Origin of the sequence: Paenibacillus sp. JQZ6Y-1 (genome assembly GCF_040719145.1) — a bacterium.
In the GTDB taxonomy this organism is placed as follows: domain Bacteria; phylum Bacillota; class Bacilli; order Paenibacillales; family Paenibacillaceae; genus Saccharibacillus; species Saccharibacillus kandeliae.
On sequence record NZ_JBFDUZ010000001.1, the window covers coordinates 576,714 to 692,056 of the forward strand.

Sequence of the window (115,343 nt, forward strand, 5' to 3'; positions counted from 1 at the left end):
CACATAGTCAGCTATAAGCGCTATGGCGATCATCTTCCTTGCTGGCAATCTGAGGGTTGGTTGAAAAATAGTTCATAATAACTCCAATAAGCGCATAGACTGCATAGCAAATCCGGCTGCACTAGACAGCCGGATTGTTCGCATATTCTCCCTACACCATTCTATCGATCCTCACAAGCTGGTATTCACTTCTTATCTTCCCTATGATTCTCCGGTCGTTGCAGTTCCGAACGCTCAAAATCGACTGCCGCCAATCCCAATCGAATCAGAATAATTAACATTACGCCCGTACCTACTACCAAATAGATCATCGTAAAATATTTTGCCAAATTCGAATGCGGGCTCAGATTCGTATCCACGCTAGTCGGAATGAGACTGACAAAGGAAAAATAAAAAGCATCCAGTATCGACCAGCCCTCTGTACTTCGATAAAATATCGTACCTGATAGCAGAATAAACAGCAGTGTTATAATGAGCGAGCGAAACAATGGTTCTTTTCCTACTTTCAACAATGCTTGGATCAACCGCTTTAATGTGAGTAAAAATGAGATCATCGTCAGTTTCCTTTCTATAGATAGATTGTTATTCAACTTCATTCTCTATGCTTATGTTCTTGCAGTTTATCGTACCGTAACATACATCTACAGCCCTCTCCTTATATTCATAACCACTTTCCGTATTGTTTTATTGTAAACGCTTCCAAAAATAACTAGAATGAGTGTGAAATCCATCGCGGATGATTTCGATAGCATATGAAGGAGGGGTATATCTTGAAAAAGGGGCATCTATTTTCTCGGCAACATTGGGCAGCAGGGCTAGCACTCTTACTGCTGCTCACCGGTTTGGGATTGGGCGGACAGCAAGCGCAGGCGGCAAGTGTTACGATTACGAACGGCACAGACTGGAAAGACACGGCGGGTAATCCGATTCAGGCGAATAGTGGCAATATTCTCAAGGTCGGTTCTACATACTACTGGTATGGCGAGCACGCCACCAACGGTACCTTTGATAAAGTAAATGTCTACACATCGACCGATCTCAAAAATTGGACCTTCGGTAACAGCATCCTCACTAAAAGCTCTGCTGCCGAATTAAACTCCAGCAAAATCGAACGTCCGAAGGTCATATATAACGCATCTACGAAAAAATATGTGTTATGGGCGCATTATGAAAATGGCAGTGACTATTCGCTCGCACGCGTAGCTGTCGCAACGAGCGATACACCAGATGGTAATTTCACCTATCAAGGCAGCTTCCGACCATTGGATTACGAATCTCGTGATATGACCGTCTTCGTTGATACCGACGGCAAAGCGTATCTGATTACCGCTTCTCGCCAAAATAATGGTGGTGCTAACAACTCAATGGCGATCTTCCAATTGAACGCTGCCTATACGAATGTCTCTTCTTTTGTCGGTTGGGTATTCGAGGGTGCTTATCGGGAAGCGCCTGCTGTTGTGAAAAAGGGGAGTACCTACTATCTGTTCACATCGCAAGCTTCGGGCTGGTATCCGAATCAGGGCGCTTATGCTACGTCTAGCTCAATGACTGGTACGTGGTCGGCATTGTCTCCATTTGGCGATCCGTCTGCGTATGCGACTCAGATTCATTCCATCGCTACCATTACGGGTAGTGCAGGCACCAGTTATATTTATATGGGCGATCGCTGGAATCCGCTCAATCTGAGCGATCACAAATTCATCTGGTTGCCGCTTACGCTCAACGATAGCGCACGTACCGCTACGCTGAATTGGTATAGCAGCTGGAATATCGATGCCGCCACGGGTAGCATCACAACGCCAGCGCTGACCAATCTTGCACAGGGCAAAACGGCAACTGCAATCTCATCTGCCAGCGCTAGCCCGGCATCCAATGCCAATGACGGCAATGCGCAAAGCTCATGGGCAGCGTCTTCCGCTACATGGCCAGCGTGGTGGCAGGTTGATCTCGGTTCTGCCAAAAAGGTGAGCGAGATCGATATTTCATGGTTTATGTACAAAGGCTCGGAAGGTTATTACAAATACAAAATCGAATACAGCACCGATGGCGTCAACTATACCACCATCGACCGTACGAGCAATACCACCTATGGCTTCACCACAGATGCAGTTTCGTTTACTGCTCGTTACGTGCGTATTAATATGGTAAACGCAGTGCTGCACAACAATCCGAACAACTGGTATACACCGACACTGCATGAAGTGCGAGTGTATGGAAATTAATTGATTTTTCTGTGCAGCCGAGTGCAGTACCGAGTAACAAAAGCAGACCAAATTCCGTTACGATTACGGGGTTTGGTCTTTGTTATATAGCCGTAAAAAATCAAAATGCTCAATTAGTAACTTTTTGTTGCCTTTTTACTAAAAGTAAGTTATATTCGTATTATCTTAATATCAAAGAATCGATGCAGTGATCATGGCGCCGTCATAGAGCAGCTGCATACAACGATAATTTGAGACCACATAGTCATGATTCGGCATACGCGTGAAACAAACTTTTATCCTACCTACATTGCACGCATTCGTCGGAGCATCGTTCTACCATTGCTAACTAAATCAATAATGGACAAGGGGATAATAACCATGAGTGAACTGACACAAATTATGAAACAAAGACGCTCCGCCAATAAATTTTTGCAGAATGTATCGATTGACCACCATGAATTGGATGAGATTTTTGAACTGGTGAAATACAGCCCGTCGGCTTACAATTTGCAACATGCACATTATGTTGTCGTACAGGATGAAGAGAATAAAAACAAGCTATATGAAGCAGCATACAAACAATATAAAGTACTGACTTCTTCAGCGGTAGTAATTGTGCTCGGTCATCTGGATGCCCATTTGAATGCACCACAAATCTATGAAGGGCTGCTGCATCTGGGTGTGCTGAATCAACAAGAATTTGATCAGACGGTATCTTCCATACAAGATGCTTACGAGCAACCTGGCGAACCGTTCAAACGCGATGAAGCGATCCGTAATGCCAGCCTGTCAGCAATGTCATTTATGCTGGCTGCCAAAGACAAAGGCTGGGATACTTGCCCTATGATCGGCTTCGATGCCGAGGCGGTTAAGGAAGCGCTGAATATTCCAGATCGTTATGTACCCGTTATGATGATTACACTAGGCAAAGAAGATACGAGTAGTCAGCGCGTCCGCGGCTATCGTAAACCGGTTGGCGAATTTGTAAGCTATGATCATTTTTGATAGTTGTAGGTTTGATTCTTTGATAAGAAGCTAATCGATCGATTCAACAAATAGAAGACCTGTACAGCAGCAAAGCATTGTATCCGTATCACGGAGAATGATTTGCCGCTGTACAGGTCTTTATTTTGGTATATCTCGAAGTGATTCTCCAAACAACGGTTTACAAATCGCTCAATATCATCTAAAATACGTTCACAATAAACTGACATTGACGGGCATACATGTTGGATACAAGTACGCCCCAAAGCTTTATGGCTTGAAAGGAGTAAAGCATGAATCAGATTCAACAATTGATCGATCAGTATGGTGTGATGATTCTCGATGGCGCAATGGCGACCGAGCTGGAAAAGGAAGGTGCCGATCTGAACGATGAGCTATGGTCGGCGCGTCTACTACTGGATAACCCGGATGCAATTGCGCGTGTGCATACGCGATATTTTGAAGCGGGAGCAGATTGCGCAATTACGGCGAGTTATCAGGCGACGGTGATGGGATTTATGGAACGCGGTCTGAGTGAGCATGAAGCGGTAGAGATGATGGACCGCTCTGTACGGCTTGCAGTAGGCGCGCGTGATGCGTTCTGGAATCGGTTTACCGCGCAGCAAGCGGAGTCTGTATCGATAGAAACTGCGACATCGTCCTCATTTCCTGCACGTCCGAAACCGCTGATTGCCGCATCTGTTGGTCCATACGGCGCCTATCTGGCAGATGGCTCCGAATATCGCGGCGATTATGGCAAAACCGAACAGGAGCTATTTGATTTTCATTATGATCGCATTCGTATTCTGATCGAAGCGGGCGCAGATGTGCTTGCGTGCGAGACAATTCCTTGTCTGGTGGAAGCGCAGGCGATTGTGCGTGTGCTGGAGCATTTTCCCGGTGTGTATGCTTGGATTAGCTTTAGTGGGAAAGATGGACATCATATCAGTAACGGCGAGTCTGTAGCAGAGTGTGCAGCATGGCTGGAGCCATACGAACAGGTAGCCGCAGTTGGCATCAATTGCACAGCGCTGGGGTATATTCCAGCCTTGATTGGTCAGATCAAGCAGCACACGTCCAAGCCTATCATCGTCTATCCGAATTCGGGTGAACAATACGATCCGATAACCAAAACATGGCATGGTCAGGCATGTGATCATGTCTACGGACAGGATGCTATGCAATGGTACGAATTGGGCGCGCGGCTGATCGGCGGCTGCTGTCGTACTACGCCAGATGACATTGCAAGTATACAGGCTGCATTGCGGCCCGATGTGAACTGAAGAGAGGTAGGAGCATCATGTCATGGAAATCCACGCAAGCGAAGGAAGGTAAGGAACCAAGCAATACGGAACCACAGGAAGGACAGTTTCAACGCAAAATGAAAAGCCGACATCTGGTGATGCTATCGCTAGGTGGCGTGATCGGTACCGGGCTGTTTCTCAGCTCCGGCTATACAATCAATCAGGCAGGTCCATTAGGAACGATTATCGCTTATCTCGTTGGTGCACTGGTCGTTTATCTGGTCATGCTCAGTCTGGGCGAATTATCCGTGCATCTGCCGGTGACAGGAGCATTTCATACGTATGCAGCGCGGTTTATCGGACCGGGCACAGGGTATATGATCGCTTGGATGTACTGGCTGACGTGGGCGGTAGCGCTCGGATCGGAGTTTACAGCAGCCGGATTGCTGATGCAGCGCTGGTTTCCAGACAGTTCAGTCTGGTTATGGAGCGGGATATTTGCAGTGTTGGTCTTTTTGCTGAATGCCTTTTCTGTGCGGTCCTTTGCTGAAGCGGAATTTTGGTTTTCGGGGATTAAGGTAGCAGTGATTCTCGTCTTTATTGTACTGGGCGGTGCGGCAGTATTCGGACTGCTGCCAATGAAGGAGTCGGGCGGTGCGCCACTGCTGTCCAATTTTACAAGTGATGGTGGATTGTTCCCGAATGGTATCTTCCCGATCTTTATGGCGATGCTGTCAGTGAACTTTGCCTTTTCTGGTACAGAGCTGATCGGGATTGCGGCGGGGGAGAGTGTAGACCCGGAGAAACATATTCCACGCGCGATCAAAGCGACTGTTGGTCGGCTGATTATCTTTTTCGTTGGGACGATCTTCGTATTGTCCGCGCTGATTCCGTGGCGGCAGGCAGGCGTGATCGAAAGCCCGTTTGTGATGGTATTTGATCGAATCGGCATTCCGTATGCAGCGGATTTGATGAACTTTGTTATTATTACTGCACTATTGTCGGCAGCGAACTCTGGACTATATGCCTGCTCGCGTATGCTGTGGTCCTTGTCGTCGGAACAACTGCTGCCACCGGTGTTTGGTCGATTAACACGTGCTGGTATTCCGCTAAATGCGATGATCTTCAGTATGATCGGCGGTGGATTGGCACTACTGACCAGTGTCATTGCACCAGATACGGTGTACATTTTCCTCGTCTCAGTATCGGGATTTGCGGTTGTAGTGGTCTGGATGGGCATCTCGGCTTCGCATTATATGTTCCGCCGTCAGTATGTGCGGGAAGGGAATCGGGTTGAGGATCTCAAGTATCGCGCACCGTTGTATCCGCTTGTGCCAATTGCGGCGTTTGTACTGTGTCTGGCTTCGTGCATCGGTATTGCCTTTGATCCGAATCAGAGTCTAGCGTTTTATTGTGGATTGGCGTTTATGGTGCTGTGCTATATTGCTTATTTTGTGCAAACAAAGTTGCAAAAGAGTAAAATCGGCAGTCATCATTAAACGAACGACGAACGACGAACGACGAACGACGAACGACGAACGACGAACGACGAACGACGAACGACGAACGACGAACGACGAACGACGAACGACGAATCAATTAAAAAGCACACGCTTTCCGAATTGCATCGGAAGGCGTGTGCTTTTTGATTGCGGGTATGCGCATAGAACTGTTCAACAAGCAGATCAGGCGATTGTAGGGAGGATAGCTAGCTGTTATTCCAATCGCAATGTATCATATCTGATCGCTTTGGGCGATAGATTAGTTTATGCTGTACGCGTAATGATACAGAGTACTAATATCCGCATTTAGCAGTGCACCGTTATTGCGGAAGGTGATCGGAATCACGTCATAATAATGAGTCGATACTGGTCCACGATACGAAGATTGACCAGCAGCCGGACCGATATACATAGGGGCTGAGAAGTAGCCAAGGCTATCCGTGATCGCTTCTACCTTCACGACGTTGCTAGCTACACGCGTTTCCACGGTAACCAATACGATACCGTTGGCAACCGGCGTACCTGTTGCATCAAATGCGCGTCCTTTGACGGTAATATTGTAGCCGACACGCCATTTTTTGCCTTGACCATAATCAATGAAGCCTTGAACGCCACGGTCAGAGGTGATTTCGCTGACAGCAACACGCTTGATCGCTGCATTTTGATAATCTACATGTAAGGTATACGGGGTTGTGAGATCAAACGTAGACGGAGCGTACACCTGAACATAATAGCTACCTGCTGGTAATGTAATTTGCCCATTGGCGTTTTGCTTCAAGGAACCAAGGTTTTGCAGGTTGGCATTCCATAGTTGAACCACATATTCGCCATTGGACGAAGGATTGTTGAGGAGTAGATTCACTTTACTTTGCGCGTTAAGTGTAATTTTGGTCCAATCCTCATCTAGGAAATTATCGATATTTTGTTGACTTGTAAACGGAGCTGTTCCACGATCCTTAGCAAAAAATGGATTGTCATCTGGCTCGTTGGCATCATAGCTGTCCGACAGCGTTGTGAATAGCGTGAATGGATTGCTGGTATCTGCTCCTTGATACGAGGTTACACTGATAAAATAATACCCCGGTGTCGCAACATGGCTCAGTAATTCATATTGCCCTGCACCTTTGGCAGAATACGATACTTGCTCTAGTGCGGAGGTCGTTTCATTAAGACGATACAGTGTCAGATCGTAATCCACATTGCTTGTCCCAGTTGACAAAAAGGCGGTCAGCTTCAAAGAGTTGCTGACATTGGCATAGTACCAGCGTGCGCCGCCCTGCTGATCAATATAGCCGGAAATGGTCGTGTTCGTAGTGATGAACTCTGCGGTATTCGGCGATGTATTGCTGCCATAGGTGTCATCGGTTGCGGTGGCAGCGGCAAAGCTGCGAGCAGATGGAATGTTCGACAAAGGTATGTTTTGTGCCGGAGCGGATTTACTGTTATGTACAGTGGCAGGTTGAACATGGGTGGATAGTGGCTGCAACGTCTGATTTTTTTGGATCGTAGCTCCAGCATTGCTTTGTGCTAGCGCGCTTGGGCTAATGCCTGCCAAACCGATCGATAAGGCAAGAGCAGCTACACTCATTAACTTGAATTTCATGTAATCATCTCCTTTATATGGGTATTATAACGATTTCAGTATAAAGCTAAATAACTAGATGTCAATCTATTTTTATACTTTTAGTCCCTTATTATCTAATTAATTCCATATTAAACTGATGCTTGAGTACTGGTCAAAAAGGCGGAGAGGTCTACTATCAAAAAAGCACAAACGGTTGTCATGATTGCCAACCGTTTGTGCTTTTTATTTGCGGATACCACTGGTGTTGGTTATTTCTTTACTGACGATTCGACAACACCAGTGGTAAAAAAATATGATCGATCATTTCTTCTACTATGTCTGCTGTCAGCATTTGCCGCTTGATCAAAAATTCATATCGAATCAGATCGAACGGAAGCGATACAATGCGCTCTCGTATCACCTCGGGCTGAATCTCTCCCCGTTCCACCGCTTCTTGTAAAATAGTTCGCATTACTACATTCAATTCATCTTCTTGTGCCTGTTCCTTGGAGTCGGATAGTGAATCCAGTATGGCGCGATCTCCACCTTCTGCCAGAATGCCGAATATGGTTTCAGCGCCGACCATCTGGATCGTATCCGTCATTTGCATCAAAAAGGTCAGTACATCTGTACGCAAATTCCCCGTATGCGGCGCCTTGTATTCAAGGCGAGGTACATATTTTCCGATTGCCGCGATAATCAGTTCACGTTTACTGCTCCAACGGCGATAGACAGCATTTTTATTCGTTTGTGCACGTGCTGCTACGCCATCCATCGACATCTGGTTATATCCGACTTCTTGCCATTCATCCCAAGCGGCTTGCAGTAGTGCCTGTTCCAACACTTCGCCACGTCGACGGGTCGTTTTGGGGGAAACGTGGTCTTGTTGGTTTTGTTCCTTTTTTGAATTCATCCCTGTGCACCTTCCCAAATATAAATGTGGATTGGTTGTATTTTAATGTTGTGTTTTGGCTACACCTATCATATCATATTCAAATAAGGTACTATTAGTACCTTAAATAAATGTGAAGAAGGTTATCCTCATGGCGAATACAGCAATCTCTAACGTCTCCAGCATCCTCATTTCCGGTGCTAGCATTGCCGGACCGACACTGGCGTATTGGTTATCAAGATATGGATTTGATGTAACGGTCGTAGAACGATCCAAAGCAGTAAGGAATAGCGGCTATCCGGTGGATGTGCGTGGAACCGCAGTGGATGTAGCGGAACAGATGGGCATCTACGATCATTTGCAGCAAAAAAATATTCATTCGGAAAAGGCTACCTTTTTGCATCCAGATGGTAGTACCGCTGGAGTGATTCAGCCCATCATGCTGACCGGAGGCTCTGCTGACCGAGATATTGATCTGCCGCGCGGTGATTTGACCGCAGCATTGTACAACGCCACCTTGCAGCAGCCTACTATTGCGTATCGGTTTGATGATTCTATCTCTCAGCTTCATGAGGAAGAAGACGGGGTTCATGTGGTTTTCCAAAGCGGGCAGCAAGAGATATTCGATCTGGTCATCGGTGCGGATGGTACGCACTCCAATACACGACGGTTTCTATTTGGAGATGAAGCCCCATTTAGTCGCTATTTGGGATATTGTTTTGGTGGATTTACTGTACCGAACCGTTTGCAGCTTGCTTATGAGACTGTAGTATATGCGTTGCCGGGGCGCTATGCGATTCTATCTGTGGTCAAAGACAGTGATTATGCGCATGCCTTTTTGAATGTTGCCACATCGGATGAACCGCCTATCGATTATCGGGATACAGATCAGCAGCGTCGGTACCTAGCTGAACATTTTGTTGGAGATGGTTGGATAGTGCCAGAGTTAGTTGAGCATATGCTGAAGGCAGATGATTTTTATTTTGATACGGTTAGTCAGATTCATCTACCAAGCTGGCATAAAGGACGGGTCGCGTTGGTAGGCGATGCAGCTTATGCGCCTTCATTTCTAACTGGGCAGGGCAGCAGTGTGGCTATGGTCGGTGCTTATATTCTGGCAGGCGAGCTGGCTGTGCATACGAATTATGAAGAGGCGTTTGTATCATACGAGCATATTATGCGTCCATTTGCAGAGCGAAATCAGGCATTGGCGAATCAGGCTTCTTTTATGATGCCGCGCACTCAGGAGGATATGGCTGCTCGGAACCAACTGCTGGATGCTCTCACAACAAGCGATACTCCTGCTATGCCGGGCGATGATTCAGGTGTTGTGCATCGTTCGCTTCAGTTGCCCGATTACTCCAGCGTCTTGCAAGATGGAAAATGAGTGAACATAAGGAAAGTTGAGCCATGATTTTCTGTGTTGGCAGGTGAATGGGAATCGCGTGAAAGGCTGGGAAAATCGGCGTTCATCGGTTATAATAGAAGGAAAGAAAGCAGACCAGGCAGGTACTCCTACTTACTGGGCTGCTTTTTGCCGTCTGGGCTGCTGTGACTCCATTGGATTGGGTCAAGCGTATACAGACAGATGAAGGTTTATATCGTTATGTTTATTTTGTATGAGCTAATGTCGTGATGGCATGTTTACTTAATAGGTAGAAGTAGAAGAACGTTTAAGTTCAGATAGACAGGAGTTTTGAATATGAGCATACAGGCGCCTGTAATGCAGCAGGCTCAGGAATTGCTGCAAAAATATTTTGGTTATGAGGATTTTCGTGAAGGTCAGCGCAAGATCGTCGGCAGTCTGCTAGATCGTCATGATACGCTAGGCATTATGCCAACTGGTGGCGGTAAATCGATCTGTTATCAAATTCCGGCTCTCGTGCATGACGGCGTGACACTGGTGATTTCGCCGCTGATTTCTCTAATGAAGGATCAGGTGGATGCACTGGAAGCAGCAGGCGTGGCAGCAGCGTATATTAATAGTACACTGAGCGGGCGAGAGGTCAATCAGCGCATCAATGCGGCGCGCCGTGGGGAATTGAAACTGCTGTATGTCGCACCGGAGCGGCTAGAGCTGGATTGGTTCCGTGAGGAAATGAATGGTGTTCATATTACATGTCTAGCAGTCGATGAGGCGCACTGTGTATCCCAGTGGGGACATGATTTCCGTACCAGCTATCTAGAAATTGCCCCATTTGTCGAGCAGATGCCGCAGCGACCGATTGTCGCGGCATTTACGGCAACGGCGACACCAGAAGTGCGCAGCGATATTTTGCGTTTGCTGCAATTGAAGCAGCCAGAGGTATTCATTACTGGGCTTGGACGCGATAATCTGTCGATGTCGGTATTGCGTGGAACGCAGCGTAAGGAGTTCGTTATTGATTATGCGCGTACCCATGAGAATGAATCGGGTATTATTTATGCCGCTACTCGCAAGGATGTAGACGATCTGTATAGCCGCTTGCTGAGTAGCGGTGTGCAGGCAGGACGTTATCATGCAGGGATGAGCGACGACGAGCGCGATAGCAGTCAGGAAGCGTTTTTGTATGATGATATTCGGGTGATTGTGGCAACGAATGCCTTCGGGATGGGAATCGACAAGTCGAACGTACGCTATGTTATTCATTATAATATGCCCAAAAATATGGAAGCCTACATTCAGGAAGCTGGTCGTGCGGGGCGTGACGGTGATCCGAGTGAATGTATTCTACTGTTCAGCCCACAGGACATTATGACCCAGAAGTTTCTGTTGGAACAGAATATGAATGAAGGCGAACGTAAGCATAACGATTACCGCAAAATGCAGCAGATGATCGATTACTGTTACACGACCAAATGTCTGCGCAATGCAATGCTGGACTATTTTGGTGAAGAACATGCGGCAGAGCCATGTGGACAATGCAGCTCCTGTCGAGATAGCCGTGAGCTGGTTGATACGACGATTGAAGCACAAAAGATCTTTTCGTGCATATATCGTCTACGTGAGCGCTTCGGTGTATCAGTGGTTGCGCAAGTACTGAAAGGATCGCGTAACAAAAAGATCCTGCAATACAAATTCGACGAGTTGCCTACCCACGGTCTGCTGTCGCATTTGACGGAAAAAGAAATCTCCGAGCGCATCAACGTACTGGCGGCGGAAGGCTATCTACTGCTCACCGAAGGTCAGTACCCCGTCGTCAAATTGCAGCCGCTGGCAGCGGATGTGCTCAAAGGGCAGCACAAAGTGATGCAACGTGCCCCCATGCCAGTTGCTGCATCGGCAGGACGCACATCGGGCAGTCGTTCTCGTTCCGGTGGCGACGAGCTGTCTGCGGTCAATGAAACGATCTTTGAACAGCTGCGCCTAATCCGCCGTGAGCTGGCTTCACGCGAAGGCGTGCCGTCGTATATCATTTTCAACGATGCCACTCTGCGCGAGATGAGTGTAGTCGAGCCGCAGAGCGAAGGCGAGATGCTGACGGTCAAAGGGGTCGGCGAAGTGAAGTATCGCAAGTACGGCGAACCATTCCTTGCTTTTTTCCAGAAGAAGACGATGGAGGAGAACAGCACGTTTGGGGACGAGTATTGAGCAGGTAGATATAGCGAAGCTGTTCTGTATGAAGTGTGATGGAATGTTTTCAAATGCCATTACACAGCATAGCAATCCGTTATCACCAATCCGTTATCACCAATCCGTGCATAGTGCAAATGAAAAGTGGATTGGTACTGTAGTAAATCAGCACGATTGATCGATAGTCCAACTATATATCGATCCCACAGGATCAGATGCTATTGGAACATAAAATCATCTTTATATAGATAGGAATAAGGGGAACCTTCTCATACGAGGGTTCCCCTTATTCCTATCTATTTTTGTTTGCATTCGTAGGTCAGATGTACACTTCATTCAGCTATACACTGCATGATCATATTCATGCTTGTATCCATACCATCCATACGAATACGCGTCATTCCTTTTGCAATATCTAATTAAGCGGTTTTGCGGCGGAACAGCAGTTGATCCAGCGAAAATCCGGTATTGTTGCTAACTGCCAGATACAGAGCGACCAGAATAAACGACAGATCCAGCTCGTAACCTGCCATTTGACCATTACCCATCAGACCAACAGACAGTTTAACGGTGAAGATAGCGCCAAGCAGTACGAAAATCAGCAGAATGGATACATACCGTGTGAACAGACCGATGATCAGCAGAATGCCGCCAACCAGTTCAATCGGGGAAACGATATAAGCGAGGAAGCCCGGAATACCGACGCTTTGGAACCAGCCGGATACACCCGCCATCGTCATTTGGAATTTGCTGATGCCGTGAGCGAGAAACAGAATCCCGAGAACCACACGCATAATAGTAGATACGATCGTTAATTTCATTGTTGAACACTCCTTAAATAATTTGATTACTAAAAGTAATTTACATCTTATTGATTAGTATGTCAACGAAAATATTATTTATGTTTATATAATATTTATATGAGTAATATTTGTTGCGTCAACCATACAGCCTGTCATAGTAAGGAATACAGCTGTTTAACTCACAATGAAAACGTTCTATTTATACAAAATAAATATAGAGACGTATCGATAGTTTGGTGGCTGTGTAATGATTGCGTTCCCTTGCACCCAACGGTATGATTAGAAAACACGCGGTTTATTCCGCACAAGCAAAGGAGAAACCTGACCATGGACATCGGTTCGACGATTCGTACGATCCGTAAACGGAAAAATATTACGATTGCTGCTATTTGTGAGCAAACCGGGTTATCCCAAGGCTTTATGAGTCAACTGGAAAATAACAAAACATCGCCTTCGATCGCTACCCTAGAAAGTATTGCTCATGCACTAAATGTGCCGCTCGCTTATTTGCTGCTGAGCAAGGAGGAACGGATGCACATCGTACGGCGCGAAGAGCGGCGTCTGACATCTGGCGGCGGTCAGCCAATGGAAGTATACGAATTGGGCACGACACGCAATATGCGTGTCGTGCTGGTGGAATTGCCGCCGGGCTGTTCCAGCTCCAAAGTGGCGGTTGAGCATGAGGGGGAAGAGATTCACACGATTGTAGAGGGGCGTATTCTGGTCGAATACGGCGTTGATCAGGCTGAGTTAGAAGCTGGTGATTCGTTTAGCTGGAATGCGGTGGTGCCGCACCGAGTGACGAATATTGGTGAAGACACGGCGCGCGTTCTGATCTCCGTTTACCGAGAGCTGGAAGGGAAGTGGGACGTATGAGTCGGCTGTTTGACGCGTATATCGGCATCGATTATTCCGGTGCCGACAAGCCGAATGCCCCCATCAAAGGGCTAGCAGTTGCTGCTGCGTATGGCGAAGAGGAAGGTCTTCCGCTCTCTGCGCATGTTCTGGGCGAAGTCAAGGAACGGACAGCACAATCTGGAACGCCAATACCTGTAACTCCATCCAATGCCCATAGCCCATTCTCCACATCAAGTGTGAGTAACCCCTCAGCCAAATCTGGCTTATGGTCGCGCCGTCGTATATATGAGTGGCTGCGTCATGAATTGCTGCATAGTGAGAAGCGTATGTTAATCGGATTGGATTTTGGTTTATCGTATCCGCTGAGTCAGTTGGAGCGTTTGCAGTTGCCGGATTGGGATACATTTTTACGATGGAGCTATATCACATGGAAAACGGATGTGTTAACCATGAAGCAAAGCAAGGAGCAGGCGGAGTATATCAACTCCACAGACAAACGGCTGGTAGAACGCGAATTTATCCCTTCTACCAAAAGCGTTACCGATCTGGATCGCATCTCCGGTATGCAGGGGGCAGTATCGTATTCCACGCATACGGGATTACCGTGGATCTATTGGCTGCGACGCTGGCAAAAGCGGGGGATGAAGGTGCATTTCTGGCCATACGACGGACTACATATTCCCGATGATTATCATGTGATCACCGAAGCGTATCCATCGCTATACCGTCGCCGGATGATGGAGGAGCAGTGGAGTGAAGGGCTGAGTGAGCATGAACGCGACGCGATGTACATCGCCCGCTGGATGCAATCACGTGATCTGGAGCAGACGCTGGCTCCATATTTGGAATTGCCAACTTTGAGTGAGCAGGAGAAGCAATTGACTTTACGTGAGGGCTGGGTGCTGGGGTGTTTGTGAATAGAAAGATAGAGTCTATATAGCAAAGGAGAACCATCTATAGTGAGCGTAAACGAATGGCTTCGGCGACATTTTGAACATTTCGATTTGAACGAACCGTTATTTTATCATTTTCCATTCGGTCTGCGTTTTGAACTTGGATACCCGTCGCGTGTGATAGATGAGTCAGCATATTTTGAACAGTTGCAGCAGCGTGCGGTTGAACTGTTTGAACAGTTGTTTGGTGACGGACGAAAGATGTATATCCGTACACGTCATTTTGTCTGGGCGGATGATCCAATCATCGAAAGATTGGAAAGGGATAGCGCTTCACTAAGCGAATTTTTGAATACAGAGACGGCTGCAAGGATTGTAGAGGAAGAACGAATACCAGAATATGCTGGTTACTGGATTACGATCGTGAACGTATGGATACTATGTTTCCTGATATAACGAAAGGAGAAGATCAACAATGAGCTATAGTTGGGTTGGCAGCAGATATATGTTTCTCGACGAAATCTCTGTAACGGAGCAGAAAGGTATACATATCGGTCGCTATGGAGGAAATACGCTGCGTGGAGCAAGCAAAAACGAAGATGGGCTGATCGTATTGCGTAGCGATACGGGCAACTGGCGATTAGCAGTTGTATTGGATGCCCATCATAGTGCAGAAAGCGCGGCACTGGTTGTAGATCAACTGCTAGATCGGCAGGAGCAATTGACGGTGTTACTGGAGCGTGATGATGCTTGGGACACACTGGAAATCTATATGCTGAACTGGCTGGGCAGCAAGTCATTCCGTGAAGCCTGCCATCAGGTACAAGGCGAAACGGCGTGCTTGATGGTGTTTCAAATGGATCAGTATGTATGGTGGTTTTCGGTCGGTGATTGTGTTGCTTATGTGCTACATCCAGAGTTGGCTAGATTGGGACAGTATGCGCTGAATCAACGTCAATTTTACGAATGGATTGGTCAGGTGAATACATTTGATCAACCAGTTCCTTGCTATAGTAGTGGACGTCGACAACTGCGTAGTGGTAGAAATATGATTGTGCTGCTGACCGACGGTATTCTTGAAGGGGCGAACCACTAATATGAGCAGGCTCCTGTGCTATATGATGCACTCTACAATGACAATAGTATGAGCTTTAACCTGCACCAAATGCTGGATCATCTGCATACTAGTCAGGCGTATGACAGCGCGACGATTATTTGCTGGGAGTACGACAATACGGCAGAAGCAGATATTCCATCGGATCAGAAACATGAGCAGGATTAACTACGGAGAGAGAAACGATAATGATACATAAGAGGAGAAGAAGATGAATCGTAGAACCGCCGGAATTGTATTATTACTAATCGCCGCATTCATGTATGCATTGCGCTATCTATCGGCGGTTATTGTAGCTCAGAAATTAAATGTATGGCCAGGACACTTTGAAGAGGCTTTAAGCTTGGTTGGGTCAGGTCCGTTGTATATCAGTATTGCTGCGGCGATCATCGGGATTGTATATCTGGTTGCTGCTGAGAAACGAACATGATGTATGAGCGGATTGTTTGAAAAGAACGCTACGTCGTTCAAGGCAAGACGATCCCACTGCCCGCCCATATGGTAAGCTAACGATGACTTTGGACATTTTGATCGTAGGAGGCGTTCATATGCTAGAAACGGAACGATTGTATTTTCGACCGTATACGGAAGAGGATCTAGATTTTTTACTGTCAATGAGTTCGGATCAGCAGGTGATGAAGTATATTGGCAAAGGTTCGGTCTGGACAAAGGAAGAGACGGAAGAACGATTGCACCGTTTTATGGCTCATATGCAGCAGCATGGCTACGCACTGATGATCGCTATGCACAAGCAGGAGGAACGTCCAGTTGGTCATGCTGGATTGATCCAGCAGCTGGTGGAAGACGTGCCGGAAACGGAAATTGGCTACTGGATTTCGCGTAAGTACTGGGGACAAGGATTGGCGACAGAAGCGGCGACTGGCTGGAGACATTATGCACAAACGAAGCTGAACAAGCAGCGGCTCATTTCGCTGATTCATCCGCTGAATACTGGTTCTGCCGCCGTTGCCCGCAAAAATGGCATGGAGCTAGAACGCGAAGTTTTGTACCGTTCACAGCAAGTATTGCTATATTCCACAGGTACGTTCTAATGCGTTGCTGCACGATACAATATGGAATAAGATGAAATGTATGATTTTAAAAGCAATCATGAAACGAATATCTGTATAGAAGCGAAGGGAACGATAGCATTGAGTAAAGGTGATTGGACACAGGTAGATGTATCGCAGAAGCATACGACTTCTGAAACGAAAGAAAGCAGATCACAAGAGAATATTCTCCCCGCACCGATTGCTGAGGATCATAGTCAACTGCCTGCGGAGCAGCAGCAGATTCTGGCGGCAACATATGCTTTTGTAAAGCAGGAGCTAGGCGGCGAGACAAGCGGTCACGATTGGTGGCATATTCATCGTGTCGTGCAGATGGCGCGGCGACTGGCGCTGGTCGAAGGAGCAGACGATTATATTACAACGATGGCAGCACTGCTGCATGATATTGCCGACGAGAAGCTGAATCCTTCCAAGGAGGCGGGCTTGCAGCGGGTAACGGATTGGCTGAATGGTCAGCAGGTGCAGGACGAGGCACAGCAGCATATCATGTATATTATCGCGAATATGTCGTATAACGGTGGTAACAATCCGCCACTGCCAACGATGGAAGGCAAGGTTGTACAGGATGCGGATCGTCTGGATGCGCTGGGAGCGATTGCGATTGCGCGTACATTTGTATATGCCGGGCATGTGGGCGATATGATCTATGATCCAGAGCTGCCAGTTCGTCATGAGATGAGTGCAGAGGAATACCGCAATGGACGCAGTACAGCAATCAACCATTTTCATGAAAAGCTGTTCAAGCTAAAAGACCGCATCAACACACCGACAGCGCGCCGCATTGCGCAGGAGCGCCATGAGTATATGGTGGAGTATGTGGAGCGTTTTTACCGGGAGTGGAACGGGCAATAAAAGATGTTGCCTATACTCTTACCGTGCTTGACCATTTGCAAGCCTGAGCCTGAGCCTGAGCCTGAGCCTGAGCCTGAGCCTGAGCCTGAGCCTGAGCCTGAGCCTGAGCCTGAGCCTGATAGGAATACATGAGAAAAAGCACCTTGCCTATCCAAAGTGGGCAAGGTGCTTTTGATGCTTTCCAATTTAACCAACCAGAATGACACTGTCATATAGCCGTGCATCGCCACCTACCGTATACAGCGTTATCTTTTCACAGGTTTGATCTGGAAATACCAGACTAGTGATAGCGTACATTCCGTCTCCGGCAAAAGCTTCAACCGAGCAGCGATCCAGCACAATACGTAAACTGAGATGACTGCTAGGCGGGATATGCACCTGTTGTCCGCGCTGGAACCACGGATGCAGCTCTGTATCGGATGAGCAGCTATGATCACGCTTCACGCTGAACAATTCGCTGGCAGCGTTATAGCTAATGACCGTATACTGTTCTGCCGTATGATGCAGGATGATCCCCATTTCTTGCAATCCATCATGCTGCATACGTAGTTGAATATCAGCGATAGCTAGCGGTTGTAGGAGTTCATACGGCTGGTGCTCACTGATCGTCAATCCAGATAGCTTATATGTTTCGCGGAAATGGCGTTCCAATTCCACAATAGGGCGTTGGCAGATCAGCATCCGATTTTTGCAGGGGCGCAGGGTGAGGGAACGGGGAAGAGTCAGTGCACCTTGCCAATCCTTCACAGGCAACTGTTCTGCATAACGCCAGTTATTCATCCAGCCCATTTGAATACGCCGTGTATCCCGTTGCCCAGCGTCGGTCAGACTAATGCTGCCATAATGATCGCGTCCATAATCCAGCCACTGAATGATATTGTGATCTGGCATAAACTGACGACCATCAAAGGAACCGACAAAATACTGCGTCCGTGAGCCATTGCCCAACTCAGGGTGATCCGCCATACTTACCAACAATGCCCATTTGCATGATTCCGTTCCTTCGATAGTCAAACGGAATAGATCGGGATAGCGCCATTGCCCTTCATGCGATCCATGCTGGCTGCCGAATCGGCTGTTTAACTTCCAACTCAACAGATTGGACGAACTATAAAAGGAGACATCCTGTCCAGTTGCCAGTACCATAACCCAACAGCCTTTAGGGCGATACCAGAATACACGTGGGTCTTGCGCAGGCAATCCGATATGCTCCATACCAGATAGCATCAGATTGCCTGCGTATGGAATCCACGTTCTACCTTGGTCTTGGCTGTAAGCGATACCCATTACCGATTCTAGTGTTGTCTCATTCGTGTCATCGGCTGCGACCGGCTCCTTACGTTGATACGTATACATGGCAATCATGCCCGGACCGTCAGGAAATAGACCGGATGTATTGTGAGCATCCACAATCACACAGCCCGATTGGGGAACGGTATGATCATCCAGCTCTAGATTCATATCCAGCTCTGTCCATTGTAGAAGATCGGCACTGACCGCATGCCCCCAACGTATAGTCTTGTGCATTGCTTCATCCTGTTCATATCGATAAAACAAATGATATTCGCCCTCAAAAGAAACCAGCCCCATAAGATCATGTACCCGATGGCGAGCAGATGAGAAATGAAGGTGTGGCTGATACAACTGCAAATTGGAAGTTTCCATACAGTAACCACCTTTCAGCAAACGAATATAGGTTCATTAATGATAACGCTTACAAACATAGCGCCAACCTGTCTCTTATTTTAGCTTGAAAAGGGAAACGATCTGTTCATCTCCCGTCACTGTTATTGTATTCCAATTTTTGGAGGATCACCATATGTAAATCAAGAAATGAAAAAAGAACCGTTTATCGTCTGACAAACGGTTCATCTATCGTATAAACATACGAGCACACATACGCAAAACAGAAGGATGAACCGAAGCTTACCTCACAATCAGACGATGCCAGATACTTTGCGCGCTTGGCTATCTAATTTCTGTGCGGAAGAGGCGAGCATATTGAACTCGGAGATGGCAATGCCAATCTGATCCTGACTTTGCTGTACATCCTGCTGTACATTGTTTGTACCGCTAGCGATTTTATTGATCTCACGTGTGATGGAATCGACGCTATCCTTCACCTCGATAATGGAAGCTTCCACCATACCGGACAGCTTGCGTACTTCCTTGGCAACCACGTCAAAGCCACGTCCAAATTCGCCTGCGTGTGCTGCCTCGATTGCCGCATTGAGAGCAAGCAGATGGGTTTGCGAAGCAATATCGCGGATGGTCTGTACTACATTTTGAATAGAACGTGCCTGCTGCTGCAAATTGCTCAGTGTGGACGTGTTTTCAAAAGCGACCGAAGCGATTTTGTCGATGCTATTCAGCAGGTCGTTATTTCGTTTGATACCGCTTTCTGCACGTTCAGTTAGATTATCCGCCATTTGCTGCATATCGCTCACAAGTGCGGTGATATTGTTTTGACGGTCTGTAATATCGGTGGCGATTTTGCTGACGCTGATCACCTTGCGTCCATCTTCGCTATAAACGGGCATATATGTCGCTTCGAGCCAGAGAGCTCGCCCATTGGCATCTTTGCGTTTGATTTTATCCTGAAAGCTGCGACCAGCAAACAGACCACGCCACATCGCTTCGTACTCCGGGCTGTTCGTCAATTCGGGAAAACAAAACTCTCGATGGTTCATTCCGTACATTTGTTGTGGTGTATAGCCCATAGCAGCGGCGAATTTATCATTAACATAGGCAACACGACGATTCTCATCAAAGCGGATAATAGCAAGATTGTTTTCCAAGGCTCTGACGACAAGCTCATCGCTCACCTGATAGTGTTGAGGGTTCATTGACATATTGATTGCCTCCATCATTCGGTTTCCGTCTGTGTATGCTTTCTCTGTGCGGTCGCATGGTCCAGTTGAAGTTCATTCACAAAATTACATCAAATCCGGTAACTCGCTAAATTAATATTGTGTATACTAATATATCGTATACAGCCGAATTTTTGATTAGGTATTTTGGATCATCTTCAATAAAAATTTTCAAAATAGTATTTATTATTAATTAATTGACACAAAACAAATAGCGAGCAATTTAATTAACGAGGGACGAGACTGCATTTCCATTGGAAATAGATCGGATTAGAGCATATGTATACGGAATTGTATAGATATACAAATAGACAGAAACATCCATGTACTTATATTATCGGATGCTTCTGTCTTATGAATAAGTGACTTATTAGATTTCAAATGGATCGCAGAAAAATCTTAAACGATATGGGTCATGCTACTTGCCTGTGCATCCAGCTGCCTAGCAGAGGAAGCAAGTTCGCTAAATTCACTCAGTACATTTTGTACCTGCTGCTGTCCTTGCTCTACATTATTTTGTACATTAGCAGTGCCTTTGGAGATGACATGAATTTCGGTCGTGATGGCATCGACATTTTGCTTGATTTCAATAATCGACGACTGTACCATGCCGGATAGCTTGCGCACCTCTTTGGCAACCACATCAAATCCACGACCAAATTCGCCAGCATGTGCAGCTTCAATCGCTGCGTTAAGAGAGAGCAGATGCGTTTGTGAGGCAATATCGCGGATCGTTTGCACGATGCCCTGAATCGACTTGGCTTGCTGTTGCAGAGTTTGGAGATTGTTGCTATTCTCGGTAGCGACTTCGGCGATGGAGCCGATGCTCACGAGTAGCTCCTGATTGCGCCGTGTACCTACCTCAGCACGCTGACTCAGATCGGTAGCCATCTGTTTCATTTCATCCATGAGTTCAGAGATATTGCGTTGTCTGGACGTAATATCAGTGGCAATTTTGTTAATGCAGACAATCCGGCTGCCATCTTCGCTGTATACCGGCATATACGTCGCTTCGAGCCAGATCACATTTCCTTTGGCATCCATGCGCTTGAATTTATCCTGAAAGCTGCGTCCAGCCAATAACCCGCGCCACATGTTTTCGTATTCGGGACTGTTCGCAAAGTCAGGAAAACAAAATTGCTTGTGGTGCATACCGATCATGTCATCCTTTTGATATCCCATAGCTTGTGCAAATTTATGATTCACGTAGGCGACCTGACGATTCAGGTCAAAGCTGATGATGGCAAGGTGATCTTGCAGCGCTTTGACGATCAAATTTTCCCGGACATCCCGGCTTAACTCCTGCGTATCCATATTCATTAACATAATCAGTAGCTCCTTCAATTTCTCAAACTGGTGCAGCGCTTGCAAGCAACCGCGCGGATCATCGGGCTGCGTGAGGGTTCATGGTGGTGCACGATAAGCCATCAGGATGTAGGTATGTACACAGTCATAGATGAAAGTTGGCTTCAGAACCGGATAGTTGTATCTAAAGTGAGGCATAAGCAAACACTGGACGGTGGATAAAGACCGGAGTGGTAAAGCGATAAAACAACCGCTGAAGCAGACTCATTGGTTGCAAGTTGTTAGTTGTAAGTGGGAAGTGATAATTAGATATAAACCGACCTGGCAACCAAATAAACATGTAAAAAATCTCATATCTTAAAATGAATGTTAATTACATGCTCCAGTAGGGGAATTGTTGGTTTCTTCCATTGTCGGTATCCGTGCTCCATCAGGGGGGATTGTTGTTCTTTGCATACAGGAACGATATACTTAATAGTAAGGTTTGGCTGTATAAATTAAGTATGGTTCATTTGCAATAAAGGTTACATAGGATCAATTACAGCAGCATGAATATAGCCTGACCCATATTATCATTACAAAGGAGGAATAGATGATGAAACGATTTGTCGATCCTTTGTTCGAGCCTTATAGCGTTTACAATATACTTGTACATGGAGGCAGTATTCTTGTACGCTGTCCCAAATGTAGCGGTCCAGCGGAGATTCGCAGTAACAAGGAGCATTGTGTCACTCGTATGCAATGTCAGCAGTGTCTGTACCGAGCAGAACCGGTCACTACGTACCAGTATCGTGTTGCCGCCAACTGCAACTACTGCGAGCGCTGGTTCAACGAGGAGTTGACAGACGAACGCCAATTTACACAAAAGTATGTACATGTTCCATGCCCGCATTGTCAAAGCGATAACGTGGTACAGGTGCAAAAGCGTGAAAGCGGCGTCTGGATGATGCCCCGCATTACAGAAGGGCGAGAGCCTTTATTTGGACTGGAGCTATATTTCAAAGATTCCTATCGTGGTCATTCCGTATGGGCGCTGAACCGTGATCACCTGAACTATCTGCTACAATACATCGCCGCCGATCTGCGCGAACGCCCGCACTATGGCTACCCGCGCACCGCATCCTATCGGCTGCCTCGTTATATGAAAGAAGCCAAAAACCGCGAAGGCTTAATCCGCCTACTCACGCGCATGCAAAATGCCTAATAAGTTTGGTTGTAGTGTTTGCGCTCTTCCAACACTATAGCAACAGTCAAAGGAGTGCATTTCATGAGTCGCTACGAAGATCGGCTAAATGACTACAACCGTCGCCGTCACGTCGACCGTCTTCTATTCCATACATTAGAAGAATTGGTTGCTATTTGCGGGCAATTGCATAACCAATGGCTCCACACCAATGTGGATCAATGGAATCAAGATCCACTTCATACGCCGGTGTACTATTTTAACGAAGACTGGCTCTATGACCAGTTGGATGAAAACCAAGCTACCGAACTGCCCAATGGCGATATCATCCCGAACGACTTGCTGGATAAGCACCTGCAAACGTGGTTCGAGCTGGCAACGTTCGAAGATGTGATCGACGTTCTGCACCAAGCCGAGCAACCTGTCACTCTGCCCATGATCGTAATTGCCCTAAAGTATTACCACGAGTACGACGCATTCCTAGATTATGACCAAGTCGAAGCTCAACTGCGTTTACACAGCGCATTACAACAAGTCTCCGACAACCAAAGCAATCCAAACTAACAAGTTATTGCATTCATCAAATAATACAATTCCAGCACCTTCACCGAACACTGCACACCCATCGAAAGGATGACACCCTATGACCAACAAAGATACATACCGTTTTCAGGTCAATCTGAGCGGCATGATTAACATTTTGTCCAATCACCTGTACAGCAACCCACGCGTCTTTCTACGCGAAGTAATGCAAAACGCCGTCGATGCGGTTACCGCTCGCAATCAGATTGAGCCTGAGCATCAAGGTCAGATTCATATCGAATTAACTGGCGAATCCGTTGATCGCACGCTGATCATTGAGGATAACGGTATCGGTCTGAGCGAAGACGATATTCATGAATTTTTGGCACAGATCGGTCAATCGTCCAAGCGCGGCGAAGCGGCGTTTACTGGCGAAACCTCGTTTATCGGACGCTTTGGTATCGGTCTATTGTCCTGCTTTATGGTCAGTAACGAGATCGTTATGGTTACGCGTTCGGCAAAAGGTGGACCGACGCTGGAATGGCGCGGTCAGCCGGATGGTACGTATAGCATCCGCAAGCTGGACAGCGATCTGTCACCGGGAACGAAGGTCTATTTGCGCTGTAAACCGGGCAGCGAGATGTATTTTGAACCGGACTATTTAGCAGAAGGTCTGTATTATTACGGCGCGCTGCTGCCTTATCCGATCACGTTACAAGATGGAACACAGTCTCGCATTATCAATGACAATCGTCCAGCATGGCTGCATGAGCCGGAGCTGGCACGTGGTCAACGTGAGGAAGTGTTAGCATTTGGCGAGCGTCTGATGGGCGAGCGGTTTAAGGACTTTATCCCACTGCGCACATCGTCTGGACGTACCGGAGGTATTGCGTTTGTGCTACCACATGCGGTGAACTTGAATGCCAAGCGCTCCCATCAGGTGTATTTGAAATCAATGCTGGTATCCGATAAAGCGGAAAATATTTTGCCAGACTGGGCGTTCTTCGTCAAATGTCTGATCTGGACGGATGAGCTGCAACCGACGGCATCACGTGAACATTTTTATGAAGATGAGAAGCTGGAAAAGGTACGCGGCGAGCTAGGCGATTCGATCCGCAGCGAATTGATGCGTATGGCGGATTACGATCCTGATCGGTTACAGCATATTATTCAGCTGCATGTGTTGTCGATGAAGGCATTGGCAACAGAAGACGAGCAATTTTACCGGATTATTCATCGCTGGCTGCCGTTTGAAACGACCTACGGACGCCGTACATTGGGCGAGATGCTCAAGGAGCATGATCAGCTGTATTTCACCTTAACGCTAGACGAATACCGTCAGATTACCCATGTGGCTGCTGCCCAAGCTCTGCTGGTTATTAATGGCGGATATATTTACGATTCTGAGCTGATGGCAGCACTGCCACTGGTCAATGATCGTGTGAGCACCGGTCGATTGCTGCCAGAGGACGTGTCTCTGTCATTTACCGATCTAACACCAGATGAACGTAGACAATATTACGAACTGACCCGTACGGCGGATACCGCGCTGCAACGGTTCCGCTGTCAGATTCAATTGAAACGTTTCAAACCGTCCGAATTACCGGCTCTGTTTACGCTCTCCAAGGAGTCGTCCGAGCTGCGTTCTTTAGAAGCGGCAAAAGAAGTAAGTACCGACACTTTGTCTTCCATTTTGGGCAGTCTCGGTTCCTCGATGGAGCAGTCTGCGTATTCAACGCTGTATCTGAATTTGGACAATCCAGTCGTCAGCAAAATCTTCATGCCCGGCAATCAGGCGATGATGGTTGTAGCAGTAGAGATGCTGTACGTGAATGCACTAATGATGGGGCATTATCCAATGAATCGGCAGGAGCTTGCAGTGCTAAATCAAGGCATTTTGCGGTTTATTGAGCTGGGCCTGTCAGCAGGAGGATCGCAGGGCGGTGAATCGCAATGAGTGAATATTTTACTGATCGCGAATGTATGGAATTATACGAGCAAGCATGTGAGTTGCCGGACGGACGCGCCAAGATCGAGCTGCTAGAACAGGCAGTTCGTATTGCCGACCGTCTCGGCGATATTAAGGGCGCCTACACGATCCGTACAGAGCTGGTGGAGACAGCGGTCTTTAACGGCTATGCGCTCAAGGCGATTACGCATTTCTCATGGCAATTAGGTCAATTTGATCGTGATCCTTCTGCATACTGGGAGCGCAACTTGTTATGGTCGTACAAATGGATCGTTTCTAATTCGTTGCATTTTCCGCAGATTAGCCGTCAGCAATTGATGGAATTGATGCAGGATATGCGGGATCGATTTGTACGTGCAGGGTACACGGAGCGCACCTATTATGGCAATCTATTCACCTTCTATATTCATACTGGCGAATTTGAACTTGCGGATGAATATTATGAGAAGGTTCAACAGATGGAGCGCGAGGACATTAGCGATTGTAGCGCTTGTGAACGTAATGAGATCGTAGATTATCTAGTTGCCAGTGGACGTGATGAGGAATCACTGGAAGCAGCCGATGATATCTTAAAAGGAAAGCTGAGCTGCGCGGAAGTTCCTCATCTCACGATGGCAGTCGTTCTATTGCCCTTGTACCGACTGGGACGCAACAAGGAAGCCGTCCGCTATCAGCGCAAAAATTATTCCATGATCTGCGATAATCGTGACTTCCTGCGTAGCATTGGGGAGCATATCGCTTATCTGACATATGCCGATCCATTCCACGGTTTGGAGCTGTATGAGCAGTATGCCGAGTGGTCGCTGGATTGTGATAGCCTGCTAGATCGTATGTATTTTCATGCGTATGCAGCCGGATTGTTTCGGGTACTGGCGCAAGAAGACGTACAATTCCAGCTACGCTTGCCGGAATCGTATCCATATGTAGAAGATCGTACGGATGTGCAGTCGCTATCTCGTCATTTGCAGGAAATGGCACTGGAACTGGCGGAGCAATTTGATCAGCGTAATGGTACGCCGTATTACAGCGGGGTAGTAAGTCAATTGTCCAATCCCCAGCCTATACATGGATAAGCTAGTCTAATCAACATACATGAGCATGGAATATGATATTGAGCATACTAGGAGGAATCATAATGAGTATGGATACAGAACGTAGTTATGATGATCTGATGATGGAAGCGTACGGATTGCCGAATGGACGCGCCAAGCTGCAATTGCTGGAAGAAGCAGCACGTCTGGCAGATCAGGTTAACGATATAGATGCGGGCTATGGAATCCGTGAGGAGATAGTGGAGACGGCAACGTTTAGCGGTCATCCGCGGACGGCACTGGTTGCCTTTTCATGGCAGTTAGGTCAGTTTGACAAGAACCCGGATGAATATGATGAATTCACACTGCTGTGGTCGTACAAATGGATCGTCGATAATCTGACCTGTTTTCCAGAGATTGAATTGGCACAGGTGAATGAGTTGCTGGAGGATATGAGACGCCGGTATCAAGAGTATGGCTATAACGATCATGCGTATTATTACTATCGCTTTACACTGGCAATGCAATGCGGCGAGCTGGACAAAGCAGGGGAGTATTTGAAGCAGGTGCACCAGATCGAGCGCGATGCGATGAGCGATTGCGAAGCCTGTGAACAAAATGAATTTGTAGAGTATTGGGTACGCCAAGGTGATGACGAGAATGTATTGAAGCTGGCAGAGCCGATTGTCAAAGGCAAGATGCACTGTGCCGAGATTCCTCACTTGACGCTGCCTAAGCTGCTGCTGCCGCTGTACCGTCAGGGTCAAAAAGCCGAAGCAGATCGCAATCAGAAAAAGGATTATAAGCTGATCAAGGACAACACCGATTTCTTGCGTAGTATCGGGGAGCATATTGGCTATTTGACCATTACTGATCCGTTTAAAGCATTGGAATTGTTCGAGCATCATGCGGCTTGGACGGATGTACACGAAGCGCCACTGGATCGCATGCTGTTCTACAGCTACGCTGCTGGACTGTTCAATCGTCTACAGCAGGAAGAGACGCAATTTAATGTAAAACTGCCTGCTTCGTATCCAAACCCTGAGCATGCAACAGATGTCGCTAAACTGGCACAGCATTACAGCGAATTGGCGCTGGATGTGGCTCGTCGTCTGGATCGTCGTAACGGTAACGATTACTATGTTACGTATACCGGTAGTCTGATGAACCCGACTGTCTGAATATATCCATCTCCTATTAGGAACAAAAAGCCATCCGTAATCCGTTTGGAACTTCTTTGCGATAAGAAGTCCGAACGGATGCGGATGGCTTTTCTTCCTGTACATATCTAAAATCAGCAGAGCAATATCGTTGGAGCTGATTCCCTGTACACCTGCATATAGTACTCCTATTCATCAACAACCAATACCTATGCTTGATCTCAACATGAACGTCATCCAGAGGAGAGTACAGTGGAATATCCTAGCTGGAACTTGCAACTTACCTAGACGGAGTACTTACTTATCTACCGTCTAGAAAATTCCCCAGCCCGCCTAGAATACTGCCTTCCTCGCGTGTGCGTCCGCTGCCTTTGCTAGCAGCAAGAATGCGGTCTGCCATCCGGTTAAATGGCAGGGATTGTACCCATACCTTACCGGGACCGCGCAGGGTAGCGAAGAATAGTCCTTCACCGCCAAATAGTGCCGATTTGACACCGCGCACCATTTCGATATTATAATCAATGCCTGCTGTCATAGCGACCAGACAGCCCGTATCCAGACGAAGTACCTCGCCGGGATGCAGCGTCTTCTCCACTACATGACCACCAGAATGAACAAAAGCTTTGCCATCGCCTTCTAGCTTTTGCATAATAAAGCCTTCACCGCCGAAGAATCCTGCACCAAGACGACGCTGAAATTCAATACCGATCGATACTCCCTTAGCTGCGCAGAGGAAGGAGTCTTTTTGACAAATTACTTTGCCGCCGTATTGCACCAGATCAAGTGGAATGATTTTACCCGGATACGGAGCGGCAAAGGTTACACGCTGCTTCGGTGCGCGACCAGCATGCGTAAACACGGTCATAAACAGACTTTCACCCGTTAGCACGCGTTTGCCTGCGCCCATCAGCTTACCAAGCAATCCGTTATTTCCTTGTCCGTTGCTGCCATCACCGAAGATTGTTTCCATCTGAATCTCCTGATCCATCATCATAAAGCTGCCCGCTTCGGCGATTACACTTTCCCCTGGATCAAGCTCAATTTCTACACACTGCATTTCTTCACCTAAAATTTCATAATCAATCTCATGTGCTGCCATCGTAGTGCCTCCCGTTATGTTTGGAATGTAAAGCAGTTATGCACAGTTATACGCAGGATGACGATCTGGCGTTGCAGGTTATAGAGCAAATGATATATCTATTTTAGCATACCGTCATTAGAAGAGCAGGTGACTGGAGGCGCATACGGGCTGGGAATGATATATCATAAGTAAGAGGGTAACATAGAACAGGAGGAGGGAAATCATGCTTGAATTGACGCAGCACTGGATACAACGAATCGCAGCGGGAGAAAGTGAACATGATATTGAACTGGCTTCGATGATGAATGCTGTGATAGAGTACGGCGATGATCAGGATGCGCGGGCGATGTACCATTTCTGGTCAGCACAACGACACATCCATCCACAGGCGCATGCCTGCTTAGAGCCTATCATGCGACTAGGCGATACAGAGTTGGGCAGGGTATTGTATCAGCATATCTTTCATAATGGAATGTTAAAGGAGTCGATGCCTGCGGATCTGCTACATGTGATCGGTTATCTAGGTGTGGATGAAGCGCTGGATCGATTGGTGCATTACGCGCTGGATGAACAGGCAGATTGGCAGCAGCAAAAGGCGTCGTGTCTTGGACTTCTGCATTTACCATTGCCGCATCTGGATTTGCCGGAGCCTTACGCTGTTCGTATGCGAGCCGCCTTGGAGAATATATGGGGGCAGTCGCTATTTGATGAATTTTTACCAGCACTTAGCTGTAAGCTTGGCATGCCAGGCGGTGCAAAGGCATTGGAGCAATGGGGTGAGCAGACTGCATCCATAGACTGCAATGCTGGGTTGATTCTAGGTATTGCCATGTACGGCTCATCACAACAAGAGAGGCTGCGTCGCATTTTATGGAATCCGGTCTGGGAAGCGGATAATACTGGTACGGGAACCTGTGTATGGATGTATCTAGCGTTAGGGCATGTGGGTATATCGTTAACGGAATTGATTGGCGATCTGAAACAAGCATTGTCAGAGGAGCAGAATGAGGTTACTTTGCGTCATCAGACAGGCGCATTATATCGAATGCTGAATCTCAAGCTGGACTACCGTCATCAGCCGATCCGCTGGCTCAATCGCAATGCCGATTCCCTGACAGAGCTGTATCGGTTATTGTATGGTTGGAGCACAGTGCATGAGGATGATTCATTATATGGATTATTGGCTGCGCATTCGGCGCTAGGGTCTTTTTACACTGATCAGTATGAGACGCTACGACAGCGGATGGAGCTGGCTGTGCAATATGAGGTGAATGCTGATTTACTGGCTTCAGGGCTGCGAAAGAAGCATAGACGATAAGGAGCGGTAGTCAGGTTGAGATGGCGAGGAGATGCATCTGCCTCTATTACAAAGAGCGCAGCTTCAAGCAACCACGCGCAGTATGTACGTCAAACAAGCACAGTCTGTACAGAAAGCAAGCGTAGGATATACAAAAAAACGTCCAGCCCCCGTTAGCAAATGCAGGTACTGGACGTTATGGTATAGATTAGATCGTGTTGAAAAGGATGGCTTTCCCCGTTATGACTATTCTGTGCCTATCCACGACTTATTTCGGCTGCTTGTCAGTTTGGCTGCGTTCTTCACCAGCAACCCGCCAGCGACTGCGAAATTTGTCCATGCGTGGATGCAAATGATCCGGTTGGTGGGTTAGCACTAGACTGATTTTGGTAATCCACTCTTCAAATGTGGAAAACGATGCAAACCGATTTGCCATCTCCGGCGTCATAAGCAGGAAATAGGGCGATGAATAATGATCGATCAATGTGCGAAGGGCGGCTTCAATCGGTGTATATTTTTTGCGTTTGCCATCCCATCCTTCAATAATGACCGACTTGTGTCCGCTGTCTAGCTTCCATTCCTGCAATCGCTGCTCCCGTTTGTAAAAAGGAGCCACTTGTTCGTTGGACATGCGACGAACGGTTTGCTCATGTAGCGGATACAGCACCAGCTTGGCAAAGCGCATATGCTCGGCGATCACAACCGCCTGCTCCAATTCGGCATCAGTACTATCGTTAAAATCATCATAATAAATCAATGTGCCGCGCATATGACTCGGCGGTGGTTCATAACCGTAAGGAACCTGTTGATGGGATGGAGCCATGATTGCATTCTCCTTTCGAGATGAAGCTTCCTATCGTCTCGTGATGCACATTTCTATTGTACTGTTTTGGAATCACTGCTGTATAGCGGCTTAGCGTGTAATATGCTGATGAGCTTGCCGTCTGCTTTGACCTATAGTGGTTATAAAACGACAGGCAGGTCTTCTTGAAGGCAAGCAGTTCTTCTTGAAAAGGAGTCATACTCATGCGTTCAACTGATCATTCATTCCGATAAGGGAGGTTATTCATCACAATGAATATAGACAGACCATATACCATTCAATCCATTCCAGAATTGCCCCATTCCATATTATCCGAGCTGGTTGCATCCAGTGAGCAGGAGGGCTATCGTCATATCCGGCGCTTGCACGATGATTATGTATCCGGCAGCAATACCTTTTCACTGCCGGGTGAAGTGTTATACGGAGCTTACGCTAAGGACCGATTGATCGGCATCTGTGGATTGAACCGTGATCCACATGCTGGGCATGATGGAGTGGGCAGAGTACGGCGCATGTATGTGCACCCGCAGTTTCGCCGATATGGCATTGGCGGTGCGCTGCTGTCGCCTATCATAGAGCACGCAAAGCAGCATTATCGGATGCTAGTGCTATATACGCCGGATGAAGCTGCCGGAATGTTTTACGAATCGCTCGGTTTCCAGCATACAGAGGATACCGAGCAGTGGAATTATACGATGTTGCTGTGATGCGGCTGTAATCGGGCATGACTCATAATAAAGCGACTTGCCGGAATGGCTGGCATCCGCGACAGATCGATGGACAAATCCTGCTCAGGCACTTCATACGTGATTTGTGTTGCCAAAAATTCCAGACTTACCCGCATCACGTCAATCGTCAGCCATTCGCCTGCACAGCGATGATCATTGCGATGATCTCCGCCACCTTGCGGAATCAGATCAAAGGGGCTGCCGTCCCAATCTGCAAAGCGGGCAGGATTAAATTGATTTGGCTCCTTCCACAGCTGCGGATCATGCGTCGTACCGTACACATCCAGAATTACCATCGTTCCCTGTGGAAACGAATAGCCGTTCCATTCAAAATCCTGTTTCACCTGTGCACCAAGAATCGGCGTAAACGGATAAAAACGGCGCACCTCTTGTACAAACCACTGGCTATACGTGCGATCCTCTTCCGTTTCAAACGAAGCAATCAGGCGCTCACGTGCTTCTGGATAATCATGCAAAGCCAACGCGCTAAATACGACATACCGTCCAATCGCCACAATGGGGCGAATAATATTGATCAGTTCAACGGCTGCGGTTTGCACGTCTAGCAGCTGACCCTCTGTATCGCGGTGCCAAGACATCGCATATGCTGCTGTGTCCTGCGGTACATCCACACGACCGTCGCGAATCAGTCCGATCAATTCGCCTACCCATTGCTCGGTGTGACGGCGTGCTTGCTTGCCTTCCTGATAGCGGCTGCCCAGCCCACCGAATGAGTCGACCATCTGTCCCAGTTCATCAGAGATCAACTTCACATCCTGCTCGCGCAACGGTACACCTGCCCACTGACAGGCAGCGCGGCACATCACCTGCTGCGCTTCATCGAACAACTCCAACTGAACGGTGCTTTCCCAACGGAGTGCCGCCGCTTGCCACTGACGTTTGACGATACCAACGATGTCGCCAAGTCGTTCTGGTGTCATGAGCGACATGAACAGCTGTTTACGATGCAGATGCGCTTTGCCGTCCAGCGTCTGTACGCCCTTTTCACCAAATAGCGATTTCTGGATTCGTTTTGGAATCGCCCCACCGCGCTGGAACAGATCGTTATTGTAAAATAATTCTGCTCCCTCGCGTCCACCGAGACAGATTGCCGTCTGCCCAAGCAGGCGTGTCTGGAACACATTACTCTGTAGCTCCTGTCTGCGATGAAGCGCAAATTCATATCCTTCCTTCAGCAGATCAATGCCGCCTTCGATTGTTTTGTCCTTTGGCATATTCAATGGTGTCATCATCAAGTCCCCTTTGCTTATATGATATACTGATAAAGCCATACTGGAATTCATTACCTCTAATGGCAGCAGACATAACAGTTTTGACAGCATTTGAAGAAAAGGAGGAACATCACATTGCATTTCGAAATGTTTAATCTGTTCATCACCTTGTTTATCGTTCTCATACCAAGCGCGCTCTTGATCTGGTGTATCGTATTATTTATTCAGGTGGCGATCCGAGCTAAAAAGGCATTGGATCTATATATTATGGATAAGCAAGGCTCGATGAATCATGATCATCTGTAGAGATATAAGGGAATATACATAGACGTAACCGATTTGTTACACACTCAGCTTCACTGTGCAGCTTCTGCATCTTTTCTGATGGATGTTCATGCTGGACATCATATGAGAATGAGAGTACTAGAACACAATAGCCAGGAGGGGGAATGAACATGGCGATTCTGTTTCACTATAGCGGACCAAGTAGTCTGGATGACGAGCTGCGGATTATTAATTCCAATCCTTTTTATAATCAGATCACCAAAGGCAAGGAACAGCTGGAACGAGCGGAAGTGGAGCAGGAGGTAGCAGAGGCTTCACAGCTCGGCGCCGAGCGTTATGTGATGATACAGGAGACTCATATCATTGGAATTGTAGAGTTTTTGCCGCTCAATCCCTATGACGATTGCTCTTGGCTTGGTTTGTTTATGATTGATTCGTCACGGCAGCGAGGTGGTTTGGGTGGACAGGCATTGGAAGCGTTTGAGCAGCAGCTGCGCAATCGTGGGATCGGCATGCTGCGACTGGCAGTTGTTGTGGATAATGAACCGGCGCATGCCTTTTGGAAAAAGCATCATTTTCACTATGTTCGTTCGACAACCACCCATGCACAACTGGATGTTATCATCTATGAAAAGCAGCTTCAGCCCTAGTATGTTCATGCGGCGAATGCCTTTGGCGGCAAGCTAGATCGTCATTTGGATAGCAGCCTATACTGCCTCGATAGAAACATTCGATGTGCGTTTTACATGGTATTGATAATTGCTATATTATTTTACAAACTTAGCGATTGACACCATGTACCTTGCCCCTTAAAATTTGTTTAAACCGTAAGGTCTATTCACTCATTCAAGGGAGGGACCCTCATGCTGCAAACCATTCAAAAAGTGTTCGAATGGCTGTTTGTCCATCGTAACGGCGTTTATCAATTTGGTGACGTGTACTGTGAAGACAGCGGCTTTATCGTCTATGTCCCTAGAGAAGAACAATAATCCTTACAATCTACTATACGATCAACTCGCTCGCTGCAATGCGGAAGCCTCGTGCTTCACATTGCAGCTTTTGTTTATGCCTGCATTCCAGTTATAATAGACAAGATACCATCGTTTCGAACGACATTTATGCCAGCGCACTATCACAAGTGCAATGTACTTTATTTTACCGTTGAAAGGATACATGACTATGGCACAATTGCAAAAAGCAACCTTCGCAGGCGGCTGCTTCTGGTGTATGGTAACTCCATTCGAGGAACAGCCCGGCATTCACGGCATCGTCTCCGGCTATACCGCTGGACATGTAAAAAATCCAACCTATGAGCAGGTGAAAACCGGTAATACCGGGCACTATGAAGTAGTGGAGATTACGTTCGATCCTGAGCTGTTCCCGTACGAGCGTCTATTGGAGCTATACTGGCCGCAGATCGATCCAACTGATGATGGTGGACAATTCCACGATAGAGGTACGCAGTACCGTACAGCCATCTTCTACCACAACGAGCAGCAGCAGGAGCAGGCGCTACAAAGTAAGGCGGAAGTAGCAGCCAGCGGACGCTTTGATGGCAAGCCGATTGTTACGGAGATTTTGCCAGCAGAGGTCTTTTATCCAGCAGAAGAGTATCATCAGGATTATCATAAAAAGAACAAAAAGCACTACAAAGAAGATCGCGAAAAGTCAGGTCGCGATGAATTTATCGCTGAGCATTGGCAGGAATCCTGATCTCTCCCTATGCTCTATTATGAAAAGGTATGATCAATCATCCAGGCGGAATATATGCTGCCTGGATGATTCACTATTGAGCAGGAGGGCTGTTTCCAGTGAAACACAATACATATGATTTGGAGCGTTCGCTATGACACCTCTAGAATCGATCCGAGCAGAACTGGACATTGAGAGACAACGGATCATATCATCCTTTACTGCGCCTCAAACGCACAAAGGAATCATGGTTCATTATCTGGCAGATTGTCATGATGAATGTCCCGACACTGTTATAAGCAACGCCAAGCAGATAATGCAGGTAATCAACGAAACGAGCCAAGCACAATGGCATAATGTAGATGAGTGGATTTCTATGTTGCCGACCTATGTTACGGATTCTTTTTCCTCTGCTATAGACGAACATGACGAATGGTCATTGGAAGGGTGGCTGTACTGGTTTGAACTTGAACATAGAGCTTGGTTTTTATGGGAGATCGAGGCAGTTGGAGACAGCCAATTGCAAATTAGCATATGGATTTACGAGCATCCTTTTCCATCAGAAGCATTGGAAGTGTTATTTATGAAGTTAGGTACAGGGCAGTTAACAGAAATCGGTATCCATTGAAGCAAGAGAATAGAATAAGGAATCATTAATCTCACAAAGAAAAGGATGAGGAGCATGGCTTTACGCAATCCAGTGTTATACGGAAATGGATTCAATCGTCCATCGGATCGGAATTACGATCAGTCGATGACACTCGCAGGAGCGGCGGGCAAAGCGCTTGTACTTACGGTTTTATTAGTCGCATCTGCCATATTTACTTGGTACTTATTCAATAAGGGTGAAGATGTGATGATGTTTTTAAAAGTAGGTTCTATCGGTTCACTCTTGATCGCCTTGCCGACGATCTTCTTTCCGAAAATCTCGCCGGTGACCGCACCGCTGTATGTGATTGTGAATGGCTTAATGCTGGGCGCACTGTCGGCAATTATGGAGTACTTTTATCCGGGGATTGTAATGAATGCGATTCTGATCACGCTATGTCTGCTAATGGTAACGTTGTTTCTGTACGCAACCCGTATCATTCGTGTGACTCCGGGTTTGGTGGCAGCGATTGGAATTAGCACGCTGGCGATTGCATTGACGTATTTGGTTGATTTTGTACTCAGCTTTTTCGGTATGAGCGTACCGTATATTCATGATACTGGTTGGATTGGCATCGGTATTAGCTTGTTTGTTGTCATCGTAGCGACGGCGAATCTGTTAATTGACTTTAGCAATATCGAGCAATATGCCAACGAAGGTCGACCAAAGTATATGGAATGGTATGGCGCATTTGGCTTAATGGTAACGATTATCTGGATGTATATCGAGATTCTGCGCCTGCTATCCAAGCTTGCGGCGAACCGTAACTGATATGATCATCACCATTCATAGCAACATGCACCATAAGTAATGCCAACATCAACGCCGCCTTCTGTATCTCAGCAGATGGTCGGCGTTTTGTCGTTGCACAAATATAGGGTTGATTTCCGAACCTGTCATACAAATGAAACGAAAAGACTGGTTGCACGCTGCATCTTTCGGTATAGTAGATTTTATGAAAAAAAGGAGGGATATCCATGATACTCGAAGTTGCGATTCTCAACGTCATTCCCGGTCAGAGCGATGACTTTGAACAAAGCTTCAAACAAGCAGAACAGATCATTTCCAGTATGAAAGGCTATGTCTCCCACGAATTACAGCGCTGTATGGAAGTAGACCATCAGTACATTTTACTGGTGCGCTGGGAAACGTTGGAAGATCATACAGAAGGCTTCCGTGGCTCGCAGCCTTATCAGGAGTGGAAAAAGCTGCTGCATCACTACTACGATCCATTCCCAGTCGTTCATCATTACGAAGTCGTTTAATCGGGAGGAATTACATATGATTACCATTCAACAGGTCACCAGTCGTGATGCAGATCTGCGTCAATTGATCGGTGAATTGGACGACGATCTATTTGGGCGTTATCCGGCGGAGCAGGTACATCGGCTTGATCTGGATCATCCCGATATGGAGCAGGTTACATTCGTGATTGCTTATCTAGATGGAGCGCCAGTTGGTTGCGGTGCTATTCGTAGGTTGGACGATCATTATACCGAGCTGAAGCGCTTCTATGTGCAATCCAATCATCGTCGCAAAGGCATCGCTGGGCAGCTGCTGGCAGCCTTGGAGCAACATGCAGGAGAGCAGGGGCATGGAAGTATTCGTTTAGAAACGGGGGCAGCACAGCCGGAAGCACTCGCTTTTTATGAGCGAAATGGATATATTGCTATTGAGCGTTTTGGAGAGTATGTTGATGATGAAAGCAGTCTTTGTTACGAAAAATCCATTTGATGGACGAGCTATGGCTGCCGATGATGTGAAGGATCGGGGAGCAGTCAAGGATTGAATCTTATGTTTATTCGCAGAGAGGACGTGCACAGATGCCATTTATTACGATTAAAGTATTGGAAGGCAGATCGGTCGAGCAGAAGCGTGAGCTGGTACAGAAGATGTCCGATGTGGTATCTGACGTATTGGAATTGGACAAAGAGAAAATCTTTATCTTTTTTGAAGATCTTCCGCAGCACAACTTCGGCAAAAATGGTGAATTGTTTTCTGATCTAAACGCGCCCAAACAAGAGCCTGATGAATCACCCGACACATAAATAGATTGTAGCCAGCAGAGCCGACTGTACCGATGCAGTCGGTTCTGTGCATGATAGAGAAGAGAATGATATAAGCGTCATTAGAATAGGGAGGGATAGGACAGATGTGGGGAGTCGAGCATTTCTGGTTATTTGTGTTATCAAGTATTTTGCTGAATATTACACCGGGCAGCGATACAATTTATATTTTGAGTCGCAGTATCTTTCAGGGTCGTCAAGCAGGGTTCATGTCAGTTTACGGCATAATCGCTGGCTCGCTCGTTCATACACTGCTAGCGGGCTTGGGATTGTCGCTGATTCTGATGCAATCGGCGCTCGCATTCAATCTGGTTAAATGGCTCGGTGCCGCCTATCTGATCTGGTTAGGCATTCGTTCGATCATGACCCGTCAGCAAGCCGCTGCCAAGATGCAGCAGGCGCCGCGTTTGCCCATGCGCAATGTGTTTTTTCAAGGGATGCTGACCAATGTGTTGAATCCGAAGGTCGCTCTGTTTTATCTGGCATTTATTCCGCAATTCGTTGATACGAGTCAGAGTATGGGACCATTGCCGTTTCTGCTGCTGGGACTGACATTCAGTACCACCGGATTAAGCTGGTGTCTGCTGCTTGTATTCTTTTCGAGTAAAATGGCAGGTCGTCTGCAATCCAGTAGAGTATCACGATATATGAACAAGATTACCGGCAGCATCTTCGTTGTGCTTGGGTTGAATCTACTGCGTACCTCGCGTAGTTTGTAAAGCTTGAAGGTTTCCTAATCTAGTGTGAAGATCAACGATAATATGAAATATGAATATAAAATAGCAAACAGCAAAGAGGTGCCAGTCATGTTATAGACTGGCACCTTTTTGCTTGTTTTCGTTTATTTAGCTTCCTGAAAAGATACGGCGGGCGTATGACGCTCCAACCAGTGGATCAGGTCGGCAGTCACTTCATCCCGGTTAATATCGTTAAGCGTCTCGTGTCGTCCACCCGGGTACAGCTTCAGCTCCACATCGTTCAGCTTCAGGCGGCGGTAATACTCATATAGCTTGCGCACTCCTTTACCATAAATGCCGACCGGATCACGATCTCCGCTAAAAATGTACACCGGTTTCTCCCGCGGAATGCAGTTCATGCACTCCGGTCGATGAATCTCCATCAGCAGATCAAAGAAATGCACATAAAAGCGCACACTCACCGGCTTCGCACAATACGGGTCATTGACATACAGCGATACCTCATCTGGATCACGGGACAGCCAATCGAATCGCGTAACTCTCGGCTTAGGCAGACCGCGATTGTATGGACCAAACACCAGAGCATGCAGTAGCATACTACGATGGAGTGGACCCTTCCAACGCTGCTCTAACGCAGCGATGCGCATTCCAGCAGACAACAATCCGCGCGGACCGTTGGAGCCAGATAGCAAGAATCCACTGTATAGCTGCGGATGCTCGTACATTAACTTTTGTACAACAAACGATCCCATACTGTGACCAAATAAAAATAAAGGCACGCCTGCATGCTGCTGCGTAATCTGCTGTGAAAGCTGGTTTATATTTTGCGCCATCCAATAAAAGCCGTCCTCGCCCGGGTCTCCTAGTTCCTCCAATGAAGCCGCAGTTAGCCCATGCCCACGATGATCATTTGCATATACCGCAAACCCACGCGCCGTCAGCGCCTCCGCCAGTCGTACATACCGCCGCGCTGTCTCCGACATGCCGTGCGATAGCTGTACAACCCCATTCAGCGACTGCCCCTCGCTCCAGCCTTCCGGCAGCCATTCATACACATGCACCGCAATCCCCTGCGGATCGATCATCCGAAATGTCCGTTCCTGCATGATTGTCCTTCCTTTCGCTAAAAATAAAGATAAGATTTATTCATCATAATATTGCTCTACCAACTCTTTATCGTATAAATCTAGTAGTAGTGTAATAACCGGCGTATCATCGATCAAATCCTGATCAAACACATGCTCAAAGCGGAAGTGGTCTTTGTACCATTGCGCAACATCCTTGATTGCATCTAGAACGATATATCGCTCATTAAATTGTACAGCCATATGTAAAATCGTATTCATTATTTCTGTACCATATCCTTTACCCTGAAACGGCTGGGCAATCGCTAATCTTGCAATATCTAGAATCTGTATATCCTTATCTGGAGTAAGCGTTGGCAACAAAGAGGAAAGTGCAGTGTGGCGCAACGTATAATAACCGATCAACTTGTTTTGCGAGTAAATGAGTGTTGTACTGGATTCCCTTTCAATATGGGAAGGGTATGACTCTTGAATTAAAAAATAATCCATAGATGAGTTGCCACATGTAAATGCTTTGATGTCAGGCAAATCGTCTATGGATATCGTTTTGTATATCAAATCTCTGGCATCACTGCTTAGGGTTAGCGAGTTTTTCATGATACTCCTTTGCTTTTTTTGCGGCATGTTGGCGCATGAATTCTTCATTTTTTTGGGAGCGTTCAAGGAAACGTTCAGCATCTTTGCCTTGTAATATAGGTCTTTTTCGTATACCTACCGCCATGATAGACTCCTCCTTTATTCGTATTTCTTTTGTCCAGTTTACCATAAAAATATAGCATGAATGGTAATAAGATACGATATAAAAGAATTCAAATTGACGAACAATCCACAGACTGCTAAATTAGGTATAATCTTGTGATGGAGGCGGTCTGGTCATGAATTTTGTATTTTTCTCTCCACATTTTCCCGGCAGCAGCAGTGAATTTGCCATTCGGCTGCATCAGGAAGGCGCGACAGTGCTTGGCATTGGCGACGCTTCGTATGAAAGTCTGCATCCACGATTGCAGGAAGCATTGACGGAATACTACCGGATCGACAGTATGGAAAATCAGGACGATGTCCTGCGAGCAGTTGGATTTTTCACACATAAATACGGCAAAATCAACCGCTTTGAATCCATGAACGAATACTGGCTCGAAAGCGATGCGCAGATGCGTACCGACTTCAATATCGACGGCACAAAAGCCGACTTTGTCGATAACCTTAAACAGAAATCAAAAATGAAGGACTTTTTCCAGAAAAGCGGCGTAGATACCGTACGCTTCCTCAAAAATCCCGACCGTGACAGTGCGGCGGCATTTATTGAACAAAATGGATTTCCTGTCGTTGTGAAGCCGGATCTTGGTTCAGGAGCGAGCATGACCTACAAGCTTAGTGACCAAGACGAGCTGGATTACTTTTTCCATACCTCTCCAGACAATATTGAATTTATTATGGAAGAATTTGTGGATGGCATTATTCTCACCTATGACGGCTTGATCGACCGCGACGGTATCGTACGGTTTCAGGCAAGTCATCGCTTTGAACAGAGTATTATGAAGGTCGTTAGCGATGACAATCATCTGCGCTATTTCTGTTTGAAAACGGTCGACCCAGAAGTGGAAGCAGCAGGGCGCAGTATTTTGCAGGCGTTTGACATTAAAGAGCGATTTTTCCATATTGAGCTGTTCAAATCCAACAAGGATGGACGGCTGATTGCGCTAGAAGTGAATATGCGTCCACCGGGTGCATGGATGACGGATGCGATCAATTATTCGTATGATGTGGACATTTACTCACGTTGGGCACAAATGGTCGTCCACGGTGGCGATGGTGAGCCGCCGCAGGGACATTATTATACAGGGTATGCCAGCCGCAAGGACTGGAAGCATTACATGCATTCGCATGATGATATCGTGTGGGAGCTGGGCGATGCGCTTGTGCGCTATGATGAGATTGAAGAGATTTTCAGCCGTGCGAGCGGTAATCGCGCATATCAATTCCGTGCAGATTCGCTGGAACGCGTACGTGAGATTGCTGATTATATTCAGGCAGAGCATCGCTAATGATCTTATTTTGCTGCTGCATGTTGAATCAAAGGGCATGTGCAGCATTTGTATAAATACACAGGGCATTAGCCCTTTAACCGAGCAGCAGAAGGGCGGAAGGCGTGGATATGGTAACTGTACAATACCGAAAAGAATACAGCTCGGCGCTTGGCCGCGACATGGAATACAAAGTGTATGGCGACCGAGGGAAGCCTATGCTCGTGTTTCCAACATCGCTTGGACGCTTTTACCAGTATGAAGATTCTGGCATGATCGATGAATTGGCGCCTTGGATTGATGCGGGCAAATTGCAGGTATGGGCATGTGACAGCATTGATGAGGAGACATTCTTTTCGTCGCATTGGAATGTGGAGGACCGGATGAATCGGCATGAGCAATACAATGCATATATTGTTCATGAACTCATTCCGCATATTCTGTGGGAAAGTCAGCATAACAATCACGGGCATGAGCAAAAGATTCTAATTAGCGGCTGCTCCATGGGAGCGTATTATAGCGGCAATTTCTTTTTCCGCCATCCGCATTTTTTTGATACCTTGCTGGCATTCAGCGGCGTGTATTCGGTGCAGCATTTCTTCGGCGATCATCGTCTTGGGGCGGCATATTATAATTCGCCGCTGGATTACTTGCCCGGCTTGCATGAGGAGCATCTGTTGAATCAGTATCGCAGCAGCCGCATTATTCTGTGCTGCGGACAGGGTGCGTGGGAAGATGAGATGCGTTATGAGACGGGAAGAATGCAGCACATATTGGAGCAAAAGCAGATTCCCGCACGCGTAGAATTCTGGGGACACGATGTGGATCATGATTGGTATTGGTGGAGACAGCAACTGCGGTATTATATGAGCAGCTTGATGTAGACACCCGAAAAACGAATCCGCACAATTGAAGCGTATAGCGTATAGCGTATAGCGTATAGCGTATAGCGTATAGCGTATAGCGTATAGCGTATAGCGTATAGCGTATAGCGTATAGCGTATAGCGTATAGCGTATAGCGTATAGCGTATAGCGTATAGCGTATAGCGCTACGCACAAAAGCCTGCCTCGTAAGTATTACATTTCGAGGCAGGCTTTTTGTGATGCAGCTGAATTGCTGCTTTTACTTCTATTCGTAATGGATCATGCGCATCAGAACCGTTATTCGCTCGCCTGCGGTATTAGCAATAAGCTATTTCAGCGCTTAGCATCCACAGACAGAAATCCCCGTTACCGTCATCCTATGGCAAATAAGAACGGATTACGGTGAACTCGCCATCTAGCGTATACTCGCCCAGATTGGCAGGCAGCAGGAAGCATTGACCGCCTTGCAGCTCTGTTGTACCGCCATCCCATGACAGTGTGCCTTCGCCGTCAGCGATTACTAGAATCGTAAAGCTTTCCGGTGTGGTCGAGAGTCCCCATTCGCCGCCAACGACTCCTTTTTCCACGATAAAATAAGGAGAGGTTGCCAGCGTCAGCCACTCGCCTGCTGCGAGACCGTCGGTTTTCATCGTCGTTGCACCAGCGCCTTCATAGGCGATGACATTTAAGGAATCCTCGATATGCAGCTCACGTGGCTTGCCATCCAGACCAGGACGATCGTAATCGTACAGTCGGTAGGTGGTATCGGAGTTTTGCTGAATCTCCGCGACTAGCACACCTGCACACAGCGCATGCACCGTACCCGCTGGAATGTAGAACGTATCGCCAGCCTGCACCGGTACTTCTTGCAGATCGTCGGTAATGCGGTTTTCGGCAATCGAAGCCGCCAGTGATTCACGCGTCACGCCTTCTTTGAGACCGTAGATGATTTTGGCATCTGGCTTGGCATCCAGCACGTACCACATTTCTGTTTTGCCCAGTTCGCCTTGCGGCAGACCTTCGTAATCGTCGGTTGGATGCACTTGTACAGACAGATCGTCATTGCAATCCAGCAGCTTGATCAGCAGCGGGAAGCGTCCATTGGTCTCGGATACGCCTTTGCTGCCAAACCAATCGCGTCCCAGCTTCTCGCGCAATTGATCCAAGCCCCAGCCGTCCAGCTCTCCGCCGATCACAGACGTGGTGCCGTTCGGATGATCGGCGATCATCCAGCCCTCACCAATCGCACCTTCGGGGATGTTCCAGCCAAATTGCTCTAGTGCGCGTCCACCCCAGACACGTTCCTTGAATTCCGGTTGAAATTGTAGCGGGTATGGCTTCGTCATAATATCTCTCCTCCACTTGGATAATAGCCGCACTATGTATAACTGTTCCTTGCGGACAGCCTGTATCTGTGGCAAATGCGGCAAATGCCTTTCCTCATCTTAACGTGCCGACTGGAAAAATTCCAGACGCTCGCCATCCGGTCCGCTGAAAAAGAAATAGCGGCTGCCATTCGGCAAGGTTGTGATTTCAGTATCCAGCTCCTGCACCTGCAAGCCTTGGATGCGTGTAAATTCCGCTTCCACATCGTCTACTGTAAAAGCGACATGATGCACTTGACCTTCGGCAGGCAGTTTGTCCGCATAGCCCTGAATCAACTCCAGCTCAGTATCGGTATGACCCGGAAACGCGAGAAACGCCAACTGAATCTGTTCATTGATATGTCCGTTTGTTTCCAGATGCTGAAGACCGATTACCTGCTCATAAAAAGCAATCGACTGCTCAATAGAGGATACCATAATGCCCACATGCTCAATTTTGCGTACTGCCATCGGTTTATGCACTCCCTTTTCTACAATGGATTCACAGCATGAAGAATCTAAGTCATGCTGATGGATAATAGATTGGATAGCAAAAAGATGCTGTCTGCATACGCAGCAGCATCTCGATTATAGCAGTAACACGTTTTAAAGCGCAAAAGCAGCTGTACACAACAACCAATGTTTCGGAGCAATCAGATACGATTGCAGATGGTTATCTATTACTCCATTACTGCAATATACGATAGCCGTTCTAAAGACGTAAGAGGTATTGTTTCTCGGGTTATTGCCGATGCTACTCTAGTACTTGAAGCGTGTAAACTGGCTGATGATCGAACGAATGTGGAGATTATTATTCCGGAAATGTTGGAGGAATAAGTATGGTTCATAAATATGGCTTGGTTCAAGAAGTGGATTGTGGACTTCAGAAAGGATTTACTCTAGCCAATAAAGGGCTAAAAGGAATAAATAACGTTGGTGAGAATTATACACTGTACCAAACCGGATTATTAACGAGAAGCCTGCAAACGGTCTAGTAATCACTTCATATATCAGTAAAGAGGAAGTTGCGGTCATCCCTCGTAATCGCAAGAATCCGATCGTGCCGACTTTCAAGCCAAAAAAGAAATAAAAAAGACTACATGTATTATATGTAATCCTTCAGGAATGGTTATAGAACTTGCTTAATGTCTCTCAAGATAGCAGCGATTTTTTTGTATTTGACCACTTTTGCTAAAAATATATTATCTATGAGGTAGGTCACTAGCATTGCTATCGTTGATATTGCTACTGCGGAAATGCCTAGTAAAAGAAGTATGGTCGAATCTAAATCAATCACTTTACCAATAAGTTCGCTCCATAATGGTAATGTAACAACCACCATAATACCAATATTACGCCATACCTTATGTATGACACTTTGATGAAGAGAATCATAATACAATATCTCTTCATCAATATTGAAACTATCGATTTTAAAATAAGGTAAAAAGTTTTTTAATTTATCTGCTCTATGAATATGAATAAAACTAGAGTAATTACTTGTCCAATCAAAAACGATGTCATTTCGATTAAACTTTTTTCTAATATTATTACGAATTGTAAGTGATTGTAGTGAAAAAAAGAGCAATGAAATAATTAAAGAGGTAAGAAAAATCCAAGCATAAGGATTAGTTGAACTATCATGAGAAACATTGAATATCATTGAACCATAAGCTAACCCCATAAATGCTATAGCTAGAATAAAAAATGTATTACTAGTCTTATTCGAAATCACTTTTGAAAATGATAGTTTTTTAAATAAAAAAAATAAAAGTTCTTGTCTGCGTTGATGTAAGTCCCGAACTGTATCACTCATAAATAACCTCCACAAAATTTATTGTATGTTATTTACGGATAGTTTTTTGTTGGGTTTCAAAATGTAAACCCCGCAATCCTTGACTGGGTCCGCGGGATCAATTCAGAAAACAACCTCACCAGACATTATAACATGGGTGAGGGGATCGTAAGATAGGAAAAAGGCGTAAAAATATTGTACAAATGTGCGCTGGCACCGGATGAAGGTGCTACTCGCCAAGCAGTAGCAGAATATATTGAAGAGGTCCGGCTTTACCGGCAGATCGGATTCGTGCGGCGTGAATCAAATATTACGCAAGGATACAGTCCGAGGGAGCATGGATCGACCAATAAAATCAATAAACAAACTGAACGCATTGCAATTTGGAACGTGGATATGGAAGCTAAGCTGCAACGGCAGGATGAAGAATTGATGGAAGCCATGAGCCGACTGAATAGCAAACAGAGAGAGATTATTCATCGTAGCTACTTGGACGATGAAGGGGAATTCGATTACATCAGTTGCGGCGAGATGGGACTGTCAGATAGTACGTTCCGGCGGATCAAGAAGGAAGCAATTTTTATTCTGGCAACTCGGTTACGATTGTTGATATGGAGTGAGTCAGAGAAACAGCATAATGTGGTATCATGAGACCAGTGAGAACTGGTCTTTTATTATTATATTTAACTGTATTTTGATGAAAGGAGATAGAATATATGATAACTTCAGCAGTGATATTTGTTTTACTAGTTATACATAAACTTACCTTTTTGAAGATCAAGTTATACCAATATTTCTTAAGGACACTTAAAAAAATAACTGATAATTGGAATGAGAAAATGCAGGAAAGCTCTGAAACAGAACTCAAATTACTAAAACTAATGCTGGATTGTTTATATAAAATTGATAAAGTGTATTATTTTTTTGTTAATATTGATTTATTTATACTAAAAACTCTTGAGGCTAGAAGATTTAGAAATATTCCACTAATTGTTTTGATAGGAACGATAATTGGCATCATAGCAGATATATTCTTGTTAGTATTTAAATTTAATATGTCTTTAACCAATTTTACAATCAATATAATAATAGCCTTAGCTATTTTGTATGCAATGTTTTATAAGAAGGGCTATAAAAGACTTATATTTGTATTGTTTATTCAACCTATAGCTTTGACATTTGTTTTCATGGTATTAATTGCAAAGTTTTATGAGTACGTTATTCCAAGTCATCCTGTGATTGCTAATTATATGCTGTTTGGTAGTGTTTTGTTTTTTCCTACAATTGTATCGATTGCTCTTTACTTTTATTACATGAAACGTAATAGAAATAATTTTGAAATAGATCTTCCTATAGCTGTCGAGTTTAATAGTACAGTTGCAGTTATTTTTGTAGGAGCATCATGGTTTTATTTATGGAGCATAGGAGATATAAAGAGTTTATTAACACCTGAGATAACACAATTCTTGGTCACTGGTCAGACAAGCTTAAAGGATGGACTGATCAATTATAGTAGAGTAGTTAGCTTACCCTTTTTATTCTCAAATGGAGTTTTGAAATTCCTTATACAGAGGCAAAAATTCCTCAGTACAGTTCGCAGAAAAACATGAACGTTTTTTGATCAGAAAATGATCGCTTTATGGTATTTTATTAGACTTTTAACATGGTGAATTTGTATCATGGAAAATCGAATAGGAACACCGATGAGGTATAAATACCTCAGCACCCAGGTCAGCATCTAATGCTGGCCTTTTTCTATTGCGGTGAAACGACAATCTGGTTTTCCAACTATCATAAATTGGGAGGTATTGAATTAATGGCAACAGAAGCAAGAGCAGTAATTAATGGTGGATTTGCATTCCTAGGTGCAGGTCGTGTACTTCATGTTCATGGCGATGAGAACAAAGCCACCGAAGCCGTAGCAGGTAAAGTAGTGAAATTTGATGGACAGCATGTAATAATCCGGTTCTTGATAATTTAAAATCTTTATATATTACAAATACTTCCGAAAAAAAATTCAAGATAAATAAAAAAAATTAAATGAACTAAATTTAGCGAGGGAACGTATGAAGAAAGAGTGGGAAAATACATGATTTAAAGTGTACTTATAGAATTTAACTGCTGAGGAGGTAGTAGGTTTGAATAATGATGACCTTAAAAAAAGCATTGAAGCAATGAAGATTAATTTAAGTGATATTAAAATACCAAATTTCACTCAACCATCTTATGATCTAACAGCGAAAACACAGGAGATTACTGCAAAGTTGGCTCAAGATAAAGTAGAAGAACGATTTTATCGTGAAGAATCGTTAAGAGCTTTAAAAGCTATAGAAACTAATACTGATTTACTTGCTGGTATTGTAATCTTATTTCAAGAAAACAATGAAAAATTATTTGAGATACAGCAGCTGGTTTTTGAAATTCTAGCAATAGCGTCATTAAAATCTGAACCAGAAATAAACACAGCAATGACTAAATGTTTAACAAAAATAACAGCCTTAGGTGAAGGGGTTGCTGCAGCACAGACTTTAATTACAACTCTTACAACTATAGTAACTTTGACAATGAGCAAAATATAGTAAGTAAATAAATATTCAAGCTTTAAAACGCTTCTCACATATGAGAGGCGTTTTTATTTGCTCGAAAAATCGAAACTAACACAATTCAATCAACTGCTGAAAGAGGATATATGAAATGGAAATTATCACATTCTCAATAGATCAAATTAACGCAGCTGCATATAACCCTCGCATTGATCTACAGCCCGGCGACTCCGAATTATCTTCATGCATCAGAAGTGGCATTCTGGCCAGCCAAGAAAAAGAAGCGGCATCTGCTGTCATTTTTGGCTGCTTTATCTAAAAATCCGGGCAGTATCGGGATTATTGAATCTACGGCAAATGGGATGGAAGAGTTTAAGCAATTTTGGGACGCAGCTGTTAAAGGCGAGAGTGATTTTGCTCCGCTCTTTTTTGTATGGTTTGAAATGCCGGACTATTGCCAACTTAATACCCCGGGTTTTGATCTGACAAAATAGGAATGAGAATTGAAGGAAAAGTACAACCTTGATAAGGAGCGAATGCAACAGCGCTGTTACACTATAATACAGTGGATTCAATAAGCATCGATCCTACTATAAGAGAGATAGTAGATCATCATGACGTCGCCTTCTTTTCCACCGCGATCAGATACGGTGCATCCTGTCGCTGTAGCTGACGATACACGATACATTGCGCCTGCGAAACTGGCAGGGAGGATGCCCATTGCTGCACCGCTTCTGCTTCAGCAGCACCGCCCTCATGACCCGGATACAGCATAATCGTCAAAATGCCACGCGGAGCTAGTAGAGCCAGCGAGACATCCAGTGCAGGCAGAGTAGAGGACGGTTGCGTAATAATCGAATGATCCCCGGTTGGCAAATAGCCCAGATTGAACATGACCGTCCGCAGCTTGCCGTGCAGCTCCTGCGGAATATGCTGCTTCATTAGATCATGACTGGACAGCACGGGAATAACCTGTGCCAAAGCTTCATCATTTTGCTTACGTAAGCGTTCTGCCGTGCTATCCAGTGCTTCCTGCTGAATATCAAAGCTGAACACTTTGCCCTTAACACCAACCGCACGCGCCAGCATCAGCGTATCCGCGCCTGTTCCGGCGGTAGCGTCGACCACTACAGCGCCAGATACATGTTCCACACGCTCCATAATCAGCTTATGTGCAAAGCTCAATACCGACATGAATCCCATCTAGGTTGCCCTCCAATATTTACCCTGCCACGTATCGCGACGCTTCAACTCGGCATCAATCCCGTTTAAGACTTCCCATTTTTTCATACTCCATAGTGGACCGATCAATAGATCGCGCGGTGCATCGCCAGTCAGCCGATGGACAATCATATCGGATGGTAAAAATTCCAGCGTATCCACAATTAGCTTGATATATTCATCCTGCTCCAAAAAGCGAAGCAGCCCAGCTTCATATTGCTTCACCATCGGCGTTTTGCGCATTAGATGCAGCAGGTGGATTTTGATCCCCTGTACATCCATCTGTGCCACTGCACGTCCGGTATCTAGCATCATCTCGTGACTTTCCTGTGGCAATCCGTAAATGATATGCGTACATACCCGAATACCGCGCGCACGCAGCTTTTGCACTGCTTCCTCATAGCAGGCGGTATCATGCGCCCGATTGATCAGCACAGACGTTGATTCATGGATACTTTGTAGACCCATTTCCACCCACAGATACGTCCGCTCGTTCAGCTCTGCGAGATAATCCACCACATCGTCTGGCAGACAATCGGGACGCGTAGCAATCGACAGCCCCACGACGCCGGGCTGCTGCAAAATCACTTCATAATATTCGCGCAATTCCTCAACCGGTGCATACGTATTCGTATACGCTTGAAAATAACCGATATACTTCGCATCGGGCCATTTCTGATGCTGTCTGTCGCGGATCGTGTCAAATTGAGTTACCAGATCATCGCGCCGCCGCCCAGCAAAATCGCCTGATCCGCGTGCACTGCAAAATGTACAGCCACCGGTTGCGATGCTGCCATCCCGATTGGGACAGGTAAAGCCAGCATCCAGCATCACCTTGAATACCTTAGTACCGAATTGCTCACGCATTTCTGTATTCCATGTATGAAATCGTTTGTCTCCCCAAGCTGGAGGAGGTTGAATTGTTTGTATGCTTTCCATGCAGGGACTCCTTTTTTGTTACCGAAGAGGGAAAGGATAGGGACTAATCATTATCGTTCCGCTCGGCATTCGTTATTCTAAATTGTAGCAAAATCATTACCGCATGAAAATGAATTCCAGCACAGCGATTCAATCTTTACAATAAAGGGTAATATAATGTTGCTGGCTTTTTTGATCAGTCGCCGTTTATAGTCTTTGCTGAATGATTTGCTTTTATGCGCAAAAATGGTAGACTATGAATGCTTAAAATTTGTTGGACCCCAATTCCAAATATAGAGAAAAGGATGTTTTGTATCATTTTTGATGATGCAGAATGTCCTTTTTTCCTTTTTAGGCTTTACAATTACGCATTTCTTCGTCAAAATAATTCCGTACAACCTATCAAGCGGAATTAACGTGCGAACTTTATTGAAAATCGGAGGAACAAGATGCGTTTAAGAGGCAGAAAAGGAATTCGCGAGGATTTGGAGCAACAGCAAGATCTGGTCGTGCTCAATCCTGAGGAATTCAAAGGCAAATGGCGTGAGCGTTTTAACAATGATTACCCGATTCATGTGGAATTTGGCATGGGCAAGGGACGTTTTATCAGCCAGATGAGTGTACGCAACCGTGAGGTTAACTATATCGGATTTGACATGTATGATGAATTGGTACGCCGTGCAGCGGAGAAAACTCGTATTGCTTGGAATGAGGCGGAGCTAGGTAATCCGACTAGCATTCAACTGGCACTGGCGAATATCGAGAATATTGAAGATATTTTCGAGCCGGGCGAGATTGAGCGCGTCTATCTCAATTTCAGCGATCCATGGCCGAAGAAGAAGCATGGTCGCCGTCGTTTGACGCATCCGCGCTTTTTGGAGAAATATTGCCGTTTGCTAAACGCGCAAGGTCAGATCCATTTCAAAACCGATTCGGAAACATTGTTTGAATTCTCGCTCAACTCGTTCGCTGATTACGGTCTGCAAATGACGAATCTCAGTCTCAATCTGCACCGTGACGGCATTAACGAAGAGCATGTAATGACCGAATATGAAGCTAAGTTCATGGGCAAAGGCATGCGCATTCATCGCTGCGAAGTGATCATTGGTGAGCAGGCGCTGGCGGAATATAACAAAACGCGTCTGGATCAGTATTAAAACCGACGTTATTTTGTTTGCTGTACGAGTAATATTGGCAGCCGCAGACAAAAGCAAACCTGTACACACCAAATAAATACTGACACACAAAAAAGGTCTTAACCCTCATCAGGTTAAGACCTTACTTTGTTCAGCCATATCCATAATACTGCGTGCACATTCGGTTGGATTGTAACGATCAATCTGTTCCAGCTTGAGCTGACGCTGCGTAACAATAGCTTCGTAGTCGTGAATCAGTAGATCCATCCACTGGGCAACCACATCAAGCGATGTAATCGGTTCGCCCCAGCCTTGTTCTGTAAAGTACTGTGAATTTTGCTCCTCCTGCCCAGGAAGCGGGTTGTAAAAGAGCATCGGGATCGCCTTAGCGAGCCCTTCCGTACAGGTCATGCCACCCGGCTTTGTTACTAGCAGATCGGACACTTCCATTAATTTATCAATTTCTTTCGTATACTGGATCAAATGAATATTGTCGTGGTGGAATCGCCTGTCCTGTGCAGCGCGTTCATAAGCTTTGGTATTGCTACCAAAGCAGAAGATAAGCTGTGCATGGTCAGCAAAGCGCGCCAGATAGGTACTGACTACACTATCACTCATTCCCCAGCCACCGCCCATTACCATGACCGTCGGCATATTCTTTAAGCCGAAGCGGCAGCGGATTTCCGCTTTACTCGGGTGTTCCCAGAAGTTCGGATGCACCGGAATACCAGTTACTTTAATTCGTGAACTTGGAATGCCGCGCATTTGCAGCTTAGATCGTACGCCTTCCGTAGATACGAGATAACGATCCACTTCGGGATTGACCCATGTACCGTGCGCATCGTAGTCAGTAATGACCATACAGAGCGGTACATCCAGACCCAACCGTTTCAGTCGGGCGATCACCGCGCCAGGAATCGGATGGGTGCAGACAACCACGTCTGGACGCAGCTGACGAATCACATTTTGTGTATGGGTATAAAAGATACGGTGAAGCGCCAGTGTCGCCAGTCGATTGATCGAGCGCTTGTACTGGGTTTTGTACATCATCCGTATCAGCTTTGGCTGAGAGACAATTGTTTTTTTGTAGGCGGTGATAATGAGTGGCGCTACTTTGGGATTGAGGAAACTGCCAAGCTCAAGCACCCGGGTCTGGATATTAGGCGAGATTTTACGTAAGCTGCTTGATAATGCGTAGGCAGCCTGTGTATGACCTGAACCAAAACCTTCCGACAGAAGCAGCACTCTGTATTTTGTCACGTTCATTTCACCTTTTCTGCAAGGTATTCTCTACATAGATTTGTGCCATGATGTGTAGATGTCCTTGATGTCCATTCTGTAATATACCTGTAACATTATTACTGTAATGTTACAATAACCCCTTTACGGCCATAATGCAACTGTACCGAAGGCTACGCCCGAGCCGATCAATGCACCGACCAGCACATCCGATGGATAATGCAGTCCAAGATACATTCTGGAAATACCAACCAGCAGAGCGATGGGTAGTAACCATGCCATCGTCGTTATATCAGTTAGCATAAATGGAACAGTAACCGAGAAGATTGCTGTCGTATGCCCCGATGGGAAAGAATGGTCCGTCAATGGATTGCGGAAGGTGATCGTTTCCGGTATCGCCAAATACGGACGGATACGCGGATACAGCTTTTTGGCAATGGCAACCGGTATATGGCTGACTGCCAGTGCGATAGCTGCTTGTAAACCGGCAAGACTCCACGGTTGCGGAGCGAGCAGCCAGATTGCCAGCGTCGCAATGATCGTAAACGTAGCTCCGCCCAGATTCGTTAAGTAGTAAAAAAACAGGTTTAAAAATTGGTTATGGAGTCGAGTATTAAAGAATCTGAAAATATACTGCTCCACAGCTTGTAAGCGGATTAGAAACTGACGCATGAGAGACCCCCGTATAGATTGCCGTTTTTGGGCTTAAATTAATCATATTTTTATTCTTTAACCATTTCAAGCATTATAACGTTAACATTCGGTTAAATTGTCAATCCATCGTTCTTTTATCCTTGATCTACATAAGATCGTCATACAGACGTAACCGATGACATCCTTTGTTTAAACTTACCCGTTCAACCTGCAACTCATTCATCAACCTGCTCACTATCATGAACGACGTGTGAGCAAGACATGTTGCAACAAGTGAGAAGGAAGGATTTTATGTTCACGAAAGTGACTGATTCAAGCGAAAATAATGCGTTTATAGATTGGCAGACCAAACAATGAACGGACACAAGCATCCTGTGCTGTGACCAGAATCGACTGAAGCGTAGTATAAATCACATTTTTTATATGTAAAAATGCGACTAAAGATTTAGAAAGCGAGCAAAACGACGTAAATCGAAGCTAAAACGATTTTTATTGTTATTCTGCAACATTCCTGTAATATATTACGTATATATTACAGAGAATTTCGCGAATTAGTGGAAAATGTCGCTTTGACAAAAAAGCAAAAAGTGTGCAAAATCTTAATGTCCGCATCGGAAGGATGTTAAATACGCACAATATTTGCGGAATACAGAATACTTCAGTCATAATGGAACAGGATGTAAAAGGCAGAGTATACAACAAACAAAAATGTACATCTCAATTTAAAAATCAACCATTTGAAAACAAACATGGTACTGCATGAAGAATGCAGTATACCAGCTGAACATGGATGAAACGTCAACAGACAGGTTTTAGGCTTTAATGGGTTCTACCAATGAAGGGGGTCACATATTGTGATGGGTAATATCATGGACACAATCTTTATAGTACTGCAAATCGTACTGGCATTTATTGCAGTCTATCAGTTCGGGTTCTCGCTATTCGGTATTTTGAAACGGAAAAAGAGACCAGAACACGCACCGCAAAAATCATTCGCTATTCTGGTAGCAGCGCATAACGAGGAACAGGTTATTGGCGCGTTAATGGAAAACCTGAAGCAGATGGATTATCCGAAAGAATTGTACGACGTATTCGTTATCTGTGATAACTGTACGGATAGCACAGCTGACATCGTGCGTAGTCACGGTATGAACGCATGCGTGCGTACGAACCCAACGCAGCGTGGTAAAGGCTATGCAATCGAGTGGATGCTGCGCGAACTGTGGAGCATGGAGCGTCAATATGACGGTATCGTTATGTTTGATGCCGACAACCTGGCTGCACCAAACTTCCTGACTGAAATGAACAATGACATGTGCGAAGGCGCACGTGTAATTCAAGGTTATATCGATACAAAGAACCCAGAAGATTCTTGGATTACAGCCGCTTACGGTGTATCGTACTGGTACATCAACCGTCTGTGGCAGCTGTCCCGTCACAACCTGAACATGGCCAACTTCCTTGGTGGTACAGGAATGTGTTTTGAAAATGAACTGCTGAAAGAAATCGGCTGGGGCGCAACAAGCCTCGTAGAAGACCTTGAGTTTACCATGCGTTGTGCCGAAAAAGGCATTTATCCAAAATTCAGCTATGATGCCAAAGTATTTGATGAGAAGCCACTGACATTCAAAGCGTCTTCCCGTCAACGTCTGCGCTGGATGCAAGGTCACTTTACTGTAGCACGTCGTTATTTCTTCCCACTGCTGTGGAAAAGTATGAAAGAAATGAACATCATCAAGTTTGACCTTGCGCTGTATAGCGTGAACGTGTACGTGGTACTGATCACGTTCCTGATGACCGCTGCGGTCTGGATCGATACAGCGATTCTGGGTGGACCACACGTCGCTTCAATCTACAACTATCTGCCGCTGTGGGTAGCTTACGTAGCGATTGGTGCTAACGTAGTGACCTTCATTCTGGCGATGATGCTAGAAAAGGTCAAATCGTGGAAAGTGTACATGTACCTGCTACTGTTTCCAATCTACGGTCTGTCTTGGTGGCCAATTACGTTCTACGCGTTCTTCACACAGAACAACAAACAATGGAGCCACACCGAGCATACACGCGTTGTACGCATCGAAGAAGTACACGGCAGCAAACAAAGCACGCTGTAATACCGATACCTATCTGACATTGCTCAGTATAGACATCATATGATATTCGGAATGGAAATGAAGAGGAATGTACTGGTTACTAGGTGCATTCCTCTTTTTTGATGTGAAATTAGTCTAGACAGCGTCAGCCGAGCCGATGCAATTAATCGTGTCGGTGTGCTATATAATACTCAAAATAAAATAGGCAAAGTGGTTGACGTGCTTGCTGACGCATGATATACTATTCTAGTGTTTTGTGATACGACTAATGAATAAGAAGAAGCTTGTCTTCTCACCTGACCGATTCACATCGGCTGGTTCATTGATCTCTATTTGAATGACAGTGCGTCTGTCATTAACAATTTGCTGATCAAGGGATGCAGGTGATGAGACCTGCATCCCTTTTATTTTTCCAAATAGCATTGTCTATCATAATGTGGAGGTGGAAGGTTATTAGTAAGGAACATATGATCAACGAAGAAATCCGGGGCAAAGAAGTGCGCCTGGTAGGTGCTGACGGTGAACAAATCGGAATCACGCCAACTCGCGAAGCGTTGCAAATGGCAATCGATCTGAATCTGGATCTGGTTAACGTTGCTCCTCAAGCGAAACCTCCGGTCTGCCGGATTATGGACTACGGCAAGTTCCGTTACGAGCAACAAAAGAAAGAAAAAGAAGCGCGTAAAAATCAGAAGATTGTTGAACTGAAAGAAATTCGCTTCCATGCCAATACGGAGGAACATGATTATCAAACAAAACTCCGTAATGTAGTGAAATTTCTTAATAATGGCGACAAGGTGAAATGCTCGGTCCGCTTCCGCGGTCGCGAGATTGCACATGCAAATATTGGTCAAAGAGTCTTGGAACGTGTAAGAGATGAAGTTGCAGATATCTGTACTGTTGAGCGCCAACCGAAACTGGAAGGCCGCAGCATGATTATGATCTTGGCGCCGAAAAATAACTAAGGGGGATATTCAAATGCCTAAAATGAAAACTCATAGCAGTTTGAAAGGTCGCTTCAAAATTACAGGAACAGGTAAAGTAAAACGCCATAAAGCGTTCAAAAACCACCTGCTGTCCCACAAATCCAAACGTCAAAAACGCGTACTGGGTACTAGCCCAATGATGGCTGCTGGTGACGTAAGACGTTTGAAACAAGGTCTGGCTAATCTTAAATAATTTAATTTTCCGGGAGGGTTTATAATATGGCACGAGTAAAAGGCGGATTCGTCACACGTCGTAAACATAAGAAATATCTGAAACTTGCAAAAGGTTACTTCGGTTCCAAACACCGTATTTTCAAAACTGCAAAAGAACAGGTTAACAAATCCCTGGTCTACGCATACCGTGACCGTCGTCAAACAAAACGTAACTTCCGCAGACTGTGGATCGTACGTATTAACGCAGCAGCACGTCTGAACGGTCTGTCTTACAACAAACTGATGCACGGTCTGAAACTGGCTGGCGTGAACATCAACCGTAAAATGCTGGCTGAACTGGCAGTGAACGATGTAACAGCGTTCAACTCCCTGGCAACCGTAGCAAAAGAAAAAATCAACGCGTAAGTCATTACGTGTCCCAAAGAGAGTCTCTGTATATGCAGGGACTCTTTTTTTGGGGATGGATATGCGAATAGAGCGCTGAAACATTTAGAGCATACAGCCGATAATAGATACAGGTCATACAATCACAGCATCATTCGGAATGACACCTGTATAATAGGAAGGAATACAAAGCGATGGTGCAATACAATGTTGCAAACGTTGCTTGTTCTTTATGAAAATGCTGCAAACCTTACATACAATATAGTGATTTAGCGCGTTAAAACACAATCGTTATGCAGATGTAATAGTTTTTCTCACATGAAGCTTACATAAATTAGTAAAATCGAACAATATAAAGCGCTTTCTTAGTGTGCGGTATAAATTAATTGACCATTTGTTATTAAAATAGTAGATTTTCCTACCACATGATTGTATAATCGGTTCAGTGACTATTGAATCTGTCCGCAAAACGAATGTTTTTATGCTGAAAAGGGTAAAATGTTCGTGTTTTAACAGAAAGAAGACAGACGCATAGTTGATACTTTTAAGGGGGAAAAAGATACATGAAGAAGGTCTATTCACTTTCGCTGATCATGGTACTGGCACTGTCCGTATTCTTGGCAGCATGCGGTAACAAAAGCGACTCCACAAACAATGCAAGCAACGGAACATCCGGAAGCGGCGGTTCTAGCGACGTAAAAATCGGTATGGTTACTGACGTAGGCGGCGTGAATGACAAATCCTTTAACCAATCTGCTTGGGAAGCACTGCAAAAAGTGCAAACTGGCGGTAAGGCAAGCGTAAAATATCTGCAAAGTAAATCGGATCAGGATTATATTCCAAACCTGAACCAATTTGTTAAAGACGGCTACGCTCTGACATGGGGTATCGGCTTCAACCTGGCAGACGCAATCAACACGGTTGCTAAGCAAAACCCTGATTCCAAACTGGCGATCATCGACAGTGTGGTAGATCAACCAAACGTAAAATCCGTAACATTTGCGGAAAATGAAGGTTCCTTCCTCGTTGGCGTAATTGCCGGCAAAATGACAAAAACAAACAAAATCGGTTTTGTAGGCGGCGAGAAAAGCCCGCTGATCCAGCGTTTTGAAGCTGGTTTCAAAGCTGGTATCCAAGCTGTAAATCCTGACGCAACTCTGCAAGTGAACTACGCTGGTGCGTTTGACAAACCAGACGTTGGTAAATCTGCAGCAGCTACACTGTACAACGATGGCGTAGACATTATCTTCCACGCTGCTGGCGCTACAGGTACTGGCGTATTTAACGAAGCAAGCGCTCGTGTAAACGCAGGTCAACAAGTATGGGTTATCGGTGTCGACAAAGACCAATCGCTGGAATTCGGCGACAAAGTAACTCTGACTTCCATGATCAAACGCGTAGATACTGCGGTTGAGAAAGTTTCCCAAGAAGTAATCGACGGTACATTCAAAGGCGGTACGGAAACACTGGGTCTGAAAGATGACGGCGTAGGCGTTGCCGACACTTCCAGCAAAAACGTTCCTGCTGACGTACTGAAACTGGTTGATGAGTACAAAGCAAAAATCATCAGCGGCGAAGTGAAAGTACCAGATACCGTTCAATAATAGAATTGGCATCACATATGGATATAACAACAAGGCTGGTTAACCACTAGCCTTGTTGTTACGTCTATAGATAAAAAAGAGTTTTTTCAACATATATGGATATGATTGGATATGGATGGATGAAATGATGACAGTGGTTGCAGGATTTAACTGAGCAACAGCCGAACATATACAGATGTGAAGCCATACTATACGGATAATCAATTTGCTTATAAGGGTGATTTAATGAATACAGCAACCCCTGTTGTAGAGTTGAAACAAATTACAAAACGCTTCCCCGGCATCGTTGCCAACGATTCGATTAGTCTCAAACTGTTCAAAGGCGAGATTCACGCGCTGCTAGGCGAGAATGGTGCGGGCAAGTCCACACTGATGAATATCGTATTCGGTCTGTATCAGCCAGATGAAGGCGGTATTGAGGTGGATGGCAAGCCTGTCCTGATCGATAGTCCGAACAAGGCAATTGAATTGGGCATCGGAATGGTCCATCAGCATTTCAAGCTGGTACAGCCATTCACTGTTACCGAGAATATTATTCTGGGCTCGGAACCGAAAAAGGGCGCCAGAATCAATTATAAAAAAGCAACGGAAGAAATCCGCAAGCTATCTGAGCAATACGGTCTACGCGTCGATCCGAACGCCAAAATCCATGACATTTCCGTCGGGATGCAGCAGCGTGTCGAGATCCTGAAGACACTGTACCGTGGCGCTGATATTCTGATCTTTGATGAGCCGACTGCCGTACTGACACCGCAAGAGATTTCTGAACTGATGGACATTATGCAGCGTCTGATCAAAGAGGGTAAGTCGATCATTCTGATTACGCATAAACTCAAAGAGATTATGCAGATCGCTGACACGGTAACGATTATTCGTCGCGGTAAAGTGATTGATACGGTCAAAAAATCCGAAACATCGCCGCAGGAACTGGCTGAGAAAATGGTCGGTCGCAACGTTAGCTTCAAAGTCGACAAAGTACCAGCAACGCCGGGCGAAGTAGTTATGGAAATGCAGCATATCGTTTCCAAAAACAAAGATGGCATGTCTGTATTGAACGAACTGAATTTGCATGTCAAAGCTGGTGAGATTCTCGGCATTGCCGGAGTCGATGGTAACGGTCAAAGTGAGCTGATTGAAGCGTTAACTGGTCTTCGTCATGTGGATGGCGGCAAAATCATGTTACACGGCAAAGACATTACCAATCTGACGCCGCGTAAAATTACCGAATCGGGCGTTGCCCATATTCCAGAAGACCGTCACAAACACGGTCTCGTGCTGGACTTCTCAGTCAGCGAAAATATGGTACTCGAAACGTATTACAAACAGCCATACAACAAAAATGGCTTTATGCAATATGATGAAGTCGATAAAAAGTCACAGCGTCTGGTGGACGCTTTTGACGTGCGTACGCCAAGCATTCATACGATGGCGCGCTCACTGTCTGGTGGTAACCAGCAGAAGGCAATTATCGCACGTGAAATCGATAAAAACCCTGATCTGCTCGTAGCAGCACAGCCAACGCGCGGTCTGGATGTCGGTGCGATTGAGTTTGTCCAAAAGCAGCTGATTGCTCAGCGTGACCAAGGAAAAGCAGTATTGCTCATTTCGTTTGAGCTAGATGAAATTTTGAACGTTTCCGACCGGATTGCTGTTATTTATGAAGGTCAAATTGTAGGTGAAGTGCTGCCGGAACAAACCAATGATCAGGAATTGGGCTTAATGATGGCGGGAAGCACCGTAAAGAGAGGTGCAGTCCATGAATAATATTTTAAAATTCTTTACTCGGGATTCCTTTACCCTGCCATTCGTGGCGATCATTATGGGTCTGGTGCTCGGTGCACTGGTTATGCTGATCGGTGGCTACAATCCGATTGACGCGTATAGTGCGTTGCTAGAACGCGTATACGGCGATTCGTATGACTTTGGTGAGGCGATTCGTGAGATGACCCCACTGATCATGACGGGTCTGGCATTTGCCTTTGCTGCTCGTACAGGTCTGTTCAATATCGGTGGTGAAGGTCAGTTTCTGATCGGGATGACCGCAGCTTCTATCGTAGGTATCCATGTACACGGTCTGCCTGCCTTTATCCATGCTCCGCTGGCGATTATCGCTGGTGCAGTATTTGGCGGTCTGTGGGCAGCGCTGGCGGGTTTCCTGAAGGCGACTCGTGGCGTGAACGAAGTCATTTCCTGTATCATGCTCAACTGGATTGGTCTGTATCTGTCCAATCTAGTTATCAATACGTTTGCTCTGCAAGATGGTACGACTCAATCGGTAAATATTGAGCCGTCCGCATCGATTGCGATTGGCTGGTTGTCCGAAATGATGGGTAACGCCCGCGTACACTGGGGTACGCTGATCGCTCTGCTGGCAGCTGTATTCTTTTATATTTTCATGTGGAAAACAAAACAAGGCTTCGAGCTGCGTGCTGTTGGCTTTAACCAAGATGCTTCCAAGTATGCAGGGATGAACGTGAACCGCAACATCGTCAAAGCGATGTTCATCAGTGGCGCATTTGCTGGTCTGGGCGGCGCGTTTACTGTACTGGGTGTATTCGGTTATCAGTCTGTTATGGCAAGCTCGCCGGGAACCGGATTTGACGGGATCGCGGTAGCATTGATCGGTATGAACAATCCGTTTGGCGTTATTCTAGGTGCGATTCTGTTCGGAACGCTTACGTACGGTTCGGCGGGTATGAGCTTTAGCGCTGATGTTCCACCGGAAATTGTGCGTATCGTTATCGGTGCCATTATATTCTTTATTGCCGCACAGGGGATTGTGCGCTGGGTGCTTAAACCGTTTTATGCTAAGCGCAAGAAAGAGAAGGTGTCATAATGGATGTATTGACAGTAATCGGGCAGCTTATGAATACGACGCTGGTATTTGCTACAGCGCTCATATTCACTTCTCTCGGCGGTATTTTTTCAGAAAAATCCGGTGTGACTAACCTCGGTTTGGAAGGTCTGATGGTATTCGGTGCCTTTGCTGCTGGTGTATTCGGTCACTATGCACAAGATGCAGGCATGAACGGCTTTGCAGCGGCTTCCGTTGGGTTGTTTGCTGCGGTTGTACTCGGTATTATCGTATCGCTGATTCATGCGGTCGCTTCGATCACATTCAAAGCGGATCAGGTTATCAGCGGTATCGTAATCAACTTCTTGGCAGCAGGCAGCACGCTGTATATGGTAAAGCTGCTGTTTGACGGTGCGGGTGAAACGGAACTGATTTCTGGTTACAGCCGTATGCCTATTCCGGGTTTGAGTAAGATCCCACTGTTGGGTGATGCACTGTTCAATGCGTACCCAACGACGTATCTGGCGATTATTCTCGTCTTCGTTTCATTCTATGTATTGTACAAAACACCATTCGGTCTGCGTCTGCGTTCCGTTGGTGAGCATCCAAGTGCGGCAGATACTGTAGGTATCAAGGTCAATCGGATGCGTTACACTGGCGTTATGATCAGTGGTGCGTTGGCTGCCATCGGCGGTGCAACGATTACACTGACAACAACTGGTACATTTGCCCACAACACCATTTCGGGTCAAGGTTATATCGCGATTGCGGCGATGATCTTTGGTAAATGGAATCCAATCGGCGCATTTGGCGCGGCTGTATTCTTCGGTCTGGCTCAAGCGGTACGTAACTATGTACAGCTATTTGCATGGACGCAGAGCATCCCACCAGAAATTATCTACATGCTGCCATACCTGCTGACTATTATCGTACTGGTAGCTGCGGTAGGTCGCTCCAGCGCACCATCTGCGCTCGGACAGCCGTATGATCCAAGTAAGCGATAAAGACTGCTGCTTGGACGAGTAATGATTCGTTATTCCATCGCAAGCTGGAGTTATTATGGATAAGTAATTATACTTCCATGACGATGCGATAGAATCGTGAAATATGCAACAGGATAGGATCATTTCTCCTCGCAAATGTAGTAAATAATCAAAAAAAAGCCCAGTAGTTCTTTGATGAACTGCTGGGCTTTTTATGTACCATTCATTTGCCGATTGGATCGGAAGATATGAGATAAGAGGAAGAGGTGAGTAGCGATTTAGCAATTAATTTTGGGATTAAAAGGGTAAAATTTTATTTGTACACGGTAACAAAAATAAAAAAGATATGTGTGCTTTAGACAAAAATAAACTTTACACCAATGTGATTATTTGTCCTTTATGCACAAATGCTGAATAGCTTGATAAGCATGAATATACGAATAAGTATTATAAAAATACAGTTTAAGCAAGTAATATAGCGATATACGTACATAAATGGTGAATAAATGGATTTTAATCATTTAAAATCATTGTTCAAAAGTACAAAAAAAATTAGTGTTGACTCTGTCGCAAATGAATCATATAATTGTCCTAAATCAGCGGCTGACACAACATGGTCAAATGTTACAGCCTATTATGTAGAATATGAATGATCGGCTATGAAGAGGACTAAGTTTTAAGGGCTATTTTGTCCAGAGAGTGAAGCAAATTGCTGAAAGCTTCATCAAAACCCTTTTATACGAGCTCACCTCGGAGCTGTTTTCCTGAAAGGCATCATCCTGGCATGGTGATTATTAGGGAAAATCGTAGCGTCTACGTTACAGACGACAGGTAAGGCGGAGACGTCTTACTTGATGAGGCATACCTGCTGTGAGGCGGTGTGCGAACCTGGGTGGTACCACGGAAGCTAAACCTTTCGTCCCTCGAACAGAATGTTTTTCTGTTGGAGGCGGCGAAAGGTTTTTTTGATATTTCAGACCTTGACTGCGCCTTTGGTACAGAAACACCAAGCAAGCATTGTTACAGATGCGTCGGACTGTCATAAGTTTCTAATGTGAGATTGATGTGAATTTTTGGGAGGAGGAACACAAATGAGCGCGCAAATACCCAATGTGCAATCGACAGAACAATTACGTGAGAAATGGATGAAGCCGGAAGTCATTACCGGTTCCGAAATGCTGCTTCGCAGCCTGCTGTTGGAAGGTGTGGAATGCGTCTTCGGTTATCCGGGTGGTGCGGTACTATACATCTATGATGCGATGCACGGCTTTGATGATTTCAAACATTTGCTGACCCGCCATGAGCAGGGAGCGATTCACGCAGCTGACGGATATGCAAGAGCAAGCGGCAAAGTGGGCGTCTGTATCGCCACATCTGGACCGGGAGCAACGAATCTGGTAACCGGTATTGCCACTGCTTATATGGATTCGGTACCGCTGGTGGTTATTACAGGTAACGTAGCAACGACTCTGATCGGGACGGATGCTTTCCAAGAAGCGGACATCACGGGGATCACCATGCCGATTACGAAGCACAGTTATCTGGTGCGCGATGTGGAAGACCTGCCAAGAGTGATTCACGAAGCTTTCCACATTGCCAATACTGGTCGTAAAGGTCCAGTACTGATTGATATTCCGAAGGATGTATCGGCAGCCAAAGCACTGTTTAAACCGCATACGGAACCAGTCGTGATGAGAGGCTATAACCCACGTGTGATGCCGAATAAGCTGCAATTGGACAAGCTGCATCAGGCGATTGCCGAAGCGAAGCGTCCACTCATTTTGGCAGGCGGCGGGGTTGTCTACTCCGGCGGTCATGAAGAGCTGCTGAAGTTTGTTGAAACGACAGGCATTCCAATCACGACTACCTTGCTCGGTCTGGGCGGCTTCCCAAGCGGTAACGATCTGTGGATCGGTATGCCGGGTATGCACGGAACGTACGCAGCGAACAATGCAATTCAGCAATCAGATCTGCTGATCAGCATTGGCGCACGGTTTGATGACCGGGTAACCGGTAAGCTGGATGGCTTTGCACCACATGCGAAGATTGTACACATTGATATTGACCCTGCCGAAATCGGCAAAAACGTCAAAACCGATATTCCAATCGTTGGTGATGTGAAGACAGTACTGGAATTGCTGAATACCGATGCGGCTCATGCACATTATGCGGATGAATGGCGTGCCAAGATTGCTGACTGGAAAAAGGAAAAACCTTTCCGGTACGAGGATTCCGACACTGTACTGAAACCGCAGTGGGTAGTCGAAATGCTGAACGATACCACCAATGGTGAAGCGATTGTAACGACAGACGTTGGTCAACACCAGATGTGGGCGGCACAGTATTATCGTTTTAACCAACCGCGCTCATGGGTGACTTCCGGTGGCTTGGGTACTATGGGCTTCGGCTTCCCATCCGCAATCGGCGCACAGATGGCGAATCCAGATCGACTCGTTATCTCCATTAATGGTGATGGCGGTATGCAAATGTGTGCGCAGGAGCTGGCAATCTGCGCGATCAACAACATTCCGGTGAAGATTGTTATTTTGAACAATCAGGTGCTGGGTATGGTTCGTCAATGGCAAGAGCTGATTTACGAGAATCGTTATAGCCATATCGATCTGTCTGGTAGCCCAGACTTCGTAAAACTGGCCGAAGCATATGGCGTAAAAGGCTTGCGTGCTACGAACAAAGACGAAGCCAAAGCTGCATGGCAAGAAGCGATGGACACACCGGGTCCAGTCGTCGTTGAATTTATCGTAAACAAACACGAAAATGTATATCCGATGGTTCCACAGGGAGCCACCATTGATCAAATGTTAATGGGGGATCACGAATGATAGCGACAACGTACAAACACACCATCGCCGTATTAGTCAACGACCAACCAGGCGTGCTGCAAAGAGTCTCTGGACTCTTTGGCCGCCGTGGTTTCAATATTGAAAGTATTACGGTCGGTCAGTCCGAAGAGGCTGGTCTGTCCCGTATGGTTATCGTCACCTCTGGCAATGAAAATACGCTGGAGCAAGTGGAAAAGCAGCTGTATAAAATCATCGACGTGATTAAGGTTATCGACCTGAGTTCGCGCCCAATGGTGGCACGTGAGCTGGCACTGATCAAAGTAAAAGCAGAGCCATCCGAGCGTCCCGAAATTATGGGCGTTATCGAAACTTTCCGTGCCGCGGTTGTCGATATTGGCCCGAACAGCCTGATGGTTCAGGTTGTAGGGGATACTGACAAAATCGACGCCATGATTGAGCTGCTGAAGCCTTATGGCATTCGCGAGCTTTCCCGCACAGGCGCGACAGCGATGATTCGCGGTAATGTGTAACAATCCTATCTAGGTAGGATCATCATGGACATGTAACACGTCAAAAATGAGCAACGCCTGCTTTCCAAAAGAGCGGGTAGTTGAGGGGGAACAACGACGATCCATGCAAATCAAAGCTAGCAACAGGAAGTAAGGACGTACGATAGCAGGTAGGCTTGATGGCTAGAATGCACATACTGCTCTGTATGTAACTGTACTGTAGAGGGATGAATCCAATCCATCATGCCATTCCGATTCGATACATCCATATACTCCATCGCTTATATTGATTCCCTTGAACTACCCGCTCTTTTCAGGAGGGTTGGCAAACATCGGCATTGCCGGTAATTACGCTTCATATATTAAAGGAGGAAGAAAAAATGGCAGTAACGACTTACTATGAAAACGATGCAGAATTGAACGTATTGAAAGGTAAAACAATCGCAATTATCGGCTACGGTAGCCAAGGACACGCTCATGCGCAAAACCTGCGTGACAGCGGTCTGTCCGTTGTTATCGGTCTGCGTGAAGGTAAATCGTTCGACAAAGCGAAAAACGATGGTTTTGAAGTGCTGTCCGTTGCTGAAGCAACCAAAAAAGCGGACATCGTGCAAATCCTGATGCCGGACGAAACGCAAGCTAGCGTCTACAACAGCGAAATCGCTCCAAACCTGAAAGATACCGCTGCTCTGCTGTTTGCACATGGCTTCAACGTTCATTTCGGTCAAATCGTTGCTCCGAAAAGTAATGATGTACTGCTGGTTGCTCCTAAATCCCCTGGTCATATGGTACGTCGTACGTATGAAGAAGGATTTGGCGTACCAGGTCTGATCGCGATTCATCAAGACGCTACTGGCAATGCCAAAGAAATCGGTCTGGCTTATGCAAAAGGTATTGGCTGTACGCGTGCTGGCGTTATCGAAACTTCCTTCCGTGAAGAAACCGAAACCGATCTGTTCGGTGAGCAAGCGGTTCTGTGTGGTGGCGTAAGTGCCTTGGTTAAAGCTGGTTTTGAAACGCTGACTGAAGCTGGCTATGCTCCTGAAATGGCATACTTCGAATGTCTGCATGAACTGAAACTGATCGTTGACCTGATGTACGAAGGCGGTCTGGCAACGATGCGCGATTCCATCAGTAACACTGCGGAATATGGTGACTATGTAACTGGTCCTCGTATCGTTACAGAAGAAACCAAAAAAGCGATGAAAGAAGTACTGTCCGATATCCAACAGGGTAAATTCGCACGTGACTTCATTCTGGAAAACCAATCCGGTCGTGCATTCCTGACAGCTACACGCCGCAATGAGTCCGAGCACCAGCTGGAAGTTGTAGGCGGTCAACTGCGTGAAATGATGCATTGGATTAAAAAATAATTGGCTTGAATTTTAGTTGCGGTGGAGTGGGGTGAAGATACGACCGCTGCGGAAAAAGATGGTTCTTTCGATCGCTGCTAAGATTGGATTTTTTGAACGGCTGCTTTTCAGCAGTCAAAATCCAATTCAGCATATATTTCCGAAGTTAGCTTTCTTTTAGAAAGCTTTTAAGCGAACGCTACGCTTCTGCAGAACCATTCTTTTTCCTACGCTGGTGCGTGTTCATCCTGCCTGCCGTAAATGAATTGTAAACTCCTTTTTGGGGAGTAGAGGAGTAGGGAGTTACTTTGAGCTTTATGCTTGAGGTGGCTGTCGTGCTTCTTTTGATTGGTTTGAGTAATGTTAATTTGATTGTTTTGAATAATGTTAATATATGAGATTTGGTTGTATGTTTTATGAATACGTTTTACCTAAAACTATAAGGAGGTGCGATGATGCGTAAAATTTATATTTTTGATACGACGTTGAGAGATGGAGAGCAGTCGCCGGGGGTTAATTTGAATACTCGGGAGAAAGTGGAGATTGCTCATCAGCTTGAACGATTGGGTGTCGATCGTATTGAGGCTGGATTTCCGGCGGCTTCGCCTGGGGATTTGGCAGCGGTCAATGCTGTGGCGAACGCTGTAAAGAATGCCAGTGTAATTGGTTTGTCGCGTTCGCGTGAGCAGGATATCGATGCGGTACGCGAGGCGCTGAAGGGGGCGCAAGATCCATGCCTGCATCTGTTCCTGGCGACTTCACCGATTCACCGCCAGTACAAATTGCGTATGGAGAAGGAGCAGGTCAAGGATACGGCGCGTTCGGCGATTCGCTATGCACGCAAGTATTTTGACAAGGTGGAATTCTCGCTGGAGGATGCGGGGCGCACAGAGCTGGACTTTATCGCAGAAATGACAAAGATGGCGATTGAAGAAGGCGCGTATGTGGTCAATCTGCCAGATACAGTCGGTTATTTAACGCCATATGAGTACGGTAACATTTTTAAATATGTCAAAGAAAATGTACCGGGTGTAGAAAAAGTGCAGCTGAGCGCACACTGTCACGACGATCTCGGTATGGCGACAGCGAATGCACTGGCAGCGATTTTGAACGGTGCGGATCAGATTGAAGGTACGATTAACGGGATTGGTGAGCGTGCGGGCAATACAGCGCTGGAAGAAGTGGCAATGGCGCTGGAAACGCGTCAAGACTTTTATGGTGCGAAGACGTCGTTTACTCTGTCCGAAATCGCGCGTACCAGCCGTCTGGTCAGCAAGCTGACAGGTATGGTTGTGCCGGGCAATAAGGCGATTGTTGGTGCCAATGCGTTTGCCCATGAATCGGGTATTCACCAAGACGGTATGCTGAAAGAGAAATCGACGTATGAGATCATGACGCCGGAAACGATTGGCTTCAAGGAGAGCAAGCTCGTACTGGGCAAGCACTCTGGTCGTCACGCATTCCGCGAGCATCTGATCGAGCTGGGCTACGAATTGGATGAGGAAGCAGTGAACAACGCTTTTACCAAATTCAAAGTGCTGGCTGACAAGAAAAAAGAAATTACGGACGACGATCTGTTTGCGCTGCTGGAAGAGCGTCTGACGGATGCACCGGAATTCTTCCAACTGGACTCGCTGTTTGTATCGTTTGACAGTGAAGCCGAGCCGATGGCGAAGGTACGCCTAAGCACAGCCGATGGCGAAGTGCGCGAGGAGCAGTCCAGTGGTAATGGTGGAGTCGATTCCATTTACAATGCAATCGATAAAGCTTCACAGGAGGAAGTGACGCTAGCGGATTATTCGATCAAAGCAGTTACTCAAGGCAAAGATGCGCTTGGCGAGGTGCATGTAGCACTGACGCAAGATGGCATTACTGCACAGGGTCGCGGCGTAAGCACGGATATTCTGGAAGCCAGTGCGCGTGCCTATGTCGATTCGCTGAATCGTCTAGTAGAGAAGCGCAAAACGTACGGTCGTCGTGACAATATTACGATGAGCTAGTACTTGCTTCGGCGTATGGAAGTTTATCTGTAAGTTGAATAGGATGCAGCAGATTAGACAATCGTCGGTACACTGCTCCTGCATATAGGTATACGCAGCCCCTGTCCTTGCTAAGGATGGGGGTTTTTGTGTAGCATTTGTTGTACAACTTGGTTTGGGAACAAGATAAGGATGCCGCCACGAAGCTGGAGTTATGATGGGTGAGGAGAGTACACGAGATACATCTCATATATTTTAAGAAAATAATTGAAATAGCGGTTGTAAAAAGCGCTATCTTTTTTCCTTTATAGATGAACCCGGCTTAATGGAAAGCAGGGAATCTTGCACACAGGGAGGAAATGAATATGACTTGCAGTGGACGTGATTTGACGATTGAAGCGGTAAATACGACAGGTGTAGTGCAATACGATATTGCCTCAGCAACCCGTGGTGGTACACGCCGTCTGATGGTAAGCGACAACCCAGAGACGCTGAGTGAAGCGAATTTTCCAGTACGGCAGGGCGTGCTCTGGCACGATGTCGTGCGCAGCAGCAACGGAACAGTGCAGCATCGGATTTTTGCTTGGCATTACAATGTACTGGCTGATCCAGTGAAAGTGGGTATTACGCTGGAAAACCGAGCGAATCATGGCGCCTTGAAGATCGAGGACGTAAAACGCGAATACCGCATTGGCGGCGATGAGGTGAACTGGATTACCGATATTGGCGGTTGTATCTCGCGTGCCGTACTGGGCGGTACGATGGATGCACGTACAGCCGACCAGACGCTGATCAAGCAGCAGCAATCCGGTCAGATTGAGAGCTTTATTGTGCCACCGGGCAAGCTGCTGGGCATGGTGTATGATTTTACAGTGAAAAGCACGGATAGCGGCGAAATTCAGTATACGGTTCGCACAGTCGCTTCGCGCGATACAGCGTATGATTTGACACTCGTTAAATCGGCTCCGCTCCCGCTCGCACCGCAGGCTCATCCCCGCGGTAACTGGACTTTCTCCGAAACGAATGCAGTGACGCCGGTATACACTGCCGGTACAGAGCGAGTGATTTACCCAACCTGTGCCAAAACAAAAAAAGACGGCTCGTTGCCAGCAGATCAGCTGTTTACCGCTGCTGCTAGTGAACAGCCGCAGGATTCGCTGGATAACCGAGCGCAATTCGGTGTTATTTACAATGTGACAGTGCCAGTGAACAACCCAAGTACGCAAAATCGCACCGTACAGATCTCGCTGAATCCGCGCGGCGGCAGCTATGGCGGAGCGGTAAAAATCGGTGATCGTGTATACGGTGTTCCGCTGATGCGCACGAATCAGCAAAAAGCGCCGGTATATGTTGCTAGCGTGCCACCAGGCACTAGCAAATATACGTTCAGCTTGATGATTGCTGGTGCGTCGTCGACACCGCTTGGCTTGTTGGTAGAGACGCTGTAATCTGTTTTATTTACTGTAGGTATTTTGTTGGAATAGATTCATTCATGCTATAGATCCATATATGTCATAGATCTGTTCGTTTGTGCTGTGACAGATCATTTCATTGGCATATAGTAAGTGTTCCGGTATTCATGATCTGAAATGAATAGATGCGACATAGCAACGAAAAAATCCCTGCCGACGATACCGTCGATGCAGGGATTTTTTATAGAATATGAAAAAGATGATACACATGCAGTTGTAGCGATGCTTGCTGGTTACATCATGCAGCTTACCAAGCGTATGCTTTTGGAGCAGCGCCACCCGGACCCGGGAAAATCTCGTCCAGACGCTTCAATGTGGCTTCATCCAATTTCACATCCAGAATACGCAATGAATTCTCAAACTGCTCCGATGTACGTGGTCCGATAATCGGTGCCGTCACTGCTGGATTCGCGAGTACCCATGCAAGTGCTACTACATCCTGTGGCTCACCCAGATCGCCGCACAGGGAAGCAAATTGCTCCAGCTGTTCTTTATGCTTATCCACTTGTTCAGCAATCTTCTCACTACGAGAGCCTTGCAGCTTTTGCAGTGCATTGCGACCGAGCAGACCGCCGCCGAGTGGACTCCAAGGAATGACACCCAGACCTAGCTCATGCGAAGCAGGCAATACTTCCAGCTCCGGCTCACGGCAGAGCAAGCTGTATTTGTGCTGCTCAGAGATCAGACCGAGGAAGTTACGCTTTTGGGCTTCTTTTTGTGCGACGGCGATATGCCAACCGGCAAAGTTACTAGAGCCAACGTAGCTAATTTTCCCCTGCTGGATAGCGACTTCAAACGCGCCCCACAGCTCATCCCAGCTCACCGCTGTATCAATATGGTGCATCTGATACAGATCGATATGATCCGTTTGCAGACGTTGCAGCGAGCCTTCCAGATGACGGCGAATCTTATGCGCAGATAGACCGCCTTCATTGTTCGGACCGTCTGGCTCGATGTTCATTTTGCCATACACTTTGGTCGCTAGAACGACTTTCTCACGGCGACCGCCGCCTTGTTGGAACCAGCGTCCGATCAATTGCTCCGTATCGCCGGATTTACCGCCGCCACCGAGACCACCATACACATTGGCTGTATCAAAAAAGTTAACGCCTGCATCGAGTGCGGCATCCATAATGCGAAACGATTCCTTTTCATCCGTTACTGGTCCGAAATTCATCGTACCGAGACAGATTCGACTGACTTTCAAGCCTGACTTGCCGAGATAAGTGTAATCCATCATTGAACACTCCTTTGATCGTAAGTACTTGTAATGAAGAGTCTGATGCCGATATGTGCAGAAAACGCCGGGTATACGTGCTTGGATATATAACAGATAATAGAAGCTGAAACGGTTACATTTGTACACCTGTGTACTATTGTAGTCCTTCATAGGATGGACTTCAAACAACAATACCCAGTATATGGAATTAACGACTATGACTATATCTTGTATAACAATAGGGAACATCGTAGAGAAGGATACAAGCATCATTATGCTAAATAAATAGATGGCATATGAGGAAAAAGAAAATCATCCAACCCAGATCAAAAGAGAATAGACAACTGTTTAATCGCTGTATAGAAAAATCATAGGTGTCCAGTTCGTTTATAGGCAGTACCTATAAAGATCATAGTTTGTATATCTTGGATTAAAAGCTGACGAATATGTTACAACTAACTATAAGGTTTTAGAGCGAAACAGATTAAACGATGCCACCATTATTCAAAATCGCAAATCGCAAATCGCAATTGCGGCTGCATACGGGGTGTTGCATATTTTGCAGGAATAATGGCATACCAATTAACAATACACATGCAACCACTCACAACAGCCAGCCTTCCAACGGCTGCACAAAGGAGAAGAACAAGATGACTGAAACGAAAAAGATCGCTGTAATCGCCGGAGACGGCATTGGACCAGAAGTGGTAGCTGAAGCGGAAAAAGTATTGCGCAAAACGGAAGAATTGTACGGCTATTCGTTTGAAACAGAGCATGCGCTGTTCGGTGGTATTGCTATCGACGAGAAAGGCACCCCGTTGCCGCAAGAAACACTGGATGTGTGTAAAAATGCAGATGCTGTACTGCTCGGTGCAGTTGGCGGTCCCAAATGGGATAGCAACCCGAAAGATCTGCGTCCAGAAACCGGCTTGCTCGGTATCCGCAAAGAGCTTGGTCTGTTCTCGAATCTGCGTCCAGCCGTTGTATTCGACTGCTTGAAAGAAGCATCAACGCTGAAGCCGGAAGTGCTGGAAGGCACTGATCTGATGGTTGTACGCGAATTGACTGGCGGTATTTATTTTGGCGAAAAATTCAGACGTCAAAGCGAATATGGCGAAGAAGCGGTTGATACTTGCGCTTACAATGTAACCGAAGTCGAGCGCATCGTTCGTCAAGCCTTCCAAATCGCTCAAGGTCGCCGCAAAAAGCTGGCTTCTGTTGATAAAGCAAACGTATTGGAAACGTCCCGTCTGTGGCGCGAAACGGTGAACCGCATCGCTCCAGATTACCCAGATGTAGAGCTCGAGCATGTGCTCGTCGACAACTGTGCCATGCAGCTGTTGCGTCGTCCGGCAAGCTTTGATGTTATCGTTACGGAAAATATGTTCGGCGATATTCTGAGTGATGAAGCTGCGATGCTGACCGGCTCGATCGGTATGCTGGCATCTGCATCGCTTGGTGAAGGCAGCTTCGGTCTGTACGAGCCGGTACACGGCTCTGCGCCGGATATTGCTGGTCAAGGTCTAGCGAACCCGATTGCGACGATCCTGTCGCTGGCGCTGATGTTCCGTACGACGTTTGGTTATAGCGAAGCTGCTGATGCGATCGAAGCTGCGGTGGCAAACGTGCTGGATGAAGGTCATCGTACAGCAGATATCGCTGTTGATAAGAGCAAAGCACTGTCCACGACGGAAATGGGCGATTTGATCGTCGCTGCGATTCAAAAAGCATAAAACAAAACCTATCCATTTACCCCCTTATTCGTCATTTTGGACAATAAGGGGGTTTTGTCTTACTCGAAAAAGGTGTAAAATGAAGATAAGCTGGTTAATAGTCTTTCACAAACATGGATGTAATGATGATGCAAAGTCACTTTTACGATTATAGAATCATGTCTGGAGGGAGAACACATGAGCTTTTGCTGTGGCGGCAGTATGATTGGAACGAAGGGGACACTAAAACATTTTAGAACCCAGGTTCACAATGTTCCCCTGCTGGTATGTCCCGTATGTGAGCGTATTGAGGTGCATTACAAGGTAGAGAATGAATACGAGATTCTCGCCGAATACGCCCATGACGACGGCACACCAGAAATCGACTTTCAGGATTATGTGATGGAAGACGAAGACACAATGTTTGAAAATTGTGTCAATGTAGAGGAAGATGATCCCATGGACATGGTACAGCGACAGATTGATATGAGTCTGGACCTGCTGGCTGTAGCCAAAAAGATTCACGATGAAAAATGGGAGCGCGATCTGAAAAGACGCCTTGCGGTGATGAGCTTGCGCCGCGTTCGTCTTCAGCATAAATAATAACCATTCGGTGTGATAACTGGATGCCATTTGAACGGCAGGGACTTGGTTCCCTGCCGTTTGCTGTATACTCGGTGTTTTTTCATTTTTGCGTCAATTCTTGTTATGATAATAAAAGCGATTACATACCAATACGATAGAACGAAAGGATGCTGCATGTTGAATAGACAGAACGTACAGGAACTGGCAACTCGTCTGCAAACGGAAATCGGACGCAAAATCGTCGGCAAACCGCAGGAGATCAAGCTACTGCTGACCGCGCTGCTGGCGTCTGGGCATATTTTGATGGAGGATGTGCCGGGTACAGGCAAAACTTTGCTGGCACGCACGCTGGCAGCGTCGGTACAGTGCCGATTTCAGCGTATTCAGTTTACCCCAGATTTGCTGCCGTCCGATCTGACAGGCGGACATTTTTACAACCAGAAGGAATCGGAATTTATTTTTCGCCCGGGTCCGCTATTTGCGCATATCGTACTGGCGGACGAGATTAACCGGGCAACGCCGCGTACGCAATCAAGCTTGCTGGAATGTATGGAGGAGCAGCAGATTAGTATTGATGGAGAGAGTCATCAGCTGGACGATCCATTCATGGTCATTGCTACGCAGAATCCGGTCGATAATCAGGGGACCTTCCCATTGCCAGAAGCGCAGATGGATCGCTTTATGCTGAAAATGTCAGTGGGTTACCCTTCGTCTGGAGAAGGAGTGGAGATTCTGCGCCGCACCTTGCAGCAGACGTTGCAGCCAATGGCACAAGCATCTTCGGTGTCGGTAGATACCGTGCAGGAGCAACATATCGATCATGAAAAGCATATTGAGCGTCAGCAGCCTTTCAATCATCAGCAGCATATCGGCAATACAGTGACCCGAGACGAATTAATCGCTGCACGCCGGTATTGCCGCACTGTGACCGTACATGATGATCTGCTGGACTATATGGTGCGTATCGCTGAAGCGACGCGTGTACATACCGATACGGCGCTCGGAGTGAGTCCGCGCGCGACACAGGCATTGCTGCGCGCCTCACAAGCGTATGCGGCGATAGAGGGACGGGACTATGTGCTGCCGGATGATATTCAAACGCTAGCTGTACCGGTACTGGCACATCGGATCATTTTCCGCAGTCGTCATCAACATGGACAGGAGCAAGCGAAGCAGTTGCTGGATCATATTATTCAGACAGAGCCTGTACCAACGGAACAGCAATCTCTGAACGGAGAACGCTAAGATGGAGCTGTTTTGGCTTGTCTTTGTTGCGGTACTGGTGGTGATCGGGCAGGCATTTGTGTTTGGTAGACGCTCCTTGTCACGGCTGCATTATCGTCGCAGCTTGTCCACAGAGCGTTGTCATGTTGGGGAACAGATTCAAATGATTGAGGAATTGGAAAATCGGAGTCGCTTGCCTTTACCATGGCTGCGCTTGGAAGCGATGCTGCCAGTCGCCTTTCAATTTGCGGGTTCAGCAGATACGGTTATCAGTGAAGGGACAGTGTATCAGAATCATAACAGCTTGTTCAGTCTGGCACGGCATGTGCGCATCGTGCGCCGCCATCATATGGTGTGCCGTCAGCGCGGCTGTTATCGGTTGGATAGCGCGTCGATGAGTGTAGGCGATCTGTTTGGGCTGGTACGTGTGAATCGACCAGTACAGTTGAATTTGTCGATGTGCATTTATCCCGCATATTTGCCATTGGAGCATATGCCAGAAGCATATCGCAGCTGGCAGGGTGAAGTGGAGATGCGGCGCTGGATCAATGAAGATCCCTTTCTGATTAGCGGTGTACGACCGTATCGCTCTGGTGATCCGATGAATCAGGTGCATTGGGGCGCCACTGCGCGTACTGGCGAATTGCAGGTATTTCAGCATGGATATAGCGCCGATCCTGAAGTGATCATTTTGCTAAATATTGAATTGAATGAGCAGATGTGGAGCACGGTAACAGAACCTGTCGCTGCGGAGTATGGCATCAGCTGCGCGGCAACTGTAGCCTCGTATTTGATCGGTCGTGGGATGAAGGCAGGCTTTGGTCATAACGCCATCATTCCGAGTCAGCATGAACAGGATGCGGTGATTGAACCTGCGTATGGAAGTGAACAATTGAACTCTATGCTGCAAATGATGGCGGAACTGCAATTGAAAATCCGGCGTCCCTTTGTCCAGTTTCTGGGCAGCTTTTTGCCGGATCATCAGCGTATAACGTCTGCGTCGCCAGCCTTGCCGCCGGATTTGCTAATTATTACACCGTATGTATCTCCTGCGATGCAGGATATGATGAATACGCTGGAAGCATCGGGGAGCCGTATCAGTCTATTCCTGCTGCCAGAGCTGGATCAGATCAAACAGCAGTACCATAAGCAGCAGGCATGATATGTCTATGATGTAGCCTTGTAGATGTAACAAACATCAATGGAAAGGAGGGTGGATATGCCCAATCAGCTTTCTCCTACGTATCTGATTATTCACTTCATGCGTATATTGGTCGAAGCTATCGCAATATATCCTATTCTCGTGCTGTTGGATGGATATTGGCTTCACACCGGACAGCCGTGGATGTGGTCGCTGTTGTTGTTAAGCTGTGCCGGTATAGGCAGTGGCTGGAACGGTACTGGAAATGAAAATCAACAATCCCGGATCGGCTCTGTCACTATCTGGTTCATCTATGTGCTGCTTGCCGCTGGATCACTGTATATGCTGCTACAATACAACGGAACGACGCTACATTGGATCGTATCTATTATATTGATGGTCGGTGGCTTACTGCGTGGTCGAATGCTGATGACAGGATCTTGGGATATGCTATTTCCGATTCGCATTCAGCTCATTGCCCTAGGATTGACATGGGTTGTATACATAGCTGCTGGACGCAGCGAAGGGTTATATGATGTACGAGGCACCTTGTATGCAGCAGGTGCATGTATGTTATTTTCCCTATTGTTCCGGTTTGGAGCGCAGCAAATTGACTATATTTCGCTGGATGAAGGCTTCTCACTGGCAGCGCTGCGAGCTGTAATATCACGCAGTCGTCGCTGGATCTGGTTGGCTGTAGTGATTATTGCTCTGATTGGAGGCAGTAATCAGATATCCGCGTGGTTATGGAGTGTATGGCAATCACTGCTAGGCATGCTGACACCAGCCAGTGTGCCGCCACCCCAGACGGTTCAGCCCAATTACACTCCGCCGCCGCAAGAGCCATTGTTTTTGCCGCAAAGTGAAGATCATAGCATGAACCCATTCTGGATTCAAAAAATCGCTCAGATTGCCATGCTGCTCGCAGGAAGTGCCTTTGTCGGTTGGCTGGGCTGGCTATTGTTTCGTTTGATTCGCAAATATGCTCCGCGTCTCTATCGCTGGTTGCTCGCGCTATGGGAGCCAATGGATCATAACCACTCGGCACAATCTGCTGATGCCTATATTGACGAGCTAGAAGCCATTCAACCTACGCACAACAAGCAAAAGCGTCGTCTGTTCGCCAATCGTCGCTTGCCGGACGATCCAGCGGCACGTATCCGTTATCATTACCGTGAATTGCTGCGTCGTGCACAACGAAAAGGAGTACAGGTTGCGCCGTCAGCGACCCCACTAGAAGTGGGTCGGCAGCTAGAGCCTACCGCGAGAACTGAGCAGGGAACGGGCATACCAGATCGAATTGCCAAATATGAATATGATCGCTCAGATCAACAGCAGTCTATATCTACTCCTTCCAACCATACAGAAAATAAGGCGTTATCTCATGGTACTTCATCTGCTTCATCTTCTCCTTCTGCCACATCTATTCGCCAGCTGATCGCGCTGTACAATCGTGCTCGCTATGATGAGAAACCAGTTGCTATGCAAGAGGTAGAGGAATGGGAGCAGCAGAACAAACAGTTGCCGAAATAAGCAATTCCTCTCATTTTCATGACAATGTTGTGAAGGATGATGATCGTTTGTGGTCTATTTCCCTTTCGGGGCTGGACATGAGGCGCGTCAGAGGCTATCATAGGTTGTAAGTGACTGTAACCGATTGATGCGTTAAAGCATGTTAGAAAATTTCTTTACATTGAATTTGACGTACAGTATCATGTATAGAATGAAAAGTCCGAGAGGAGATTAACGATGAAACTCAATCCTTGTAAAATTGTAGACTGCACAATCCGCGACGGAGGTCTGGTGAATAACTGGGACTTCAGCGTAGAATTTGTACAGGATTTGTATAATAAACTGAACGAAGCCAATGTCGATTATATGGAAATTGGCTACAAAAACTCCCCGAAACTGCTGAAAGGTGCCGAAAGTGCAGGTCCTTGGCGTTTTCTGGATGATGAGTTTCTGCGTGAAGTGATTCCTCACAAAGGGCATACGAAGCTGTCCGCACTAGTGGATATCGGTCGTGTCGATGAGAATGATATTCTGCCGCGCGAAGACAGTCTGCTCGACCTGATCCGTGTCGCTTGTTATATCAAAGATGTAGACAAAGCGCTGCAATTGGTACAAACATTCCATGATCGCGGTTACGAAACGACGCTGAACATTATGGCATTGTCCAATGTTATGGAAAATGAACTGATTGAAGCATTTGAACTGATCCGTGAAAGCGTTGTGGATGTAGTTTACATCGTAGACAGCTACGGTAGTCTAGATTACAAAGACTTCATCTATCTGGTGGAGAAATTCAAAACCCACCTGCCTAACAAACGTCTGGGTGTACATACCCACAACAATATGCAGCTTGCCTTCTCTAACACACTGGTTGCTGCGGAAAATGGTGTTGAGTTGTTGGATGCTTCGGTATACGGCATGGGTCGTGCGGCGGGCAACTGCCCAACCGAATTGCTCGTTACCCATCTGAAAAACACCAAATACACCCTGCGTCCGGTGCTGGAAATGATCGACAAGCACATGATCAAGCTGCGTGAAAAAGAAGAGTGGGGTTACCTCATTCCTTACATGGTGACTGGTACGCTGGATGAGCATCCGCGTTCAGCAATGGCGCTGCGTGCTTCCGATGATAAAGATAACTCGGTCGATTTCTATGATAAGCTGACTACGCCAGAAGTAAGCTTTGATTCCTCTTCCAAAAACTAAGCAGGAATCGCTCGCTATAGCGTATACAGGCTACAACGTATAATGAATATAATCACAAATAAACAAATCGGATGACGTGGCTGTTTCACGCTCCGATTTGTTTTTATATTGGCAAAAGATAGATATGATCCAAGGGTGGACCATCCCAAACTGTGCAGCACTTGCTTGCCGAATCGTTTGAACTATAGTATACTCATCGTTGTGACCTACAACAAAATGATCATTGTAACGGGATGTAGCTCAGCTTGGTAGAGCACCTGGTTTGGGACCAGGGGGTCGCATGTTCAAATCGTGTCATCCCGATTGTGTGCGGGTGTAGTTCAATGGTAGAACTCCAGCCTTCCAAGCTGGTAGCGTGGGTTCGATTCCCATCACCCGCTTTTTATAATTAAATAAATGCGCCGTAGACCCATTTTAGGTTTACGGCGCATTTGTTTTTGGGTAAGACGTAGATAATACTATAAAATCGCCTGGTGCGAATTGGGGACAGGAGAAAGATGAATTATGGAGAATTATTCTTTTTTTACAGATGAATTGGAGGCCGCTGATCATGTCATTGAAGTGTTGAGCAATGTGCTGACCGTGAATACAGTGTTTATTGCCAGCAACGATGGGAAGACAAATCGTATCCTGCGTGTGTTCAACCGTGAGGAAGTACTAGTAAATGAAGGATTGGAACTGCCGCTTCAAGATACATACTGCGGATTAATTTCTGGCAAGGCTGCTTATGTAGCTCATACCAGTGAACATCCGTCTACTTGTATGATGCCAGTAACGGAGACGATGGGTGATCACTCGTTTATCGGATTTCCGGTCAATCTACGGAATGGTGAAATTGTAGGCACAATCTGTGCGATGCACAGCCCAGGCTATATTTTCTCCAAAGCTGAGGTACAGTCCATGTATTCGATGGCGATTCTGATGAGTCATGTAACTGAGTTGCAGCATCAGATGGATTCGCCTCTGGTACGTTAATCTGATTGTGACATGAGTAATAGCGGCAGTTGACATATGTTGAGGTCAACAGTGCCGCTGATGATTTGGCTTGATGTGCGGTATGGTTCAGTCCGTCACAGATGCCGAGATGGAAACTTCGCTGGTAGCAAACGGAATCGTTCCAGTTAATGCCAGATGGAGAATGAATGGCCACGGTCCGTGCCCAGAAGCAGTGTTGATATGTCCCATATCTGGTAACATGATACTAGGAACGCCAATTTCTGCATAAAACAACGTATTACTCAGCTCGCAAAATGGATCATTGGATGATTGAACAATCAATGTCGCATCCGCAGCAAGCTTCAAACGCTCTGGATGTGGAGGCGGGAAAAATTCCTGAATCTCCGGCAATTGAATCTGAGCGGACGGCGGAGCAACGATAATCGCTTGTTTCACGCGTCGCGTAGGTAAGGTCGCTGCATAATGGAACCAGAGAATACAGCCCAAGCTGTGCGTGATCACGATTAATTCTTCGTCCTGTGGAATGGCATCCATTAGCTCGCTCAATTCCTGTAGCCAGATCGCAAGCGATGGCTCATCATGATTTGGAAACTGTGGATAATATACACGTTCGCCGCGCTCGGTCAATTGAGCGGATAACCATGTTTGCCAATGCTCCGGTCCGCTACCACCCAATCCGTGTAGCAAAAGATAACTTGTACTCATATAATGATGCAGCTCCTTTATGTAAAAGTCGATGGCAACTCACAGCCATATGTAAATATTTTTAAATTATATAAACAAATCCTTTTATCTGTCTAGGTTGCAGGCTTTATTTGATTTCGGGTTTAAGTTGGCATTGTCACCGAAGCTTAGATGTTCTTAATCATTATTGTTTATGGTGATAGGCTTACGATGACCTGCTTATAATTGCCAGTATCCATTGCTCAATTCCCGTAACTATTGAGCACGTATTGTCAATGTACTAGCATTCTCTTGATTCGATTTGCTCAGGAAAATCAGATATTGCACTTGATCTTTGGTGGCTTGCAGAACTTTGGTGCTCTCTATACTATTCACAGTCCAGCCAGCGTCCAGGAGTGACAGTACATACTGACTTTTTAAGTTGTCCGCGCTAACATTCAGATTGTAACAGCGTACATCCTTACAGCTTGCGGGCTGTGAAGTAATAAACGAAGCGGCAGGGATGGGTAGAGAATGCAGCTGAGGATCGGATTCGGTTTGAAGATTGTCGCTTGTCTTGCTACATGCTGTCAGCAATATGGTCATAGCAATTAACAGACTTTTTTTCATAATATCCCTCCTTAACATGGATGCTTGCTCATATCGATCACATTCTAGCATGATCTCTAATGGAGCGACAACGTTCCACCAATTTGTTCAAAAGTGTTGGCATGAATTTCCTTTTCTGCTACAATGGCACTGTCGGTTATATACAGAGCCGATCAACTTGAAGAAAAGAGAGGTAACCATTTGTCTAATGAAGTAACAATACGAATGTCCCCATTAACTGTATGGATAAGTACAGGCAGTCAGCTATTTGCGGCGATTGCAACGGGATTCGTATGTGTTTTTTCATCAATAAGGACAATGGATTACTAGCATATCTCTTTCAACCCTAGCGCGCCGATAGTATGCAACACTGGGCGCTACCAAGATGCGATAAGTAAGCATACAGCACAGAATGGAGCTGTATGGGATACCTATTGCAGAAGGTGGGTAGAATCATGGGATAAACGTAGCTATATCTGTATGAGATGTCGATTACAGGGCAGTATTGGTGCTGTCTAGTATAGTCGTATCCTCATGGTGACATAGCGAGTTGACCAACTTGTCCTATTCTTGCTGAATCACATATTGGGAGCGAATATACGCTAACCTTCCGTTTGCAAATCGCGCAGCAGCTGCTGTCGCGGTTTTTTTATGTTTTCTACACATCGCTATGCAATACGGAAGGATGATGAATATGACCACATGGGTGAAAGTACGTAATCTGGCAAAAGACTGGAATGGCAAAATGATTTTTGAGCAGGTGAATCTGCAAATTGAGAGTGATGAACGACTGGCGCTAATCGGTGTAAACGGCAGCGGCAAAACGACACTGATCCGCATGCTGATGGGCGAGGAGCATGTGACCGAGGGCGAAATAGAGCGCTTTTTGCCATTACAATATTGGGATTGGATGCGTCAGCAGGATGATCAGGAACAGACGGAAGGCATGACTGTGCTAGAGATGGCGCGACAAGGCAAAAGCGAATTGTGGAGCCTGCGCAGACAATTGGATCAGGACGAAGCGGCGCTAAGTGACGATAGATGGCAAGCTGATGAGCAGGGTGTGAATGAGCTGCTGGCGCAATACAGTCAGCGGTTAGAGCAATATGAGCAGCTGGATGGCTTTGTATGGGAAACTGAGGTGGAGAAGCAGTTGACCACACTCGGTATCGACAGTCAGCTCTGGACAGCGCCGTATGGCAGTCTCAGCGGTGGGCAGAAGACGCGTGTGCGATTAGCAGCGGTACTAACGCGCGATACACGACTGCTTATTCTTGACGAACCGACCAACCACCTTGACGTGGAAACGATGGAATGGCTGGAAAAGCGATTGCGACAATATACCGGTGCGCTGCTATTTGTCAGTCATGACCGCGAATTTGTCGATCGTTTGGCAACGTCGGTGGCGGAATTGACGCCGCAAGGCATGACCGTCTACAAAGGCGGCTATCGCGATTATCGGGAGCACAAGGAGCGCGAGTTGCAGGCGCAACAGGCACTATACAAAAAGCAGGAGCAGCAGCGCAAAGCACTAGAGGAGTCCATTCGTCGGTACAAGGAATGGTTTGACAAAGCGCACGCCGCCGCAGGCAAGCAAAACGAAGTGAAGATTACAGCCAGCTTTTATAAAGCAAAAGCGAAGAAGAACATTTCGCGCTATCATGCCAAGCAAAAGGAAATGGAGCGGCTGGAAGCAGTACGTGTAGACAAGCCACGCGAAGCAGATCGATTGAATTTTCAACTGGAATCTAGTGAGTTTCGTGGGCATACGCTATTGGAATTGCGCGATGTATCGTTTGATTATGGAGAGCGGAATCCAGCAATAGGACACTTAACCAAGCCCCACGAACCCTTGCTACAGCATCTGCATCTATCGCTTCATCGGGGAGATCGACTTGCAGTCACAGGACCTAACGGCAGCGGCAAAACGACATTGCTGCGGATATTGATGGGATCGCTGGAACCGAAGGAAGGCGTGGTGTATACTCATCCGGCGCTACAGATCGGTTATTTCTCGCAGGAGCTTGAGGATTTGCCGCTGGATATGACCTTGCTAGATAGTCTGCTTGTATTGCCGGGGATGACCCGTACCGAAGCGCAGACGATTCTTGGCTGCTTTTTGTTCCGACGTGAAGATGTGCATAAGGTGATTGGGCAGCTCAGTATGGGCGAGAAGTGCCGTGCGGCGCTGATTCGGTTGTATTTTGGCGGTGCGAACTTGCTGATATTGGACGAGCCGACCAACTATCTGGATATCGCTGCGCAGGAGGTCATTGAGTCGGTGCTGAGCAGCTTTAGCGGCACGATTGTACTTGTATCGCATGATCGGATGCTGGTTCGGCGACTGGCGAATACACTGCTGCTGCTAGACGGTCATGGGCAACATGAAGTGTTTGAAGGCAGTATGGAGGAATACGAGCAGTTTCAGCAGCGGCTCAGACAGCAGGAGCAATCTGGTGGACGCGAGGCAGATGAGCGCCGGATGCTGCTGGAATTGCGATTATCACAGCTAATGGCGGCTACGGAGAATGGACAGCAGGTGAACGATAACGCAACACACCTTCATTCTGCTGACCAGAATCGTGACGGTTCTCATGAATTGGCACAAGATCAGAATGGAAATGATAAACAAAAATCAATAGATGAAAAATTCACAACAGAAACCATACCAAATGCCGAACAACGGCTATGGAGCGAAATTCGTCAGCTCCGCAATGAATTGGAACGCTACAAATTGCATAACAATCGTTGACGACTGGCATTGAAGTTTGTACAATGAATGGTATCATCGCATATCGGAATATCGATATAGCGATAAACGTTTTCCAACACATGAATACACATGAATCATCTGCAACGATGGAGACAAGTACGCAGCATCGCCCTACAGGGAGAAAATGCCATGGATTGAGAGCATTTTTGAGGGAACGCACTGCCGAAATTCACTCTGGAGCAGCTGCCTGAACGATTCGTTGTCACTGCCTCTGTCTTTTGGCTGAAGGTATGACATTGGATTTCAGTAGGGAAAGCCGGTCTGACGATCCGTTACTGTCGTTATTGAGCGAGAAATAAGTGCTTTGTCCAGTGGAATAGAGTTACATTACTGCAATATGCATAATGGAACGTCATTAGGACAGAAAGGTAGCTTACCGTCATGATCCATCATTTATGATTGGGTGTATGGTTGTAGCAGAACCGACTTATTTCTAACAAGGGTGGTACCACGGTCTTTTCGTCCCTTACGGGAGAAAAGGCCTTTTTTTGTTGATTTCGTTGCTATAACAGATCGGCAAATATGTACAAACAGGCAGAAAGGGGAATTTACAATGAGCGAAACGGTTCAAATGAAAGAGCAATTGCTGGCGCTAAAAACAGAAGCGCTGGACGTATTGGAAACAGTCGGCACCCCCAAGGAGCTAGACGATCTGCGCGTCAAATATTCTGGTAAAAAGAGTGCATTGACCGAGATTTTGCGCGGTATGGGTAAGCTGAGTGCGGAGGAACGTCCAGTCGTTGGTCAGGTAGCCAATGAAGTGCGCGAAGCAATCGAGGAAGTGATCAACCGCAAGCAAGCGCATTTTGTACGTGAAGAAACGAATGCCCGTCTACAAAATGAAAAAGTCGACGTAACGCTGCCGGGTCGCCCGTTGTCTCAAGGTGGTATCCACCCGCTGAACAAGGTCATCGAGGAGCTGGAAGATATTTTCCTCGGCATGGGTTATCGTGTAGCAGAAGGTCCGCAGGTTGAGACGGATTATTATAACTTTGAAGCGCTGAATCTACCGCAAAACCATCCGGCACGCGATATGCAGGATTCGTTCTATCTGACTGAGGACCTGCTGATGCGTACGCAAACATCGCCAATCCAGATTCGGGCGATGGAAAATGCCAAAGGACAGGCTCCACTGAAGGTTATCTGTCCGGGCGCTGTATACCGCCGCGATGATGACGATGCGACCCACTCCTTCCAGTTCCACCAGATCGAAGGTCTGGTGATCGACAAAGGCATCCGCATGAGTGACCTGAAAGGAACCTTGCTGCAATTCGCACGCGAAATGTTCGGCGAACAAACCGAGATTCGTTTGCGTCCAAGCTTCTTCCCATTCACCGAGCCAAGCGTTGAGGTCGATGTGACCTTTACGAAGAAAAATGGTGAGCGTATCTGGATCGAGATTCTGGGTTGCGGTATGGTGCATCCGAAAGTACTGGAAATGGGCGGCTTTGATCCTGAAGTGTACAGCGGCTTCGCCTTCGGTATGGGCGTAGAGCGCATCGCGATTCTGAAATACGGTATCGACGATATTCGTCATTTCTACAGCAACGATATGCGTTTCTTGGAGCAATTCTCCCGTATTTGATATGGTTCACGAGGAATGTGATCCATTGTAAGTCATAAAGCATCCACTATACGATGTAGTACCAGATATTATTGAAGGTAAAAGGAGTGAACGGACTGTGAAAGTATCAACCGAATGGCTGTCTCAGTATGTGTCGCTGGAAGGCGTTAATCCAGAAGATCTGGCTGAGCAAATTACTCGTGCAGGGATTGAGATCGATAGCGTAGAGAGCCGTAATCAGGGCATTACCAGCGTCGTTGTCGGCTATGTAAAACATAAGGAAAAACACCCAGATGCAGATAAGTTGAACGTATGTACCATTGATGCGGGACAAGGCGAAGACCTGCAAATCGTTTGTGGTGCTAAAAACGTCGATGCTGGTCAAAAGGTACCGGTTGCTCTTGTCGGCGCCAAGCTGCCGGGCGATCTGCATATCAAAAAAGCCAAGCTGCGCGGTGTATTGTCGCAGGGCATGATCTGCTCCGCGAAAGAGCTGGGGATTAACGATAAGTTGCTGCCAAAAGAACAACAGGAAGGCATTCTCGTACTGCCAGAGCAAACCGAAATTGGTACGCCAATTACGGATCTGCTAGGCTTGAATGACCAAATTCTTGATTTCGATCTGACACCAAACCGTTCCGACTGCTTGAGCATGATTGGTGCAGCCTATGAAGTGGGCGCCATTCTTGGTCGCGATGTGAAACTGCCAGAAGTAAATCCGGTCGAAGGTGGAGATTCCGCTGCCAACCACATTTCCGTATCTATTGAAGCAGAAGAAGCGTGCAGTCACTTTTCCGCACGTTACATTAGCGGCATCCAGATCGGTACATCGCCGCTGTGGCTGCAAAATCGTCTGATTGCTGCTGGTGTGCGTCCAATCAACAATGTGGTCGACATCACCAACTTCGTGATGCTGGAATACGGTCAACCATTGCACGCTTACGATGCAGATAAGCTGAACAGTGGCGCCATCGAAGTACGTATGGGTCGTGAAGGCGAAACTTTGAAAACACTAGACGATCAGGAGCGTAAGCTGGATGAGCGCATGCTGGTCATCGCTAGTGGTGGCAAAGCAGTAGGTCTTGCTGGGGTGATGGGCGGAGCGGATAGCGAAGTGACTGGTGAAACGGTTAACATTTTGCTGGAATCAGCACGCTTTGATGGCGGTACCGTGCGTAAAACGTCCCGTCGTCTCGGTCTACGTTCCGAAGCGAGTCTTCGTTTTGAAAAAGAAGTTGATCCTGCTGCGGTTGTACCAGCGCTGAATCGTGCTGCGGAACTGATCGTACGTTACGCACACGGCATGATTCACGAAGGTGTCGTTGAGCAGGTTGTATCTCAGCCAGAAGAGAAAACATTGCAGCTGTCACTGAGCAAGCTGAACCGTTATCTCGGTACTGAGCTGTCGCTGCTGGAAGTGAAAATCATCTTCGGTCGTCTGCAATTCCCTTGCGGCGATGTGGCACAGGATCTGATCGAGGTTCGTGTACCGACTCGTCGCGGCGATATTCAGCGTGATGTGGATCTGATCGAAGAAGTGGCGCGTCTGTATGGCTACGATAATATCCCGACAACGCCAATCGAGGGCGCAACGACGCCAGGCGCATTGACTGCACCACAACGTCTGCGTCGTACGGTTCGCCATCTGCTCGTACACGGTGGGTATCAGGAAGTGATCAGCTACTCGTTCACACATCCTGACAAAAACAAACGTTTCCCGCAGCTGCGCGGCAATCATCATGATGTAGCGCTGGCGATGCCTATGAGCGAAGAGCGTAGTGTGCTGCGTACGGGTCTCGTTTCGCAATTGCTGGAAATCGCTTCGTACAACCGTAACCGCAAGCAAGAAAACTTAGCACTGTTCGAGATCGGCATGGCATTCTTCAGCGAAGAGGAAAAGCTGACCCGTCAGCCGCATGAAGTGCCGCTGCTCGGTCTGCTGCTGACTGGACGTCGTCAGCCTGCACAGTGGAATACTGGCTCTGACCGTGTCGATTTCTTCGATATTAAAGGTGCATTGGAAGGTGTATTCAGCTATCTGGGAATTCAGCCTTCGATCACGTACAAAGCTGACCAGCCAGAAGGATACCATCCGGGTCGTTCCGCATCGGTATACCTGACTGTTGGCTCACGCGAGCTGCGAATCGGTACCATCGGTCAGATTCACCCAGACATTCAACGCGAAGCAGATCTGGATGAAACGTATGTAGCAGAGATCGAACTGACACCGCTGTATGAGCATACATCGACTCAAATCACATACAGCGAATTGCCACGTTACCCATCCGTACAGCGCGATATTGCTGTTGTAGTGGACGATGCTGTTCCGGCAGGTGATCTGACTGCTTCCATCCGCGAAACGGCGGGTGAGCTGCTGACATCGGTACACGTATTCGACGTGTTCAAAGGCGAACGTTTAGGCGCGGATAAGAAGAGCGTTGCGATTGCTCTCGTTTACCGTCATGCCGAGCATACACTAACCGATGAAGAAGTTACTGGTGTGCATGATAAAGTACTGGCACAGCTGGCGGAGCAATTCGGCGCAGAGCTGCGTAAGTAATTGCACTGCATCACTGATTTTCAATTTAATAGAACATGATTCCTATTGTGCAAGTAGCAGGAATTCCATGGAGCCACATCGAAATAGACGTCGATGTGGCTTTTTTGTTCAACCAGCACTAGAATAGACAGAAGAACATTTTGTACAATAAGGTCAGGATAAAAGATGACGACAGGCGTGATATTCTCATGCGCCTGTGTATGCTTATACTTGGAACCCGGTGCGCTCCGCTATGTAGAATGCCGAAATGGCATCTTGTATGATATGGTGCGCAGACCGAGAATATGCAAAATGTTGACGATCCGGCTTGAGCTTCGTCAACATTTTGTGCTTATGAACGACATAATGATGCACCGAATAGATGAAATGAAACAAAGGAGGGCACGACTGTGACGACACCCGATCGAATCAAAGTCAGTGTGAATATTTACGGAAAGTCGTACAAGCTGGTTGGCAGCAGTGCCGATTATATGAAAAGCGTAGCCCAGTATGTAGATGGGCATATGAATCAGATTGCGCAGGCACATGATCATCTCGACACCACGAAGCTAGCCATTTTGTCTGCAGTACATATGGCGGAGGAAGCGATTCAGGCGAATGAGGAGCGCGCGCGCTTAGATCAGGTAGAGAGCGAACGCCAATCGTTGCAGCAGGAATTGGAGCGTCTGCAAGAGGTACAGCTCAAGCAGCAGGATGTCATTCACAAGCTGCAAGAGGAGAATACGCAGCGACAAGAGCAGCAGAAGCTGTTGGACGGCGAGCTGAAGCAATCCCGTAATGAATTGGAGCAAGCGCAAACCAAACTAACTACAGCGCAGCAAACGAACACCAAGCTGGAGCAGCAAAATGCTGATTATCGACAAACTGGTGTCCAATTGCAGGACGAGTTGGACAAGTCCGCCGCTCGAATCGATGCGTTGAAAGATCAGTATAACAATTTGGAACAAAATATGAAGCAAACGGTAGAAGGGCTACAGCTTGATTTGATGCAGTCCACCGAAAATGAAGAAATGTACCGTATGCGTACAGAGGAATTGGAAGAGAATATCCATACGCTGCAACAGGAACATGATACGGCGCAGCAACGTGTGATCGAATTGGAGGAAGATAACGATTTTACCCATGCGCAGCTGGACGAATTGCGTCAGCAGCACGGGAAGGTACAGGAGCAATGGCAGCAGGCGCAGGAGGAAGCAGAGACATGGCGTGAATTGTCCCAGCAGCAGGATAGCGAATTGCAGCAATTGCGAGACGAACACCAAACTCTACAGCAGCTGCATGATCAATTGGAGCAGCAATTGAAGGAACGCGGCAATCAGTTGGAGCAATTGGAGCAGCAGCTGGAAGAGCGTCGGCAGGAATGGGTTGTATTGCAGGATGCGTACAGTCAATTGCAGCAAAGCGATACCGAAGCGCGTCAACAGCTGGAAGAACAAGCGACGCAATTGGAAACACTGCGTCATGCCAATGAGCAGCAGCGTGGAGAATGGGAGCAGTTGCAACAGCGTCATGAGCAATTACAGACACAGCAGCAGCAATCGGCGCGTGAGCTAGAGGATACCCTTTCTAGCTTGGCAGCGGCACACGAAGAGAACGAAACGCTGAAGCCACAGCTGGAAACCTTGCAGGGTCGCTATGACGAATTGGAGCAACAGCAACAGCAAACCGTACAGCGCTTTAACGAGCAAACGGGCAAGCTGGATGAGCTGCGTGAGGAAAATGGTCAAGTATGGACGGAGCTAGGCTCGTGGCAGGATCGTCATGCGGAACTCGAACAGCGTTACCGTGAGCTGGAGCAGCAATGGAATGAAGGCAGTCAGCAATTGGAACAACTGCAACAGCAGGCAGATCAATGGCGCAGCGAGCTGGAATCGTCACAAAGCAGCCATAGCGAGCTAGAGCAGCAACGTCAGCAATTATTGGCTCAATTGGAAGAAACGCAGATTACTCTCACAGCTGCCCATGAGGAAAATGCACGACTGAAGCCGCAGTTGGAGAGCTTACGTAGCGAGCATGATCAAGTGTGGGTTGAGCTGGAATCGTGGCAAAACCGTCATGCCGAACTGGAGCAGCATAGTCAGGATGTGCAACAGCAGCTGATTGCGCAGCATGAGCAGCAGGTTGGCGAGCTAGAGCAGCGCCTTGCCGCTACGAATGAGCAACAGCAGCAATTGCAGCAGCAGTTGAATGAACGGAATAGCGAATTGGTGGAATCTCAGCAGACTGCCGAGCAATTCCGTGAGGAATCCGATACATGGGAGCAGCTGTCCGGTCAGCAGGAGCAGCAGATTGCAGAATTGCAGTCCGAGCTGGAACAACGTGGTCAGCAGCAACAACAGCTGCATAGTCAATACGAAGCCGAGCGTCAACAATTGCAAACAGAGTATCAAGAAGAAAAGGACCGTCTACTTGCTCAACAACAGCAATTGGAAGAACAATATACGGTGCAGCAACAGCAGACACAGACTCGCATTGAGGAGTTAGAGCAGCAGTTGCATGATCGTACCGCTGCATGGGAACAACAGCTTCGTGATCGCACTGCCGAGTGGGAGCAACAGCTTCAAGCCCGTGCTTCCGAGCTGGAACAGCAGCAGCGTCAGCTTGCCGATACACGCGAAGAATCTGGCAATTGGCAACGCCTATCCGAGCAGCATAAGGATGAATTGACCGAATTGCAGGCAGAGATGGAGCAGTTGAACCAATTGTATGATGAACAGTTGGCAGAGGTGCAGGGACAGCTGAATCTGCTCAATATTGAGTGGGATGATCTCACCGAGCAGACTGAGCGTTTACAACAGCAGTTGGAGCAATTGACGCTATCCGCCGCTCAAGTACGCGAGGAATCGGATACGTGGGAGCAGCTATCTGGTCAACAGGAGCAGCAGATTGTAGAGCTGCAAAGCGAATTGACGGCACTTACTCAGCAGCGTGATGAGTGGAAGGCAGAGTATGAAGCCAACAGCCAGCGTTTACAAACAGAGCATGAGGCGGAACGTGATCGTCTACAGGCAGAGCAGGAACGTCTGGAACAGCAGTATGCGCAGCAGCAACAGGACTGGCAGACACGTACGGCAGAGTTGGAGCAACAGCAGCATGAGCTGGAGCAGCAGTATACCGAACTGAAACAGCAGGCAGATCACTGGCGCGGCGAATGGAATCGTGCGCGTGCCGAATATGGCACGGTGAATGAAGAACTGAATACATGGCGTGAATTGTCACAACAGCAGGAGACCGAAGTGACCCAGATTCGCAGTGAACTGGAACAGGTACGTCTGCAATGGTCGGATGAACAGCAGCGCTATGAGGAGCAATCTTCGGAATGGCTGAACAAAGAACAACAGCTGGCGCAAACGACTCGCGAGCTGGAAGAACAATTAACTGTCGTACGCGGTGAAAATAGCGAATGGCGCGAAGAAGCGGAAACGTGGCGTGAGCTGTCTCGTCAACAGGAGCAGGATACCGCTCAGATGCTGAGCGAATTGGAGCAGGCACGTCAGCAAGTAGGTACGCTCACCTCGCAGCTGGATGAATGGACTGCTCGCCAGCAGGAGCAAACGCGTCTATTAGAAGAGGCATTGCAAGATATTGATAGCTGGAGCCAGCGTCATCATCGTCTGGAAGAGGAATATCGGGCGATTGTGCTGAACGAGCAAGGATATATGGAAGAGATCGAGCGATTGGAGCAGCAGAACCAGAAGCTGTCTGTGGAGCTGGAACAGGTCAATGGACGATTGGAGCAATTGACCGATCGTCAGGAACAGCAAAATGAACTGCTACGTGAACTAGAAGCAAGTGAGCAGCAATGGCGTGGTCAATGCGAGCAATTGCAAAACTCGCAGCAGGAGCACAGCCGCGAAGCTCGCGAGGTGATGGATCAGTACGAAATGCTCAGCCATCAGCTACGCATTATGAATGTAGAGCGCGAAAGCCAGATTCAAGAGAAGGAACGTATCCATCAGGAGCTGCAACAGCTGCGTGAACAGCATCAACAGCTACAGGTGGAGCATAATGAGTGGATGGAGCTTATTGAACAGGATCAGAACTGAAACCGAACCACAATGATCCAATAGCTAATTGCCAACAGTCAAAACGAAAAAGAACCGACAGCAATCATCGCTGTCGGTTCTTTTTGATCGTTTTTAGGTGGAAAAGAATAATCTATATCGTATGAATATGATGCGAATCGTATGTGAATATCCAATATTGTGTAAACATTGTACAGATCGCAAGTTATCCAAGCTGTTTACGGCTATTCAGCATTCGCATCGTGCGCAGATACACGTACGAGGAGATGAACGCGAGCAGCGCCATAATCATCAATCCCCAGAAAATATTGGAGTAAGCCGCTGACAGCGACAAGCCTTTTTGCCATTCCATAGCGCTCGATGCCAAGGCGACACTGAATGCACCGCTAAAAAATTGCATCAGCTGGAACAGCCCCATACCTGAACCTACCTGTGATGCAGGCAAAATGCGCGAGATTTCATTGGATACACTGCTCGACAGCATGGAGAAGCTCAAGCTGTTCAGCAAATAAATAAACAGAATCGATAACCACGAATTGCCTGCAAACAAGGCAAACAGTACAATCGCGAACAATACCATCAACGGTGCATAACGCAGAATGGACGAGTTGCCATGCTGGTCAATAATAGAGCCGATTTTGCGTGAAGCGACAATCGCCAGCAGCGAACCGGGGAAAATAATAAATCCAGCATGACTGGCACTAAAGCCAAAGCGATGCACTAGAATTTGCGGAATCAGGAATAGTGTCGCAAAGCTGCACAGATACGATAAAATGCCGACCAGCGAAAGTGTCACATACGACGTATTTGCCAGCAATGCAGGCTGTACAAATGGCTCCGCTGCCAAGCGAATACGCAGAATGAACAATGCCAACCCGACAAGTCCAATCGTTAGTGCTATCCATGAATGGTTGGTCAGGAACAACAGAATACCACTCGTTCCCGCCGCCACAAATAACGCGCCAGCGGTATCAAATACTCCGCGCTTCGGCATTTCTTTAGGCAAAAACAGATAAAACAATGGCACCAGCAGTAAGCTAATCGCTGTGATCAGAAACAAAAACCGCCAGCCCATATAATCCACAATCGCTCCGCCGACCACCGGACCTAAGCCGAGTCCTAGCGAGACGGCGGACATAATGAATGCCATCGCCTTGCCGCGTCGTTCCAGCGGAATATAGCGGGTGAACAATACCATCGATAGTGAAATGACTGCCCCGGCACCGACCGCCTGCAATACCCGCATCGTCAGCAGCAGTGCAAAGCTGTTACTGAACAGACCGCCAATCGCAGCCAAGCCGAGAATACTCAACCCGATCACCAGCAGCCGTCGCAACGGCACAAAGTCGGACAATCGGCTATATGTAATAGAAGAAATGGCAAACATGATCGAATAGCCAGTTACGATCAAGGAAGAGACCGAATCGGTCAGTTGAAAATAAGACGTAATTTTGGGCAACGCGAGATTGAACATGGATGTGTTCATAATTGCCAGTACGACCGCTACCCCAAGCAGTACGGTCAACAGACCTTCTTTGTGCAGGCGATCCTGACGGACGCTGTCTGTATCGGAAGCAGCAACAGATGTTGTTGCAGTGGTTGACATCAAGATTCCCCCTGTACGAAATGATTGTTCGAATATCATCGAACAATTGAAATATAGCATGGGGTGATTTAAAATTCAATTAGAGATTTGAAAATAGTATATGATGATCATTCATATTGTACATGTCGATATGGATATAGGAGCGGTATTGTGAATGGAATAGAAACGTAGATAGTGTGATCTGCTTCCATATCCTATACCGGAATATGCGGAAACGAAGAGGTATGTCCATTTTAAAGGAGACGTTATCATGAAGGTGTTATATCATCCAGATCGTGATGAAATTGAATTGGCTTCCGTATTATACGCTTTAAGCGATCCGATCCGACTTCATATTGTTTCGCAAATTCGCAGTGAGGGCGAGAGTCCATGCAATGCTTTTCAAGTGCCTGTTGCCAAATCGACCTTGTCGCATCATCTGCGTACGCTGCGCGAGAGCGGGGTTGTATTTACGCGTAGTCATGGCACACAGCGGTTAATGAGCGTGCGCGAGGAGGATCTGAATGAACGGTTTCCGGGCGTGCTGCATGCGGTGCTATCCGCTTATGATGCGACAGCAACTTCATTGACTGCTTCAACCGATGAGTCCACCACTGTCTCGGCAGAAGTAGCAGATCAACCGTCAAAGGAAGAAATATAGGTGCTGTAACAGCTATCGTATCCATGCCACAGCATTACAAAAAAACACGCAGTCGTCCTATGAGCGACTGCGTGTTTTATCATCCTTTTTACACGATTCAAAAGGAATGTTTAGGCTTCGTCCACGATCAGCTTGGCAACCATTGTGCTATGACCGGAGCCGCACATGATGGAGCATGCCATATCAAATTCGCCAGCTTGCTGTGGAGTCACCGTTGCTGTGGTATTGCTGGAATTTAGATCTACATTCAGCGCTGGGATCATCAGACCATGATTACCCTGTTCATTTTGGAAGACGATGGTGATCGGTTCGCCTTTTTTGACATGGTATTCTTTTTGGTCAAAGGCATAATTGGTCGCTTTGACGACTAATTGGTTTCCACTGGCTTCGCTATTATCCGATGTAGCTACGCCGGTATCGGTCACACCCGTTCCAGCGGATGAGTTTTGTGCTTGTCCGCCGCAGGCTGTTGTGAGCAGCAGCATGGCAGCAGTTACGCCGATTAGCATATATTTTTTCATGGGTGAATTCCCTCCTGATCAAGTGATCTTGGATTGCAATCATTTTTATCATAACGCACATGGAAGAGACTGTCATTCAAACCTTTTGTGAATATTGTGTGCAGGTGTATAATAGAATGGAAGCGGTATGCCATGTACCTGCTGTAACTGTATGAAATGAGGATGGAACCCGTCCTTGTACTTGTTTTGAAACATTTCCCTGAGATCGCCGTCTATGGTGATGAGGATTTCAGTATGAATAGAGGAGTGTCATAACGTTGAACGAAAAAATATTCCATACGATGCAGTATGGACATATTCTAGATATGCTGGCAGGCTATGCAGCAACTGCGCTTGGGAAACAAACCGCGCTGGCGCTGAAGCCGGACACCGATTTGGATTATGTCAAAAAAATGCTGCAATATACCGATGAGGCGACCAATGTGGATCGACTCAAAGGCACACCGCCCTTTGGCGGCATCGTCGATATTCGTCCGGCTGTCAGCCGTGCACGTATCGGCGGCACCTTGAATCCAAGCGAGCTGCTTGGTATCGCTAATACCATCATGGGCATGCGTCGTGCAGCACGCCATGTGGAGATGGCGCATGAAGAAGAACCGGCGCCGTTGCTGTTCGATCTGATCGAATTGCTGTCCGACCAGCGCCCGCTGGAAAAATCCATTCGTGCCTGTATCGACGATTCGGCGCATGTTATGGACTCTGCTAGCAGTGAGCTGGCAACGATTCGCCGTGAGCTCCGTTCCGGCGAAGTACGTATCCGTGAAAAGCTGGATGGGATGATCCGTTCCCAAACCGTAGCGAAAATGCTACAGGATCAGCTGATTACGATTCGTGGTGACCGCTTCGTAATCCCGGTCAAAGCCGAATATCGCTCGTACTTTGGCGGGATTGTGCATGATCAATCCGGTTCTGGTGCAACGCTGTTTATCGAGCCAGAAGCGATTGTGGCGATGAATAACAAGCTGCGCGAAACCCGGTTGCGTGAAGAACGCGAGATCGAAGTCATTTTGCAAAAGCTGACTGCACAGGTGGCAGAGCAGGCAGAACTGCTGGGCTATGATGTAGAGACGATTGCGCAATTGGACTTTATTTTCGCCAAAGCACGTCTTGGTTATAAGATGAAAGCGAACAAGCCGGTCATGAACGACCGTGGATTTTTCAAATTGAAAAAAGCCCGTCATCCACTGATTGCACCGGAGCATGTGGTGCCGACCGATCTGGAGCTGGGCAATACCAATACGAGCATTATTATCACCGGTCCCAATACAGGTGGTAAAACGGTTACGCTGAAAACGGTCGGTCTGCTCAGTCTGATGGCGATGTCCGGTTTGTTTATTCCAGCGGATGATGGAAGCCAAATGTGCGTATTTGATGCCATTTATGCTGATATTGGCGACGAGCAAAGTATTGAGCAGAACCTCAGTACCTTCTCAAGCCATATGACCAATATCATCTCCATCCTGCGTCAGATGACGCCGAAAAGTCTGGTACTGTTTGACGAGCTGGGTGCAGGAACCGATCCGGCGGAAGGCTCGGCGCTGGCGATTGCCATTTTGGAGCATATTCATGCCCGCGGCTGTCGCATGATCGCAACCACGCACTATAGCGAGCTGAAGGCATATGCGTATGACCGTAAAGGCGTCATTAATGCCAGTATGGAGTTTGATGTGAATACGCTCAGTCCAACGTATCGCCTATTGATCGGTGTACCGGGACGAAGCAACGCCTTTGCTATCGCTGAGCGTCTTGGACTGTCGAAAGATATTCTCGATGTGGCACGCGGTGAGGTGAGCGAAGAGGATCAACGTGTTGAGCAAATGATCGCTTCCCTCGAAACCAATCGCCTTGGCGCCGAAGCTGAGCGTACTGAAGCCGAGCGTCTGCGCCAAGAGATGGAGCAGCTGCGCGCCCGCTACGAGCGCGATCTAGAGCGTTTGGAAGATCAGCGCGACAAGCGTCTGGAAAAAGCCGAGGACGAAGCGCGTGCGATTCTAGATAAGGCGCGTGCCGAAGCCGACGAAGTGATCCAATCGCTGCGTAAAATGGCGCTGGAAGAAGGCGCATCCGTGAAGGAGCACCGTCTGATCGCTGCCCGCCGTCAATTGGACGAAGCAGCACCCGCACAGCGAAAGAAAAAGAAAACACCAGCCACCACCGAGAAGAAAGCCAAACCAATCGGTCCCGGCGACGAGGTCATGGTACACAGCTTCCGTCAAAAGGGGCATGTGGTCGAATTGTCCGGCTCCAAGGAAGCACTCGTACAGATGGGCATTATGAAAATGAAAGTATCGCTTAGCGATCTAGAGCTAATTCAATCCGCTAAGACGACTACTGCTCAGCCGCAGCGCAAGCAGGTGACGACGGTTCAACGTTCCCGCGAAGACAATACGCATTCCGAGCTGGATCTGCGCGGTGCGAATGTAGAAGAAGCGCTAATCGATGTGGATCGCTTCTTGGATGAAGCATTTCTGGCGAATTTGGGACAGGTGTATATCATTCACGGAAAAGGCACTGGCGTGCTGCGTACCGGGATTCAGGAGTTCCTGCGCCGCCACAAACATGTGAAAAGCTACCGCACCGGCAACTACGGAGAAGGCGGCACTGGCGTTACCGTCGCCGAATTGAAATAAATCCGGAATCTCTTTGAAACCATTACAGAACTCATACGTACACAGTATGATGATCTGTAATGATTTCATACCGGAAGGAGTTACGAAGAGGCGTGAAGGACTACGTGGATCCATTGCTGGCGCACCCGGTCGGGATGATGATCGGTTATTTTTCCGTGGCTGTGCTGCAATTAATTGTATTTTTATGGTGTTTTGAATTAGTAACCAAATATAAATGCTGGGACGAAATCAAGCGTGGCAATGTGTCCGTAGCGATGGCAACCGGCGGTAAAATTTTCGGTATTTGCAATGTGATGCGCTTTTCTATTGAAGCGCACAGCTCGGTCTACGGAAGTCTGGGCTGGTCGCTTGTCGGCTTTTTGCTGCTGATGGTTGCCTACTTCTTGTTTGAATTTTTGACCCCGGTATTTAATATTGATAAAGAAATTGCATCGGACAACCGAGCGATTGGATTGATCTCAATGATTATCTCTATATCGCTATCGTATGTCATCGGCGCGTCCATTCTTTAAATTTGACTTTGCATCACGAAAGGGACGAAATTATGGATACAACAGTATGCCCATGGTGTCACAGCGAGATCGTATGGGACCCGGAATTTGGACCTGAGGAGTATTGCCCGCACTGTGGCAATGAATTACAGGGCTATCGCACGCTAAATATTGAATTGGATGAGGAAGACGAGCAACCATCCCAATATGCAGCGGAAGAGGCGTACAATGAGAACGTCATCGGCAAAGAGCAGGCGGCGAATACGCCAATTGGCAACCGCGCAGCGACATTGCTGGATGAGGCGGAATTGTTCCAGCAGCCGAATCTGTCTTCACTCAAAACGATTGAGCAGTACGGTGATGAGAACTTCAAAATGGTCGATTATGAGGAAAAAGTCGAGCAATTGCTGGACAGTCAGGAAGAGATTCCGCAATGCCCGCATTGTCAGGAATATATGCTGCTGGCGGGTAGTCAGGAAATGGGAGCATCCGGCTTCCAACCGAATCCCGCAGCTGATGGCAAGCTGTCCTTCTTGAAAATGCCGTATACCGTTAACGTATACGTTTGCCCAAGCTGTTTCCATGTGCATCAGAGCTTGGATGAAGCAGGTCGTTTGCATATGATCGATACCTTGTCTCGCTCTACAGAGCAGAACGGTTAATCCAATAGGAAAAAAGCCCAGCGATTTCTGAATGAATGTCAGAAGTCGCTGGGCTTTTTCTATCTATATGCGATATACGTGCGATGAATCATGGTCTATATAGAGTTCATTGTATTAGGATGCTGGAACGTCAGGCGTTACCGCTGGCGATGGCTTGGAGGTACGTGTCAGACTGAATAGCTCCAATTCAGGACGTGTTACACCAGACAGCTCGTCTGCCAGCAGCATTGCAGCGATTGTGCTGTATACCGTACCATTGCCACCATAACCTTCGACAAAATAGCAATGCGGATAATCAGGATGCTTGCCCATATACGGTAAGCCGTCACGACTTGAGCCAAATGGAGCTGCCCATGCTGATTCAATCGACAGTGGACCGATATTTGGGAACAACTCCTGCACCGATTCCAGTAGGCGCTGTGCTTGATTGATTCGGCGTACTTCCATATCTTCAATCTCAGTCAGTGGCTCGTCGAGACCACCAGCAATAATACGGTTATCTGCGGTTGTACGGATATACAAATACGGACGTGCCGTTTCCCAGATCATGCTCTGCTTGTACCAGCCATCCCAGCTGCTCACGGGATTGGTAGCAATCGCATACGTATTCATCAGGAATGCGCCGCGTTCTTTCTTTTTCTCCTGCGTTTCGTAGCCTGTGGAATACACGACTTGTTTGGAGCGAATATGATGATCACCGATGTAGCTGATCACTTCATTGGTGCCATATTCCTGATGCGTAATCTCTGCATGTTCAAACACACGAACACCATTCTGATGCGCATCCATCATCAGCGCATGCACCAGTCGATATGGGTTCACTTCTGCATCGCCATGTGTGTACACGCCTGCCGGACGACGGAAGGAGAAATGTTCAGCAATCTTGTCTTCATCCCAATATTCAGCGGCAAAGCCATGTTTGGATAACGTTTCGTATTCCTCTATGACTGTCTCCACATCGCTCTCATCACTGGCAAAATACAGGCTGCTGCGTGGGATCAGTTGAGCATCCAGCGGCAATTGTGGAGCCGTATGCAGCAAATATTCCATTGCATCACGGCACAGACGATAAAATAGTACGCCGTTATGTTCGCCAAATGTATTGATGCAGGCGGTCAGTGTTTTGTCATTCGTATATTGAAGCAATCCGGTATTGGCAATGGAGCTACCGCGACCGACTTGCCTCTTCTCAGCAACAATTGTCCGCAGACCACGCTTGGCAAACTCATGTGCACACAGCGCGCCGCCCATACCGCCACCGATAATGAGTACATCACACTCTAGATTTTCAGTCAGCTGCTCGTAAGTTGGTGGGTTCGTTAGGGTATGCCCCCACATCGTATCTCTGGTGTGCAAATCCATTGTTTTTCGCTCCTTTGATTCGGATCATGTGCATCTTGCTCTTTCTGCAAGAGAAAGCCATTCTATCTAACCAATGACATGCAATCTGTTATGGCACAATATAATCTGTCTTAGCATTAAGTAACCGGAACAGGTGTATAATGAAGCAGAACCAATATACATAGGAAGGAAAGCAGCGCCGATTGCTGTAAAACCACCTTCAGGGCTTGGCAGGAATGTTGGATTCGTGTAATATTTTTAATATTAACTTTTGCACTTGGAGGCTATATCGTTATGAAGGAACTTAGCGAGCTGAAGCTGCAGATCCTCGATCTGCTCAAAGAAGATGCACGACGTACCCCGCAGCTCATATCGACCCTGCTTGGTATTGAAGAACCGGAAGTCAAACAGGCGATTCAGGAACTGGAAGATGATCATGTGATCGTTAAGTACGCAACCGTCGTAAATTGGAGCAAAGTGGACGAAGAAACGGTAACTGCACTGATCGAAGTACAGATTACACCCGAGCGCGGACGCGGATTTGAAGGCATTGCCGAGCGCATCTATCTGTATCCACAGGTAAAATCAGTCTATCTGATGTCCGGCGCATATGATCTGCTGGTAGAAGTGGAAGGTCACAATCTAAAAGAAGTCGCGAGCTTCGTTTCCGAACGTCTGTCTCCGATTGAATCGGTATTGTCCACCAAAACGCACTTTATTCTTAAAAAATACAAACAGGACGGAATTGTTTTTGAAGATCGCGAAGATGATCGCCGCCTGATTATTTCTCCGTAAAGGAAGGCGAATAGCATGATGGTTAATGGAGGACAGACAGCCGAAGGGCAGAAGTCAATGGAGTCGTACTTAGCTCCGCTCGTGCGCGGTATTCAGCCTTCCGGTATCCGCAAATTTTTCGATCTGGTGAGCGCGAGCAAGGATATTATTACATTAGGTGTCGGCGAACCTGATTTCACTACACCATGGCATGTGCGCGAAGCGTGCGTGTATTCATTAGAACGTGGATATACTCGCTACACATCCAACTCCGGTATGCCGGAATTGCGTGAAGCGATTGCTGGTTATTTGGAAACGGAATTCAAAACATCGTATGATCCCGCAAATGAGATTATCGTTACAGTGGGTGGTAGTGAAGCGATTGATTTGGCGCTTCGTGCCTTGATTGCGCCGGGTGACGAGATTCTTATTCCTGAGCCGTGTTACATTTCGTATTCGCCGATTACAGCTATCGGTGGCGGTGTTCCGGTCGGAATTGAAACAGTCGCTGAGAACAATTTCAAGCTGACCGCAGAGGCGTTGGAAAAAAGTATTACCCCGCGCTCCAAAATTCTGATTCTCTGTTACCCAAGCAATCCAACAGGCGCGATTATGACTTATGAAGATTGGCTGCCGATTGCACAGGTGGTTGAGAAGCATGATCTGATCGTCATTTCCGATGAAATCTATGCTGAATTGACGTATGGTACCAAGCACGTCAGCTTTGCTTCGATTCCGGGTATGCAGGATCGTACGATTCTCGTAAGTGGATTTTCCAAAGCATTCGCGATGACCGGCTGGCGTATGGGTTATGCGTGTGGACATCCTGATCTGATCTCGGCCATGCTCAAAATTCACCAATACACGGTGATGTGTGCGCCGGTTATGGGACAGGTTGCTGCATTGGAAGCACTGACAAACGGCTTGGAGGAAAAAGACAAAATGGTCGAATCCTACAACCGTCGTCGTCGCCTGATCGTGGATGGATTCCGCAGTATCGGTTTAGAGTGTCATGAGCCGCAAGGCGCATTTTATGCGTTCCCAAGTATTCAGGCAACAGGGCTGACTTCGGAGGAATTCGCGCAGCAATTACTTGTTGAAGGACGCGTAGCTGCCGTGCCGGGTAATGTGTTCGGATTAGGCGGCGAAGGCTTTATCCGCTGCTCCTATGCCACATCCGTTGCCCAATTGAGCGAAGCACTTGAGCGGATTGGATCATTTGTTAATAAAATAAAATAATTTCCATTAATGTAATTTGTCACAGAATATTTCTAATTTACCCTCTTTAACAAATTTCTGCTTCCATTTCGTTAGACCTGTGCTATAATAGGTCTTCGGAAGCAGGAATTTGTTATGTAGAAGGAGGGAATTACTTGTATTGTGCTGAATATCCGGTACCGATGTACCGTGGAATGCTACTATCAGAGAATAAGGCAATCTGGCCGCAACAACCGGATGACTCCAGACAACTAATTTCTCTGGAAGATGAGATTCATATGCTTCGTACCCGCATGGAGCAGATGTTTTTGGAACGACAATCGTTTACAGCGGAAGAGGTATTAGAAATTAGTATGCTGCTAGACATTAAGATTAACGAGTACATGCACTACAAAAGCAAACGGCACCGTTTATAAAGAAGCAGTCGAACGTGTATCATTGCATCATATATAATAACAAGCTTGACTATTTGCGATATCATACATAGCGTTACAGCGGTACGATGAATGCGTCAGACGGCATGCAATGCCGAGAGTAGTCGGCAGTGGAACAGTGAAGACCTCGTGCGAGGTCTTCTTTTTTTGCGTGTGGAAGCTGTGGTATGATGGGAGATAGTTAAGTTGAAGGGGGAACACCGGTGAAGGCATGGGTGAGAACGATCGGCTTTGTGCTGGGGGTTAGCTTGGTTGTGCTGCTATCAGCATGTGGTGGCGATAAGCAGGAGAACGATCCGAACCAGATCAAAGTATTCATCATGGGAACTGAAGGGTTTCCGCAGGAATATGCAGACAAGATCAAGCAGAATTTGCAGCAAAAGCTAGGCAAGGATTTGACCGTAACTGTCAGCACTACGCCGGTGTATTCGGCGGAGAAGCTTGTGCTGGAATATGTAGATCGTACCGACGATATTATTATTTTGCCGGAAAATGATATGAAAGCCTATGCCGTCAATGGAGGTCATATGGTGTTGGATAATGACTTCAGTGCTGCTACGTACAAGTCCGGTGTGACCAAGGGAGCAGCCAATGAAAATGATACCGAGCCGACCAAGCAAAAGGAGCATCTGTTTGCGATTTCGGTAAGCCAAATGTCTGCCTTCAAGGACATCGGTTATACACGTGACGATCTGTATGCGACCATTCCGATCTTTGCCAATCATGAACAGGCAGTGAAGGTGTTAAAAGCACTGACCGATTGATGGGTGAAGCAAGCAATATAACTTGGAAGAGCAAACCGTACAGATATAAGATATACGCTGATGGGATAGAAATAGGTTGGATAAAATAGAAACGGAATGAATACTGCATAGCATGTTGCAATACGCTTATACAAGGTTACCGAAGCCGCACGCCTATCGGATGAGCAGAGAAGTCGTATCCGAACAGGTTTGCGGCTTCGGTGTGCAGAAATGATCAGAGGGAGGGATAGTCATGGGAATCTATACACGAACCGGTGATGAAGGGCGAACATCAGTCATCGGTGGTCGAGTGAGTAAGGACGATATTCGGGTTGAGGCATATGGTACCATCGACGAGCTGAATAGCTTTGTCGGGCAGGCGGTAGCACTGGCGCAGGTTGAGCAGTATACGGATTTGCAGGAGGATTTGCTGCTGATTCAACAGGAGCTGTTTGATTGCGGCTCTGATCTGGCATTTGTTAGCTTGCAGGAGAGTCGTTATAAGGTACACGACGAGATGGCAGAACGGCTAGAGCAGTGGATGGATGAGTATGAGCAGGAGAATCCGCAGCTGGAACGTTTTATTTTGCCAGGTGGCACGCCGCTTGCGGCAGCACTCCATGTGTGTCGTACCGTTTGTCGTCGTGCTGAACGCCGTACGGTAACGCTGGGCGCGGAGCATGAGATCAATCCGGCAGTACGACGGTATTTGAACCGATTGTCGGATTATTTCTTCGTTATCGCTCGTACCGCTAATGTGCGTGCCGATGTGCCGGACATAGAATACATGCGCAGCCAAAACGTATTTCGGCGCGATTCTGATACCAAGTAACAAGATTGGTAGAGGGAATAGGGAAAGGACTGTCGATTGTAATGATAAATGAGGATCAAAACCGCTATACCCACCCAGATGCTGCTGATTATTATGCTCCTATTCAGTATACGGTTGAAGCGCAGGATGAAGGCATGCTGCTGAAAACGATATTGAATCGCCGGATGGGTATTTCCCGCAAGCTGCTGTCTCGGCTGAAAATGACACAGCGTGGTGTAGAGCTGAACGGTCAGCGAGTCTATGTGGATGAAAAGGTCAAAGGCGGCGATGTTGTACATGTGCGCATGTTGCGTGAAAGCTCGGACGATATTTTGCCGCAGCCGATGGAGCTGGATATTTTGTTTGAAGATGAGCATCTGCTCATTTTGAATAAAAGATCTGGCGTGATCGTGCATCCGACGCATGGGCATTATACCGATACGTTGGCAAACGGTGTGGTGCATTACTGGCAGCAGCAGGGCGTGCAGTACCGTTTCCGTCCAGTGCATCGACTGGATCAGGATACGTCAGGCGTATTAGCCGTCGCCAAAAATCCGTATGTACATCAGCATATCTCCGAGCAAATGATTGCGGGTACGGTGTTCAAATCGTATCGTGCCTATGTGCATCATTTGCCGTCACCGACTGCTGGCAGAATAGAAGGAGCGATCGACCGCGACCCAGAGCAGCCGCATGTACGCATCGTTACACCGGATGGGTATGCAGCGGCGACCCGATATAGCACGGTACAATCATATTTTGATACAGATGCTGCACTGGTGTCGCTAGAGCTGGAAACGGGACGTACGCATCAAATTCGTGTGCATATGAAGCATATCGGCTGTCCGCTGATTGGAGATAAAATGTACGGCTATGCTGCACCAGATGGTTCGTTGGAAGCTGTGGCGACCAAGGATCAGCAAGCGGCACAGCAGATTGCACGGCTAGATGAGCTGGTTGGTCGCCAGGCGCTGCATGCGTATGAGCTGGGATTTGTGCATCCAGCGACAGGTGAGCAGGTGCTGTTTCAAGCACCTTTGCCGGAAGATCTAGCACTGCTGGACGCTGAATTGAATCGTACAGAGAAGCAATGAGTCGTTTAGTGATATTGAATTTTTTTAAAGGAGTCGGATACCGATGAGCAAATTAACCGTTTACCAATACCCGCAATGTAGCACATGCCGCAATGCAATCAAATGGCTGAAAGAGCAGGGACATGAACTGAATCTCATTCATATCGTCGAATCACCACCGACCGCTGAGCAACTACGTGAACTGGTGGAGCATAGCGATGTAGAATTGAAAAAGTTCTTCAACACCAGCGGCGAAGTGTACAAAAGTCTCGGTCTAAAAGACAAGCTGCCTACGATGAGCCCTGAGGAGCAACTAGAGCTGCTATCGCAAAACGGCAAGCTGATCAAGCGTCCCATCGTAACAGATGGTGATCGCGTGACCGTTGGCTTCAAAGCAGACATGTATGATCAGGCGTGGAAGGCATAATTGCACAATATCCACAGGCACACTAATATTCCACGGCAATCTCAAGCTAGCTTAGCATGGCAGATGTAGCTTCCTATCATCGGTTATGATAAACTCCTCCATAATAATACGGAGGAGTTTTTGCTATGTCCTATACCGATTCCCATTTATCACCGCAATATGAGTTGCAAGCCGCTACACTTGATGATGCTCATTGGATTGCTGAATTACGCGCAATCGTATTAAAGGAAGATTTAACTCGCTTGGAGCGTTATGACGAAGTACGTGTGCGACAGCGGTTTTTAAACGCTTTTCAACCGGACTATACGCAGCGGATTGTTATGGATGCACAGTTGGTTGGCTGTGTCGCGCTGCGCCCAGATTCAGATGGTGGATATGTGCTGGAGCACTTTTATATTCATCCCGATCAGCAGGGCAAAGGCATCGGCAGTGCGATACTGACACATATCTTATCTCAACCAGAGCTACACGGACAGTCGATTACGCTCAATGTCTTACAAGGAAGCCCGGCACGTCGATTATATGAACGCCACGGTTTCCGAATGGTAGAGCAGGATGAAGTAGATGTATGGATGCAACGTAGTATAGAATCATGATCGCACCGAGTTATACGTATGTCTTGAAAACATAATAAATCTGCTCTATACACATAACCATTCAGGCTCTCTGTTTCGCGCAGGGAGTCTTTTTGCTACGCCACTTATCCATCAAATAAGAAAACGCTATGAACAGTTGTACAGCTTTGAACAAATTCGGTATGATAGAGTCAAACTGGTTTTACACGTATAAGGGAGAATGGAACATTGACACAATTACAACCACAAAAAATAATGCTGGTGGACGGCATGGCACTGCTGTTTCGGGCATATTATGCTACTGCCCAGAGCGGCTATATCCGCCGTACCAAAGCTGGTATTCCGACGAATGCAATCTACGGGTTTGTCCGTTACCTTTGGGATGCGGTTAGCCTGTATCAACCGACGCATATCGCCTGCTGCTGGGATTTGGGGACACAGACGTTCCGCCGCGAGGAGTTTGCTGCATACAAAGGCAATCGCACAGCTGCACCGGATGATCTCATTCCACAATTTGATCTGATTTTAGAAGTGACCGATAGTATGGGCATTCCCAATCTAAGCGCACCGGGCTATGAAGCGGATGACTGTATCGGTACCCTCTCGCGTGAGCTGGAGCAGGGCATGGAAGTGATGATTCTGACTGGTGACCACGATATGCTGCAACTGGTCGATCACCGCACCAGCGTTATCATTATGAAAAAAGGCTATGGCAATTACAAAGTCTATACGCCGGAATCGCTGATGGAAGAAAAAGGGCTAACTGCTGCACAGATCATTGATCTGAAGGCATTCATGGGCGATACGAGCGACAATTATCCGGGCGTAAAAGGAATTGGCGAGAAGACAGCAACCAAGCTGGTACAGGAATATCAGTCGGTCGAGGGCATTCTAGACAATCTGGAACACCTCAGCCCATCGGTTCGCAAAAAGATCGAAGCTGATCTCGATATGCTGCATCTGTCCCGCCGTCTTGCAACCATCCATCGCGAAGTACCTGTGCTATGCACGCTGGATGAATGCTTGCTGCTGCTGGAAGACCATAAAATCATCGACAAATTTGAGGAACTGGAAATCAAAAGTCTCTGTTCCATGCTAGGAGTGGGCGTATTTGACTAAGGAATCTTCATCGTCTCGTTGGAAGGTTCGTTTGCCAGCAATGCTGTTCACTGCTGCTCTGCTGATTGGCATAACGGCTGTACCAAGTAAGGAGCCTGCACAGGCAGCGGGCAGCAGCATTCGATATGCCAAAGTTAACGTACAGGCAGCTGGATGGAACTTCGCTGTACAAACCGTCAGTATTCCTAAAGGCACAGCAACCGCAGTTGGTCTAGCCGACCGTCAGGTGGGGCATACCGCCTCGCTATCGTCGATTGCCAGCGCATACGGTGCCAAAGCGGCGATTAACGGTGCTTTTTTTGAAGCGTATAGTGGCCCGCCTGATCCGTATGGCACATTGATTTCAGGTGGACGGTTGATGCACATTGGTCGATATGGCACGACGATTGGCTTTACTGCTAATGGCACTGCTATGATGGATACACTGCGTATGGAAGTGACAGGTCAGGTTACGCCACAGAGCGGACGCTCCAGCGGCTGGTACGCCGTCTGGTTTAACCGCACGCCAGCATCTACTTCCAGCACTTCGATTGTATACACACCGGATCGTGGCAAAACGACCGGCTTTCAGGGTGGTGTCGCAGTTACTGTACGTAATGGCAAAGTCACTGCCAAGAGCAGCAACACCAATACGTCCATCCCATCAGACGGATATGTAATCGTCTTTACTGGAACGATGAAATCCAGTGCAGATCGCTTTGTAAAAGGAGCGACCGTCAGCATGAACACAACGTATACGGACATCAATGGCAAATCCATCGATTGGTCTCAGGTTGTGACGGCTGTTGGTGCTGGACCTCGTCTAGTGAAAGATGGTAGTATCGCACTCAACGCGGCAGCCGAAGGTTTTCAGGACCCGAAAATCCTCACTGCATCTGGCGCACGTAGCGGCATCGCTATCATGGCAGATGGCTCGGTGATGATCGCAACCGTGCCTGGCGCAACGATGAAGCAATGGGCGGCAGTCATGCAAAAGCTTGGTGCCAAACAGGCGATGAATCTGGATGGCGGCGCATCCTCCGGTATGTATGTTAACGGCAAAACTGTCACATCCGCTGGACGCGCGCTCAGCAATACACTGATCTTTGGCGGTAATCGTTCCTAACTCTTGTTGAACCATCATGTAACGGCTTGCATCATTGTAGGCAAGGGCAGTTGGTCGGTATCGACATCTGCCCGACACATTGTCGCGCTATGATGATAAGCCTGCACATGTTTATATTGAATCATCCATAAGGATGCTGCAAAGGAGACGCATAATTCATGAGAAAACTTGGAGCAATTGAGGCAGGCGGTACCAAATTTGTATGCGGAATCGGAACGGAAGACGGACAGATTCTGGAACGTGCGAGTTTTCCGACCGAAACACCGGAGATTACGATGAAAAACGTCGTAGCGTTTTTTGAAGGCAAAGGCATTGAAGCACTTGGTATTGGTTCATTCGGACCGATTGACCCGATTGTGGGCAGTCCGACATACGGATACATAACAACAACACCCAAGCCACACTGGGGGCAATTCAATCTTGTTGGACATTTGAAGCAGCATTTCGACATACCGATGAGTTTTGATACCGATGTGAACGGTGCGGCATTAGGCGAATACACATGGGGTGCCGCGCGCGGACTGGATAGCTGTATGTACATTACAGTAGGTACGGGCATTGGTGCAGGCGCTGTCGTCGATGGCAAGATGCTGCACGGTCTGTCTCACCCCGAAATGGGGCATATTCTGGTACGACGTCATCCTGAGGACACGTTTGAAGGATTCTGTCCGTATCATGGCGACTGTCTGGAAGGCATGGCGGCTGGTCCAGCGATTGAGAAGCGCTGGAATATCAAAGGCTCTGACCTGACACCGGATCATCCAGCATGGGAAATGGAAGCCTACTACCTTGCCCAAGCATTGATGAGTTATGTGCTGATTCTGTCTCCGCAAAAGATCATTATGGGCGGCGGTGTAATGAAGCAGGAGCAGCTGTTCCCGCTCATCCGCACCAAGCTGGTTGAATTGCTGAACGGCTATGTGCAGCACCCAAGTTTGTCAGAACATCTGGACCAGTATATCGTCTATCCTGAGCTGGGAGACAACGCTGGATTATGCGGAGCGATCGCACTGGCGAAACTGGCACTGAACGGAGAGGAAGGTGCAACGATTGGCTAACCCCAAATCGAATAAGAAAAAAGTAAATCCTGAGGTCAAGCGTCAACAGCAGCAGGCATACAAGGAAAAAGAACGTCTGCGTCAGCGTAAAACGATGCGCAATCTGATCATCGGAACCGTCGCTGTCATTGCTGTCGTCGTGCTGCTCATCGTCTTCATTCCGAATAACAACAACGATACAACGTCCGGCACACCAGCGAGCTTTGACTATACGCAATTGCCAGTCAAGGGCGATGCAAATGCTCCGGTCAAAATTGTGGAATTCGGCGATTTCAAATGCCCGGTCTGTAAAATGTACAACGAGCAAATCGTACCACAGATCCAAAAGGACTTTATCGACAACGGTACAGTAGCCCTGCATTTTGCCAACTTCCCGTTTATCGGTGAAGATTCCACTACTGCTGCACTGGCGGCAGAATCCGTATATCATCAGAAGAACGACGCATTCTGGACCTATCTGGATGCCATTTACACGAATCAAAAGGACGAAAATACGAACTGGGCAACCGCGGACTATCTCGTTCAGCTGGCGGAACAAGCCAAGCTGGGCATTGATACGACCAAGCTTCGTCAGGACATTGATAACAAAACGTATGCCGATCAGGTAGAGGCACAATATAAGAAGGGGCAGGAGCTGAATATTCAGGGAACGCCATCCATCTTTATTAACGGTGTACAATATACAGGCGATCTTGGCGATTATAATGCGCTGAAGCAAGCGATTGAGAAAGCGCAGCAGCAAGCCGCAGCCACGACGGGAACAGGAGGCTGACGGATATGCAGATCAGTGGCTTTAAGCTATTTTTGTCACGGTATTATCTGTATCTCGCATGGATCGTCGCCATCGTCGCAACAGGCGGCAGTCTATTTCTAAGTGACGTATTAAAATGGGAGCCATGCAAGCTATGCTGGTTCCAGCGCATCTTCATGTACCCGCAGGTGATCCTGCTCGGTATCGCCGCCTACCGCAGCGACCGCCGCATCGTCGGCTACGTCCTGCCCATGAGCATCATCGGCGGTCTGATTGCCATCTATCACTATGCCAAACAGCATATCCCAGCACTCGACCGCATCGCCCCATGTACTTCAGGCGTGCCATGTAACAAAGATTATTTTGAATATCTGGGCTTCATTACCATTCCGTTTCTTGCTCTAGTTGCTTTTGCTTTGATTGCGCTGCTTCTCTGGCGCGGTAGTCGTGCATATGACGAAGTAGAGGCAGCAGAAGAGGCAGAGTAAATGCAGAGTTGAAGATCCATATCACGTATACTCATGCAAACGGATAGACAGCATACGTACAGAAAAATGATGTGGCAAAATAGTTGTAGTAAACGGACTCTTCGATCATTGAACAACCAAATTAGAGAAAAACACATTAGACTCTATAAGATGAACACGTTGCGAGACGTGATCTTGTAGGGTCTTTTGCTACATATAAACAGAAATATGCATTGTTATAAGGTATACGACAATTTGCAAACCGTAGCGTTCTCACAAGATTTCACTCATTTTGAGATGAGGTGTAGAAGCGTAATGTATACCGGAAAATGACCTGATTTTATAAAATGTAAATTTTTTTCGGAATATATGTTGCCAACCACATATATTTAGTTTATATTTATGTTGCCGGCAACATTAATTAATTTAAAAATTGAATCCCCAACGAAAAAGGAGACTATTATCATGACTGAAAATAAAATGAACGCTATTTTGATCGACCGCTATGGAGATGCCAATGTTCTGGAATTGCGCGAAACGGATCGTCCTCACCCCCAAGAAAATGAAGTGCTCGTTCGTATCGTTTATGCTTCGATGATCCCGCTGGATTGGAAAATTCGCAACGGCTGGTTGGAGCAGGTGTTCCCAATCACATTTCCATATACTCCGGGCTTTTACGCTTCGGGTATCGTCGAAACGGTAGGTTCACAAGTGAACGATCTGAAACCGGGCGACCGAGTTTTTGGAGACCTTCGCAGCTCGTATGCTCAGTATGCGATTGCTGAACCGCAAGCATTGGTGAAACTACCTGACTCCATTTCGTTACAAGATGCCGCCGCGATCAAAGCCGGAGCCGATTCCGCTTGGAAAGCATTGTTCTTGGAAGGTGATCTGCAAAGTGGACAAACGGTTCTTATTCACGCTGCTGCTGGCGGTGTCGGTCAATTCGCCGTACAGCTTGCCAAATGGAAAGGCGCAAAGGTTATCGGAACCGCTTCGGCAGACAACCTTGATTTCGTCAAATCGCTTGGTGCGGATCAAGTGATCGATTATCGCAGTGAAGATTTTGCCTCGATCGTGCATGATGTTGATCTGGTTATCGATACCGTTGGCGGAGATACCGAACAACGTTCCTGGGGCGTGCTGAAGCAGGGTGGTATTCTTGTATCGCTTGTCGGCGATCCAGATGCCGAACAGGCAGCAGTTCACGGCGTGACAGCGAAATTCAATACCGTTTTTGCCGCTCGTGAGCACTTGCTTCAGATTGTCGATCTCATCGCCGACGGTACGCTGAAAGTGGAAACAGGACGCGTATATCCACTGAGCCAAGCCGGAGAAGCACAGCATTTCAGTGAACAGCGCCGTGGACGTGGACGGGTTCTACTGAACGCGGAAGCCTGATTCTGTTTTCGTACTGGAATGGCTTCCATACAGATTGTATGATAGAAGAAGCTATGCTTTTCATACGAAGAAGAATGCTTGGATACAGGATGCCATCTGGATTGCGTATTCGGCAGAAATGAGGACACTATCATGAATAACGAATCATCTCACGCTGCTTCATCTTCTCAATATCACGATCAACATAATCAGGATACCCACGGTGATCCTGTAGATTCTTCTCCATCACCGACTCGCGAATTTAGTGCGGGCGATCAATATCCGGTCAGCTTTGCCATCTTTGCTGCTGGACGTTCCCACAAAGGATTAGCTGCTCAAATGTTGCGCGAAATCGGTTTATTCCCCGGACAAGAAATTCTATTGTTCCAACTGTGGGATAAAGATAGCCAGTCGCAAAACAGTCTGGGACGAGCGCTGCGACTGGATCATTCCACTGTCGCCAAATCCGTCAAAAGATTGGAAGAAGCCGGACTCGTCTCACGTTCGCGTTCGCCGCAAGACGGCAGAGTCACGCTAGTATCACTGACCGATGCTGGACGAGCATTACAGCATCAGGTAACCGAAGTGTGGCACCGCATGGAAGAAGCGACAACAGCAGGATTTACAGACGAAGAACTGACGATATTAACCAAATTGGCACTGAAAGTAGCAGCGAATTTGGATACACAGCTAAAGTAAAAAAGCTACCGCGAATCCCATACACAAAAAAATAGCCAACAGACCGTTTCTTCATAGAGCGGTATGTTGGCTGTTTTCCTTATGTATTCTGTTACATATTAGCTTTTCACCTTGGCATAGATACAAGTATCCGTCCAACAAAGCCCATCCGCAGACAAATCCTCATTTCTCACCAATTATATTTCTAGCTACTCTACTAGCACCCTGCCCAAAGCGCAACATTGCCTCCCACCCCCACATTCGTATAAACTAAGACGCACTAGCGTAGGGAAGGGAATAAGGGGAAAGGACGATTCACAGTATTTACGATGTTCAAACACGGGGTTTAATGAAAAATGATTTTTGCGCAGCAAAATATCTTACAGCTTTGGAGGGGCGGGAATCTTCATTTCTTCCTAAACCCAAAGATTCCCGCGGCTCCACCGGAGGACGTCCCCTTATCCCTTCCGGGAGCGCTCTGCACTTATAATCTCACAATGTATAAACCAATCAATATTGCACTTTTCTTTCCCACTCAAACCAGTTAATATTTTTTGTAAGGGCTTCCCCTCAACAAATATGGTTAATGATGAAGAGTACCACTATCACAGCAGCATCTCAAAGCAGCATCATATGAATGAACAGCAGCTTGCAGCAAGCGAAAGTACCAGTACATCTACCAGCTTAACGAAGAAAGGGGAATGACCACATGAGAGAAGGAACAACAATTTATGAAGTGGAGCCGTGGGTAATCCGCGAGACCTCCTTTAATCCGCAATACAACCGCCGAAGCGAAACCGTATTTACCGTAGCCAATGGCTATATCGGGATGAGGGGGCATTTTGACGAAGGCATGAATGTGCCGGAAGTGGACGCGCTGAATGGTACATATCTGAACGGGTTTTACGATTCGGCAGATATTATATACGGGGAGGAAGCATTTGGGTATGCCCGCAAGCGGCAAACGATGCTGAACGTCACCGATAGCAAGATTATCGAGTTATGGATTGAGGGCGAACGCTTCAATTTGCTTGCTGGACGCATTGTCGATTACGAGCGTGTACTGGATATGCAAACTGGTATCATGACCCGCTGCATCACGTGGGAGAGTGGACGGGGGCGCCTCATCTCGCTCTGCATCGAGCGTCTGGTTTCGTTTGCCAATAAGCATGTAGCGATGATTCGCTATAAAGTAAAACCATTGAATTTTTCCGGTGAGATTACACTGGTGTCGTCATTGAACGGCGAAGTGCATAACGAGATTTCCGAGGGCGATCCGCGCGCTGGAGCTGCGTTTACTGGACAAGTTCTGCATACGATTGGCAAATCGGAAGAGGGGACGCGTATGTCGCTGGAGCAGCGCACATCCGAGACCGAATTCACTTTGCTATGTGCTGCCGATCATCGTGCCAATCTCAAGCATGAGGTGAAAACCGAGGAGCATGAACAGCGTCTCGACAAGCATTTTGTGTTCAATTTGGAGCAGGATCAGGAAGCCGTCTTGGAAAAAGGAATTGTGTATTATACGTCCAAAGACTATGAAGTGGAGCATTTGGACATTCTTGCTCAATCCACACTCAAGGATATTATGGAGGACGGATTTGATAAGCTGGCTTCATTGCAGCGTCAGCGTCTGGATGAATTCTGGGAAACGGCAGATATTCAGGTAGAAGGCGATGAGAAGCTACAGCAAGGTCTGCGCTTTAACGCGTTTCATTTGTTCCAATCGGTGGGTCGTGATGGATTGACCAATATCGGTGCCAAAGGGATTACCGGTGAAGGATATGAGGGTCACTATTTCTGGGATACGGAAACGTATATTATGCCATTTTTCCTGTACACACAGCCCGATCTGGCGCTGCGTCTGCTGGAATTCCGCTATCATACATTGCCGAAGGCGCGTGATCGTGCTGTGGAAATGGCAGCCTTTGGTGCGCTGTATCCGTGGCGGACGATTGGCGGGGAAGAAGTATCTGCCTATTATCCGGGCGGTACCGCACAGTACCATATTGATGCCGATGTTGCGCATGCGGTCATTCAATATAGCGAAGCTGCTGGAGACGAGGAGTTTCTACGGAACAAGGGCATGGAGATTCTGGTAGAAACCTGCCGCTTTTTCCTGTCAGTGGGCGACTGGATTCCGGGCAAAGGCTTCTGTATTAATGGTGTAACAGGACCGGATGAATACACCGCCATCGTCAACAACAATACGTATACCAATATGATGGTCAAAGACCAGCTGGAATTTACCGTGCGTGAGCTGCGCAATTGGCGCGATAATGATGTTGCCAATTATGAGTCGACGATTCAGAGTCCGATGGGCTTGTCTGATGATGAGATCAATGTCTGGGAGCAGGCGGCGGAATCTATTTACATCCATCGCCAGAGCGGTCTGATCGGGCAGGATGATTCCTTCTTGGATAAGGGCATCTGGGATTTTGAAAATACACCAGCAGACAAATATCCACTGCTGCTGCATTATCACCCTCTCGTTATTTATCGACATCAGGTGTTGAAGCAAGCAGATTTGATTTTGGCGATGTATATGCAAGGGCATCGGTTTACCAAAATGGAAAAGGTACGTAACTACGCATACTATGAACCGCTGACAACGCATGATTCCTCTCTGTCGGCAGCCATTCATGCGATTCTTGCTTCGGAGCTTGGTACGATGGACCCGGCATACGACTTCTTTATCCAGTCGGCACGTATGGATTTGGATGATATTCATAGTAACGTTAAGGACGGGATTCACGCCGCTTCCATGGCAGGTAGCTGGCTGACTATCGTTGGTGGCTTTGCTGGGATGCGCCAATACGCAGGGCTACTGCATTTTGAACCGAAGCTGCCACCGGGCTGGACTCGGTATAGCTTCCGTGTGCAATTCCAGAAGCGGTTGCTGGAAATTACAATTGAACAAAACCAAACGACCTACAAGCTGCTGCGTGGCGAACCGCTGCTGATCCATCATTATGGCAATCAGTATCTGG

The 115,343-nt window shown here is 47.0% G+C and carries 108 protein-coding genes, 2 tRNA genes and 1 pseudogene (2 of these 111 cut by a window edge); 85 read left to right on the top strand and 26 right to left on the bottom strand.

Annotated features, from left to right (window positions below; genetic code table 11):
• A protein-coding gene (locus ABXR35_RS02565; RefSeq protein WP_367055016.1) for a LysR family transcriptional regulator crosses the window boundary here: on the top strand, nucleotides 1–17 show its final stretch. It extends 907 nt beyond the left edge of the window; 17 of the gene's 924 nt are visible here — the last part of the coding sequence; its start codon lies off the left edge, out of view; the stop codon is at nucleotides 15–17.
• Between the two features lie 168 nt (nucleotides 18–185).
• Here ABXR35_RS02565 and ABXR35_RS02570 read toward each other — a convergent pair whose 3' ends face one another.
• Nucleotides 186–554: a potassium channel family protein gene (locus ABXR35_RS02570; protein WP_367055019.1), complete on the bottom strand. Its 369-nt coding sequence runs from the start codon at nucleotides 552–554 to the stop codon at nucleotides 186–188.
• 273 nt (nucleotides 555–827) lie between these two features.
• Between ABXR35_RS02570 and ABXR35_RS02575 the strand changes: the two genes are divergently transcribed.
• The 4 genes from ABXR35_RS02575 to ABXR35_RS02590 all read left to right on the top strand — a co-directional run bounded on the left by ABXR35_RS02575 (nucleotide 828) and on the right by ABXR35_RS02590 (nucleotide 5,931).
• Nucleotides 828–2,222, top strand: a complete 1,395-nt coding sequence (locus ABXR35_RS02575) for a family 43 glycosylhydrolase (protein WP_367061101.1) — start codon at nucleotides 828–830, stop codon at nucleotides 2,220–2,222.
• A 360-nt stretch (nucleotides 2,223–2,582) separates the two neighbouring features.
• Nucleotides 2,583–3,209, top strand: coding sequence for a nitroreductase family protein (locus tag ABXR35_RS02580; protein WP_367055022.1), 627 nt, complete (start codon nucleotides 2,583–2,585; stop codon nucleotides 3,207–3,209).
• Nucleotides 3,210–3,481: 272 nt separating this feature from the next.
• Nucleotides 3,482–4,471, top strand: coding sequence for a homocysteine S-methyltransferase (gene mmuM, locus ABXR35_RS02585; RefSeq protein WP_367055025.1), 990 nt, complete (start codon nucleotides 3,482–3,484; stop codon nucleotides 4,469–4,471).
• A gap of 17 nt (nucleotides 4,472–4,488) precedes the next feature.
• Nucleotides 4,489–5,931, top strand: coding sequence for an amino acid permease (locus tag ABXR35_RS02590; protein ID WP_436669314.1), 1,443 nt, complete (start codon nucleotides 4,489–4,491; stop codon nucleotides 5,929–5,931).
• 262 nt (nucleotides 5,932–6,193) lie between these two features.
• Here the strand turns inward: ABXR35_RS02590 and ABXR35_RS02595 are convergent, their stop codons facing one another.
• Entirely contained in the window at nucleotides 6,194–7,537 is a 1,344-nt protein-coding gene (locus ABXR35_RS02595) for a carboxypeptidase regulatory-like domain-containing protein (protein WP_367055028.1), read from the bottom strand.
• Between the two features lie 238 nt (nucleotides 7,538–7,775).
• A complete protein-coding gene (locus ABXR35_RS02600; protein ID WP_367055031.1) occupies nucleotides 7,776–8,411 on the bottom strand; it encodes a TetR/AcrR family transcriptional regulator in 636 nt (211 codons plus the stop codon).
• Nucleotides 8,412–8,541: 130 nt separating this feature from the next.
• Here ABXR35_RS02600 and ABXR35_RS02605 point away from each other — a divergent pair, with 130 nt between their 5' ends.
• Together ABXR35_RS02605 and recQ are read left to right on the top strand one after the other, a co-directional pair.
• Nucleotides 8,542–9,777 (top strand): FAD-dependent monooxygenase, encoded by a 1,236-nt coding sequence (locus tag ABXR35_RS02605; RefSeq protein ID WP_367055034.1) that lies wholly within the window; start codon nucleotides 8,542–8,544, stop codon nucleotides 9,775–9,777.
• Nucleotides 9,778–10,092: 315 nt separating this feature from the next.
• A complete protein-coding gene (gene recQ, locus ABXR35_RS02610; RefSeq protein ID WP_367055037.1) occupies nucleotides 10,093–11,961 on the top strand; it encodes a DNA helicase RecQ in 1,869 nt (622 codons plus the stop codon).
• Between the two features lie 401 nt (nucleotides 11,962–12,362).
• On the opposite strand, the gene ABXR35_RS02615 is transcribed toward recQ, so the two are convergent.
• Nucleotides 12,363–12,764 (bottom strand): DoxX family protein, encoded by a 402-nt coding sequence (locus tag ABXR35_RS02615; RefSeq protein ID WP_367055040.1) that lies wholly within the window; start codon nucleotides 12,762–12,764, stop codon nucleotides 12,363–12,365.
• A 309-nt stretch (nucleotides 12,765–13,073) separates the two neighbouring features.
• On the opposite strand from ABXR35_RS02615, the gene ABXR35_RS02620 reads away from it, so the two are divergent.
• From ABXR35_RS02620 to ABXR35_RS02650, 7 genes and pseudogenes are all read left to right on the top strand, one after another.
• Nucleotides 13,074–13,622 carry a helix-turn-helix domain-containing protein gene (locus ABXR35_RS02620; protein WP_367055043.1) on the top strand — a complete coding sequence of 183 codons (549 nt, stop codon included), beginning with the start codon at nucleotides 13,074–13,076 and terminating at the stop codon, nucleotides 13,620–13,622.
• The gene (locus tag ABXR35_RS02625) at nucleotides 13,619–14,521 is read left to right on the top strand and encodes a hypothetical protein (protein ID WP_367055046.1); all 903 of its coding nucleotides are present in this window, start codon (nucleotides 13,619–13,621) and stop codon (nucleotides 14,519–14,521) included. The genes ABXR35_RS02620 and ABXR35_RS02625 overlap by 4 nt, the downstream gene beginning before the upstream one ends.
• Nucleotides 14,522–14,563: 42 nt before the next feature.
• The gene (locus ABXR35_RS02630; RefSeq protein WP_367055049.1) at nucleotides 14,564–14,953 is read left to right on the top strand and encodes a DUF3885 domain-containing protein; all 390 of its coding nucleotides are present in this window, start codon (nucleotides 14,564–14,566) and stop codon (nucleotides 14,951–14,953) included.
• Nucleotides 14,954–14,972: 19 nt separating this feature from the next.
• Nucleotides 14,973–15,779: pseudogene (locus tag ABXR35_RS02635) on the top strand (PP2C family serine/threonine-protein phosphatase).
• Nucleotides 15,780–15,822: 43 nt separating this feature from the next.
• Nucleotides 15,823–16,041, top strand: a complete 219-nt coding sequence (locus ABXR35_RS02640) for a hypothetical protein (protein WP_367055051.1) — start codon at nucleotides 15,823–15,825, stop codon at nucleotides 16,039–16,041.
• Nucleotides 16,042–16,159: 118 nt separating this feature from the next.
• The gene (locus ABXR35_RS02645) at nucleotides 16,160–16,663 is read left to right on the top strand and encodes a GNAT family N-acetyltransferase (protein WP_367055053.1); all 504 of its coding nucleotides are present in this window, start codon (nucleotides 16,160–16,162) and stop codon (nucleotides 16,661–16,663) included.
• Nucleotides 16,664–16,861: 198 nt separating this feature from the next.
• On the top strand, nucleotides 16,862–17,533 hold the full coding sequence (locus ABXR35_RS02650; protein WP_436669346.1) for an HD domain-containing protein: 672 nt from the start codon (nucleotides 16,862–16,864) through the stop codon (nucleotides 17,531–17,533).
• A gap of 186 nt (nucleotides 17,534–17,719) precedes the next feature.
• On the opposite strand, the gene ABXR35_RS02655 is transcribed toward ABXR35_RS02650, so the two are convergent.
• The 3 genes from ABXR35_RS02655 to ABXR35_RS02665 all read right to left on the bottom strand — a co-directional run bounded on the left by ABXR35_RS02655 (nucleotide 17,720) and on the right by ABXR35_RS02665 (nucleotide 21,729).
• Nucleotides 17,720–19,198: a glycoside hydrolase family 32 protein gene (locus ABXR35_RS02655; RefSeq protein WP_367055056.1), complete on the bottom strand. Its 1,479-nt coding sequence runs from the start codon at nucleotides 19,196–19,198 to the stop codon at nucleotides 17,720–17,722.
• Between the two features lie 272 nt (nucleotides 19,199–19,470).
• A complete protein-coding gene (locus tag ABXR35_RS02660; protein WP_367055059.1) occupies nucleotides 19,471–20,385 on the bottom strand; it encodes a methyl-accepting chemotaxis protein in 915 nt (304 codons plus the stop codon).
• A 417-nt stretch (nucleotides 20,386–20,802) separates the two neighbouring features.
• Entirely contained in the window at nucleotides 20,803–21,729 is a 927-nt protein-coding gene (locus ABXR35_RS02665) for a methyl-accepting chemotaxis protein (RefSeq protein ID WP_367055062.1), read from the bottom strand.
• A 571-nt stretch (nucleotides 21,730–22,300) separates the two neighbouring features.
• On the opposite strand from ABXR35_RS02665, the gene ABXR35_RS02670 reads away from it, so the two are divergent.
• From ABXR35_RS02670 to ABXR35_RS02690, 5 genes are all read left to right on the top strand, one after another.
• On the top strand, nucleotides 22,301–22,912 hold the full coding sequence (locus ABXR35_RS02670; protein WP_367055065.1) for a hypothetical protein: 612 nt from the start codon (nucleotides 22,301–22,303) through the stop codon (nucleotides 22,910–22,912).
• A gap of 63 nt (nucleotides 22,913–22,975) precedes the next feature.
• Nucleotides 22,976–23,455 (top strand): DUF7716 domain-containing protein, encoded by a 480-nt coding sequence (locus tag ABXR35_RS02675; protein ID WP_367055068.1) that lies wholly within the window; start codon nucleotides 22,976–22,978, stop codon nucleotides 23,453–23,455.
• A gap of 79 nt (nucleotides 23,456–23,534) precedes the next feature.
• Nucleotides 23,535–25,370: an HSP90 family protein gene (locus ABXR35_RS02680; RefSeq protein ID WP_367055071.1), complete on the top strand. Its 1,836-nt coding sequence runs from the start codon at nucleotides 23,535–23,537 to the stop codon at nucleotides 25,368–25,370.
• Nucleotides 25,367–26,455 (top strand): hypothetical protein, encoded by a 1,089-nt coding sequence (locus tag ABXR35_RS02685; RefSeq protein WP_367055073.1) that lies wholly within the window; start codon nucleotides 25,367–25,369, stop codon nucleotides 26,453–26,455. The genes ABXR35_RS02680 and ABXR35_RS02685 overlap by 4 nt, the downstream gene beginning before the upstream one ends.
• Before the next feature lie 62 nt (nucleotides 26,456–26,517).
• Entirely contained in the window at nucleotides 26,518–27,594 is a 1,077-nt protein-coding gene (locus ABXR35_RS02690) for a hypothetical protein (protein ID WP_367055076.1), read from the top strand.
• 280 nt (nucleotides 27,595–27,874) lie between these two features.
• Here the strand turns inward: ABXR35_RS02690 and ABXR35_RS02695 are convergent, their stop codons facing one another.
• On the bottom strand, nucleotides 27,875–28,672 hold the full coding sequence (locus ABXR35_RS02695) for a TIGR00266 family protein (protein WP_367055079.1): 798 nt from the start codon (nucleotides 28,670–28,672) through the stop codon (nucleotides 27,875–27,877).
• Between the two features lie 205 nt (nucleotides 28,673–28,877).
• Between ABXR35_RS02695 and ABXR35_RS02700 the strand changes: the two genes are divergently transcribed.
• The gene (locus ABXR35_RS02700; protein WP_367055082.1) at nucleotides 28,878–29,972 is read left to right on the top strand and encodes a hypothetical protein; all 1,095 of its coding nucleotides are present in this window, start codon (nucleotides 28,878–28,880) and stop codon (nucleotides 29,970–29,972) included.
• A gap of 247 nt (nucleotides 29,973–30,219) precedes the next feature.
• Here the strand turns inward: ABXR35_RS02700 and ABXR35_RS02705 are convergent, their stop codons facing one another.
• Entirely contained in the window at nucleotides 30,220–30,774 is a 555-nt protein-coding gene (locus ABXR35_RS02705) for a hypothetical protein (protein ID WP_367055085.1), read from the bottom strand.
• A 251-nt stretch (nucleotides 30,775–31,025) separates the two neighbouring features.
• On the opposite strand from ABXR35_RS02705, the gene ABXR35_RS02710 reads away from it, so the two are divergent.
• Nucleotides 31,026–31,481 (top strand): GNAT family N-acetyltransferase, encoded by a 456-nt coding sequence (locus tag ABXR35_RS02710; protein WP_367055087.1) that lies wholly within the window; start codon nucleotides 31,026–31,028, stop codon nucleotides 31,479–31,481.
• Here the strand turns inward: ABXR35_RS02710 and cypC are convergent.
• Nucleotides 31,463–32,755 (bottom strand): CYP152 family fatty-acid peroxygenase CypC, encoded by a 1,293-nt coding sequence (cypC, locus tag ABXR35_RS02715; protein WP_436669315.1) that lies wholly within the window; start codon nucleotides 32,753–32,755, stop codon nucleotides 31,463–31,465. The two genes, ABXR35_RS02710 and cypC, sit on opposite strands and share 19 nt — an antisense overlap.
• Before the next feature lie 114 nt (nucleotides 32,756–32,869).
• Between cypC and ABXR35_RS02720 the strand changes: the two genes are divergently transcribed.
• The 10 genes from ABXR35_RS02720 to ABXR35_RS02765 all read left to right on the top strand — a co-directional run bounded on the left by ABXR35_RS02720 (nucleotide 32,870) and on the right by ABXR35_RS02765 (nucleotide 38,145).
• Nucleotides 32,870–33,040 (top strand): hypothetical protein, encoded by a 171-nt coding sequence (locus tag ABXR35_RS02720; RefSeq protein ID WP_367055090.1) that lies wholly within the window; start codon nucleotides 32,870–32,872, stop codon nucleotides 33,038–33,040.
• A gap of 149 nt (nucleotides 33,041–33,189) precedes the next feature.
• The gene (locus ABXR35_RS02725) at nucleotides 33,190–33,669 is read left to right on the top strand and encodes a GNAT family N-acetyltransferase (RefSeq protein ID WP_367055093.1); all 480 of its coding nucleotides are present in this window, start codon (nucleotides 33,190–33,192) and stop codon (nucleotides 33,667–33,669) included.
• 213 nt (nucleotides 33,670–33,882) lie between these two features.
• Complete coding sequence (locus ABXR35_RS02730) at nucleotides 33,883–34,008, top strand: hypothetical protein (RefSeq protein WP_367055096.1); 126 nt, start codon at nucleotides 33,883–33,885, stop codon at nucleotides 34,006–34,008.
• A gap of 199 nt (nucleotides 34,009–34,207) precedes the next feature.
• Nucleotides 34,208–34,732, top strand: a complete 525-nt coding sequence (gene msrA / locus ABXR35_RS02735; protein WP_367061112.1) for a peptide-methionine (S)-S-oxide reductase MsrA — start codon at nucleotides 34,208–34,210, stop codon at nucleotides 34,730–34,732.
• Between the two features lie 133 nt (nucleotides 34,733–34,865).
• Nucleotides 34,866–35,339, top strand: coding sequence for a hypothetical protein (locus tag ABXR35_RS02740; RefSeq protein ID WP_367055099.1), 474 nt, complete (start codon nucleotides 34,866–34,868; stop codon nucleotides 35,337–35,339).
• A 54-nt stretch (nucleotides 35,340–35,393) separates the two neighbouring features.
• Nucleotides 35,394–36,131, top strand: coding sequence for a Bax inhibitor-1/YccA family protein (locus tag ABXR35_RS02745; protein ID WP_367055102.1), 738 nt, complete (start codon nucleotides 35,394–35,396; stop codon nucleotides 36,129–36,131).
• Nucleotides 36,132–36,337: 206 nt separating this feature from the next.
• Nucleotides 36,338–36,625, top strand: a complete 288-nt coding sequence (locus ABXR35_RS02750) for an antibiotic biosynthesis monooxygenase family protein (protein ID WP_367055105.1) — start codon at nucleotides 36,338–36,340, stop codon at nucleotides 36,623–36,625.
• Between the two features lie 16 nt (nucleotides 36,626–36,641).
• Nucleotides 36,642–37,094 carry a GNAT family N-acetyltransferase gene (locus ABXR35_RS02755; protein ID WP_367055108.1) on the top strand — a complete coding sequence of 151 codons (453 nt, stop codon included), beginning with the start codon at nucleotides 36,642–36,644 and terminating at the stop codon, nucleotides 37,092–37,094.
• A gap of 50 nt (nucleotides 37,095–37,144) precedes the next feature.
• Nucleotides 37,145–37,408, top strand: a complete 264-nt coding sequence (locus ABXR35_RS02760) for a tautomerase family protein (protein WP_367061115.1) — start codon at nucleotides 37,145–37,147, stop codon at nucleotides 37,406–37,408.
• A gap of 104 nt (nucleotides 37,409–37,512) precedes the next feature.
• A complete protein-coding gene (locus ABXR35_RS02765) occupies nucleotides 37,513–38,145 on the top strand; it encodes a LysE family translocator (protein WP_367055111.1) in 633 nt (210 codons plus the stop codon).
• Between the two features lie 122 nt (nucleotides 38,146–38,267).
• Here ABXR35_RS02765 and ABXR35_RS02770 read toward each other — a convergent pair whose 3' ends face one another.
• From ABXR35_RS02770 to ABXR35_RS02780, 3 genes are read right to left on the bottom strand one after another with little or no spacing between them, the layout of a single operon-like run.
• Entirely contained in the window at nucleotides 38,268–39,230 is a 963-nt protein-coding gene (locus ABXR35_RS02770; RefSeq protein ID WP_367055114.1) for an alpha/beta hydrolase, read from the bottom strand.
• A 36-nt stretch (nucleotides 39,231–39,266) separates the two neighbouring features.
• Nucleotides 39,267–39,806 (bottom strand): GNAT family N-acetyltransferase, encoded by a 540-nt coding sequence (locus tag ABXR35_RS02775; RefSeq protein ID WP_367055117.1) that lies wholly within the window; start codon nucleotides 39,804–39,806, stop codon nucleotides 39,267–39,269.
• A complete protein-coding gene (locus ABXR35_RS02780; protein WP_367055120.1) occupies nucleotides 39,778–39,930 on the bottom strand; it encodes a hypothetical protein in 153 nt (50 codons plus the stop codon). Before ABXR35_RS02780 ends, ABXR35_RS02775 begins: the two co-directional genes overlap by 29 nt.
• A 154-nt stretch (nucleotides 39,931–40,084) precedes the next feature.
• On the opposite strand from ABXR35_RS02780, the gene ABXR35_RS02785 reads away from it, so the two are divergent.
• Both ABXR35_RS02785 and ABXR35_RS02790 read left to right on the top strand, forming a co-directional pair.
• Nucleotides 40,085–41,254 carry an ATP-grasp domain-containing protein gene (locus ABXR35_RS02785; RefSeq protein WP_367055123.1) on the top strand — a complete coding sequence of 390 codons (1,170 nt, stop codon included), beginning with the start codon at nucleotides 40,085–40,087 and terminating at the stop codon, nucleotides 41,252–41,254.
• A gap of 110 nt (nucleotides 41,255–41,364) precedes the next feature.
• Complete coding sequence (locus ABXR35_RS02790; RefSeq protein ID WP_367055126.1) at nucleotides 41,365–42,117, top strand: esterase family protein; 753 nt, start codon at nucleotides 41,365–41,367, stop codon at nucleotides 42,115–42,117.
• A gap of 358 nt (nucleotides 42,118–42,475) precedes the next feature.
• On the opposite strand, the gene ABXR35_RS02795 is transcribed toward ABXR35_RS02790, so the two are convergent.
• The 3 genes from ABXR35_RS02795 to ABXR35_RS02805 all read right to left on the bottom strand — a co-directional run bounded on the left by ABXR35_RS02795 (nucleotide 42,476) and on the right by ABXR35_RS02805 (nucleotide 45,278).
• Complete coding sequence (locus tag ABXR35_RS02795; protein ID WP_367055129.1) at nucleotides 42,476–43,444, bottom strand: type I phosphomannose isomerase catalytic subunit; 969 nt, start codon at nucleotides 43,442–43,444, stop codon at nucleotides 42,476–42,478.
• Between the two features lie 99 nt (nucleotides 43,445–43,543).
• A complete protein-coding gene (locus tag ABXR35_RS02800; RefSeq protein WP_367055132.1) occupies nucleotides 43,544–43,933 on the bottom strand; it encodes a VOC family protein in 390 nt (129 codons plus the stop codon).
• A 658-nt stretch (nucleotides 43,934–44,591) separates the two neighbouring features.
• Nucleotides 44,592–45,278, bottom strand: a complete 687-nt coding sequence (locus ABXR35_RS02805) for a hypothetical protein (RefSeq protein ID WP_367055135.1) — start codon at nucleotides 45,276–45,278, stop codon at nucleotides 44,592–44,594.
• Between the two features lie 174 nt (nucleotides 45,279–45,452).
• Between ABXR35_RS02805 and ABXR35_RS02810 the strand changes: the two genes are divergently transcribed.
• The 5 genes from ABXR35_RS02810 (at nucleotide 45,453) to ABXR35_RS02830 (ending at nucleotide 48,119) form a co-directional block, all read left to right on the top strand.
• On the top strand, nucleotides 45,453–45,908 hold the full coding sequence (locus ABXR35_RS02810) for an ArpU family phage packaging/lysis transcriptional regulator (RefSeq protein ID WP_367055138.1): 456 nt from the start codon (nucleotides 45,453–45,455) through the stop codon (nucleotides 45,906–45,908).
• 65 nt (nucleotides 45,909–45,973) lie between these two features.
• Nucleotides 45,974–46,867, top strand: a complete 894-nt coding sequence (locus ABXR35_RS02815; RefSeq protein ID WP_367055141.1) for a hypothetical protein — start codon at nucleotides 45,974–45,976, stop codon at nucleotides 46,865–46,867.
• Nucleotides 46,868–47,073: 206 nt separating this feature from the next.
• Entirely contained in the window at nucleotides 47,074–47,238 is a 165-nt protein-coding gene (locus ABXR35_RS02820) for a hypothetical protein (RefSeq protein ID WP_367055144.1), read from the top strand.
• Nucleotides 47,239–47,395: 157 nt separating this feature from the next.
• Entirely contained in the window at nucleotides 47,396–47,836 is a 441-nt protein-coding gene (locus ABXR35_RS02825; protein ID WP_367055147.1) for a hypothetical protein, read from the top strand.
• A 115-nt stretch (nucleotides 47,837–47,951) separates the two neighbouring features.
• The gene (locus ABXR35_RS02830; protein ID WP_367055150.1) at nucleotides 47,952–48,119 is read left to right on the top strand and encodes a ParB N-terminal domain-containing protein; all 168 of its coding nucleotides are present in this window, start codon (nucleotides 47,952–47,954) and stop codon (nucleotides 48,117–48,119) included.
• Nucleotides 48,120–48,412: 293 nt separating this feature from the next.
• Here ABXR35_RS02830 and mnmM read toward each other — a convergent pair whose 3' ends face one another.
• Both mnmM and mnmL read right to left on the bottom strand, forming a co-directional pair.
• On the bottom strand, nucleotides 48,413–49,003 hold the full coding sequence (gene mnmM, locus ABXR35_RS02835) for a tRNA 5-(aminomethyl)-2-thiouridylate-methyltransferase MnmM (protein ID WP_367055153.1): 591 nt from the start codon (nucleotides 49,001–49,003) through the stop codon (nucleotides 48,413–48,415).
• Nucleotides 49,004–49,960, bottom strand: coding sequence for a tRNA modification radical SAM protein MnmL/YtqA (gene mnmL / locus ABXR35_RS02840; protein ID WP_367055156.1), 957 nt, complete (start codon nucleotides 49,958–49,960; stop codon nucleotides 49,004–49,006).
• 428 nt (nucleotides 49,961–50,388) lie between these two features.
• Here mnmL and trmB point away from each other — a divergent pair, with 428 nt between their 5' ends.
• Nucleotides 50,389–51,096, top strand: coding sequence for a tRNA (guanosine(46)-N7)-methyltransferase TrmB (trmB, locus tag ABXR35_RS02845; protein WP_367055159.1), 708 nt, complete (start codon nucleotides 50,389–50,391; stop codon nucleotides 51,094–51,096).
• A gap of 108 nt (nucleotides 51,097–51,204) precedes the next feature.
• Here the strand turns inward: trmB and ABXR35_RS02850 are convergent, their stop codons facing one another.
• Together ABXR35_RS02850 and ABXR35_RS02855 are read right to left on the bottom strand one after the other, a co-directional pair.
• The gene (locus ABXR35_RS02850) at nucleotides 51,205–52,335 is read right to left on the bottom strand and encodes an MGDG synthase family glycosyltransferase (RefSeq protein ID WP_436669316.1); all 1,131 of its coding nucleotides are present in this window, start codon (nucleotides 52,333–52,335) and stop codon (nucleotides 51,205–51,207) included.
• A gap of 123 nt (nucleotides 52,336–52,458) precedes the next feature.
• On the bottom strand, nucleotides 52,459–52,986 hold the full coding sequence (locus tag ABXR35_RS02855) for a phosphatase PAP2 family protein (protein WP_367055165.1): 528 nt from the start codon (nucleotides 52,984–52,986) through the stop codon (nucleotides 52,459–52,461).
• A gap of 848 nt (nucleotides 52,987–53,834) precedes the next feature.
• Here ABXR35_RS02855 and ABXR35_RS02860 point away from each other — a divergent pair.
• The 13 genes from ABXR35_RS02860 to ABXR35_RS02920 all read left to right on the top strand — a co-directional run bounded on the left by ABXR35_RS02860 (nucleotide 53,835) and on the right by ABXR35_RS02920 (nucleotide 70,075).
• Nucleotides 53,835–55,082 (top strand): glycosyltransferase family 2 protein, encoded by a 1,248-nt coding sequence (locus ABXR35_RS02860; RefSeq protein ID WP_367061118.1) that lies wholly within the window; start codon nucleotides 53,835–53,837, stop codon nucleotides 55,080–55,082.
• A 446-nt stretch (nucleotides 55,083–55,528) separates the two neighbouring features.
• A complete protein-coding gene (gene infC / locus ABXR35_RS02865) occupies nucleotides 55,529–56,026 on the top strand; it encodes a translation initiation factor IF-3 (RefSeq protein WP_367055168.1) in 498 nt (165 codons plus the stop codon).
• A gap of 13 nt (nucleotides 56,027–56,039) precedes the next feature.
• Nucleotides 56,040–56,240 (top strand): 50S ribosomal protein L35, encoded by a 201-nt coding sequence (rpmI, locus tag ABXR35_RS02870; RefSeq protein ID WP_188773816.1) that lies wholly within the window; start codon nucleotides 56,040–56,042, stop codon nucleotides 56,238–56,240.
• 26 nt (nucleotides 56,241–56,266) lie between these two features.
• A complete protein-coding gene (rplT, locus tag ABXR35_RS02875) occupies nucleotides 56,267–56,626 on the top strand; it encodes a 50S ribosomal protein L20 (RefSeq protein WP_367055172.1) in 360 nt (119 codons plus the stop codon).
• Nucleotides 56,627–57,168: 542 nt separating this feature from the next.
• Entirely contained in the window at nucleotides 57,169–58,209 is a 1,041-nt protein-coding gene (locus tag ABXR35_RS02880) for a BMP family lipoprotein (RefSeq protein ID WP_367055175.1), read from the top strand.
• 225 nt (nucleotides 58,210–58,434) lie between these two features.
• The gene (locus ABXR35_RS02885) at nucleotides 58,435–59,973 is read left to right on the top strand and encodes an ABC transporter ATP-binding protein (protein WP_367055178.1); all 1,539 of its coding nucleotides are present in this window, start codon (nucleotides 58,435–58,437) and stop codon (nucleotides 59,971–59,973) included.
• Nucleotides 59,966–61,045 carry an ABC transporter permease gene (locus tag ABXR35_RS02890; protein ID WP_367055181.1) on the top strand — a complete coding sequence of 360 codons (1,080 nt, stop codon included), beginning with the start codon at nucleotides 59,966–59,968 and terminating at the stop codon, nucleotides 61,043–61,045. Before ABXR35_RS02885 ends, ABXR35_RS02890 begins: the two co-directional genes overlap by 8 nt.
• On the top strand, nucleotides 61,045–62,007 hold the full coding sequence (locus ABXR35_RS02895; RefSeq protein WP_367055184.1) for an ABC transporter permease: 963 nt from the start codon (nucleotides 61,045–61,047) through the stop codon (nucleotides 62,005–62,007). Before ABXR35_RS02890 ends, ABXR35_RS02895 begins: the two co-directional genes overlap by 1 nt.
• A gap of 1,070 nt (nucleotides 62,008–63,077) precedes the next feature.
• A complete protein-coding gene (gene ilvB / locus ABXR35_RS02900) occupies nucleotides 63,078–64,826 on the top strand; it encodes a biosynthetic-type acetolactate synthase large subunit (protein WP_367055187.1) in 1,749 nt (582 codons plus the stop codon).
• Nucleotides 64,823–65,317 (top strand): acetolactate synthase small subunit, encoded by a 495-nt coding sequence (ilvN, locus tag ABXR35_RS02905; RefSeq protein WP_367055190.1) that lies wholly within the window; start codon nucleotides 64,823–64,825, stop codon nucleotides 65,315–65,317. The genes ilvB and ilvN overlap by 4 nt, the downstream gene beginning before the upstream one ends.
• Nucleotides 65,318–65,676: 359 nt before the next feature.
• A complete protein-coding gene (gene ilvC / locus ABXR35_RS02910; RefSeq protein ID WP_188773825.1) occupies nucleotides 65,677–66,669 on the top strand; it encodes a ketol-acid reductoisomerase in 993 nt (330 codons plus the stop codon).
• Between the two features lie 434 nt (nucleotides 66,670–67,103).
• Nucleotides 67,104–68,648 (top strand): 2-isopropylmalate synthase, encoded by a 1,545-nt coding sequence (locus ABXR35_RS02915; protein ID WP_367061121.1) that lies wholly within the window; start codon nucleotides 67,104–67,106, stop codon nucleotides 68,646–68,648.
• Nucleotides 68,649–68,992: 344 nt separating this feature from the next.
• Nucleotides 68,993–70,075, top strand: a complete 1,083-nt coding sequence (locus ABXR35_RS02920) for a hypothetical protein (RefSeq protein ID WP_367055193.1) — start codon at nucleotides 68,993–68,995, stop codon at nucleotides 70,073–70,075.
• Between the two features lie 271 nt (nucleotides 70,076–70,346).
• Here ABXR35_RS02920 and ABXR35_RS02925 read toward each other — a convergent pair whose 3' ends face one another.
• Entirely contained in the window at nucleotides 70,347–71,336 is a 990-nt protein-coding gene (locus ABXR35_RS02925) for an aldo/keto reductase (protein WP_367061124.1), read from the bottom strand.
• A 632-nt stretch (nucleotides 71,337–71,968) separates the two neighbouring features.
• Between ABXR35_RS02925 and leuB the strand changes: the two genes are divergently transcribed.
• The 9 genes from leuB to ABXR35_RS02970 all read left to right on the top strand — a co-directional run bounded on the left by leuB (nucleotide 71,969) and on the right by ABXR35_RS02970 (nucleotide 79,673).
• A complete protein-coding gene (leuB, locus tag ABXR35_RS02930) occupies nucleotides 71,969–73,051 on the top strand; it encodes a 3-isopropylmalate dehydrogenase (protein WP_367055196.1) in 1,083 nt (360 codons plus the stop codon).
• Between the two features lie 177 nt (nucleotides 73,052–73,228).
• Entirely contained in the window at nucleotides 73,229–73,633 is a 405-nt protein-coding gene (locus tag ABXR35_RS02935) for a hypothetical protein (RefSeq protein WP_367055199.1), read from the top strand.
• 156 nt (nucleotides 73,634–73,789) lie between these two features.
• Nucleotides 73,790–74,860 carry an AAA family ATPase gene (locus ABXR35_RS02940; protein ID WP_367055202.1) on the top strand — a complete coding sequence of 357 codons (1,071 nt, stop codon included), beginning with the start codon at nucleotides 73,790–73,792 and terminating at the stop codon, nucleotides 74,858–74,860.
• Between the two features lies 1 nt (nucleotide 74,861).
• Complete coding sequence (locus ABXR35_RS02945; RefSeq protein ID WP_367055205.1) at nucleotides 74,862–76,001, top strand: DUF58 domain-containing protein; 1,140 nt, start codon at nucleotides 74,862–74,864, stop codon at nucleotides 75,999–76,001.
• Nucleotides 76,002–76,058: 57 nt separating this feature from the next.
• A complete protein-coding gene (locus ABXR35_RS02950) occupies nucleotides 76,059–77,513 on the top strand; it encodes a hypothetical protein (protein WP_367055207.1) in 1,455 nt (484 codons plus the stop codon).
• 216 nt (nucleotides 77,514–77,729) lie between these two features.
• The gene (locus ABXR35_RS02955; RefSeq protein ID WP_367055209.1) at nucleotides 77,730–78,698 is read left to right on the top strand and encodes an aldolase catalytic domain-containing protein; all 969 of its coding nucleotides are present in this window, start codon (nucleotides 77,730–77,732) and stop codon (nucleotides 78,696–78,698) included.
• A gap of 229 nt (nucleotides 78,699–78,927) precedes the next feature.
• A tRNA-Pro gene (locus ABXR35_RS02960) sits at nucleotides 78,928–79,001 on the top strand.
• Between the two features lie 6 nt (nucleotides 79,002–79,007).
• A tRNA-Gly gene (locus ABXR35_RS02965) sits at nucleotides 79,008–79,078 on the top strand.
• A gap of 124 nt (nucleotides 79,079–79,202) precedes the next feature.
• A complete protein-coding gene (locus ABXR35_RS02970; RefSeq protein ID WP_367055212.1) occupies nucleotides 79,203–79,673 on the top strand; it encodes a GAF domain-containing protein in 471 nt (156 codons plus the stop codon).
• Between the two features lie 87 nt (nucleotides 79,674–79,760).
• On the opposite strand, the gene ABXR35_RS02975 is transcribed toward ABXR35_RS02970, so the two are convergent.
• Together ABXR35_RS02975 and ABXR35_RS02980 are read right to left on the bottom strand one after the other, a co-directional pair.
• Nucleotides 79,761–80,360 carry an RBBP9/YdeN family alpha/beta hydrolase gene (locus ABXR35_RS02975; RefSeq protein ID WP_367055214.1) on the bottom strand — a complete coding sequence of 200 codons (600 nt, stop codon included), beginning with the start codon at nucleotides 80,358–80,360 and terminating at the stop codon, nucleotides 79,761–79,763.
• Between the two features lie 234 nt (nucleotides 80,361–80,594).
• On the bottom strand, nucleotides 80,595–80,948 hold the full coding sequence (locus ABXR35_RS02980) for a hypothetical protein (protein WP_367055217.1): 354 nt from the start codon (nucleotides 80,946–80,948) through the stop codon (nucleotides 80,595–80,597).
• A gap of 673 nt (nucleotides 80,949–81,621) precedes the next feature.
• On the opposite strand from ABXR35_RS02980, the gene abc-f reads away from it, so the two are divergent.
• From abc-f to zapA, 4 genes are all read left to right on the top strand, one after another.
• Nucleotides 81,622–83,679 carry a ribosomal protection-like ABC-F family protein gene (gene abc-f, locus ABXR35_RS02985; protein ID WP_367055220.1) on the top strand — a complete coding sequence of 686 codons (2,058 nt, stop codon included), beginning with the start codon at nucleotides 81,622–81,624 and terminating at the stop codon, nucleotides 83,677–83,679.
• A gap of 592 nt (nucleotides 83,680–84,271) precedes the next feature.
• Nucleotides 84,272–85,285, top strand: coding sequence for a phenylalanine--tRNA ligase subunit alpha (gene pheS / locus ABXR35_RS02990; protein WP_367061127.1), 1,014 nt, complete (start codon nucleotides 84,272–84,274; stop codon nucleotides 85,283–85,285).
• 97 nt (nucleotides 85,286–85,382) lie between these two features.
• On the top strand, nucleotides 85,383–87,824 hold the full coding sequence (pheT, locus tag ABXR35_RS02995) for a phenylalanine--tRNA ligase subunit beta (protein ID WP_367055223.1): 2,442 nt from the start codon (nucleotides 85,383–85,385) through the stop codon (nucleotides 87,822–87,824).
• Between the two features lie 389 nt (nucleotides 87,825–88,213).
• Complete coding sequence (zapA, locus tag ABXR35_RS03000) at nucleotides 88,214–91,870, top strand: cell division protein ZapA (protein WP_367055225.1); 3,657 nt, start codon at nucleotides 88,214–88,216, stop codon at nucleotides 91,868–91,870.
• A gap of 184 nt (nucleotides 91,871–92,054) precedes the next feature.
• Here the strand turns inward: zapA and ABXR35_RS03005 are convergent, their stop codons facing one another.
• On the bottom strand, nucleotides 92,055–93,455 hold the full coding sequence (locus tag ABXR35_RS03005; RefSeq protein ID WP_367055227.1) for an MFS transporter: 1,401 nt from the start codon (nucleotides 93,453–93,455) through the stop codon (nucleotides 92,055–92,057).
• A gap of 250 nt (nucleotides 93,456–93,705) precedes the next feature.
• Between ABXR35_RS03005 and ABXR35_RS03010 the strand changes: the two genes are divergently transcribed.
• Nucleotides 93,706–94,095 (top strand): ArsR/SmtB family transcription factor, encoded by a 390-nt coding sequence (locus ABXR35_RS03010; protein WP_367055230.1) that lies wholly within the window; start codon nucleotides 93,706–93,708, stop codon nucleotides 94,093–94,095.
• Between the two features lie 110 nt (nucleotides 94,096–94,205).
• Here the strand turns inward: ABXR35_RS03010 and ABXR35_RS03015 are convergent, their stop codons facing one another.
• Nucleotides 94,206–94,616: a cupredoxin domain-containing protein gene (locus ABXR35_RS03015; protein ID WP_367055232.1), complete on the bottom strand. Its 411-nt coding sequence runs from the start codon at nucleotides 94,614–94,616 to the stop codon at nucleotides 94,206–94,208.
• Nucleotides 94,617–94,873: 257 nt separating this feature from the next.
• Between ABXR35_RS03015 and ABXR35_RS03020 the strand changes: the two genes are divergently transcribed.
• The 3 genes from ABXR35_RS03020 to ABXR35_RS03030 are packed head-to-tail and all read left to right on the top strand — an operon-like array spanning nucleotide 94,874 to nucleotide 98,399.
• Nucleotides 94,874–97,246: an endonuclease MutS2 gene (locus ABXR35_RS03020; RefSeq protein ID WP_367055234.1), complete on the top strand. Its 2,373-nt coding sequence runs from the start codon at nucleotides 94,874–94,876 to the stop codon at nucleotides 97,244–97,246.
• A gap of 59 nt (nucleotides 97,247–97,305) precedes the next feature.
• Nucleotides 97,306–97,758: a DUF350 domain-containing protein gene (locus tag ABXR35_RS03025; protein WP_367055237.1), complete on the top strand. Its 453-nt coding sequence runs from the start codon at nucleotides 97,306–97,308 to the stop codon at nucleotides 97,756–97,758.
• A gap of 32 nt (nucleotides 97,759–97,790) precedes the next feature.
• On the top strand, nucleotides 97,791–98,399 hold the full coding sequence (locus tag ABXR35_RS03030) for a hypothetical protein (protein ID WP_367055239.1): 609 nt from the start codon (nucleotides 97,791–97,793) through the stop codon (nucleotides 98,397–98,399).
• Nucleotides 98,400–98,513: 114 nt separating this feature from the next.
• Here ABXR35_RS03030 and ABXR35_RS03035 read toward each other — a convergent pair whose 3' ends face one another.
• Nucleotides 98,514–99,761, bottom strand: coding sequence for an NAD(P)/FAD-dependent oxidoreductase (locus tag ABXR35_RS03035; RefSeq protein WP_367055242.1), 1,248 nt, complete (start codon nucleotides 99,759–99,761; stop codon nucleotides 98,514–98,516).
• Between the two features lie 273 nt (nucleotides 99,762–100,034).
• Here ABXR35_RS03035 and ABXR35_RS03040 point away from each other — a divergent pair, with 273 nt between their 5' ends.
• The 16 genes from ABXR35_RS03040 to ABXR35_RS03115 form a co-directional block, all read left to right on the top strand.
• Complete coding sequence (locus ABXR35_RS03040; protein ID WP_367055245.1) at nucleotides 100,035–100,535, top strand: Lrp/AsnC family transcriptional regulator; 501 nt, start codon at nucleotides 100,035–100,037, stop codon at nucleotides 100,533–100,535.
• A 15-nt stretch (nucleotides 100,536–100,550) separates the two neighbouring features.
• A complete protein-coding gene (locus ABXR35_RS03045; protein ID WP_367055247.1) occupies nucleotides 100,551–101,753 on the top strand; it encodes an aminotransferase class I/II-fold pyridoxal phosphate-dependent enzyme in 1,203 nt (400 codons plus the stop codon).
• 134 nt (nucleotides 101,754–101,887) lie between these two features.
• Nucleotides 101,888–102,148, top strand: a complete 261-nt coding sequence (locus tag ABXR35_RS03050) for an aspartyl-phosphate phosphatase Spo0E family protein (RefSeq protein ID WP_436669317.1) — start codon at nucleotides 101,888–101,890, stop codon at nucleotides 102,146–102,148.
• Nucleotides 102,149–102,369: 221 nt separating this feature from the next.
• Nucleotides 102,370–102,930: a hypothetical protein gene (locus ABXR35_RS03055; protein WP_367055250.1), complete on the top strand. Its 561-nt coding sequence runs from the start codon at nucleotides 102,370–102,372 to the stop codon at nucleotides 102,928–102,930.
• A gap of 232 nt (nucleotides 102,931–103,162) precedes the next feature.
• The gene (locus tag ABXR35_RS03060; protein WP_367055252.1) at nucleotides 103,163–103,741 is read left to right on the top strand and encodes a cob(I)yrinic acid a,c-diamide adenosyltransferase; all 579 of its coding nucleotides are present in this window, start codon (nucleotides 103,163–103,165) and stop codon (nucleotides 103,739–103,741) included.
• 41 nt (nucleotides 103,742–103,782) lie between these two features.
• On the top strand, nucleotides 103,783–104,814 hold the full coding sequence (locus ABXR35_RS03065; protein ID WP_367055255.1) for an RluA family pseudouridine synthase: 1,032 nt from the start codon (nucleotides 103,783–103,785) through the stop codon (nucleotides 104,812–104,814).
• A 43-nt stretch (nucleotides 104,815–104,857) separates the two neighbouring features.
• Nucleotides 104,858–105,220 carry an arsenate reductase family protein gene (locus ABXR35_RS03070; protein ID WP_367055258.1) on the top strand — a complete coding sequence of 121 codons (363 nt, stop codon included), beginning with the start codon at nucleotides 104,858–104,860 and terminating at the stop codon, nucleotides 105,218–105,220.
• Nucleotides 105,221–105,345: 125 nt separating this feature from the next.
• A complete protein-coding gene (locus ABXR35_RS03075; RefSeq protein ID WP_367055260.1) occupies nucleotides 105,346–105,816 on the top strand; it encodes a GNAT family N-acetyltransferase in 471 nt (156 codons plus the stop codon).
• Between the two features lie 207 nt (nucleotides 105,817–106,023).
• The gene (locus ABXR35_RS03080; RefSeq protein WP_367055263.1) at nucleotides 106,024–106,914 is read left to right on the top strand and encodes a 5'-3' exonuclease; all 891 of its coding nucleotides are present in this window, start codon (nucleotides 106,024–106,026) and stop codon (nucleotides 106,912–106,914) included.
• A complete protein-coding gene (locus ABXR35_RS03085) occupies nucleotides 106,907–108,019 on the top strand; it encodes a phosphodiester glycosidase family protein (RefSeq protein ID WP_367055265.1) in 1,113 nt (370 codons plus the stop codon). Before ABXR35_RS03080 ends, ABXR35_RS03085 begins: the two co-directional genes overlap by 8 nt.
• A gap of 158 nt (nucleotides 108,020–108,177) precedes the next feature.
• Nucleotides 108,178–109,077 (top strand): ROK family protein, encoded by a 900-nt coding sequence (locus ABXR35_RS03090; RefSeq protein ID WP_367055268.1) that lies wholly within the window; start codon nucleotides 108,178–108,180, stop codon nucleotides 109,075–109,077.
• Nucleotides 109,061–109,849 (top strand): DsbA family protein, encoded by a 789-nt coding sequence (locus ABXR35_RS03095; protein ID WP_367055270.1) that lies wholly within the window; start codon nucleotides 109,061–109,063, stop codon nucleotides 109,847–109,849. The genes ABXR35_RS03090 and ABXR35_RS03095 overlap by 17 nt, the downstream gene beginning before the upstream one ends.
• Before the next feature lie 5 nt (nucleotides 109,850–109,854).
• On the top strand, nucleotides 109,855–110,316 hold the full coding sequence (locus tag ABXR35_RS03100; RefSeq protein ID WP_367055273.1) for a disulfide oxidoreductase: 462 nt from the start codon (nucleotides 109,855–109,857) through the stop codon (nucleotides 110,314–110,316).
• A 444-nt stretch (nucleotides 110,317–110,760) separates the two neighbouring features.
• The gene (locus ABXR35_RS03105; protein ID WP_367055276.1) at nucleotides 110,761–111,696 is read left to right on the top strand and encodes an NADP-dependent oxidoreductase; all 936 of its coding nucleotides are present in this window, start codon (nucleotides 110,761–110,763) and stop codon (nucleotides 111,694–111,696) included.
• Nucleotides 111,697–111,828: 132 nt separating this feature from the next.
• Entirely contained in the window at nucleotides 111,829–112,374 is a 546-nt protein-coding gene (locus ABXR35_RS03110; protein ID WP_367055279.1) for a MarR family winged helix-turn-helix transcriptional regulator, read from the top strand.
• A gap of 688 nt (nucleotides 112,375–113,062) precedes the next feature.
• Nucleotides 113,063–115,343, top strand: partial view of an HAD-IA family hydrolase gene (locus tag ABXR35_RS03115; protein WP_367055282.1) — the 5' portion only. The gene runs 1,193 nt beyond the window's last position; the window shows 2,281 of its 3,474 coding nt (coding positions 1–2,281); the start codon lies at nucleotides 113,063–113,065; its stop codon lies beyond the right edge, outside the window.

Bases quoted from the DNA above. Each gene is read 5' to 3' on its own strand.
- ABXR35_RS02570 (WP_367055019.1), bottom strand. From the start codon at position 554: ATGATCTCATTTTTACTCACATTAAAGCGGTTGATCCAAGCATTGTTG.
- ABXR35_RS02580 (WP_367055022.1), top strand. From the start codon at position 2,583: ATGAGTGAACTGACACAAATTATGAAACAAAGACGCTCCGCCAATAAA.
- mmuM (WP_367055025.1), top strand. From the start codon at position 3,482: ATGAATCAGATTCAACAATTGATCGATCAGTATGGTGTGATGATTCTC.
- ABXR35_RS02590 (WP_436669314.1), top strand. From the start codon at position 4,489: ATGTCATGGAAATCCACGCAAGCGAAGGAAGGTAAGGAACCAAGCAAT.
- ABXR35_RS02595 (WP_367055028.1), bottom strand. From the start codon at position 7,537: ATGAAATTCAAGTTAATGAGTGTAGCTGCTCTTGCCTTATCGATCGGT.
- ABXR35_RS02600 (WP_367055031.1), bottom strand. From the start codon at position 8,411: ATGAATTCAAAAAAGGAACAAAACCAACAAGACCACGTTTCCCCCAAA.
- ABXR35_RS02605 (WP_367055034.1), top strand. From the start codon at position 8,542: ATGGCGAATACAGCAATCTCTAACGTCTCCAGCATCCTCATTTCCGGT.
- recQ (WP_367055037.1), top strand. From the start codon at position 10,093: ATGAGCATACAGGCGCCTGTAATGCAGCAGGCTCAGGAATTGCTGCAA.
- ABXR35_RS02615 (WP_367055040.1), bottom strand. From the start codon at position 12,764: ATGAAATTAACGATCGTATCTACTATTATGCGTGTGGTTCTCGGGATT.
- ABXR35_RS02620 (WP_367055043.1), top strand. From the start codon at position 13,074: ATGGACATCGGTTCGACGATTCGTACGATCCGTAAACGGAAAAATATT.
- ABXR35_RS02625 (WP_367055046.1), top strand. From the start codon at position 13,619: ATGAGTCGGCTGTTTGACGCGTATATCGGCATCGATTATTCCGGTGCC.
- ABXR35_RS02640 (WP_367055051.1), top strand. From the start codon at position 15,823: ATGAATCGTAGAACCGCCGGAATTGTATTATTACTAATCGCCGCATTC.
- ABXR35_RS02645 (WP_367055053.1), top strand. From the start codon at position 16,160: ATGCTAGAAACGGAACGATTGTATTTTCGACCGTATACGGAAGAGGAT.
- ABXR35_RS02655 (WP_367055056.1), bottom strand. From the start codon at position 19,198: ATGGAAACTTCCAATTTGCAGTTGTATCAGCCACACCTTCATTTCTCA.
- ABXR35_RS02660 (WP_367055059.1), bottom strand. From the start codon at position 20,385: ATGTCAATGAACCCTCAACACTATCAGGTGAGCGATGAGCTTGTCGTC.
- ABXR35_RS02665 (WP_367055062.1), bottom strand. From the start codon at position 21,729: ATGTTAATGAATATGGATACGCAGGAGTTAAGCCGGGATGTCCGGGAA.
- ABXR35_RS02670 (WP_367055065.1), top strand. From the start codon at position 22,301: ATGATGAAACGATTTGTCGATCCTTTGTTCGAGCCTTATAGCGTTTAC.
- ABXR35_RS02675 (WP_367055068.1), top strand. From the start codon at position 22,976: ATGAGTCGCTACGAAGATCGGCTAAATGACTACAACCGTCGCCGTCAC.
- ABXR35_RS02680 (WP_367055071.1), top strand. From the start codon at position 23,535: ATGACCAACAAAGATACATACCGTTTTCAGGTCAATCTGAGCGGCATG.
- ABXR35_RS02685 (WP_367055073.1), top strand. From the start codon at position 25,367: ATGAGTGAATATTTTACTGATCGCGAATGTATGGAATTATACGAGCAA.
- ABXR35_RS02690 (WP_367055076.1), top strand. From the start codon at position 26,518: ATGAGTATGGATACAGAACGTAGTTATGATGATCTGATGATGGAAGCG.
- ABXR35_RS02695 (WP_367055079.1), bottom strand. From the start codon at position 28,672: ATGGCAGCACATGAGATTGATTATGAAATTTTAGGTGAAGAAATGCAG.
- ABXR35_RS02700 (WP_367055082.1), top strand. From the start codon at position 28,878: ATGCTTGAATTGACGCAGCACTGGATACAACGAATCGCAGCGGGAGAA.
- ABXR35_RS02705 (WP_367055085.1), bottom strand. From the start codon at position 30,774: ATGGCTCCATCCCATCAACAGGTTCCTTACGGTTATGAACCACCGCCG.
- ABXR35_RS02710 (WP_367055087.1), top strand. From the start codon at position 31,026: ATGAATATAGACAGACCATATACCATTCAATCCATTCCAGAATTGCCC.
- cypC (WP_436669315.1), bottom strand. From the start codon at position 32,755: ATGATGACACCATTGAATATGCCAAAGGACAAAACAATCGAAGGCGGC.
- ABXR35_RS02725 (WP_367055093.1), top strand. From the start codon at position 33,190: ATGGCGATTCTGTTTCACTATAGCGGACCAAGTAGTCTGGATGACGAG.
- ABXR35_RS02730 (WP_367055096.1), top strand. From the start codon at position 33,883: ATGCTGCAAACCATTCAAAAAGTGTTCGAATGGCTGTTTGTCCATCGT.
- ABXR35_RS02740 (WP_367055099.1), top strand. From the start codon at position 34,866: ATGACACCTCTAGAATCGATCCGAGCAGAACTGGACATTGAGAGACAA.
- ABXR35_RS02745 (WP_367055102.1), top strand. From the start codon at position 35,394: ATGGCTTTACGCAATCCAGTGTTATACGGAAATGGATTCAATCGTCCA.
- ABXR35_RS02750 (WP_367055105.1), top strand. From the start codon at position 36,338: ATGATACTCGAAGTTGCGATTCTCAACGTCATTCCCGGTCAGAGCGAT.
- ABXR35_RS02755 (WP_367055108.1), top strand. From the start codon at position 36,642: ATGATTACCATTCAACAGGTCACCAGTCGTGATGCAGATCTGCGTCAA.
- ABXR35_RS02765 (WP_367055111.1), top strand. From the start codon at position 37,513: ATGTGGGGAGTCGAGCATTTCTGGTTATTTGTGTTATCAAGTATTTTG.
- ABXR35_RS02770 (WP_367055114.1), bottom strand. From the start codon at position 39,230: ATGCAGGAACGGACATTTCGGATGATCGATCCGCAGGGGATTGCGGTG.
- ABXR35_RS02775 (WP_367055117.1), bottom strand. From the start codon at position 39,806: ATGAAAAACTCGCTAACCCTAAGCAGTGATGCCAGAGATTTGATATAC.
- ABXR35_RS02780 (WP_367055120.1), bottom strand. From the start codon at position 39,930: ATGGCGGTAGGTATACGAAAAAGACCTATATTACAAGGCAAAGATGCT.
- ABXR35_RS02785 (WP_367055123.1), top strand. From the start codon at position 40,085: ATGAATTTTGTATTTTTCTCTCCACATTTTCCCGGCAGCAGCAGTGAA.
- ABXR35_RS02790 (WP_367055126.1), top strand. From the start codon at position 41,365: ATGGTAACTGTACAATACCGAAAAGAATACAGCTCGGCGCTTGGCCGC.
- ABXR35_RS02795 (WP_367055129.1), bottom strand. From the start codon at position 43,444: ATGACGAAGCCATACCCGCTACAATTTCAACCGGAATTCAAGGAACGT.
- ABXR35_RS02800 (WP_367055132.1), bottom strand. From the start codon at position 43,933: ATGGCAGTACGCAAAATTGAGCATGTGGGCATTATGGTATCCTCTATT.
- ABXR35_RS02805 (WP_367055135.1), bottom strand. From the start codon at position 45,278: ATGAGTGATACAGTTCGGGACTTACATCAACGCAGACAAGAACTTTTA.
- ABXR35_RS02815 (WP_367055141.1), top strand. From the start codon at position 45,974: ATGATAACTTCAGCAGTGATATTTGTTTTACTAGTTATACATAAACTT.
- ABXR35_RS02820 (WP_367055144.1), top strand. From the start codon at position 47,074: ATGGCAACAGAAGCAAGAGCAGTAATTAATGGTGGATTTGCATTCCTA.
- ABXR35_RS02830 (WP_367055150.1), top strand. From the start codon at position 47,952: ATGGAAATTATCACATTCTCAATAGATCAAATTAACGCAGCTGCATAT.
- mnmM (WP_367055153.1), bottom strand. From the start codon at position 49,003: ATGGGATTCATGTCGGTATTGAGCTTTGCACATAAGCTGATTATGGAG.
- mnmL (WP_367055156.1), bottom strand. From the start codon at position 49,960: ATGGAAAGCATACAAACAATTCAACCTCCTCCAGCTTGGGGAGACAAA.
- trmB (WP_367055159.1), top strand. From the start codon at position 50,389: ATGCGTTTAAGAGGCAGAAAAGGAATTCGCGAGGATTTGGAGCAACAG.
- ABXR35_RS02855 (WP_367055165.1), bottom strand. From the start codon at position 52,986: ATGCGTCAGTTTCTAATCCGCTTACAAGCTGTGGAGCAGTATATTTTC.
- infC (WP_367055168.1), top strand. From the start codon at position 55,529: ATGATCAACGAAGAAATCCGGGGCAAAGAAGTGCGCCTGGTAGGTGCT.
- rpmI (WP_188773816.1), top strand. From the start codon at position 56,040: ATGCCTAAAATGAAAACTCATAGCAGTTTGAAAGGTCGCTTCAAAATT.
- rplT (WP_367055172.1), top strand. From the start codon at position 56,267: ATGGCACGAGTAAAAGGCGGATTCGTCACACGTCGTAAACATAAGAAA.
- ABXR35_RS02880 (WP_367055175.1), top strand. From the start codon at position 57,169: ATGAAGAAGGTCTATTCACTTTCGCTGATCATGGTACTGGCACTGTCC.
- ABXR35_RS02885 (WP_367055178.1), top strand. From the start codon at position 58,435: ATGAATACAGCAACCCCTGTTGTAGAGTTGAAACAAATTACAAAACGC.
- ABXR35_RS02890 (WP_367055181.1), top strand. From the start codon at position 59,966: ATGAATAATATTTTAAAATTCTTTACTCGGGATTCCTTTACCCTGCCA.
- ABXR35_RS02895 (WP_367055184.1), top strand. From the start codon at position 61,045: ATGGATGTATTGACAGTAATCGGGCAGCTTATGAATACGACGCTGGTA.
- ilvB (WP_367055187.1), top strand. From the start codon at position 63,078: ATGAGCGCGCAAATACCCAATGTGCAATCGACAGAACAATTACGTGAG.
- ilvN (WP_367055190.1), top strand. From the start codon at position 64,823: ATGATAGCGACAACGTACAAACACACCATCGCCGTATTAGTCAACGAC.
- ilvC (WP_188773825.1), top strand. From the start codon at position 65,677: ATGGCAGTAACGACTTACTATGAAAACGATGCAGAATTGAACGTATTG.
- ABXR35_RS02915 (WP_367061121.1), top strand. From the start codon at position 67,104: ATGCGTAAAATTTATATTTTTGATACGACGTTGAGAGATGGAGAGCAG.
- ABXR35_RS02920 (WP_367055193.1), top strand. From the start codon at position 68,993: ATGACTTGCAGTGGACGTGATTTGACGATTGAAGCGGTAAATACGACA.
- ABXR35_RS02925 (WP_367061124.1), bottom strand. From the start codon at position 71,336: ATGGATTACACTTATCTCGGCAAGTCAGGCTTGAAAGTCAGTCGAATC.
- leuB (WP_367055196.1), top strand. From the start codon at position 71,969: ATGACTGAAACGAAAAAGATCGCTGTAATCGCCGGAGACGGCATTGGA.
- ABXR35_RS02935 (WP_367055199.1), top strand. From the start codon at position 73,229: ATGAGCTTTTGCTGTGGCGGCAGTATGATTGGAACGAAGGGGACACTA.
- ABXR35_RS02940 (WP_367055202.1), top strand. From the start codon at position 73,790: ATGTTGAATAGACAGAACGTACAGGAACTGGCAACTCGTCTGCAAACG.
- ABXR35_RS02945 (WP_367055205.1), top strand. From the start codon at position 74,862: ATGGAGCTGTTTTGGCTTGTCTTTGTTGCGGTACTGGTGGTGATCGGG.
- ABXR35_RS02950 (WP_367055207.1), top strand. From the start codon at position 76,059: ATGCCCAATCAGCTTTCTCCTACGTATCTGATTATTCACTTCATGCGT.
- ABXR35_RS02955 (WP_367055209.1), top strand. From the start codon at position 77,730: ATGAAACTCAATCCTTGTAAAATTGTAGACTGCACAATCCGCGACGGA.
- ABXR35_RS02970 (WP_367055212.1), top strand. From the start codon at position 79,203: ATGGAGAATTATTCTTTTTTTACAGATGAATTGGAGGCCGCTGATCAT.
- ABXR35_RS02975 (WP_367055214.1), bottom strand. From the start codon at position 80,360: ATGAGTACAAGTTATCTTTTGCTACACGGATTGGGTGGTAGCGGACCG.
- ABXR35_RS02980 (WP_367055217.1), bottom strand. From the start codon at position 80,948: ATGAAAAAAAGTCTGTTAATTGCTATGACCATATTGCTGACAGCATGT.
- abc-f (WP_367055220.1), top strand. From the start codon at position 81,622: ATGACCACATGGGTGAAAGTACGTAATCTGGCAAAAGACTGGAATGGC.
- pheS (WP_367061127.1), top strand. From the start codon at position 84,272: ATGAAAGAGCAATTGCTGGCGCTAAAAACAGAAGCGCTGGACGTATTG.
- ABXR35_RS03005 (WP_367055227.1), bottom strand. From the start codon at position 93,455: ATGTCAACCACTGCAACAACATCTGTTGCTGCTTCCGATACAGACAGC.
- ABXR35_RS03010 (WP_367055230.1), top strand. From the start codon at position 93,706: ATGAAGGTGTTATATCATCCAGATCGTGATGAAATTGAATTGGCTTCC.
- ABXR35_RS03015 (WP_367055232.1), bottom strand. From the start codon at position 94,616: ATGAAAAAATATATGCTAATCGGCGTAACTGCTGCCATGCTGCTGCTC.
- ABXR35_RS03025 (WP_367055237.1), top strand. From the start codon at position 97,306: ATGATTTCATACCGGAAGGAGTTACGAAGAGGCGTGAAGGACTACGTG.
- ABXR35_RS03030 (WP_367055239.1), top strand. From the start codon at position 97,791: ATGGATACAACAGTATGCCCATGGTGTCACAGCGAGATCGTATGGGAC.
- ABXR35_RS03035 (WP_367055242.1), bottom strand. From the start codon at position 99,761: ATGGATTTGCACACCAGAGATACGATGTGGGGGCATACCCTAACGAAC.
- ABXR35_RS03040 (WP_367055245.1), top strand. From the start codon at position 100,035: ATGAAGGAACTTAGCGAGCTGAAGCTGCAGATCCTCGATCTGCTCAAA.
- ABXR35_RS03045 (WP_367055247.1), top strand. From the start codon at position 100,551: ATGATGGTTAATGGAGGACAGACAGCCGAAGGGCAGAAGTCAATGGAG.
- ABXR35_RS03060 (WP_367055252.1), top strand. From the start codon at position 103,163: ATGGGAATCTATACACGAACCGGTGATGAAGGGCGAACATCAGTCATC.
- ABXR35_RS03065 (WP_367055255.1), top strand. From the start codon at position 103,783: ATGATAAATGAGGATCAAAACCGCTATACCCACCCAGATGCTGCTGAT.
- ABXR35_RS03070 (WP_367055258.1), top strand. From the start codon at position 104,858: ATGAGCAAATTAACCGTTTACCAATACCCGCAATGTAGCACATGCCGC.
- ABXR35_RS03075 (WP_367055260.1), top strand. From the start codon at position 105,346: ATGTCCTATACCGATTCCCATTTATCACCGCAATATGAGTTGCAAGCC.
- ABXR35_RS03090 (WP_367055268.1), top strand. From the start codon at position 108,178: ATGAGAAAACTTGGAGCAATTGAGGCAGGCGGTACCAAATTTGTATGC.
- ABXR35_RS03100 (WP_367055273.1), top strand. From the start codon at position 109,855: ATGCAGATCAGTGGCTTTAAGCTATTTTTGTCACGGTATTATCTGTAT.
- ABXR35_RS03105 (WP_367055276.1), top strand. From the start codon at position 110,761: ATGACTGAAAATAAAATGAACGCTATTTTGATCGACCGCTATGGAGAT.
- ABXR35_RS03110 (WP_367055279.1), top strand. From the start codon at position 111,829: ATGAATAACGAATCATCTCACGCTGCTTCATCTTCTCAATATCACGAT.